The following is a 115,343-nucleotide window of genomic DNA, read 5'->3' as shown; positions in this document are numbered from 1 at the left end:
CACCTCGCCAGAAGGTGCTACCAATAATGCGTGATTGTTTGCGTCTGCGGGGTGGGCGACATCCAGTGGGCCGTCCGGCGTTGCGGTAAGCAGCCCTAAATCGCCATCGGACGCGATAAAAAAGCTGGAGTCCGGTGCACCAGGAATAATTTTAAACGGAGCCAGGCCATTATTGGTTACATCGCGGATAAAGAAATTGGCTTCGTTACCGCCAATATCCCAGGACTGTGCTGAGAAGCCGCCGGTAAAGTCTTGCTCCAGGCGCAGCGTCGGCGTGTTGTTGCTTTTAATATCCAGGTTTACCAGTGGCGTGCTGGTGCCCAGGCCGACAAATCCGTTGGGGTTAACCCGCAATGCTGAGTCCGGTGCATTGCCGCCTACGTAAAAAGGTTTGGTGCCCGCATCGATATCCTCAACTGCAAAATACTCCTCGCCACCGTTTGCGCTGTCGTTAATCGTGATTTGCCAGTCGCGCTTAGGGAAGCTACCTGAGTTACTTGTATCAGTGAAGCGTATGCGAAGGTTGTTTTCTTTGAGTTTGAGAGTGTCATAGGAAAAGCTTTCTCCGTTGACACAGTCGAAGCCAATACAAGTGCTGCCCGAAACGATGATATCGTCGGTAAATACTTGGTCTGCGATACTGTTTTGGGCGGCAACGAGCAGCGCGGTGCTAACCAGGATTGAGACGCGGGTGTTCATAATGAGGCTCTACCTTTAATGCTGTTCGCTCAGGTTATCGAGTTGTTGGTGATATTAAAACGCGCCCGTCGAATGTAAATTCCCCGGATGCATTTTCGACAACGCTTTTCTTTAAGACGGCGCCTGGCGCCCGACCATTTCCATTCACACGCTCAGTTTCGCCAGTGAAGGTGACACCAGTAATCTCGTAGCGGTAGGTTCCGGCATCGACCAAGCCTAGCTGGTCAATACTGAGGCTTTCCCCGGCAGGGGTTAGGGGTTTTTGAAAGCTTAAATTGGGCCCACTGATACGTATTGCCATTGCATCGATCGACACGTTTGGCTGCACTTCTATACTTGTAGCGCGAACGCCTACAGTTGCAAAAGGTGCGTCCCCGGCATAGGAATATGCGGAGAGCAGGGCAAAGACGCATCCGGCAAGTTGTTTGGTTATGTTCATTTAATCAGTTCCTGCGCTGATGGATTACTGCAAGTTGTAAATGTAGGTGGAAGCTCTTAATTAGTTAGGGATTGTTGAGTCGCTATCCACTGCGGACCCGGCACCGTTCGACGATCCTGAATCTGTGCCGCTGTGCTGTTCGTTTGCACTGGGGTCCCACTGGCTATCGCTGTCCGCATATTGCGCTACGCCAGGGGCATCTGTATCGGTGCTGTCGGCGCTAGAGTGTTCGGAGCTAGAGTTATCGGGTTCTGCACCGCTTTGCCAGTTCTGATCTATGTCTGCTGGCGGTGTTTGATTGTCACCGGTGTCTTGTGGAATCTCCGTGGGTTCCGAAGAAGGGGGGATTGTCGGCGCAGTCGGTATAGCCTCTGGTTGAGAATCGGCCGTATTTTCCTTGCACGAAGAAACGAACAGTAACGCGGCTGTGATAAAAAAAATTCTCACAATGGTCATAGGTTAAGGGCGCATTTGCAGACGTAGATTGAAACTCAATTTCGCTGCCTGGAATCAGGCATCGAAGGCCTTTAAACGAAATTGGTTAATCACTGCCTTGGTTTGCGAAGGCAGAGTTTATTCGGAGAAAAGGATCGAGCGTTTTTAATAAGCCATAATCAATATAGTCTATTTGGCGCCATCTGCATTTTATTTTCTTCTTAGTTTGCGTTGCTCGCCGGTCGCTTGCGACTGCCGTTGGTCCAGAATTTCTTGCTCTTTCGGTTGCGTCGCGAGTCGCACGGTTGGCGTGTAAATAATTTTCGTGAATTTTCCAAAAAATCGCGGTCGACTGCTAAGCTTTAGAGGTTTCAACAGAGGTTTCAACAGAGGTTTCAAAAGAGGTTTCGAGCCAAAAGGTCTTAATTTTTAGATTAAGCAGTCCATCCCAAAGCGCATAGGTTTACTTGTTTTAAGATCGAACGGGTTGGTTGTTGAAAGCGGGTTGGTTGTATAGATACACAGGCGCTGCGAAATCTGTAGTTGTCGTCCTGAATCCGTGCGTGTAGTCGGCGCGGGCTTGTCCAACGGTAGTTTAAAAGGTGGTTGTGCCCAAAAGAATGTGCAATGCCTTGGTTGTGATTCTTGATTAAAAATTCCCTTATTAATTAATGCCTAGCGTGCGCGACGGTGCGGCTGATTGCGCGAACGGCTATTTCAGAGCAAAAAAGGTTGGCTCCGCTAATGAGTTTCGTTAAAAGTTCGGTTCGTTATGTTTGTAGTCTCATTGCTGGCTTTGCAGTTCTACCGGTACTCGCAGCACCTCCCAGTATCTCGATTGGATTCTCTCCCAGTACGATCGGGCCCGGTGCAACGTCAACCCTGACTTATACGTTTGATAATTCCGGCAATGTCGCGTCAGCGTCGAATATTGTACTAAACGATACTCTCCCCGCTGGTATGACAATTAAGGGGCCCATTCGCTTAAATGAAAATTGCCTTGGTGTTATTACAAGTGCGCCAGAAAATGGTGACACAATTGCCTTTTCGGGTTTTCGACTTGCTGGCGGTGCAAGCTGTTCGATGTCTTTGGATGTAACCACCAGTTCCGCAGGTAGTTTCAATTTTGAGTCGGGCGGTATTACGTCGAGCGAGGGCAGTTCAGGAACCACGAATTCTACGTTGACCGTCGATGCCGCACGCCCGGGCTTTTCGGCTGTATTTACGCCCAGCGAGATCGCGGAGGGCGGTATTTCTCGCTTGATTTTTACCGTGGACAACACGCTTAACGGTTCGAATGCGCTATTGCTCAGTTTAACCACTTCATTACCTGCAGGGCTAATGTTCACAGCAAATCCGGAAGTTGCCTCCACCTGTACGCAAACATTTACACCAACTGTGCAAGCGCTTCCCGGCACTAATAGCCTGACCCACAGTTTGGGGGGAGTCGCTGCGGGAGCCTCCTGTACGATTTCGGCGAACGTTACTGCAGCCTACCCAGGGAATTATGACTATCTTAGCGGCCAACTCAGTCAAAATGGTGCGAACCCCAGTGGCCCCACGTCTGCTCGTTTACGTGTGGTTAAGCCGTTTTTGAAGGCAACGTTGCCGGAATTATTGGCCGCCGGGGAAACAGCAACGATTACCTACACCATCAAAAATGCTGAACGGGTGAGCAGTGCGACGGATATTTCATTCACTCACGACCTGAACTCCGCGATTTCCGGACTCGTTGTTTCAGGGTTGCCCGCTAATGGATTTTGCGGCCCCGGTTCAACCTCTTCCGGCTCTTCTATGTTGACGGTGGCCGGTGCGTCGGTTCCTCCTGAAGACGAATGTACCTTCGATGTGGAAGTATCTGTTCCCACCAACGTAGCTTCTGGTAGCTACAGTACAACGACCAGTGCGGTGAACCTGACGTTGGACAACCCGACCACTAAACCCGCCGCGTCTGGCACCCTGGTTGTACAGGCAGCGCCCTTGCTCGACCTAAGCTTTTTGCAGTCGAGCGCGGCCGCAGGGGAGGTTGTTAATGCACGCTTTACGTTGACTAATACGAGTACGGCCAATACCGCGGCGGGTATTAATTTCACTCTGCCGTACTCGACCGTTCTGCCATCGCTTGGGCTTTCCCAGTTACCCGCTACAGGAAGTTGTGGCGCGGGTTCGACTTTTTCATTGAGTTACGACAGCGCCCGGGATGAGTCTTCGGTGTTAATGTCGGGAGGAACATTGGCCGCGGGAGCAGACTGTACTTTCGACGTAGGGTTTGTTTTGCAGGACTCCGCATTGCCCGGCGCCTATACGTTTACCAGCAGCTACATATCCGCCACAATCAACGGGGCGATAAGGTACAGCGGCCGTTCCTCCAGTGTGCTTTCCGTATATGCCGCGCCTCTGCTCAGCATCGCAACAGACAAAGATATTTTTGAGCCGGGCGAAACCGCGGATTTACATTTTAAGTTGCGCCATGGTAATGCCGCGACTGCATCTGCGAGTGGCATTCAGTTTTCGTTGGATCTGGATCAGGCGCTAACCGGCTTGGCTGCAAGCGGGCTACCGCTAAATGATATTTGCGGAACTGGCTCCAGTATTACTGGCACGTCGGTGCTGACATTTGCCAGTGGATTGTTGAGTGCAGGGGAGAGTTGTGAGTTCACGGTAGCCGTTGTTATTCCGCCAGAGGCAACTCCGGGCGGGTTCACGCTTACCAGCTCGGAAGTCAGTGCGTTGGTTAGTGCGAGTAGTGTCCGGTCTCCAGCGGCTTCGAAAACAACAACCGTATCGGGGTTGGCCTTCAGTAAGGCGTTTTTATCCAGCTCTGCACTCGCCGGTGGCAGTGTGACTCTGCGCTACACCATCGCGAATGCGGCTACCGGCGGTGCAGCTACCAATATTCAATTTTCAGACACGTTTAGTTCTGTGATGAGCGGCTTAACCGCGTCCAGTTTGCCTACTGCGCCCTGCGGCCCGAGTTCAACGGTGGTCGGAACAACAACCTTGGTTTTTGCCGGGGGGGAGCTAGCGCCATCGGCCTCTTGTAGTTTTGACGTGACTTTAAATCTACCCGCGAATGCTAATCCCGGCAGCTATTCCATTAATAGCGGGAAGTTGCAAGCCGATATCGACAGCAGCACTTACGAGTTTGGCAGTGCGTACGCAGTGCTTATGGTAGATCAGTTATTACCGGTTATTGTGTCTTCGGTTTCCAGCCTCACTTACGCCGCAAGTATACCGATTACCATATATTTTCCGCGCGATGTCAGCGGGTTTAGTGATACCGACCTTGTGGTAGGCAACGGCAGTGTAGCTAACTTCACTGGTAGTGGCGCTACCTACACGGCGGATATTATCCCTTCTTCACCTGGTGTGGTGACGGTCGACCTGCCTGCAAATACGGTCGACGACGCAGAAAATAATTTGCTTAAAAACGTTGTTGCGGGGCAATTAGCGATAACCTACGCAACCGAGCCTGTCAGCCTTGTGGTTACAACACCCGCGAGTGCGACCAGTCAACAGGGGGCAAGCTATACACTTGCCGGTACGCATACGATTAATGCGACAGAAGTGGCAGTTTATCGCGACGCGGACAACGATGGCGCGGCAGATTCTTCCACACCTTTGGCAACAACGACGGTAGTTGATCATCAATGGTCACTGGTGGTTAATCTTGACTACCAAGTGGACAATAATTTTGTTCTGGTATGGCAGGACCGCTCGACCAAATTAAATCATGTGGTGGATGTCCCTTCCATTACTGAAACCACACCCGACTATGATCCCGTGATCAGTGGTAGTCCCTCGCCATCCGTGCAGGAGGACAGTGCCTACAGTTTTACGCCGACGGCGAGCGACGCCAACCTTAACCAGACGATCAGTTTCAGTATCGCCAACAAACCTGCATGGGCCGCGTTTAACACAACAACGGGGGCGCTGACCGGCACACCCGTTAACGCAGATGTTGGTGTTACGCAAAATATTGTGATTACGGTTACCGATAGTTCCGGTGCGTCCGTTAGTTTGCCAGGTTTCGATTTAACTGTAATAAATACCAATGACGCTCCGGTGTTGAGCGGTACACCAGCAACCGCCGTGGTGCAGGATCTCACTTACAGTTTTACGCCAGCGCTGCTGGACGTTGATGTTGGCGATAGCCATGCCTTTTCCATTAGCAACAAGCCTGCATGGGCGACGTTTAATTCTGCTACAGGAACGCTGAGCGGTGCCCCTGGCAACCAGGATGTTGGTAGCTACACCAATATCGTTATTACCGTAACCGACGCAGCAAACAGCAGTGACAGTTTGACAGCATTTTCGATCGCGGTGATCAATGCGAATGATCCGCCGGTTATTTCAGGCACGCCGCCGACCGCTGTCGATGAAGACTCAGCGTACTTTTTTATGCCTGTAGCGACTGATGTGGATGTTGGCGATAGCATCCATTTTGAAATAGCCAATAAACCGGACTGGGCGAATTTTTATAGTGGTAACGGACAGCTCCAAGGTACACCTGAAAACGACGATGTAGGCATTTGGAGCGGGATTATTATTTCTGCGGTGGATGCGACGGGAGCAAAAACCAGCTTGCCTGCCTTTAACATTACCGTCACTAACGTGAACGATTTGCCTACGCTCGCGAGCGCGCCAGCACGGTTTAATGCACAGGAAGACACGCTGTCTACGCTGGATACTACAAACCTCGCAGTTGCTGACGTGGATAGTACATCGGTGATGGTGCTGTTGGCGCTGTCTGGTGGCGAGCTTCCGGCTCCCGCGAGTACCAGTGAAGTGGCGATCAGCCAATTGAGCTCCGGCGCAATTACCTTGACCGGAACAATCACTGCTATTAATACGTATTTTAGTAGTGCGGCGGCGATTAAATTCAGAGGGAGCGAAAATGTATTCGGCACGGCGGCTGCAAGTTTGTCGGTGGCCGCGCGCGATACAGACGGCAGCCCGCTCGCATCTCTGGCCACGGTGCCGATTGATATTGCCGCCGTCAACGATGCACCAAATGCGGTGGCCGACAGTGTGACCACACAGGAAGATACTGCAGTACAAATTCTGGTGTTAGCCAACGATACGGATGTTGACGACACTATTAATCCCGCCAGTGTTGTTGCGACTTTGCCGGCAAATGGTACTGCCAGTGTGGACACGGCAAGCGGTATCGTCACTTATACTCCAAACGCAGATTTCACCGGCACCGATACTTTTACCTATATGGTTCACGATCTTTCCGGTGATGTTTCCGCTGCAACGGAAGTTACCGTTGTCGTATTGCCTGTAAACGACGCGCCTGTTGCGGTCGCGGATTCCGCATCGACACCGGAAGATGTCACCATTGATATTGATGTGCTCGCGAATGATACCGATGTAGATGCGAATGATTCTTTCGATTTGTCGAGCCTGACTATTACAGCGCTGCCAGCTCACGGAACGGCGTCGGTAGTCGCTGGTAGTATCCGTTATATTCCGGCGACAAACTTCAATGGTTCTGACTCACTGTCGTATTCAGTTACCGACGCCGCAGGGCTCAGGTCGAATGTCGCGATTGTGGTAATCAACGTTACCGGTGTAAATGATCTGCCGGTTGCCGTGAATGAAGCAGCATCCCTGGATGAAGACACTCAGGTTGTGGTTAACGTGCTAACAAATGATAGCGACGTGGACGGCGCATTGAATTTGAGTACGGTTCAGGTGGTTACCGCGCCAGCACATGGAGCTACGCAAGTGGATGCTGGGACCGGTGCGGTGACCTATACACCGTCCGCAAATTATTTTGGCAATGACAGTTTTGCCTATATTGTGAAAGACAATCTGGGGGCGGCTTCGAATATCGCCACGGTTGCTCTTACGATCAACGGTATTAACGATGCGCCTGTCGCGAATCCCGATCTGGTACGCACCGATGAGGATGCGCCCATTCACATTAATGTTGCTGGCAACGATGTTGATATTGATGGCAGTCTGGATTTGAGTTCGCTGCAAATTGTTAATCCACCGGCATTTGGTACGGCTGTCGTGCAAGCGGGCGGTATAGTGCTTTATACCGCCAGTTCGAATTACGCTGGTTTAGACAGTTTTAGTTACCGGTTGAAGGACAACAGCGGCGTCTGGTCCGCAGCGGCGATTGTCTCCATCACCGTTGACAGCGTGAACGATGAGCCTGTGGCTGAAAACGATGAGGTAACCACGGCAGAAGATACGCCGGTGATTATTCAACCCTTGGCTAACGACACCGATGTGGATGGCAGTGTGCTCTTAAGTTCGCTGCTATTGGTTACTCAACCAGCGCACGGAAACCTGTTAAACAATGGTGATGGCTCATTGGGTTATACCCCGGACGCCGATTTTAACGGTACCGATTCATTCACCTATGTGGTTTCCGATAATGAAGCTGCGGCTTCCAATTACGGTACCGTTACCGTAACAGTCACAGCGGTTAATGATGCCCCGGTAATATCGGGCACGGCACCGTCGACTGTCGAACAGGATGCAAATTACCTGTTCACGCCAACGGCGACAGACGCCGACCAGGATAGCTTAGTCTTCAGTGTGGCAAATTTACCTGGTTGGGCATTCTTTAATACCGCGCGCGGTGAAATTACCGGCACACCTGCGAACGAGGATGTAGGCAGTTATCCAAATATTGTGATTTCCGTCAGTGACGGAGTCGAGCAAAAGTCGCTTGCGCCATTTTCGATTGACGTGATTGACGTGAACGATAAACCAGAAGGGCAGAGTGATAGCTACAGCGTGCTCGAGCGGGGGGCGATTCATATTTCCGCTGCCGAAGGTGTATTGGTGAATGATCTGGACCCGGATGGCGATGCACTAAGTTTATTGCTGGTGAGTGAACCGTCCAGTGCGGCGGCGTTTGAATTGAATGACGATGGCAGTTTTACTTATCAGCACAATGGTGGGCCCGCCCGTTCGGATCAATTTGTTTACCAGTTAAGTGATGGCCTGTTGGACTCTGCGCCGGTTACCGTTTATATCAGCATTGCAGAGGTAAACGATCCTCCCATATTTGTTTCTACCCCAGAGTCCACGGTTGCGCGGGTGGCAAGCGAATACCAATATCCGGTGCGCGTAAACGACCCAGACAGCGCGGTTGCTCTTACCCTGGTCGGCGGTCCGAGTTGGTTGCAGGTTGAAAATTCTATTTTGGCCGGCACGCCGCCTTTCGATTCTGAAGGCAGTTACGATCTGGTGCTGCGTGCGAGCGATGGTGAGTTCGATGTGGAGCAAGCATTTACGCTGGATGTGATTTCTCAGGATGCTGCGCAGCTGACTCTGGAACCGCGCTGGGCCGGCGTACCGGCTTTGTTGGATGAACCGTTGGAGTTGGCTATAACGATTCAGCACGAGTTGGGAACGGATGTAAACGCAATACTGGAGGTGGCGTTCGCAGGCGCGGGCGGGTCTATTGATTCGGTTGACAGCGATTGTGCTGCGGTATCCGAATCAGTTTTTGAGTGTCCTACTGCGATGAGCGAAGGTAGTTTGCGCCAGTATGCATTCAAACTGACGCCCCATGCGGAAGGGGATATCGCCGTTCAATTACAGCTGCGTGAAGTGGACGCCAATAAGGTTCTGGCCGCTGTCGCAACGGACGTTAGTGTTGGAAAACAGGCGGTCAGTCGCGGCAATATCAAATTCGGTTTGAGCGGTGCTACAGCAATCGCACGGCTCGGTGATGGCGCTAGTGGCAATCGCGATTTTGTCGTGGGAACACAGCGGGATATGCCGCTCAGGCTCGTGCGTTACAAGGTTATCGACAATTCGGTCTCCGAGCTTGGCGAGATCGATGACCTTGGCGAAACCGCAAAACTTTTAGCTGCCGATGTGGACATGGATGGCCTTGCGGATGTAGTCGCTATTAACGCAGCAGGCGATGGTAGTGCGGTTTATTACGGTCAAAGTGATGGTCGCTATTTGCCGGCGATGTCAGATCAGGCGATGCCTCTGGCGGAAGAGGGCGAACTTGCCGATGTCAACGGTGATGGTTATCCGGACCTGCTTCTCGGCGGAAATGGCGCAAACATTTATCTTTATTTAAATCGCGCAGGCCGATTTGATCTCGCACCGCGAATTATTAATCTGCCGGTTGTTACACGTCATTTCGGTTTAGTCTCCGCGAGTGGTCAAGCCGATGTGGCAGGTCGACTGGCTATCGCCACTGGCGAGCAATTAATGGTAGTGGGTTTCGATTTCGCTGTCGGCAACCTTGCCAAGCCCGGTGCTGCTTTGCACACAGTTGTCGAGAAAGCGGCGACAACGAGCCTGCCAATCGAGGGAATAACGGCGTTGCACATCGCTGATCTGGACGGTGACGGCGATGCTGAAATTATTGTCGGTCGCGCCCACAGCCTCGATACCGGTGAAGCCGGGGTCTCGATAATTCATGTGACTGCCACCAATACCATGACGCTGAGTTCGACGCTGGGTAACGCCAGTGTCAGCCAATTGGCGGTGGCCGATTTTAATGGCGATCAACAGTTGGATATTTTGGTGTACAACGAGAATGGCGCGCTGCAGCGCTACTACGCAACTGGCTCGCCTGGCGGGTACGCACTCACGCATACGGTGATTTATGAGCGAGACGCGACTGTCATAGCGGAAGATTTCAATGGCGACACCATGGCCGATATTCTCAGCTATCGCCCGGCGCAGGAGCGTGTGGACATCTTCTTGTTGGGTGAGGGCGAAGTGCAGGGTGCAACCGGCGATCTGAGTCTGTCCGCCAGTGCCGCTGCTGGAAGTGCTGCGAACTATTGGATTAACTACCGCTTTACGGTCACCAACCAGAGCATGGCGGCCCAAGAGGATGTTGTTACCTGGACACAGCTGCCAGACGGCATGACGGTGGTTAGCCTGCCAGACAACTGTGAGGCATTTACAACCTTGGTGCGATGTGATCTTGGTGATATTGCCGCAGGTGCTGACGCTTCGCTGGCCGTGGTGCTGGGTAGCGACAGCTCGGTCGAGCAGTTCGCGGTAACCACCCGTGCGGAGTCCAGCGCATATGAAACCGCGATTACCGACAACAAGCAGCAGCAAAGTCTCAGCGGTATTTTCACCCAAACCGATGTGAAGGTCACAAAACATGGCGGTGGTGGCGCTCTTGGGTGGTCTTGGCTGATGGTTGGATTGCTGTTAGTACGCAGGCGGTACTGGGCCTTGTTAGCGGCGCTGCTCGGTTGGAGTGGAACAGCAAACGCCGGCGAGGACGGGAGTTGGCGAACTCACGTGAACAGCCTCGTTGCTGGTAAGTTCCGCTTCGAAGCCGGCCTTGCCATCGCTCACAGCGATTGGGATCGCGCAGGTTTTCAAAAAGCGCTCGACGAAGTTACACAGGAATCGGATCTGAGTGTAAGCCGCAGCTTGTCTGTATCCTCGCAATGGTTTGTGGGGTATCAGCTCCAGCCCTGGCTCGACTTGGAGGCAGGTTATATAAGCTTGGGTAAGGCTGACCTTGCTGTTGCGGCTGTCACGACCGATGCGGATCAGGTTTCAACATTGATTGCAGAACGTTACCCGGTCTACGGTGCGGGCCCTTTTGCGGGGGTGCGGGCGCTGTATGTACTGGATGAGACGGCGGATGTATTTTTCCGTGCGGGCTTGTGGTCATGGCAGCAGGAATACGATGTAACCTTGGGGGAGCAATCTCACACCTACGAGCGCAGTGCAACGGATTTACTTGTTGGCGTGGGTGTGTCTTTCAATTTCTCCCCGCGCTGGGGAGCCGCTTTTAGTTTGTCCACTGTCAAAATGGAAGATTCGGTAAAACAGATTGTGGCGTTGAGCGCTAGTTACAGTCTCTAAACTGTAGTCATACTGCGCGGCTTCGCACGGGAGTCGCGTGCCTCAACCAGATTCACCGCCGCAATAGGGTGCCAGATTGGCATTAACCGTCCGATTCCGCTACTCTTGCGGCCCCGTTACATCCGTTCCAATTGATTGACTATGCGCAGGCAGGATTTTTTCTATTCTCTCCCAGACGAGCTGATAGCCCGTTACCCCACTCAAGACCGCACAGCCAGCCGTTTGCTGGTGCTGGATGGCGCTTCCGGCGAGGTTGAACACAGCCAGTTTGCCAGCCTTCTCGAGCGCGTAAATTCGGGCGATTTACTGGTATTTAACGATACGCGTGTGATTCCTGCGCGCCTGTTTGGCAAGAAATCCACCGGCGGGCAAATTGAAATCCTCGTGGAACGCGTGCTCGATTCACACCGCGTCTATGCGCATGTGCGCTCCAGCAAATCACCCAAAGCCGGTGCGATCCTGGTGCTTGAGGATGGAACGGAAGTCACCATGACCGCCCGTGAGGGCGCACTTTTCACCCTGGAATTTCCCAGGCACGCATCGGCCCTGGAGGTTATGGAGCGCATCGGCCATATGCCGCTGCCACCCTATATAGATCGTGCGGACGAAGCGCAGGATAAAGAGCGCTACCAAACGGTTTACGGCAAAAACAAAGGTGCGGTTGCCGCGCCAACCGCCGGCTTACATTTTGATGATGCATTGCTGGAGGCGTTGAAAGCCAAGGGTGTTGAGGTCGCATTTGTGACCTTGCACGTGGGGGCGGGCACTTTTCAGCCGGTGCGGGCAGACAATATTCGCGACCACGAAATGCATTCTGAAGTGATGTGGGTGGACCAGGCCGTCTGCGATTCGGTGGCAGCCACTAAGGTCCGTGGTGGCCGGGTAATTGCCGTAGGCACAACCAGCGTGCGCTGTTTGGAATCCGCCGCTGCCAGTGGGCATTTGCAGCCGTATCAAGGCGATACCAACATTTTTATCTATCCCAGCTACGAATTTCGCGTGGTCGATGCGCTGGTCACCAATTTCCATTTGCCAGAATCCACGTTGCTGATGCTGATTTCAGCGTTCGCGGGTTACACCAATACGATGAATGCCTATGCGCAGGCTGTGCAGGAGAAATACCGTTTTTTCAGCTATGGCGATGCGATGTTTGTTACCCGAAACCCGGCAGCGTCGCAAGAAAAAATTCGCCCTTTAACCGAGGAGAACCCCCATGGCTGAGTGCCACATGCAGTTTGAGTTGGACACCAGCGATGGCGCAGCGCGTCGCGGTCGTTTGAGATTTCCCCGCGGCGTTGTAGAAACCCCGGCATTTATGCCCGTGGGCACCTACGGCACGGTTAAAGGTATGTTACCTCGGGACATTCACGATACTGGCGCGCAGATTCTGCTGGGCAACACTTTTCATCTGATGTTACGCCCCGGTACCGAAGTCGTGAAACAGCATGGCGATCTGCATGACTTTATGCAGTGGTCCGGTCCGATTTTGACGGATTCTGGCGGTTTTCAGGTGTTCAGTTTGGGTGATTTGCGCAAGATTACGGAAGAGGGCGTGAAATTCCGTTCGCCTATAGATGGCAGTGAAGTGTTTCTCGATCCAGAGCGGGCAATGCAGGTGCAGCGCGATCTGGGTTCCGACATCGTCATGATCTTTGATGAGTGCACTCCATACCCGGCAACGGAGACAGAAGCCAAATCGTCGATGGAGTTGTCCTTGCGCTGGGCGGCGCGCAGTAAAGCGGCTCACGAGGGCAACCCGTCTGCACTGTTTGGCATTGTGCAGGGCGGAATGTACGAAAATTTGCGCACAGAATCGCTTCAAGGTTTGACCGAGATCGGCTTTAACGGCTATGCCATTGGTGGTTTGAGTGTCGGCGAGCCCAAAGAGGATATGATTCGCGTGCTTAACCATTTAGGCCCGCAGATGCCGGTAGACAAGCCGCGCTATTTGATGGGGGTGGGCAAGCCAGAAGATATTGTCGAAGGCGTTTGTCGCGGTGTCGATATGTTTGATTGTGTGATGCCGACCCGCAATGCACGCAATGGTCATTTATTTACCCGCGAGGGTGTAATCAAAATTCGCAATGCGTGTCATCGCTACGATACTGGCCCGCTGGACCCGAGCTGTGATTGCTACACCTGCAGTAACTTTAGCCGCGCCTATTTGCATCATCTGGATAAATGCGGCGAAATATTGGGCGCTCAGCTCAACACTATTCACAATCTTCGTCACTACCAAACTGTTATGAGCGAAATCCGCGCCGCAATTGAAGCGCACAATCTGAAAAATTGGGTAAACGAATTCTACGCGCGACAGTCAAAAGCGCGGCCTGCATTCTGCCAATCACTTGAATAATGCACACACTGGCGCAATCTTGCTGATAGCTCGGGGTAACCCGGGTATAATCGCGCCATTTTTTTAATATCGAGAATAACAATCCTTCACCTGTTACGCAGGACCACCTGGAAAGACTCATGAACCGCTATCCGCTTTGGAAATACCTTTTGATACTCGTCATCCTTGGTGTCGGGTTCATTTATGCGCTGCCCAACATCTATGCACCCGATCCCGCTGTCCAGATTTCCGGGTCGTCTGCGAGTTTGAAAATCGATCAAAAGGCGATGGATAAAGCTGTTGCAGTGTTGGACAAGGGCAATATTGCCTATTTTGGCGTCGAACACGACGATCTGAACGGTCTTATCCGTTTGCGCCAACAGAGCGACCAATTGAAAGCTCAGCGGGAAATTCAAGAAGCGCTTGGCGGCGATTATGTTGTAGCGGTGAACCTTGCGCCGACAACCCCGGACTGGTTATTGGAAATGGGCGCGGGGCCAATGAAGCTGGGCTTGGACTTGGCCGGCGGTGTGCACTTCTTGTTGGAAGTAGATACTCCCAAAGTACTGGCGGCAGAGTATAAGAGCATTCAGGAGCAACTGGAGAAGCAAATCCGCTCAGAGCGTATTTACGGTGCACGCGTAACCCTGCGTGACAACCAGCTGACCGTCGTTGCGGACAGCGATGCTGACCGCATGAAACTGACTGAGTTTATGCGCTCAGACGTGCCCGAACTGCAATACGAACGCGCCGAAGAGTCCGGCAAGTTCATTGTTCGCGCTCGTCTTTCCGATGCCTATGTGCGTGAAAAAGAAGACTACGCAGTAACCCAGAACCTCACCACCTTGCGCAACCGGGTCAACGAAATTGGTGTTGCTGAGCCACTGGTGCAACGTCAGGGCCGCAATCGTATTGTGGTCGAGCTGCCGGGCATCCAAGACACGGCGCGCGCCAAATCGATTATTGGTAAAACTGCAAACCTCGAATTCCGCCTGGAAGCCAATGAATCGACACTCTCCAGTCAAAAGGAAAGTTACCCCTGGCGTGATGAAGCGAGTCAGCGCCGTTTCGGCGACAACACGGTTGAAAAGCGTGCAGTTATTACCGGTGAGCGCGTAACCAATGCGCAGGTGGGTTTTGATCAGGATACCAGCCAGCCGCAGGTAAACATTACCCTGGACGGGCAGGGTGGAGCGGCAATTAACCGCGCGACACGTCATAACGTCGGTCGTCGTATGGCGGTACTGTTTATTGAGTACAAGACCAAGTCTACCAAATACAAAGACGAGAACGGCGAAGAGCAAACCCGCTACGAGCAAGTGCCGGAAGCGGGCATTATCTCTTTCCCGACCGTGCAAAGTGCGCTCGGCAGGAACTTCCGTATCACCGGCTTGGATAATCCGCAGGAAGCCTCTGAATTGGCGCTGTTATTACGCGCCGGTGCGCTGGCTGCACCTATGGGCTTTGTAGAAGAACGTACCATCGGCCCATCGCTGGGTGCGGAAAATATTGGCTTAGGCATTAAATCAGTGCAGATTGGTCTCGGTCTGGTATTGGTATTTATGTTGTTCTACTACCGGGTTTTTGGCCTTGCCGCGAATATTGCGTTGGGAACCAACCTGGTACTGTTAGTGGCGGTGATGTCGATTTTCGGTGCGACCCTGACCTTGCCGGGTATTGCCGGTATCGTATTGACGGTGGGTATGGCGGTGGACGCCAACGTGCTGATCTTCTCGCGGATTCGCGAGGAGCTTCGAGATGGCATGCCCGCGCAGTCGGCCATTAAAGCGGGGTTTGAGCGTGCATTTGAGACTATCCTCGACGCCAACCTCACTACGTTTATTGTGGCCATTATTCTTTATGCCATTGGCTCCGGTTCGGTGAAAGGTTTCGCCGTAACTTTGGCCATCGGTATTGTGACCTCCATGTTCACAGCCGTTATGGTGACGCGGGCGATCATTAACTTGATTTACGGCGGTCGTAAAATCAATAAATTGTGGATTTAACAGCGCTGTCGAATCGGAGCAAAAAAATGAACGAAGATAAAGTTATCAATTTTATGGGGCGGCGCAAGCTCGCGGCTGCTTTCTCGATTGCGCTGGTGCTGATCTCTATTGGCAGCTTGCTGGTTAAAGGCCTGGCTTTCGGTTTAGATTTTACCGGTGGCACACTGATTGAGTTGCACTATCCGCAGTCTGCCGACCTGGGTAAGGTGCGCGATGAACTGGGGGAAATGGGTTATGCCAATGCAGTGGTAGCGAATTTTGGCAGCGATGAAGACGTTGTTATTCGGATTCAAAGTGATGGCGAAAAAATTGGCGACTCAGTTGCAACCCAGCTGATTCAGGCGTATGGGGGCGAAGAGCCTGCACAGCTCAAGCGAATTGAATATGTGGGCTCACAAATTGGTGAGGAGTTTGCCAACGACGGCGCCCTGGGTATGTTGTTCGCGTTGGCCGTAGTTATGGCTTATGTTGCACTGCGCTTCCAGTTTAAGTTTTCGGTAGGTGCTGTTGTTGCCCTCGCTCACGATGTTTTGATTGTGCTGGGCATGTTTTCTTTGTTTCAGTTGGATTTCGATCTCACGGTGCTTGCCTCGGTACTTGCTGTTATTGGTTACTCGTTGAACGACACCATCGTTGTCTCTGACCGTATTCGCGAAAACTTTCGCAAAATACGCAAGGCTGAACCCATTGAAGTGGTGAATATTTCTCTAACCCAAACGCTTGACCGTACGCTGATTACGTCCGGTACCACTATGCTGGTATTAGTGGCGTTGTTTATTTTTGGGGGGGAGCTGATCCATAACTTTGCGCTGGCGCTGTTGATTGGTATTGGTATCGGTACCTATTCTTCCATCTATGTCGCGGCGAATATCATGTTGGCTATGAACATATCGAAAGACGATTTGATTGTTATCGAGAAGGAAGGCGAGGATCAGGAATCGATGATGCCGTAGTCGAGACGGTCATGGCTATTAAAAGCGGGGCGAGTGTTAGCGCGCCCCGCTTTTTTTATGCTCGCAATTCGTGCGAGGGCGAGTGCCCGATTTTGGCGGCAACTTTGTCGTCGAGAGGTCGAGCTTGTAAGATTGCATGCCGTGGCTGCGTTCAGACGTAGCGGCGTCACCGAGCAGAATAAACCAGGAGGCGATGTTATCTTTCGTGGCTGCAGCGATACTGGTGAGTGGTGTGGTCATAGGTACCTCCAGGGGCAACAGCCCTGTCAACTATCACGTTGAGTATAGGTGCTATGAATTTGCACTGGCGCGCATAGATATAAATAGTCTATTAGTGTGTAATTCGATATCGTCTTGCACTGGACGGTGTACACGGAGTTGGAGTCGCTTGGGTGCTGAATCTGGCTGATCGCAGGTGCGGCAAGCGGGTGTATAACGTGGAAAGCAAACTCGGGAATTGACTGTGTGGTTTAAAAAGCGAAAACCCGCTGCGGCGGCGCCTGGGCTTGATGTGAGCATGCATGGCGATACTTTGGCGAAACTGCAGGCGCTGGAACGATCTGTCTCTACCTACGAGCGTATTTTTCGCGGCAGCCGCGGTTACGCGTTCCTGGATTGGGATTTGCCCAACTCTAAAATGGCTTGGAATGGTGGTTTCTGGAGTCACCTCGGCTACTCGGATGCAGACATGGAATTCATTTCCAATCCAGATAAGTTTATCGAATACGTGCATCCGGATGATCAAAAGAAGTTGATGTCGAACATTTTTGCCCACTTGCGCAGCTCTGGGCCGGGCGAGATTGTATTTCGCATCCGAAAAAAGAAAGGCGGGCATATTTGGGCTGAAGCACGCGTGGATGCGGAACGCAATGCGAAAGGGCGCGTTGTATATATGTCGGGCATCGTGTTCGATGTCACCAAGCTAAAGCAGACTGAACAGGCGCTGTTGATCAGTGAGGCGCGGCACGCACGGATTATTCAATCCTCTAATGATGGTATTTGGGAGTGGTCGTCTGCCCACGGTGGTTTCCATTTCTCCAATCGCTGCTGGGAACATCTGGGCTTCACCGAACACGACGATATCGTCAACCAGGGCATGGACCGAATGTCCGCATGGCGCAAGCGTATGCATCCGGATGACCTCAAAGAGTTTGACCACACCTTGCAGGAGCATGTCCAAAATCGGGTGCCGTTTGATGTGGAGTATCGGATTCGGGGCAAAGACGAACACTGGCGGTGGATACGCGCGCGCGGCCAGATGACCTACGACGAAGCGGGTAAACCTACACGTATGTCCGGTACCAACATGGATGTGACCGAGATTAAACTGGCGGAAGAGCGCGTGCTCAAGGCGAAAGAGGTGGCGGAGGAAGCCAATCGGGCGAAATCGGACTTTCTTTCCAGTATGAGCCATGAATTACGCACGCCGCTTAATTCTATTCTTGGTTTTGCCCAGCTGTGCGATGCGGATAAATCCCTGTTGCCGGAACAACGAGCCAATATTGCCGAGATCCGCCGCGCAGGTGAGCATCTTTTGCAGCTCGTGGGTGATGTGCTGGATCTGGCGAAAATTGAATCTCGCCGCATGGGGTTTTCGCTGGAACCCGTAACCCCCGCACGTTTGTTGGCGGAAGCCGTTTCGTCCCTCCAGTCGCAAGCGGAAATGCGCGGTATTTCGGTAACTCTGGAGCCCGCCTGCGATGAAAGCGATGTGGACGTTGTCGCTGATGCTGTACGCCTCAAGCAGGTTTTCTTGAATTTGTTGAGTAATGCGATCAAATACAACGTGGATGGCGGTTCGGTGCACGTCGGTTGCGCGCGGTTAGAAGAGGCATTTTTGCGGGTGACCGTAAAGGACTCCGGCCGTGGTATTGCTGAGCATCTGCAAAAGCAAATGTACCAGCCGTTCAACCGGCTCGGCAACGAGGCCAGCAGCATTGAGGGCAGTGGGGTAGGTTTGGTCATCACCAAACAGTTGGTTGAGCAAATGGGTGGTTTGATTGGATTTAGCAGCAAAGAAAATGTCGGCAGCGAATTCTGGGTGGATATGCCGGTGTACCTGGGTCAGCCGATTGAACAGTTTGCCGATGATCGCCGGCGTGAAGATATGTCGGCAGGCGCAATTCCAGCGCTTGAAGTGGAGGGCGAACGGACCATTCTGTACGTGGAGGATAACCCGCCCAACCAGCGCTTGATGAAACAATTCCTGGTGCGCTACCCCAATCTGCGCCTGGAAATTGCGGCAGAGCCCATACGCGGCATTTATCTTGCGCGTAAATTACAGCCTGACCTCATTGTTATGGATATCAACCTGCCCGGCATGGATGGTTTTGAAACCTTGGCCGTGCTCAAGCAGGACCCAATCACTGAAGCCATTCCGGTGATAGCTCTCACCGCGAATGCGCTGGTGAAAGATATCGAGCGAGGGAAGGAATCCGGCTTTGATTACTATTTGACGAAGCCGTTGAATCTCAGCCAGTTGGTAAATGTTTTTAATGATTTACTGATGCAGGAAAACATGCAAAGCCTAAATAACTAAGAGCTGTATAGGCAAGAGCGATCTAACAATGGCGAGGGCGAGTAAAAGGGATGGGCGAGTGCGCAACCCTTAGGTTGCGCCCGGGTGTTTGCCTATTTGGCCCTAGTAAACTTTGCTCATGTGTTTGCCGACAATTTGCAGCAGCGGTTTAAACACTTTTGGTGTCGCTGCCACCACATGACCTGTGCTCAGGTAATCGCTGTCGCCTTTGAACCCACTCAACATACCGCCGGCTTCACGCACGAGCAAAATACCTGCGGCCATATCCCATGGCTTTAAGTTCATCTCCCAGAAGCCGTCAAAGCGACCGGCTGCGACATAGGCCAAGTCGAGTGCGGCGGAACCTGGGCGGCGAATCCCTGCAGTCTGGCTCGCAATTTCACGCAGCGCGCCCAAATATTCGTCGATATATTCCAGCGCAAAACCATTGAATGGAATACCGGTGCCGATAAGTGCGCCATCCATACCTTTACGTGGCGAAACGCGAATTCGGCGACCATTAAGCGCAGCGCCTTTGCCGCGGCTTGCGGTAAATTCTTCGCGCTTGATTGGGTCCAGTACGATCGCGTGTTCCAGCTGACCCTTGTATTTGCAGGCGATAGAAACTGAAAACTGAGGAATGCCGTGCAAAAAGTTGGTGGTGCCATCCAGCGGATCAATAATCCACTCGTAGTCACTCTTTAAGGCGCCGGAGTTGCCAGTTTCTTCGCCCAGAAAACTGTGGTCCGGATAGGCTTTTTGCAGGTGGTAGAGAATTTCTCGTTCGGACGCCTTGTCCACTTCGCTCACGTAATCGTTGCGGCCTTTTTCCTCAATGGTGATTAAATCCAGCCGCTCGAACTGTTGCTCGATAATTTCGCCGGCTTTGCGTGCTGCTTTCAACGCAACGGTAAGCATGGGTTCCATAGTAAATCTCTTGATAAAGAACATGCCCGCAAAAGGGGCTGTAGGGGATGAGTCGGGGCGAGATTATACCAGCAAGCCGGTGGCGCGGCTATTCTGTAAGGCCCGGCTCTGGTACACTTCGCGCCCTCGCGAGTACAGGTGATTTTAGTAATGGCAGAACCCCAATTTCCAAATATTCGAATGGTGATGGTCAACACAACGCATCCAGGTAACATTGGGGCAGCGGCCAGAGCCATGAAAAACATGGGGTTGTCTGAGCTGGTATTGGTCGATCCGAAAGAGTTTCCCGCAGAAAAAGCCGTATGGCGCGCGGCGGGGGCGACTGATGTGCTTGAAAATGCACGGGTGGTCAGCACGCTTGACGAGGCAATATCGGATTGTGGTCTGGTTATCGGTACCAGTGCGCGCGAACGCCGAATTCCCTGGCCATTGCTCACGCCGCGCGAGTGTGGTGATCGCTGTTGGTTTGAGGCAGCCAAGCACCCGGTCGCAGTGGTGTTCGGTCGTGAAGATCGCGGTTTGACGAACGAGGAACTGCACAAGTGCAACTACCACGTGCATATCCCGTCCAACCCGGAATACAGTGCGCTTAATATTTCAGCGGCGTTGCAGGTGATTTGCTACGAGATCCGCATGTCCGCACTGACCGCGCAGGAAGGTAAGGCGCCCCATTTTGACGACTGGGATATGCCTCCAGCGGACAATGGCGCATTGGAGCACTACTATGCCCACCTAGAGGACACGCTGATTAAGCTGGAGTTTTTAAACCCGGATAACCCTCGTCAAACGGTAACGCGGTTGCGCCGTCTGTTTAATCGTATTCGTATGGATCAAATGGAGTTGAATATTCTGCGCGGGATGCTCACGTCCGTGCAGAATTACATATATCATACCGACGAAAAGATGAAAAACCTCTCCAAAAATGTGGATAATTAGACTATTAAACGTCCGGGGTAAATAGTTGACCGCATTACTCGGTTATTCGATAATGATCAAGCCATAATCACAAGGGTGAGCCATTATGCGATTAACTACCAAAGGCCGTTATGCGGTCACTGCCATGTTAGATCTCGCACTGCACGCGCAGCGTGGTCCAGTGAGTCTCGCGGATATATCCAAGCGACAGGGTATATCACTCTCGTATTTGGAACAGCTATTCGCCAAATTACGCCAGAACGCGCTGGTTTCGAGCGTTCGTGGCCCCGGCGGCGGCTACAAGCTCAGCCGCGAAGCGTCTGAGCTGTTCGTTGCCCAGATCGTCGATGCCGTTAATGAGTCCATCGATGCCACCAGTTGTGGGGGCGCAGGTAACTGCAACCAGGGCGATGTGTGCTTGACGCACTATTTATGGTGCGATCTGAGCGACCAGATTCACACCTTCCTAAGCGGTATCAGCCTGCAGAGCCTTGTTGATCGGCACGACGTGCAACAGGCTGCATTGCGGCAGGAAGAGCGCCAGGCAGGCAATATGACAAGCGTGGAGCCTGATCCCAGAATGATATCGGCTTCCAATTAGACAGAGCCTTAAAACTAACAAAGTATGCGTAAACCAGTTTATCTCGACTATGCCGCGACCACACCCGTGGATGACCGCGTCGCCGAAGCGATGATGGGTTGTCTGACGATGGCGGGTAATTTTGCAAATCCAGCATCGCGTTCACATATGTACGGCTGGAAAGCAGAAGAGGCAGTTGAAGTTGCTCGCGGCGAGCTGGCTGATTTAGTTGCGGCTGACCCGCGTGAAATCGTCTGGACCAGTGGCGCCACGGAATCCAACAACCTGGCGATCAAAGGCGTGGCTGAACTGGAACGCCCTTCAGACGTGCACTTTGTTACCTCGTTGATCGAGCATAAGGCTGTGCTGGATTGCTTTAAACATCTTGAAAGCCAGGGTTACAAGGTTACCTACCTGCAGCCCGGGCGGGATGGCCGAGTTACCGCCGATATGGTGGCATCCGCGTTGCAACCGAATACGCGGCTGGTTTCTGTTATGTTCGTTAATAATGAGATCGGCGTGGTTAACGAGATAGATGCCATTGCGCGTATCTGCCGGGAGCAGGGTGTTTTACTGCATGTGGATGCAGCGCAGGCGGCTGGCAAAATAAAGATTGATGTGGGCGAACTCGGCGCTGATTTAATGTCGTTTTCTGCGCACAAGTTTTATGGCCCCAAAGGCATTGGTGCACTCTATGTGCGCCGCAAGTCGCAGCTAAAACTCGCTGCACAGATTCACGGCGGTGGCCACGAGCGTGGAATGCGTTCAGGTACCTTGCCAACCCATCAGATTGTCGGAATGGGCGCAGCAGCGAAAATCGTCGGGGAATCCCTGGGCGAAGAAAATGCCCGGATTCTCTGGTTGCGTAATCGCTTCCTCAACGGTTTGTGCGGGCTTTCTGGCTGGCAGGTGAACGGATCAATGGATCACCGGGTTGCCGGAAATGCCAACGTCAGTTTTTCCGGCGTTGACGGTGAGGCGCTGCTGATGTCGCTACGCGATCTGGCGGTATCCACCGGTTCTGCCTGTACCTCGTTTAGTGTTGAACCTTCTTATGTCTTGAAAGTGATTGGTGTCAGTGACGCACTTGCGCACAGTTCGATCCGCTTCAGTTTCGGACGCTACACCACGGAAGATGATGTTGATTTTGCTGCGCAGACTGTGTGCGACACAGTAAGCAAATTGCGCGGCGAGTCCAGCATTGCCTCTAATCCCTTTTAAGCCTGAATTTTTCACCAGCATCAACGGTGAGGGTGTTTTACTATGTCTCAGGAACAAATTGATCACCTGATTAAAAAAGAATATGCCGCAGGTTTTGTGACCGATATTGAATCGGATACATTGCCTCCCGGTCTCGATGAAGACGTTATCCGCTTCATTTCCAGCAAAAAAAACGAGCCCCAGTGGATGCTCGACTGGCGTTTGAAGGCGTACCATGCCTGGCTCGATATGCAGGAGCCGGAATGGGCGCATGTGCATTACCCAAAAATCGACTTTAACGAAGTTTCCTATTTTTCCGCGCCGAAAAGCATGGCCGACAAGCCGAAAAGTCTGGATGAAGTCGACCCGCAATTACTCGAAACATACAACAAACTGGGCATTCCTCTGCACGAGCAGGCCGCGCTGGCGGGTGTTGCTGTTGATGCTGTGTTTGACTCAGTGTCTGTGGGCACGACCTTTCGGGAAAACCTGAAAGAAGCGGGCGTAATTTTCTGTTCTATTTCGGAAGCGGTGCACGAATATCCGGAGCTGGTACAGAAATATCTTGGCAGTGTGGTGCCGCAAAAAGACAATTTCTACGCAGCGCTAAACTGTGCGGTATTTAGTGATGGTTCTTTTGTGTATATCCCGAAAGGGGTGCGCTGCCCGATGGAGCTGTCGACTTATTTTCGTATCAACGAATCGAAAACCGGCCAGTTCGAGCGCACGTTGATCATCGCAGACGAAGGCAGTCAGGTGAGTTACCTGGAAGGCTGTACTGCACCCATGCGCGATGAAAATCAATTGCACGCTGCGGTTGTAGAGCTGGTGGCGCTGGACAACGCGTACATCAAGTACTCGACTGTACAGAACTGGTACCCGGGTGACGAGCAGGGTCGCGGTGGTATTTATAACTTTGTGACCAAGCGCGGCGTGGCGCACACCAATTCACGTATTTCCTGGACGCAAGTTGAAACCGGTTCGTCGGTCACCTGGAAATACCCCAGCTGCGTGTTGAAAGGCGATAACAGTGTTGGCGAATTTTATTCCGTGGCGCTTACCAACAATTATCAGCAGGCCGATACCGGCACCAAAATGATACATCTCGGCAAAAATACCCGTTCAACGATTATCTCGAAGGGGATTTCTGCTGGCAAAAGTTCCAACGCCTATCGTGGGCTGGTGCGAATGAATCCGGGCGCTTCAGGTGCGCGCAATTACACGCAGTGTGATTCGCTGTTGATTGGCGATAAATGTGCTGCACATACATTTCCGTATATCGAGAGCAAAAACCCGTCGGCGGTGGTGGAGCACGAAGCAACCACATCGAAAGTCAGTGATGATCAGCTTTACCTGTGTAAGCAGCGCGGCATCGACGAAGAGAAAGCTGTTTCCATGATTGTTAACGGTTTTTGTAAAGAAGTATTTAAAGAATTACCGATGGAGTTTGCGGTAGAAGCTGGAAAGCTTCTCGAGGTGAGCCTTGAAGGCTCTGTTGGTTGATTCCATATTGGAAGAATGAGCGAAAATATGCTGTCAATTAAAAATCTACACGCGTCTGTCGAAGATAAATCTATTCTGCAAGGGCTAAGCCTGGAAATTAAACCCGGCGAAGTTCACGCGATCATGGGGCCAAATGGCTCCGGTAAAAGTACCACGGGGCATGTGCTTTCTGGCCGCGATGGCTACGAAGTTACGGAAGGTTCCGTGGGCTTTCTGGGTAAGGATTTATTGGCGCTGGATACCGAAGAGCGCGCGCGAGAGGGGCTTTTCCTCGCTTTTCAATACCCGGTGGAAATTCCCGGTGTGAGCAATATGGAGTTTATGAAGGCCGCGGTAGATGCGGTGCGCGAGCATCGTGGTGAACCGGCGTTGGATTCCGTGAGTTTTATGAAAATGGCTCGCGAGTACTGTAAAGCGGTAAACCTCGACCAGAACTTTTTAAAGCGGGGCGTCAACGAAGGCTTTTCCGGTGGCGAGAAAAAACGCAACGAAATTATGCAAATGATGTTGCTGCAGCCAAAGTTATGTATTTTGGATGAAACTGACTCAGGCCTCGACATCGATGCGCTGCAAGTGGTCGCCGATGGTGTGAACGCGCTGCGCAGTGCAGACCGCTCGTTTATTGTGGTAACCCACTATCAGCGGCTACTCAATTATATCGAGCCGGATTTTGTTCATGTTCTGGCCAAGGGTAAGATTATTAAATCCGGTGATAAATCCCTTGCGCTTGAGCTGGAGGAAAAAGGGTACGGCTGGCTCGACCCGTCATTAAGCGGGGCAGTGTAATGGCGAACCTGATTCAACAGCTCTCAACGGCGCAGCAAGTAGGCAGCCTGGATTGGTTGGCGGCAGTTAACCAGCAGGGGCGCAATAATGTGCTGGGTTTTACGCAACCTGGACGCAAGACCGAAGCCTGGAAGTACACGAGCTTGCGGGTGCTGGACGACGGTCGCTTCCTGGAGCAATCCAATCAGGCAAGCCCGGATGCCGCAGTGTGGGATTCCGCGCATCAAATTGAAGGTTTGGATGCGTTGAAGCTGGTGTTTGTGAATGGCGTTTATTGCGCGGATTTATCCAGCGAGCTAGAGGGGTTACCCGATGGTGTGGAGCTTACGCCTTTTTCCCTGGCGACAGCTGAACAACAAGCGTCTATCTCGTGCGCGTTGAATTCTGCGGTCGTTGGCGAAAAACATTTTTTTGCGGTGGCGAACAGTGCGCAGGTCAACGAGGGCGTATACCTGAAAGTTCGGGCGAATACGCTGCTGTTGACACCGATACAGATTTTACATTTGCACAGCGAAAGCGAACAACAGCAGTCAGCCGTGCTCCGCGTGCTAGTAGACATGGGTGAGAGCAGCCAGGCCACTTTAATAGAGCAGTTTGCTGGTGGTGACGGCGTGGCGAACGTTTTTGTTAATAGCCTCAACGAGTTCCTTGTTGGGGACAATGCAAAATTCGACTACTACCGGCTAAATCTCGAAGCCGAGACTGTGCCGCATATTGGTGGAGTTCACGCAAATTTAGGGCGATGCGCCACGTTTAACAGTTTCTATATTGCGCTGGGCAGTGTGCTCAAGCGTCTGGATTTAGTTGTTAATCATCGTGGTGAGGGCGCTCACTGTGACATGCAGGGCGTTTACCTGCCGCGCAACAAGCAGCTGGTGGATTTTCATACGTGTATTGAACATGCGGTTCCACATTGCACCAGCAACGAAATATTTCGCGGTATAGTGGCTGACGAATCCAAAGCGGTATTTAACGGTCGTATTCACATTCACCCCGATGCACAAAAAACTTACGCGCAGCTCAGCAACAAAAACTTGCTGACCAGCAATAAAGCGGAAGTGGACACCAAGCCTGAGCTGGAAATTTATGCTGACGATGTTCAGTGCGCCCACGGCGCGACTGTCGCGCAGCTCGATTCTACCGCCTTGCACTATATGCAAACCCGTGGCGTGTCGGCCGAGGAGGCGCGGGTGATGTTGAGTTTTGGTTTTATCAATGAACTGATAAACGATATTCGACTGGCCCCTGTGGCGGATTATTTACGACCGATCATGGCGAGAATGTTCGCGCGGGATGAGCGCCTGATGAGGCACATTGCATGACTATAGCGGCAGTAAATGGAGAGTTGAATTCGCGCGTATTCGATGTGGATCAGGTGCGTGCCGATTTCCCAATCCTGCATCAAACCGTGAATGGCCAGCCTCTGGTTTACCTGGACAACGCGGCCACCACGCAAAAGCCGGATTCTGTCATCAACGCTATCAGCGATTATTATCGCACCACTAACGCCAACGTGCATCGCGGTGCGCATAGCTTAAGCGATAGGGCGACAGCACTGTTTGAAGGTGCGCGAGCAAAAGTCGCGGCGTTTTTAGGTGGCGCGGCTCTCGAAGAAATTATCTGGACTCGCGGTACCACAGAAGCGGCAAACCTGGTTGCCCACAGTTGGGCGCGCTACAACATTCAGGCTGGCGATGTTATTTTGGTCTCCAATTTGGAGCACCACTCGAACATTGTTCCCTGGCAGTTGGTTGCAGAAGAAACCGGCGCAAAAGTATTGCCGTTACCTATTACTGATCTTGGGGAAATTGATCTTGAGGCTTACCGCCAAATGCTTTCCCCTGCGGTCAAGTTGGTCGCGCTGGGCCATGTGTCTAATGCGCTGGGTACGGTAAATCCCGTTGCGGAGATGATAGAACTCGCTAAAGCCGTGGGTGCACTTACCTACGTGGACGGCGCCCAGGCAGTTGCGCACTTTGAAATTGATGTGTCTAAGTTAGGTGCAGATTTTTATGCATTTTCCGGGCATAAACTTTTTGGGCCAACGGGCATTGGCGTACTTTGGGGCCGCAAAGCGCTGCTCGACACTATGGCACCGTTTCACGGCGGTGGTGAAATGATTGAAACCTGTAGTTTTGCGGGCACCACCTTTAATCGGCTTCCGTACAAGTTTGAGGCGGGCACACCGGATATTGCAGGCGCTATTGGCTTAGGTGCAGCGATTGACTATATCTCCACGTTCAATCGTGCAGAGTTAGCCGCGCACGAAGAAGATTTGCTGAATTATTGTATCGCGCGTGCGGCGGATTGTGAGGGCTTGGTTGCTGTTGGCGAGGCACAACAACGTGTCGGCGTTTTCAGTTTTTTACTTGATGGTTCGCACCCGTCAGACGTGGGTATGTTGCTGGATCAGCAAGGTGTTGCAGTTCGCACCGGCCACCACTGTGCGCAGCCTCTGATGGCGCGTCTACAGGTGCCGGGTACCGTACGTGCGTCTTTTTCTATTTACAACACCAGAGCAGAAATAGATCGCTTGTTTGAAGCTTTGGAAAAAGTAAAACAGTTTCTTTAATTGGAGGCAGCGATGACAGTCGAAACATTCAGTATTGCCGACACTGTATCCGTGACACCCGCCGCCGCAGAACATTTTCATATGCGGCTGCAAAAGAGTGGCAAAACCGGTATTCGCATAAGCCTGAAAGAGGCTGGCTGCACCGGATTCAAGTATGTGATCGATGAAGTTAACGAAGGCGATGGCAGCGATTTGCGCGTGCAATTGTCGAACGGTGTGTCGCTTTTTATCGATGGCTCTCACCTGAGCGGGATTCAGGGTACACAGATTGATTATGTTAAAGAAGGGCTCAATCGCAACCTGGTATTGAATAACCCCAATGTCAAAGATGCCTGCGGTTGCGGTGAAAGTTTTAGCGTTTAATAGTCCTGTGCTGTTAGCGCGCGATATTTTGGAAATACGTTTCTATGTCTGAACAACGCATGGTAACCACATTGCGGGAGTGTCCCGCAAGATTGGTGCCGGTGGGCGAAAAAGTCATGATCCCCGCCCACCAGTTTATAACCATTACTCAAGCGCTTGGCGGCAATTATACGGTGGTATACCAGGGCAATATGCTGCGAGTAGATGGCACCGATGCCGACGCGCTTGGGCTGGAGAAATTCGAGCTGACTTTTGCCGCACCGCCATCCGAGGCTATTGTGGCTGACCAGGTGTGGCAGGCGCTGGAAACAGTGTACGACCCGGAAATTCCGGTTAACCTGCGCAGTCTCGGTTTAATTTATCGCGTGGATATAGACCAGGATGCGAAGCGGGTTGATATCGACATGACGCTCACCGCACCAGCCTGCGGAATGGGGCCGGTGTTGGTAGGGGATGTTGAATATCGGGTTGCCATGGTGCCGAATGTCGAGCAAGTAAAAGTCAATCTGGTGTTTGATCCCCCATGGCAGCGCGAGATGATGTCTGAAGAGGCGCAGCTGGAAACGGGCCTGTTTTTCTAATAAAGCGATTTGGATGAGTTTGTATTCATGAGTAGTGCGGCAGAGAACCCGTTTGGCAACACCATCTCTAGCGATGATATTATCGATACGCTCAGTTTTTTTGATGGCTGGGAAGATCGCTATAAATATATTATCGACCTGGGCAAAGAGTTGCCTGCAATGGATGAGAGCAAGCGGTCAGAGGCAAATTTGGTGAAAGGGTGTCAGAGCCAGGTTTGGATTGAGCACATTCAAGTTGATAATCGTTTCTGGTTTGAAGTTGATAGCGACGCATTTATTGTGAAGGGTTTGCTTGGCGTTATTTTGGCTGCCTACAATGGCAAAACCCCAGATGATATTGCGGCGTTCGATATTGAACAGTATTTCGATCAATTGGGTCTGATGCGGCATTTGAGCCCGACACGGGGCAATGGGCTGCGGGCGATGGTAGAAAAAATTCGCGCGCTTGCTGCGTAACGCGCTTTGCACTACACGAAAATATTTCAGCCGTGTTGTTTGGGGAGATCATTGGCTGCCCCCTTTGAAACTACACGTCAAGTGCCGCCTTAGGCGGCACCGTCCGATTCTCACTTCAGCATTTTCTTCAGGTCTTTTTCTAGCGCTGAATCCATTGGCTTGGTACTGCTACCGTAGTGTTTAACGGTTTTCCCATCGGCGGAAACCAGATACTTGTTAAAGTTCCAGCCAGGCTTTTCCGTCTCTGAATTCAGGTGTGCAAACACTGGGTTGGCATCTTTTCCGCGCACATGTGTGGGCGCGAGCATGGTGAAGGTAACGCCGTAATTTTTGTAACAGACCGTCGCTGCTTCTTCCTCACTTTTCGCGGCTTGCTTAAAGTCATCGGAGGCGAAACCGACGATTTCAAAGCCATCGTCTTTATATTTTTTGTAAAGCGCTTCCAGCCCTTTGAATTGCTTGGTATAGCCGCAATGGCTGGCGGTATTCACCAACAACAAGGGTTTCTCTTTGTATAGCGAGCACAGGTTCACGGTTTCGCTACTGTGCAGGCGCTTCATGTCCTGATTGAGAAAAGCAGGGCAGGATTCTACTGCTGACGCGGTGTTGCTTAGGCTGGCGACAACAAACGCCAGTCCGGCAATGGTGGTGAGTTTCATTTTGGGGGCTCCTCTATGGGTTTTGTGCCGCAATGTCGGTAAAAACTAACTGTATCTTGACGTAAATGGCATTGTTCAATTGTTCGGTCATAATGCTAAAGGGTTTACGTTGAGGTATCGTTTATTTCTCACTTTTTTTACGTTTTAATAAGTTTTTAAAACCGTCTTCAAGCTTATCGCCCAATTCTTTCGACTTCTCTTCTCCTACCAGATTTTCCAGCAAGTCTTTTGCACGCTCGTCGACTTTGTCTTTTGCGTCTTCGCGCGACTCCTTGTAGCGTTCCTCGACCTTATCGCTCGCCTTTTTGGTTTCTGTTTTAAATTTGTCTTCCCATTTGTCGCTCAGACGTTTGAAATCAAGTTTACAAACATCTTTGCCAATGGTGTCCAGCGAACCCTCGCAGATAACCGGAATACGCTGGCTGCGCCATTTTGCATTCAGCAGTGGGCAGGATTTTTGTGCAGCGGTAAAATCGGCAAATGCCAAATTGGCTGGAATAACAAAGTTCTTGGTTGTGGGGTTGAATGTGCCCATTGCGTCCGTTTGGATTCCCTGCACCCTGGCGGCGAGACTGTTTATAGTAATACCTGCGCTCGTGTAATCGATATTTGCTGTTAAAGCCGAAATGCTGGTATAGGGCTCCCAGGTTTTATCGGTTCTGCTGTTATCCAGCTTACTTATCGCATCACAGTACACTTGTTCCAGGTTTACCGCTTCAAACTTCATCAGTTCCGACTGAGCGGTCAGGTGTGCGCTAAAGCCCTCGGTGAGTGCCGCGGCGCTTCCACCTTGCGTTTCGCCATTTATCTGGATGTTCATCGTGCCTTTCAATTGGTCGTATAGGCCTAGCGATGAAAGTGCCAAACCTACGTCCAAACCGCTCATCGAAAACTCCGACGTCAACTGGTTGTTCGTGTTCGCGTGTTTCAGTTTGGCGGTGCCGGAGAGGGTTCCCTCATATAGAGAGCCTTTTTTCACGGTGACAGTCGTAACTCCAGGTTTCAATGTTAACTCGCTGTCTAAATTGGTGAGATTCTGCTCAAGAAATGTCACTTTTTGCGTGCGTAGATTGAGAACCCCAATGATGCTGTTTAGTGCGTCCAGGTTGAGCGGCGAGTTATCTGCGGATTCCGGTGCTGCATTCGCTGGTGGTGTTGGGGCGATCTCATCTGGCTGCGGGACTGGGGGTAAATAATGGTCGAGATTCAGTTGATCGACCGCCAGCGTAAGTTGCAGCTTAGGCGGAAGCTCGGGTTGCAAGGATACAGTGCCTTTTGCATCCAGCTTGGTTTTGTCCAGAGTTGCGGATAGAACCGCAACCTCTAACTGGTCGCCCCGGTATTGGATGTTGGCATTGGCTGCGAATTTGGTGAGCGCGCTGGAGTTGCTCATCTCAGGAAGCGCCACTTCCATCCATTTCAACCAGGCGGCTGGGTTCAGCTCGTCGAGTTGTATGGTTGCTTCTGCCTTTAGTGCTGGTGATGTAACCACCGAAATATTTCCGTTTATACGCGCATCCGCTTCTTCTGTAGCCATAGCAGATAGGCGCGTGGACGCAAACGTAATCGCGCCCGCGCCAGTTTGTGTGATTGTCGATTCAAACCCGATTCGAATCGGTGGATAGGGCGCAAATGTCAGCTCGCTGTTAAGTGCAATTTGCATTGGCTGGCCATTGAGGTTGACCGCATCAAGCTGTACATCGGTTTGTCGCAACTTAATGTTGCTGTTGTTGACAGCGTTGGTATAGCTGAGCTCGAAGTCGCTGATCTTAATCCGTTCTATTGCGATTTGAGTATCGCTTGCGTTCGAGTTGTCGCTGGCCTTTTCTGGCTCCGCTGGCGCACGCTTGGCAGGTTCACCACCCTCTGTGTCTGTGTCTGTGTCTGAGTCGCGAGCGAAAGCATCGAGTACTGGTTGCCAGTTACTCTCGCCGTTTTTGCCAATATGGAGGTCCACTTTAGGGTGTTGAACAAAGACGGCATTGATGCGTAATTCTCGCTCTCTGATAAGCGCTAGGAGATCGAGCTGCAGATTAAAGCTGTCGATGCTGGCGAGTTTTTCGGTATCTACACGTGCTGCGGAAGGAAAGAGCTGGATTTCGCCGGATTTTACCCCGGCTACGGGGTACACAGACCAGTTGAGGTCGCCAAGAATTTCGGTGAAAACCCCTTGCTCCGCCAGAGCTTTCTCCAGCTTTGGTTTTAAAAAATTTGCGTTGCTGCTAAGCAGGAATAGGGCAAGTGCTAATGCACAAAGGAGGACAAAGGCAATGATAGCTAAGGTGATTTTGAGGAGGCGTCCTGCGATGTATGGCATAAATGGGCTGGCACTGTGTTGGGTTTAGAAGATGAGACTCTAGCCATATACCCTGGGTTCACTCAAGAAGAAAAATGTATCGCGAAAGATACTTGGCACGTTGGCTGCTTTTTTGATCGCAATCCACGTATAATCGCCTGTTTTGCGATTTGCATGCGCAACGGTATGGGGCCGCTTAGGCGTGCCGCCCGATCCGCAGCGCTAACCCCCAAAGAATATGGACCAGAGCAAGGAGTATATTGTTGATGGCTATTGAAAAAACATTGTCGATTGTTAAGCCGAATGCTGTAAAGAAAAACGTGATTGGTGATATTTATAGTCGTTTTGAGAAAGCCGGCCTGAAGATTGTGGCCGCTAAAATGACTCAATTAGACGATGACCGTGCCGGTGGCTTCTACGAGGAGCACAAAGCGCGACCGTTTTTTGGAGAGCTGGTGGAGTTTATGACCAGCGGGCCGGTTCTTATTCAGGTGCTGGAAGGTGAAAATGCCGTGGCACTCAACCGTGAAATTATGGGTGCCACCAATCCGGAAAATGCTGCAGAAGGTACCATTCGTAAAGATTTTGCGGATTCTCTGAGCGAAAATGCTGTCCATGGTTCCGACAGTACTGAATCGGCAGCAAGGGAGATAGCGTACTTTTTTGATGCGGCGGAAATTTTCTCCCGTTAACTTGAGGTTGATTGATTAGTGAGTTCAGATGTGAGCGCAGTTGACGCTGTTGAAATCGTTGGCGATGCGGCCAAGGTAAACCTTCTCGGTATGTCTCAAGGGCGTCTGGAAGCGTTTTTTGAATCTCTGGGCGAGAAGAAGTTTCGCGCAACTCAGGTGTTGAAATGGGTGCATCAGCTGGGTGTTACCGATTTCGCGCAAATGACCAATATCAGCAAGGCGCTCCGTGAGCGTTTAGCCGACATCGCGGAAGTGCGCATTCCTGAAGTGATAGAGCAGTGGGACTCTACCGACGGCACGCGCAAGTTTCTTATACGCGTGGGTGGCGGCAACGCGATCGAAACGGTATTTATTCCGGATGGTGAGCGCGGCACCCTGTGTGTGTCGTCTCAGGTCGGTTGCTCCCTGGATTGCAGCTTCTGTGCAACGGGCAAACAAGGTTTTAACCGCGATCTCACGTCTGATGAAATCATCGGGCAAGTCTGGATCGCGGCGAAATCCTTTGGCCAGCTCCAAGAGGGCGGGGCACGAGGAGACCGAAAAGTCACTAACGTGGTACTCATGGGCATGGGCGAGCCGTTGCTCAACTTCGAGAACGTCGTTGAAGCAATGCACCTGATGATGCATGACAACTGCTACGGCATATCCAAGCGTCGCGTTACGTTGAGTACATCGGGTGTGGTGCCGCAGCTGGATCGACTGGGCAAATACACCGATGCATGCCTGGCAATTTCCCTGCACGCGCCGAACGATGAGCTGCGAAACCAGTTGGTACCGATCAACAAAAAATACCCGATTGCGCAATTGCTTGCTTCTGCCAAGCGCTATATTGAAGGGCTTCCGGATGCGCACCGTAAAATTACCATCGAATACACATTAATCGATCAAGTGAACGACCGCATAGAACACGCGCATGAATTGGTCGAACTGTTGAAAGATGTGCCGGTTAAAATTAACCTCATACCTTTTAACCCGTTCGGGTTATCTAACTATAAAAAGGTGAGTAATAACGCGTTGCGCCGTTTTCAGCAGATATTGATTGATGCGGGTTATACCGCAACGGTGCGCACCACGCGCGGCGACGACATTGACGCAGCCTGTGGTCAGCTGGCAGGTCAGGTTAACGACAGGACTAAGCGCAGTCAGCGTTACAAGCTGGATCAGGCCGCTTTACTCGCTACAGGAAACGACATCATTCCTGTGAAAATGGTGCAATAAACAACAATAAAGTGCGGAGATATTGGGCTATGCCTGGCAATTCCCTGTTTGTGAGCCGTGTCAGCCAACCTGTGCTGACGCTGGTTAAAAGGGTGACATATGTCGTTTTGATCCTGTGCCTCGGCGGGTGTGTTACCACGATGGAAAACCCGGAGCGCAGAGTGAACAAGCAACAGGCAGTGGAAGCCAACGTAAAGCTAGGAATGTCTTACCTGCAGCAAAACAACCGCGAAGGTGCGCAGCGTTCGTTTACTAAAGCGCTGGAGATGGACCCAAAATCTGCCGAGGGTTATCTGGGGTTGGCGATGATCCACCAGCTGAATGGCGAAGCGGAAGAGGCGGATAAAAAGTTTAACAAGGCGCTGCGCAGCCGTGTGGACTTTTCCCTTGCCAGCATTCAGTTCAGTTACGCACGCTTTTTAGTAGAGCAAAAACGCTACGAAGAGGCCTACACCTATTTCGAGGCAGCGTCGTCGGACTTCAATTATCCTCGGCGTACCGATGCCCTGGTGAATGTTGGCCGCATGGCTTTGCTGCTGGGTAACAAGGAGCGCGCCGAGGGCGCATTCGCACATGCGTTAAATCTTGATCCCCGTCAGGCGGAAGCTGCGTTGGAACTTGCGGATATGGCGTTTGCCTCCCGCGACTACACCAAAGCAGCGCGGTTTCTGGCGCAGTTCGACAGCTCTGCTCGGCAGAATCCGCGCAGTTTGTGGCTCGGTATACGATTAGAGCGCATTTTCGGTAACAAAGATAAAGAGGCCAGCTACGTTTTGGCCCTTAAAAATCTGTACCCTTACTCAAAGGAATATTTGGAGTACAAAAGGCTCATGGGACAATAGCCGGCGTCCAATTAAACAAAGTAATAGTTTGAGAAAGAAGTGCATTCATGACTGGGGAAGAGAGAACTACCGACTATCGCGCAAGCCTGGCTGAGGGTAAACCTGGCGCTGCATTGCGTATTGTGCGGCTTGAAGCAGGTTTGCCGCTTAGCAAAATCGCTGAGCAAACGTTGATTCCTGAGTGGAAACTCCAAGATCTTGAGGACGACACCTACGATCGGATAGGTGCGAAAACATTTCTCAATGGCTATGTACGCAAATATGCGAGTTTGTTGAAACTTGATGCGAGCGAGTTCGTTGGTGCTTTGCCGGAACAAATGCGAAGTAATGTTGCACCAGCACAGTCATTTACGGAAACCGCAGCCAACGCCACCGCGCCCAAACCGCGCGCAAAAAAAAGCGGCACGAAACGTCGGCTCCCGGTTATTCCTGTTGTTGTATTCCTGATCGCGGCCTGGGCAATTGCTGTTTACTTTATCGAAGACGTGGGGCCTGGCGATAACGAAGCCGGGACGGTCGAGGCTGCATCGAATATTGGCGAACTTCCGAACGACGAGAAGGGCGCGCCCCCGATAGATTCGGCAGATACTGAAGACCGTGGCGATTTTGATGGCGACACCAGCGTGCAGGAAATTCCTGTGCTGCTGGATCTGCCAGAAGCTGATCTGGCTCCGGTGGTGGCGACGCAGGAGCCTGCATTAGAGGCCGAGTCACAAGTGACCCCTGATTCCACCGATGCCACGCCCAGCCAGGATCGTCTCAACTTCACGTTTAACGATGATTGTTGGTTACAGGTGACCGACGCCACTGGCAAGGTAGTGTTTGCGCAACTTCAGACGAAAGGGGATAATCTGCAGCTTTTTGGCGAGAGCCCGTTTAGTGTGATGTTGGGCAACGCACGTGCTGTGGCGATAGAGCTTAACGGTGCTCCTGTAGACATCAATCCCGTGTCCAACCGTAAAACACTGCGTTTTACTGTCAGTTCGTAACGGAAATAAACGAAAAATACAATGGGCCAGCCAGGTTATTCCGCGGCTGGCCTGTGTGAGTTGAGAGCTATAACTTGAAAAAACTGCAAGCCGTAAAAGGCATGAATGATCTGCTCCCCGCAGATTCACCCTATTGGCAGTATCTGGAAGCAACGATTACTGATGTGGTTCAGGGATACGGGTTTCAGGAAATTCGTTTCCCTATTCTGGAAGCCACCGAACTCTTTAAGCGATCAATCGGTGAAGTGACTGATATCGTTGAAAAGGAAATGTACACATTTTTGGATCGTAACGACGAGAGTGTGACGCTGCGCCCGGAAGGCACAGCTAGCTGTGTTCGCGCATGCGAACAGCATCAGCTGCTGTATAACAGAGGCACCATTGCGCAAAAGCTTTGGTATATGGGGCCTATGTTTCGCTACGAGAAACCACAAAAAGGCCGCTTGCGCCAGTTTCACCAGATAGGTGTCGAAGCCTACGGTATCGCCAGTGCAGATGCGGACGCGGAATTGCTCATCATGACTGCTCGTCTGTGGAAAACCCTCGGCATTGATGATGCGGTCGAGCTACAGATTAACAGTCTGGGGACCAATGAGGCACGCGCCAATTTTCGCGCCGCGCTCGTGGATTTTTTGAGTGCTAACGAAGCCAAACTGGATGAAGACAGTCAGCGTCGGCTCGCCACCAATCCTTTGCGTATTCTCGACAGTAAAGATGCCGATACCCAGGCATTGCTTGCCGATGCCCCCGACCTGGCAGACTTTCTGGATGACGAATCCCGCGAGCACTTCGCGCTGCTACAGCGCTATCTCACGGCCGCTGGCGTAAAGTTTACGGTTAATACTCGCCTGGTACGCGGCCTCGACTATTACAGTCGCACCGTTTTTGAATGGGTGACTAACCGCCTAGGGGCGCAGGGTACGGTGTGCGCGGGCGGGCGTTACGACGGTCTTGTGGCACAATTGGGCGGTCAGAACACACCTGCGGTCGGGTTTGCCATGGGGCTGGAGCGGTTGGTGCTCTTGGTTCAGGAGCTGAATGCGTTTCCAAAGGATATTTCTCGCGCAGCTGATGTCTATCTGCTGGCTCTGGGTAATGTGATTCCAGAAGCCTTTGCCTTGACTGAACAATTACGTGAGCAAGCTCCGCACCTGCGGGTGCAAATGAATACTGGCGCTGGAAGTTTTAAGAGCCAGATGAAAAAAGCCGAACGTTCGGGGGCTGATGTCGTGCTCATTTTGGGGGAAGACGAAGCGTCCGCCGGAGAAGTAACTGTGAAATACCTGCGCTCAGATGAGCCGCAACAAACCATCCAACAACAACAAATAAATCAAATATTCGTTTAGGAGTAGAAAGGTGGCTGATCATCTATCTGAAGAAGAACAGGTTGAAGCAATCAAGCGTTGGTGGAATGAAAACTGGGTGTCTGTGGTGCTGCCCATCATTCTTGCGTTAGGTGGATATCTTGGCTGGAATAGCTGGCAGGATCACAAGCAGGGTAAGGCCGAGCAGGCGTCCGACCTCTATCAGCAATTGGCGATGGCTGCTGAAGTAGCGCCAGGTGAAACACTCAGCGAAGAACAGCGCGCCGCAATTGATGAGTCTGCTAACGTTATCATCGACGCACATGGTGGTACCTTGTATGCCGATATGGCCAACCTGTTGTTGGCAAAAATCCAGGTAGAAGGCGGCCAACTGGACGCTGCTGCGGCACGTTTGCAGGCGGTGGTTGATAATGGCGCAGACGAAGCGATCCAGCAGGTTGCGAAAGCCCGCCTTGCCCGGGTAATGAGCGCGAAAGGTGATCATTCCGCTGCACTCAGTATGGTTGCGCAAACTGACAGCCAATCGTTCAAAGCGTTGTTTGCCGAAATCCGCGGCGACGTGTACTCCGCGCAAGGTAAGCTCGCCGAGGCCAACACCGAGTACCAGGCGGCACTGGATACTTTGTTGCCATCGGAATTTAATCGCCGCAGCTTGATCCAGCTGAAACTGGACGCAGTGGCCGTTCCGGGCACATCAGATAGCGTGCCTGCAGCCGGTGTCGAGGGAGACGCTTAATGCTGAAACGATTATTGTTGGTGCTTGCGGTAGTAGCGCTCGGCGCTTGTAGTTCCAACGACCCTAAAAAGCTTGCGATGAAGCCCGCCGACTTGGTGAAGTTTGAAGCCACGGCGAAGCTGAAAAAGCAGTGGAGTAGAGACACGGGTTCCGGCACCGATAAGCGCTATTCGCGTCTGGTGCCAGCACTGGACCGCAATAACAAGATCTACACGGTTGGCGTAAAAGGTGATGTGGAAGCCCTGGATGCGCAGACTGGCAAGCGGTTGTGGCAGACCTCGTTGAAGACTCAGCAAGGCTCAGAAGATGCGTTTGTTGATCAGCAGTCCTGGGTCGCAAAGCTGTTTAGCAGTTTGCTGTTCTGGCAAGAAAAACCGCAGCCTTTGCAAATTGCCGGTGGTATTGCCGTAAACAACGAAGCTGTATTTTTTGGCGGGTTCGATGGCTATGTGTATGCCGTCGATAGTGAAAATGGCGAGTTGTTGTGGCAAGTCGCGCTCAGCAGTGAAGTGGCTGCCGCACCTGCCGCTAACAGCGAAGTTGTCGCGGTAAATACCATTGATGGTCGCGTTTATTTGTTGGATGCGAAAACCGGCGAACAGCGTTGGCGCTACGACCAGACAGTACCTATTTTGACCTTGCGTGGCACTTCCGCGCCGGTACTGACGCCCACCCAGGTGATCGTCGGTTTCGACAGCGGTCAAATAGTGAGCCTGGCAACGTCTGACGGGTCAACTCAGTGGGAAGTTCGTGTCAGTCGACCGCAGGGGCGAACCGAGCTTGAACGCATCGTTGATATCGATGGCACGCCAGTCGTGAACAGCGGTTATGTCTATGCGGCGAGCTACCAGGGCAATATTGTGGCACTGAGCCGCGCAGCAGGTCGTTCACTCTGGCAGCAAGAGGCCTCGACGGCACACAATATTGCGGTGGCAGACGGTAAAGTTTTTGTATCTACCGAAGACTCTAAAGTGATTGCGTTCAACAGCATTACCGGAGAACCCGAATGGGAAAACTTCCAGTTGAAGCGACGCGATATTGGTGGCCCGCAGGAGATTGGCGACTACATTGCTGTGATCGACAAAAAGGGTTACCTGCATTTGATGAACAAGTCTGATGGCGCGTTTGCCTATCGCTTCAAACCTAAAGGCGATGATTTCAGGTCGCCGATGCTGTATGCGAACGAAATGCTATATACCTTTGCCGATAATGGCCGTTTGACTGCTTACGCGCTCAAGGAGCGCGCGCCTAAAAAGGCCAACTAAACTGTTATAAAGCGCTGCCCTGTGGTGCGGCGCTGTTTTATTTCCCTCCATTCATACCAAGAGATTCCGCATGATTCCAACCATTGCTTTGGTCGGGCGTCCTAACGTGGGAAAGTCCACGCTGTTTAATCGACTTACAAAAACGCGCGATGCCATTGTCGCAAATTTCGCAGGTTTGACCCGCGACCGAAAATACGGCGATGCGGAATTTGAAGGCAAGCGTTTTATTGTTGTTGATACCGGCGGCATCAGCGGTGATGAGGAGGGTATCGACAGTGTGATGGCCGAGCAGTCGCTGCAAGCTATCGCCGAGTCAGACATCATTCTGTTTTTGGTGGATTGCCGGGACGGATTAACTCACGTAGACAGCCAGATCGCACAGCACTTGCGCACCTTGCACAAGCCGACTTTCCTGGTGGCGAATAAAGTGGATGGGCAAAATCACGATCTCGCGATTGCGCCTTTCTTTGAGTTGGGCCTGGGAGAAGTCCACTCGGTGGCAGCAGCGCATGGTCGCGGCGTCAATACATTGATGGCAACGGTGCTTGCTGATATTGCCGTCGAAAGCGAAGCGGATGAAGCCGACGCCGAGAGGCGCTTGAAAATGGCAATTATCGGTCGCCCGAATGTGGGTAAGTCGACGCTTGTGAATCGTATGCTCGGGGAGGAGCGTGTGGTGGTGTTCGATATGCCGGGTACGACCCGAGACAGTATTTATATCGATTATGAGCGGGATGAAAAGCACTATACGCTGATCGACACAGCGGGTGTGCGTCGGCGCAAAAACGTAAAATTAACCGTCGAGAAATTCTCCATCATCAAAACGCTGCAGGCCATTAATGATGCGAACGTCGTGATTCTAGTAATGGATGCAAGCGAGGGTATTGTCGATCAGGACCTACACCTTCTTGGTCACGCAATCGAAAGTGGCAGGGCGCTGGTGGTTGCGCTCAATAAGTGGGATGGTCTGGAAGACGATCACAAATCCTATGTTAAAACTGAACTACAACGCCGCTTGAGCTTTGTGGATTACGCCGATTTACATTTTATTTCTGCGTTGCACGGCACCGGCGTGGGTAACCTTTACAAGTCGGTTGAGAAGGCCTATCAGGCGGCGACGGAGAAATACTCCACGAGTTTTCTCACCCGAATTCTGGAAGATGCTGTCACTGCGCATCAGCCGCCACTGGTACGAGGCCGGCGTATTAAATTGCGCTACGCGCATGCTGGCGGGCATAACCCTCCGATTATTGTCATCCACGGCACCCAAACCAGCGAGGTGCCGAACCATTACACGCGCTATCTGGAAAAGGTGTACAGACGTGCGTTGGAGTTGCACGGCACACCAGTCCGAATTGAATATCGCAGTGGGGATAATCCCTTCGCTGGGCGGAAAAACAAGCTAACTGAACGTCAGTTAACCAAAAAACGCCGCCTTATGAAGCATGTGAAGAAAAAGAAATAGCGCGTACAAATCAGCGCTAGCTTAAAAGCTGGTAGCTCGTGACGCGCGTGTTAACTGCAGCTCCAGCCCCAAGACTGTAATTTTTCGACAAATTCGGCGGCTTTTTCTTCGCAGTACCCTTCCATGTTTTGTGCGCTCCAAAGCACGCTGGCTTCATTTGGGGCGTCTGCATTTTTGTAGTAATTGACCGCGCAGGGGACCTTGGATGGCGCGGCTTCGTAGGCTATCTCCACTTTGCGGGTCAGCCCCTGTAGTTCACACTTGTACATGGTCGGCTGAGTCGCATCATCTTCTGAGGTATCTGGAGTGGAGCTTGTTTGTGACCACGCGATTGGTGTAAACAGGTTTATAAGTAACGCGAATGCAATACTCTTTTGAATTGTCGGCATCGAAATTTCCTCGTGCTGTTTAATCGATTAATAATACAAAAACATCCACCTGAGAGCTCGTCTTACATCACATTGGCGCTTCGACTTTTGTCTTTGCCTGCGAGGTTAAGCGCGGTTTTTGTAATCACACACATGTTTCTTAGGTGGTGTGGCCGCGGCGAAGTTCATTAAAACTTAGCGCGTTAACGAGCCAGGCGCTGCCAGATTCCAGGCACCGGGCTTCAGGCAGTAGCCGCGGGTGATAAGGCGTCGCTGTTGATTAGGCGTTTCTGGTAATAAATAATTCAAAAGCTTCAAACGCCGCTTTCATTCGTGCTAGGGCCTGTTAACACTAATTCGATTCATTCTGTTGCGGCTAAAATTTCGCTGTCAAGTGATGCGGCACCCCGACGTTTGGAGTGCAGGTTGTTCGGCATATCCCTATGCCTCACCCCTACGGGGTTACACGCTAAAACGCTCCCGGCGTTTTAGTGGTTGTTCCAAATGAGCGATAAACAACGCTGAGAGCGGGATTTTAGCCGCAACCCGCAGGGCTGGGCCTGTATTTCCAGGCTGATGCGTTATTTTTCGCTCGTTTAGCCCGCTAAACAACGCCAAAAATGCCTTTCATCCTGAAAATACAGGCTCCAGCAGAGCGAATTGAATTAGTGTTAACAGGCCCTAGAGAAGTAGAAATGAAAACGTGTATCCAACGGCGCAACATCATCGGTGCCGTGCGCTTATTTGCTGCGTTTTTTCGATCCATCCAGGAGTTTCAACATTGTGAATGAATTGCTCGAGTATAGCTTTGTCTGCGCATGCAGTGGGATAGTCGCAGGTTTTGTCGCTGGGTTGTTCGGTGTTGGTGGAGGTATCGTGATTGTGCCTGCGTTGTACTTTGTTTTTGGGGCACTCGGTATGGAAGCGAGTCACGCTTTGGCGATGGCGGTGGCGACCTCGCTGGGAACTATTTTGCCTACTTCGATCTCCTCTTTGCGGGCACACAACCGATTGGGCAATATCGACTGGCAAGTGGTGCGGCTAGCGGTTCCCAGCCTGGTGCTGGGCGCGTGTGCGGGTGCCTTGTTGGTCAGTTTTTTTGCCGGGGAATGGTTGTCGCTGGTGTTTGGTTGCACCTTACTCGTCGTCGCCTGGTTAGTGTTGCGCAAGGGAAGAGGTGCCACGGACGCCGTGGGCTCTGCCAAATTACCCCCTGTGGTTTTGCGCGTAGCTGTTTTTTTTCTGGCTGTAATTTCCGCGCTGGCTGGCGTAGGAGGAGGGGCGTTGGGATCGCCACTATTGGTGATGGGGGGCTATTCTGTTCACCGGGCTGTCGGTACGGCGGCGAGTTTTGGTGCATTTATCGCGTTGCCATCGATTATTTTAATCGCACTGTTTTCGGTATCACCCGAAGGTGCTCCTCCGTACAGTATTGGGTTGATCAGCTTGCCTGCGTGGGCGTTGATTTCTGTTTGCACCTACCTGGTAGCACCGTTTGGTGCCAAGTTCGGCAGGCAGCTCTCCGATCGTCATCTGGCAACAGTATTGGCCGCGTTTCTGATGTTTATCAGTGTAAAAATGTTATACACCGGAATTACCTATTACCTCGCCCTTGCATAACCTGCTTACACGACGTTGCGTGGCGTTGCCTGATAAAACCCGTTTGTCTGAAAGATATCCAGCGGCATTTGGTAAAGGTCGCTAAGGGTGTCGCTGGTGAGCACCTCGGCTGTCGAGCCGTCAGCGTACACGCGCCCTTCGTTTAGAAGCACCACTCGGGAAATTTCTGGAATAATTTCATTGAGATGATGCGTCACCAGGACCAGGGTAACGCCGGTTTTTGCCAACGCGCGCATGTGCGCAACTAGCAGCAGCGCACTTTTCATGTCGAGCCCGCTAGTCGGTTCATCGAACACGAGGACTTCTGGCTGGTGAATAAGTGCTCTTGCCAGAAGAAGTCGACGCTGCTGCCCGGTAGAGAGCTGCAAATAGGGGAGTGCCGCCAGATTGCCGATATCCATTTGCGCCATGATGCGTTCTGCGTGCTGTTTTTGCTCAACGCTTACCGTGTGGTGGCTATGCAGACCAACAGAACCGAAATAGGCGGATAGCACCACTTCGAATCCGGTCGCCAGGCTGCGGTAATCGTTTTGCAGATCTTGCGATACGACGCCAATTTTTTTCCGCAGATCCCACAGATTGAACAGCGTTTTGCCGAATATTTCACAGCGCATCTCTGGCGTTACGCGCGGCCGTAATTCTCGTGTCAGCACCTTCAACAGCGTCGATTTGCCCGCACCATTGGGGCCGAGTATGGCGGTGTGTTGGCCAGTACGCAGGGTCAGATTCATTTGGTGGAGGGCGGGCTCTGCGCCCCTGTAAACAGTGGCTTCGCGCAGGTAAAAAAAATCGGTTGGATCGGTTTCGTTCATTATTTCTGGTGCCAGAATGGTTGGCCAATGGTCGGCGTGCTGGCACTTGCCGTTTGGCGTTTTTGCATTAATCCTGCGTGCCAGGCGTCGCGCCCAGCCCGGATTGCATTGGCAAAGGCTTTCGCCATCAGCGGTGGTTGCTGGGCTTTGGCAACGGCGGTGTTCAACAATATACCATCAAATCCCATTTCCATAGCTTCCGCAGCGTGCGATGGGGCGCCGAGTCCTGCATCCACGATCATTGGTATTTCCGGCAAACGCTCGCGAATCGAGCGCAGATTGTAGCGGTTGAGCAGACCTTGCCCTGTGCCAATCGGAGCGCCCCAGGGCATAAGAACCTGACAGCCTGCGTCTAAGAGGCGCTGGCAGAGTATCAGGTCGTCGGTGCAATAGGGCAGTACACTAAAACCTCGTTTAACGAGTTCGCGGCTCGCTTCCACAAGTTCGAAAGGGTCTGGCTGAAGGGTGTAGTCATCGCCGATAACCTCGAGCTTAATCCACGGGGTCTCAAACATTTCGCGGCTCATTTCCGCCAGGTTGATTGCCTCTTTCGCGCTTTTACAACCGGCAGTGTTTGGCAGCAAAGTGCAGCCTGTGCGTTGAATTGCCTGCCAGATGGTTTGCCCGCCGTTGATGTTGGGGTTTTGGCGGCGCAGACCAAGCGTGACTATTTCGCAGTGTGATGCGGCGACGGAGTCCAGCATCGACTGCGGCGACGGATATAGTGCGGTGCCGAGCAGCAGGCGACTGGAAAAAGTTTTACCGTACAGGGTTAACACATCTTCGGAAATTGCAGAATCTTGCATGCTTGTCTCGTTTTGCGCCTGGTGAGTAGGGGATTGTTGTGCGCAGCAGGCCCTAGCCTCCGCCGACCGGACTGACCAGATCAACCAGGTCTCCGTCCTGCAGTTGGGTTTGCTGGTGCTGGCTGCGGGGAACAAATTCGCCATTAATTGCAGCCGCAACCGGTTGCCCCGGCGGATTGGTGTTGGCTATCAGCGTGTGTAATGAGCCGGCGGGCACCTGCATGAGTTCACCATTCAAACTAATTTCAATCATGTGCATGTGAGACATCAGGATTCACCGAGTTAACCAGTTGAGCTGTGAACGGCAGCGCTGGCGCAGCTTCATTTAACTGGGCTAGAGCGTGCTCAACGAGCGTGGGGGCGAGCAGATAGCCGTGGCGGTAGAGCCCATTTATAGCGATAACAGGGACTTCGCCACAGATAGTGGTGTCGATATGGGGCATGTTGTCCATAAGGCCTGGGCGGAGATTGACATCTAACTTGGTGATACGCGCCTCGGCAAAGGCCGGGTTCAAGGTATAGAGTGCACTGGTTAGCTCAAGGCAAGAATGGATGCTCACCGGTGTCAAATCCTCGCTCTCGATTTCGGTCGCGCCGAGGATATAGCTGTGGTTCGCGCGGGGCACGACATAGAGTTTGTAGCGCGGGTGGAGCAGCCGAACCGGACGGGTGAACGCCACTTCGCGGGTTTCCACCCAAAGTACTTCGCCGCGCACACCGCGTACCTGCGGGTTACTTTCTTTCGCGCCAAAGCCGCGCACATCAAATATCAGGTCGTATCCGGTCAACGGCTTGCCATTGATTTGTGGGCTGCTGCTAAGCGCGACCTGGGCATTTTCTACCAGGATCGCACCGGCTTTTTGAATGTGGTGGAGAAGGCCATCCATAAACGCGCAGTTGTCGATATGCGCTTCTGAGGGAAGGTAGAGACCTTGTTCGAACTGCGTTAAATCCGGCTCCAAACTTCCGATGTCGTCACTGTTAACCCAGCGCGCGCTGTTGTCCTCGCCGAGATGGAATTGGAGTTCTTGATGCAGCTGATGCAGCTCGCTGGCGTCCTGCGGGTGGCAGACTACGAGAGACCCTCGGCGCTGATACATGGTGCTTAAGCTGAGTGGGAGGGCACCGAGCCAGGTTTCCCAGAGGCGGACCGAGCGCATGCCGATATCAAATATCAGGCGGTTCGATACGGCCACTTCGTTGAACGGAGAAATCATACCCGCTGCGGTATAAGCCGCAGCTTTCGGAAGCGCAAAACTGCCGGCTTCAAAAAGCGTTACCTGGTGGCCCAGTTCCAAAAGCTTCCAGCTTAGAAGTCTGCCAAGCAAACCTCCGCCGGCGATTGCGATGTTAAATGGCGCGGATTCCAGGCGAGTGGAGACAGAAAAGTCGTGTGTTGGAGCAGTCATAATTGTTGCCTACGCAGGTTCGAACCTGATCAGGTCGTACGGGTATATTCTCAGCCGACAACGTCATGTTGGCACCCCGACAGTCATTTAAAGCGAGCGGCTAGTCTAAACATCTGCGCAATTCCCTGCAAGTTTTGCGAAGGCTAGGGGTTGTGGCGCGACAAGCATCGAATCATGTCGATTTGCTATGAAGAAAAAAGCAGCGCGGGTTCAAAAATTATTGTTGCAGACAATGCAAAAAAGAAACGGCCATCTACATTTAAGTAACCTTCGGGATGTTTATTGGAGTGGCGCTATTTTTGGCTTTGCATTCGTTGAATGCTTCGGTGGGCCATGTGGCTATAGCGACGACTTCCCGTGTGACGCTTGATTTTGCGTGTAAGCGTCCAGGCAACTCATGTGCAGGTTATAGCTGCCGTAAAAATGAACGAAGAAAGGATGCGAGCGCGGTGTTTAACACGGCGTTAGGCGCAAGGCGCGTTTGTGTTGAGACACACTTGTGGTGATTGTGAGTCTAAAAATGGGTCGTGTTGAGAACCTCTTTATTGTTAAAGCATTTGCCAGTCAGCCTTTTGCTGGTAATCCAGCCGCAGTTTGTGTGTTAACCGAGTTGCCTTCCGCGCAGCATATGCAACAGATTGCGCGCGAGATGAATCAGCCCATAACCTCTTTTGTTGTGCCAGAACTAGATGGTACTTACACCTTGCGTCACTACGGCCCTACTAATCCGGTCGAAATATGCGGTCATGGCACGATTGCCGCGTCTCACGTGGTCTATGAATATCTCGGCCATACCAAGCCCCATATCGATTTTCAGCTTGCCACGATGAATGTTCGGGTTGGCGTGCGCGACAAGGGATTCGAGCTGGAGATTCCCGCCTTCCCTTGCAAGCCTGTGGTGGATGTACCCTGCGTGGTGAAATTTTTAGGCGTGCGCCCACTGCAGTGCTATCGGAGTTTTTATGACGTGATCGCGGAGTTTTCGACAGAGGATATCGTGCGATCGCTCAAACCGGATTTCAGTGTGCCTCTGGTTAATTCAATCCGTGCTCTCCTGGTCACGGCAAAAGGTAGTTCAAGCGACTATGTTTATCGTGTATTTGCGCCGTCTATTGGCGTAAACGAGGACTATTTTTGCGGCTCGGCGAATGGCGCCCTGGGACCCCTGTGGCGAGATAAGTGCGCTAAAAACGAGTTATTGGGTTATTCCGTTAATGAGCGGGGCGGACCAATTCCCTGCGTTGTGCTGGGTGAGAAAGTGCGTATCTACGGCCAGGCGCTCACGTGGTTTTCGGGTACAGTGAAATTTGACGCTTGCGCCTGATCACCGCCTTTACGCAGGTTATGCCTAATGGTTTGCAAGTGAGTTGGAAGTAAAGGCATTTACCGAACCAGAATTTGCCATTAAAGGGAGTCTATGGTGTTGGATTGGCGGTCATTCCTGGCGCGACTGAATACAAACAACCCTGTGTTAGCTCGCCATCTAACCCAGTGGGAGAACGAATCTTTGTGTGGCTACGCAGGGGCATTGTGGCGACATCACCCGGACCCGGCCAGCGCGGCAGGCCAGATGGCGGCAGTTGACCACCTGGAAGCCGTCGCGCAGCGCTATTTTGGGCACTCAGTTGAGCTTGCGTCTCAACTGGAATTTCAGCGCGTCTTTTTAACAGTGCATCACACTGCACCGTTATTCCATCCCATTGCGCTGCAGACTTTATTGCTTGCCGTTGCAAGTGCGGACATGCCTCAGCGAATTCCGGTTTTGGCGACTGATTGGATTCCCATGGACAATATGTTTTTCCCGCGAGGGCTATTGTTACCGACGGACAACGGTCTGGCGAGCTACAACTTGTTCGGCAAGAGCAGCCGGAAAAAACTTGTCTCCCAGATGGAAGGGTTCGATAAGGCCGCTGTAGCCGGATTGTTGTCAAATTTGCACAAAGATACACGCAAAGGTGCTATTCCGGCGCCGCTAGGCAAATTTACATGCGAGTTTGTGGAGCAGTTTTATTTGGCCGATAAGGTCCTTGAAAAGGGCTACTACCGAGAGCAATGTGCTGTCCTCAATCATCTGGCGTGGGCGCAATTATTTCCCGCCCATCCGCTGATTCAGTTGAATATTAGCGATGTTATCTTGCCGTTGTTGGTGGAAAGTCTGCGGGATTCGAATTCGTTAATACACGCGGTGCTGTTCGATCCGGATGTACGCAGCGAAGTGCTGGATGTACTGGAAGGGGTGGGCGGCTGTTGGGACAGGCAAAGAGAGACGGGGACCTGTTTTTTCTGGCTGCAGCACAATCAAAAAATGCGGCCGATTTTGCAGCTTGAAAAGGACCGTCTGCTGGCTGGTGAAATAGAAATTGAATTGACGCCACGTACGATTATTGAGTTGCTGGAACGCGGCCATATTATTCCCGGGGTTTTTCTGGTTTTCGCACAATTAATGTTTGTTAATCGATTTTCTTGCGTCGGTGGAATGCGTCAAATTGCCTACAATTCTGATATTCGTGACGGCTTGATTCGCGTTTTCGTCACCCGGGCACCGCAATTCGTTGCGGCGGTAAAAAATTTCCCCATGGACCACTTCGCAGCGGGCATAAATGCGATAAACCTTGCACCTGGCCGCGCTATAACTTTACTCGAATTAATGAGCTCGCCCCATTTGCTCGAAGATGACTGGCGCTGCCAGCCATTGCGTGGCGCGGTGCTCGAAGCATCCGACTACTTACTGGCTCTCAGTGCCTGAGCTTTTCAATACTCGCGCGTTCAGCGCTCCCTGGTGCAGGGTGATGTTCAGCATTTCACCTTCGTTAACGTGATCGCTGTTGCGGACCACTTCGCCGATCGCGTTGCGGGTTATCGAATAGCCTCGTTCCAAAGTGTTCAGTGGACTAACAATATTTAACAGCGCCATGGCCTTCTGCATACGCGCGTTTTGATCTTTCAAGGTGCGGCGTAGCGCCTGTTCCAGTCGCTGCTCAGAACTCGTGAGTTGCTGTTTGCTGCGGCTGAGTTTGAGTGCAGGGGTTTGGGTGAGAAACCGTTGTTGTGTGTGTTCCAGCTGTTTTTTATCGGCCGCTATTTTCTTCTGCCAGCTTTTGTGGAGCCGAATTTCTAAATGATCGAGCCTTTGGCTCCATGCTTGTAGCTGCTGGCCCGGGTGGCGTAACAGGCGTTGGAGAGAAAGTAACTGCTGTCTGGCCGTACCAATGTGCGCGCTGATCGCGCGCTGAAAACGGCGTTCGAGGTGACCTAACGACGACAGATAGTCGGCTTGATCCGGGCTGAGCAACTCTGCTGCTGCGGACGGGGTTGGCGCTCTCACGTCGGCCACAAAATCAGCAATGGTAAAGTCGATCTCGTGGCCGACAGCACTGACGACCGGCAGTTTCGAGTCGAATATTGCATGCGCCAGGGCTTCGCTGTTAAAACTCCATAAATCTTCGATGGAGCCGCCACCACGGCACAGCAAGATTACGTCAAAGTGATTGCTCTGATTTGCTGTTCGAAGCGCATCAATGATTTGCTTGGCTGACCCTTCTCCTTGCACAGCGACGGGCAGCACCGTAACCATCGTTGCCGGGAATCGCCTTTTTAATACGGACAGGACATCCTGAATAGCGGCACCACTCGGAGATGTAATCACGGCGATATGCTGAGGGAGCACCGGCAGAGGCCGTTTGTGTTCCGGCGCGAACAGGCCATCACCTGCCAGCTTTTGCTTGAGAGCTTCGAACTGTCGTTGCAGCAGACCGAAGCCCGCATCCTCCATATGTTCGATTATGAGTTGGTAGTCGCCGCGGCCTTCATAGATGCTGGTACGGGCGCGCACCACAACTTTGTCACCGGATTTTGGCGAGAATCGAACCAGCGCGTTGCGGTTGCGAAACATTGCGCAACGCACCTGGGCTGCGGCGTCTTTGAGCGTGAAATACCAATGCCCAGAGCTCGGACGGCTCAGGTTTGAAACTTCTCCTTCTACCCACAGAAGTGGCAGGTGCAGCTCAAGCAGGCTTCGCGCACGACGATTCAGCTCCGCAACTGAAATGATTTCTCTCGTGGGTGTATTGCTGTGCGGATCTGTCATCACTATCTCCTGTCAAACGTTTAAGCGCGCTGCTGCGTGCCAGCCGGACATTCTCAATCTTGCGGTATTGGCTGTAAACCATCTCTTTACAATAAGTCGTTGTTATTTCAATTGTTTACCGAAGTCTGTCTAAACTCTATAATGCCCGGTTTATTTCGATGCCCAGATAAAAGCCGCGACACAGTGGGGCTTAAGAATCCGGGTTCAGCCATGAGAAATGGCTCTTCTACTACGCTTGAGGTTGTTGTTTCATGTTGAGAATCGCTCAAGAAGCACTTACGTTTGACGATGTTTTATTGGTACCTGGGTACTCTGCTGTTACCGCGAAAGATGTCAGCTTAAAAACCCGGATTACGCGAAACATTTCGCTCAATATTCCTTTAGTGTCCGCTGCGATGGACACCGTCACAGAAGCATCGTTGGCGATTGCTCTGGCGGAAGAGGGTGGAATCGGGATCATCCATAAAAGCATGTCCATAAAGCAGCAAGCCAAGGCGGTGCGTGCCGTTAAAAAATTCGAAGCTGGTGTGGTAAAAGACCCTATCACTATTGAGGCCTCTGCCACAATTAATGAGTTGATAGCGCTTACTGGCAAGCACAAAATTTCAGGGGTGCCAGTGCTGGAAAGTGGCAACCTCGTAGGCATAGTGACCGGGCGCGATGTGCGCTTCGAGTCCAACCTGGACGCGACTGTTGCCAGCATCATGACGCCGAAAGAAAAGCTGGTGACCGTGAAAGAGGGTGCAGACCCTACTGAAGTAAAAGCGCTGCTGCATAAAAACCGCATCGAAAAGGTTCTGGTTGTTAATGACAATTTCGACCTGCGTGGTTTGATTACGGTTAAAGATATGAACAAAGCAGAGACCTTTCCGAATGCCTGCAAAGACGCCGATGGAAGTTTGCGCGTGGGTGCCTCGGTGGGCACGAGCCCTGATACCGATGATCGGGTCGCGGCTTTGGTGGAAGCTGGGGTCGATGTATTGGTGGTCGATACTGCTCATGGTCATTCGAAAAATGTGTTGGACCGGGTTGCGAAAATTAAGCGCGATTATCCGCATGTGGATGTGATTGGCGGTAACATCGCGACGGGTGAAGCAGCTTTGGCCCTGGTGGAAGCGGGTGCTGACGGCGTGAAGGTGGGCATTGGCCCTGGTTCTATTTGTACAACCCGGATTGTTACCGGCGTGGGTGTTCCCCAGATTTCGGCGATTGCCAATGTGGTTGAAGCCCTGAAAGACACCAATGTACCGGTGATCGCTGATGGCGGCATTCGTTTTTCTGGTGATATTGCCAAGGCGCTGGTTGCCGGTGCGCACGCGATTATGATGGGGTCTATGTTTGCTGGTACCGAAGAGGCTCCAGGCGAAGTCGAGTTGTACCAGGGGCGAACCTATAAATCTTATCGTGGTATGGGCTCGCTTGGCGCGATGTCGAAAACGCAGGGATCTTCCGACCGATATTTCCAGGATTCAAGCCAGGGTATGGAAAAGCTGGTTCCGGAAGGTATTGAGGGCCGAGTCCCGTACAAGGGGCCACTCAGCGCCATTGTTCACCAGCTGATGGGTGGCGTGCGTGCCGCTATGGGCTACACCGGTTCGGTGGATATCGAAACCATGAGAACGCGTCCCCAGTTTGTGAGGGTGACTTCGGCTGGTATGGGCGAGAGCCATGTACACGATGTCAGTATCACCAAAGAAGCGCCCAACTACCCGGTCTCGGGGCGCTAAAATTACCTTTCTCAGAGGCCCGGATTTTCCGGGCTTTATTTTTTTAGTTGTGTTCGTGGAACCACTCTATGACCCAGAATATTCATTCTCAGCGAGTCCTTATTCTTGACTTTGGATCGCAGTACACCCAGTTAATTGCTCGTCGAATTCGCGAGGTGGGTGTTTTTTCTGAAATTCGCGCATTTGATATGACCGATGAGGAAATTCGGGAGTACAACCCGAAAGCCATTATTCTCTCGGGCGGCCCGGAGTCGGTAACGGCTGGCGCCTCACCGCGCGCGCCGGAAGCCGTATTTGAATTGGGTGTGCCAGTACTGGGTATCTGTTACGGAATGCAGACTATGGCAGAGCAGCTGGGGGGCAGGGTGCAATCCTCGGAGGTGCGGGAATTCGGTTATGCGCAGGTGCGGGTTGCTGGTGAAAGTGCGCTTTTCCGCGATATTAAAGATCATGTCGACAGTGACGGCGGCGCTTTGTTGGATGTCTGGATGAGCCATGGCGACAAAGTCATTGCCATGCCGGACACGTTCAGCCTGCTGGCCTCAACACCTTCCTGTCCCATCGCTGGGATGAGCTGGGAAGAGAAGCGATTTTATGGCGTTCAGTTCCATCCGGAGGTTACTCACACGTTGCAAGGCAAGCGTATTTTCGAGCATTTTGTCTTGGAGATTGCCGGCTGTGAACCTCTTTGGACTCCTGCAAATATCGTGGAAGACGCTATCGAACGCGTGCGCGAGAAAGTGGGATCAGACAAGGTTTTACTTGGTTTGTCCGGTGGCGTGGATTCCTCAGTGGTAGCCGCACTTTTGCATCGCGCGATTGGTGACCAGCTGACGTGCGTGTTCGTCGACAACGGGTTGCTGCGAAAGCAGGAAGGTGACCAGGTGATGGACATGTTTGCCAAGAACATGGGGGTGAAAGTTGTCCGCGCGGATGCTGAAGACCTGTTCCTTTCCAAGCTGCATGGGATAAACGATCCGGAGCAGAAGCGAAAAATAATCGGCAACACTTTTATCGAAGTGTTCGATACAGAGGCGGCCAAATTGCAAAACGTGAAATGGCTTGCGCAGGGCACCATTTATCCGGATGTTATTGAGTCCGCTGCATCCAAAACAGGCAAAGCGCATGTTATCAAGTCCCATCACAATGTGGGTGGCTTGCCAGAAGACATGCAGTTTGAGCTTGTTGAGCCTTTGCGCGAACTGTTCAAAGACGAGGTGCGCAAAATTGGCCTGGAATTGGGCTTGCCTTACGATATGGTCTACCGCCATCCGTTCCCGGGCCCTGGCCTTGGTGTGCGTATCCTTGGTGAAGTTAAAAAGGAATATGCGGATATTTTGCGAGAAGCTGATGCCATCTTTATCGAAGAGTTGCGAAATGCTGATTGGTACCATAAAACCAGCCAGGCTTTTGCGGTATTCCTCCCCGTGAAGTCAGTTGGTGTTGTTGGCGATGCACGACGTTACGAATGGGTTATCTCGCTACGTGCCGTTGAAACAGTAGATTTTATGACCGCGCGCTGGGCTCACTTGCCCTACGACTTGTTAGAGAAGGTTTCCAATCGAATCATCAACGAGATTTCCGGTGTGTCGCGTGTGGCTTATGACGTATCGAGCAAGCCTCCTGCGACGATTGAGTGGGAATAATACCCAGCTACTGACTTCTATTCCGGCCTGGTGTATAAACATAAACACCGCCAGGGTCGGAGCTCTATTGGCGAGTTAAGGCAGCTGGGTTGCCTTAACTCCCTCACCGTTTTCCCTTGTACATATTGTCTTGCCGCCACCAAGTACTCTCTGGGCTAAGGTGCTCTGCGTTTTTCGCAGGGTTAGGTAATATTCACCATTTGTCCGCCGACTTGTTAACAGTCCACACCTGTGGATTTAGTACCATATATGGATAACAGGGCGCCATAAAGTGTGATAAGCTTCACTCGATCGCTCACTTTGAGCCACCGATTCAGTTCTAATGCCGTTTGTCTGGCAGCGCTATTCTCTAGCCAATTAATGCGAGATATTATTGGATGAAACAGCTCCATGATGGTGTTGAGCGAAAACAACCGCGAGTTCGAGGATCTTAAAATGGATTTTGACGCATGGAATGTCGATCTCGACACCTTGTCTGCCTATCACACAACTGGATTCCGTATTTCTGTTGAGGGCAGCCCGACCCACCCATTGGGTGTGTCGCCGAGCCATTTTCCCGCCGGATTAAGCGCTGTAGAACAAGCCCGGTTGATAAGGTGCGGTATGAAGGCAATTAAGAATGCCGCCACCAGCACCCGGACATCAAAAGCTTCCGATGAAGTGTTTGACGAGGCGGCTTCTTGAAGGGGCCAAGTTTGGAAGGGTGTTCCTGGGGTACACAAAAAAGGCGCTTATTTCAGCGCCTTTTTTTGTTGAAGAATAAACTCTATTCGGTTTCAGCTATAAAAATCTAGCGGGTAACGAAGCGCCCCTTTAGCAGCATCAGAGTTTTATGGTCATCGACGCGTTTAAGCAGGGTTTCGAAACGAGAGTTGATTACCTGGCTGGAGTCTTGCGTGTTTTGGGCTCCAGCGAGTAACTCATTCATTTCAGTTGATATATCGTCCATGGCGCTGAAAATGGCGTTAGTGGTTTTCTCATCTTCAAATATACGCTCATCCCGTGTGCTCGCGAGATAATCATCACACTCTTGCAGCCATTCTTTGCGCTGTTCTACAAAGCCCTTGATGTTTCGCATTCCGCCTTTGTAACGGGTATCGAAATGATGTGTTCGGTACTTGTCGAGGCTTGCGACTGCCGTCGTCATAAAATCAAAACGCGTGTCTTCACAGAATTTCCAGCTTAAATAGCTGGGAAATTTTTCTGTACGCTTGGCTTCAGCTTTTTCCCGTTTGCATTGCTCGTTGCAGCTTTCAGCAAAGCTCACAAACGGAATAAGAGAGCAAATTATAATAGCAGCGATATGTCTCATAATAATTTCCCTTTCTATTAAACTTTATTATTAGGGTCGAACAAGTTTTAATCTATTAAACGGCGCCCAAAAAGCAAAGTCAACCCCATGTGAACCAGTTACTTGTCTATTTCGGGAATTAGTTGACTTTTTGGAGATATGTGCGCCAACTTTACAAAAGTATTAAAGTTTGGCGCGGAATCTGATGAAAATATTGGGTTGTTAGTTTGGTTTTGTCAGAACAACAATAATGATAAAGAAGTAGGTTATAAATGACATTGAAAACAGAGTGATTTGGTATAACCGATTTTGGTGGGTGCGGAAGAGCAGTACGCCGAGCACAATATAAAGCGCAATGAGAGCGAGCTTAACGCCAAACCAGAACACGGCGAACGGTGAATAGCCAAAGAAGATAGCCAGGGTAACCCCGCTTATGAGCAGCCCTGTGTCATTTATGTGGGGCAATATTTTTACCCAGCGCTTATGCAGTAGATCTGATCGTCCGATTAGCCAAAGAAATCGCAGGGAAAAACCAACAAAAGTAAGCAGGGCAAACCACACATGTAGGTGCTTCGCCACGAGGATGTAGGGCATATTAGCTGAGGGCTTTGTTTATTAATGTACCGAGGTGTGGTTTGTAGGGCAGGGCGAGAGCGGCTTGGTGTCCAGATTCGGACATTTTGTTCCAGGTTTTCTGGATAATGTCGATGAGTTTGTCTTCTGCGTGTTTATTGGCAAAATCTTCGAGGTAGTGCTTAAGGAACACCAGACAAATGACATCTTCAAGGGTTTGGGTTTCCGGGTCTCTCCGCAGTTGCCTTTTTTGAATAAGGAACTTTACTCGCTCACAATCTTTTTCGTTAAAGCCGCATTCTGACATGATCTCTGCTGCGCGGTTTGCATGGAAGAGGGAAAGCTCCGAGCGCCACTTTTTGTAGCCAGCACGACCTTCAGGGTAGGCGGAGCGCGGCGATGTCCAGCGCTCGATGTGTTGCGCGCGAGCAGCAATTTGAAGGTGAACCGACGCTTCAGGGCAAAATTCAGCAAGTTGCTCGGTCATACGCTGTCCGTAGAGCAGTTCTTTCGGTTGCTGCTGGCCAGTTTCTGCGTTTACCTCAAGGTTCGGGTCTTTTGCATTGGCGGCATCGATTGAGCGAAGTGCCGCACCCAGCGCTGGATCTTGTGTCTGCATTAGTCGATAGAGACTGAGGCGACGCCTTTTAATGCGTCCAGATCAGAAATGATTACGTGTTTTTTATCCAGCGTAATCACGCCCTGCTTGTGTAAACGACTGAGTACCCGGCTGACCGTCTCGATTGTTAAGCCGAGGTAATTACCTATGTCGGATCGCGACATGGGAAGGTAAAACTCTTTTGCAGACAGGCCACGGTTGTGGTTGCGTGTAGAAATACTGAGCAACAGGGAGGAGATGCGCTCATCAGCGCTGTTCTTACTAAGTAGCGTAATTAGCTGTTGCTCGTGTGTTATTTCTTTACTCATCAACTGAAAAAAGCGGCGCTGAAGATTGGGAACTTGTGCGCTCAGCTCTTCGAGTCGGGTAAATGGAATTTCACATACTGCGGATGTTTCCAGTGCGATGGCTGAGTTGGTGTGATGGTTCGACGCGAGGCCGTCCATACCAATGATTTCGCCCGGTAGGTAGAAGCCGGTTACTTGTTCCTGGCCATCATGGGTCACCTTCACGGTTTTGACCGCTCCGGACCGCAAAGCGTAGACCGAACGAAAGGATTCTCCGGCGTGGTAGACATGGTCGGTCTTTTGTACCGGTCGCCCTCGCTGAATAATGTCGTCAAGTTTGTTTATATCGTCAATATGCAGGCTGATTGGCAGGCAAATAGATGCGAGACGGCAATCGGCACAGTTAACTTGAGGATTGTGGTGGCACTGATGGTTGGCAATAGACTGCGGCATGGCACCTTCCCAGGCTGTGATTTACGGCACCGGCCATTATAGCTAAAAGCGATGTTAAATGCCCGTAAAGACCAGCCTCTGCGGTAAAAAAGTGCCTCAAAAAGGTTTATTCGTGTGTTGGACCGTGATTTATCGGTAATTTCCCTTCTTGCAGTGCCTCCAGGTAGCGATTTTGCGTACAAAAATTTTGTAAAACCATATGTTGTAAGTGGCTTTTGCCCTCCAGCCCCATGTAAATGCAGTTGTTTTCAAGTTCGCATTCGCCATCGAACAGAATCCCGCCGTTTGCACTCAGGTCGTTGTCGATCAGCTTGGGGCGGTTGCCGATATAAATAAAGTCAGGCGCAATCATCCGTTTGACCTCGATAACATGTTCACGAAGGTCATCCAGACAGTTTGAGTCGTGGATCTGAATGCTCATTCCGGTAAACGCGTACTTCCGGATTAAGTCCCCAACGGCTTTTAACTTATCCAAGTCTTCGAGGTCACTCCGGTTGAGAGCGATCTGATAATGGTTGAAACCCAAGCCCTTCAACAGGGCGATGTGGTCACTGTTGACTTCATCCTGATGGGTTACCACTCGGTGCACGCGCTGCTCGGACTCTGAGAGTCCAAAGTGAGATGCTAACGCATGCATAATTCCGGTTAACTCGTAAGGCTCAAAGGACTGGAAGGGGTAGCACAGTAAGAGATTCTCTACTGATTTATGCCCGACGGCGTCAGCCCACAGTTTTATTTCTTTTGTGAGTAGCGCTCCGGCACCTGCCGCTTGCGGATTTGTACGCGCCCACCTGAAGGCGTGCCCATCCATACAAATGCTCACCGAGTGGCTTGGGTGGAGGCGGTATTTTTCCAGGACGCGAGCTGCTTCAAACGCCGAAATTTTGGTATGTCGGCGCAGCGTCGGGTGTTCAGAAATATTGGATTTGGGTTCATTCGTTTGCATAAAAATAGTCTAAGTCAGCGCGCGTTATCCGACTTGATGGAAATCAACGGCGTTGAAGGCTGTCGCGTGGGGTCTGGGAAAAATTGACACTAAATGCAAGGGTATTTGATGCAGTCACCAAAAATTCGCATGGCGAGGAGGGGAAGAGCTTTAGCGGCAGTGTGGGTACAAGCGGGAAATCAAACTCTTCTCCGGAGTGCCGCAGGCGCGGCACCAGTAAGATTTGCGAGGGGAGTACGTTCGTGAATTGTCCTAGGGCCTGTTAACACTAATTCAATTCGCTCTGCTGGAGCCTGTATTTTCAGGATGAAAGGCATTTTTGGCGTTGTTTAGCGGGCTAAACGAGCGAAAAATAACGCATCAGCCTGGAAATACAGGCCCAGCCCTGCGGGTTGCGGCTAAAATCCCGCTCTCAGCGTTGTTTATCGCTCATTTGGAACAACCACTAAAACGCCGGGAGCGTTTTAGCGTGTAACCCCGTAGGGGTGAGGCATAGGGATATGCCGAACAACCTGCACTCCAAACGTCGGGGTGCCGCATCACTCGATAGCGAAATTTTAGCCGCAATAGAATGAATCGAATTAGTGTTAACAGGCCCTAGCCAAGATTTTCCAGGGAGATGGTTTGCGACATACTGATTCTCTCACCAGGCTCGATCACGATGTCGCTGGTGTTGGCTGTTTCCACACACAGGAACTCCTGTTCGCCGCTTTCGTGGACATCATCCATGCTCGCAGCATCGCTGCCTGGGTTCCACACAACCCAATGTTGGGACAGTTGTTTATCGATACAGATTTTGCGGGCGTACTGGGGGTCGATCACTTCTATTCGCTCGCTGCTGGAATAGATTCGATCCAATGGCCCTAGGTACCCTAAATGTTCGGTATCTCTATTTTCCAGTTGCTGCTGCTGGCCTGTCAGCTTGTCCTCGTAGAAGGAGCTACCGAGCAATGGAATCTCCACTGCTGCGGGGTTACTTACCTTAAGGTAATTGTGAAAGGCGAAATTGAAGCACTGAGGCTTGTCGCCGGTGTTTTCAACCAGCAAGGATTGCAGTAGAGATTCACCAAAATTCACTTTCATGACCAGCTTGTTCGGGTGCGGCCATGGGTTGTCGGTTTCGCTCAGGTCAATCTCCAGTTCCACGAAGGTCGCGGTGGCCGAGTCTTCGAAATGGGTCACTTGCCAGTTGCGATTTCTCACCAGGCCGTGGCGGCCTTTGTCTGCCACCGCACCGAACCAGGGCCAACAGATCGGAATACCGCCGCGCAGTGCGGTAGATCCGTCGTAGCGCGCGGTATCGCTCATCCACAAAACAGGTTTTCTTCCAGAAGGTTGCCACTGCAATACATGGCCACCGAATAAACTTATTTCGGCGCTGCAAGCGGCGTTATCTATTTGGATAACATCCAGCTCGCCGCGCCTGACTATATGAGGTTCGTCGGGCATAAAGGGACTCAGTTAACGAATATGACGCATAAGCATAGCGTAGCCACCGTCTTCGGTCAGTGGCAGGTTAGGAATAGGCAGGCGCACCGTATGGCCAGAGCCCGGCGCTGAATCAATGCTTGCCCCCTTGGTGTTTTCAAGGTGCTCAATATTGAATTGCAGGTTGCCTTGTGGGGTTATCAGCTCCACAGCATCACCTTTTTCGAATCGGTTTTTTACGTCCAGGGTCAGCCAGCCACTGTCGGCGTTGTACTCTATAGCTTCGCCAACAAACTGCTGCGAGCCATTGTCGGAAACGCCTTTCTCGTAGTTTTGGTATTCGCTGGGAAGGTGGCGGCGATAGAAGCCCTCGGTATAACCGCGGTTAGCGAGATGCTCCAGCTGTGTCATCAGCGCCATATCAAACGGGGTCCCGGCTTCTGCGGCATCGATTGCCTGGCGGTATACTTGCGCTGTGCGCGCCACATAGTAATGGGATTTGGTGCGCCCTTCGATTTTGAGTGAGTGCACGCCCATTTTCACCAGCCGATCAACGTGCTGTACAGCGCGAAGATCTTTGGAGTTCATAATATAAGTGCCGTGCTCGTCCTCGTAGGCAGGCATGTACTCTCCCGGACGGCTTTTCTCCTGCAGGAGCACTGGCGCTGAATCCGGCTGCCACTGGCTCGCGCCTGAATCCACGGCAATAATGTCGCCAGTTTCAGTCTCTTTGGCTTGGTGCGCGTTGTATTCCCAGCGGCATGAGTTGGTGCAGGCCCCTTGGTTCGAGTCCCGATGAGTCATGTAGCCGGAAAGCAAGCAGCGCCCGGAGTAAGCGATGCACAAGGCTCCGTGAACAAACACTTCCAACTCGACTTCGGGGCACTGCTGGCGGATTTCTTCAACTTCATCTAGCGACAATTCGCGAGACAGAATTACACGTTCAATCCCTTGCGTGGCCCAGAATTTGACTGTCGCATAATTTACGGCGTTGGCCTGAACACTTAAATGCACGGGCTGATCCGGCCAGGTTTCCCGTACCAACATAATTAATCCAGGATCGGACATAATCAGCGCGTCGGGCTTCATCGCGATAACCGGTTCCAGATCACGCAGATAGGAACGCACTTTATCGTTGTGCGGCGAGATATTACTGGCGAGATAAAATTGTTTGCCTTGTGCGTGAGCTTCTTCAACGGCGGCAGCGATATTTTCTATCTTGTTGAACTCGTTGTTACGAACTCGCAGGCTGTAGCGTGGCTGCCCTGCGTATACGGCGCTTGCGCCGTAAGCGAACGCGAAGCGCATGCTTTTAAGTGTGCCAGCCGGTGAGAGTAACTCGGTGCTCATTGTCTGATTCCCATAAGTTAAAGTGCGCGCATTGTAATTAGTCGGCCGCTGGAAACAAGCCTTTTGCACAAAAATTATTCAGCGGGTTTTGATCCAGGCAGAATTTTGATCAGGTAGCGAACAGGCCACTTCTTACCGGTGACCCAGAAAGCATCTTTGTCAGCATCGTAGGCGATACCGTTGAGTACGTGATCGTAGGAGTTTTTAAGGTGCGGGGGAATCAGAGCAGCTAAATCGAGTACGCCAGTGACTGCGCCGGTTGTGGCGTCGATACGGTAAATAAGCGCGGTTTGCCAGCGGTTTGCCCAGAGCGACCCTTTAGCGTACTCAAGTTCATTGAGGTCGCGGATTGCGCCGTCCTTGCCTTTTACTTGTAGTGTGCGTTTGGGCTTAAAGCTAACTGGGTCGCGGAAAGTTAATGTGGGAGAGCCATCACTCATCACCAGTTCGGTGTCGGTATGTGCGATTCCCCAGCCTTCACCCCGGTATTTCTTGCTCCCGGTTATTTGTAATGTGCTGGGGTTGAGCGTGAACAATATCCCGTTGCGCCAGGTCAAGAGATAGAGCTTGTTGTTGAACAGGGTAATACCTTCCGCAAAAACCCGCCCAGGGAAATGGGTTTCCTGAATAACCTCGCCAGTGTCAACCCGGTAGCTGCGAACGAAAGACTTGTCTGTAAGCCCGCTACTTTCATACATCACATCGCCGACGAGCTCGAGACCTTGTGTAAATTGCTGGTCGTCGTGCGCCAGTTCTTCAAGTAAGAGGTAGTTGAGTGGCTCATCAGCCCATAGGGGCGCCGCTACAAAAGCGAGCAGCGCTAACGCAAGTGCGTGAAACCCTCGCATGGATGTGACTGACATAACGGATTCCAGTTATAAACGAAGCCACATGATATACGATTCAGGTTAGATTATTCGCGCTCTTCGTCTGAAGCACGAGATGTTGCGGCGAGTTTTTCCCGTTCGCGGGTCTCAACGTAAGCCATTGCATGGTTAACTGCGTGAGCGACTTTGGTCTCCATCTCCTCCATTTCTGCTGGGGAGAGAAAAAATGTCATATCGACATCGTGGCGAACATAGCGTGGTGGCAATCGGTTCAGAGCGACGCAGGTAACGTCAGCCATAAACTCTGCATCCTCATTGGCGCGGTCACTGGCACGTAACAGCTGTGCTATTACCAGGGATTCGTAATAGTTGTGCACACTGTCTTGTGTGGAGACGAGTGTATCCGGATTATTTCTGGAGCGCAGTAGCATGATTATTTCCTCTCTTATTCTTCGCAGCAAAGCGGACGCGATTCTCGGGCTGCCGGCGTCGCGTACAGATGTAACTGTCGGTTCGATCACGTGCCGCAGCAGCCATTCAGTCTTTAGCTGGCAATCCGTGCGCTAACAATGACCGGTAACAGGCGTTGAGCGATAAACGGGCTGCCCTTAAGTTTAGCTGTCTTCAGTCTCTGCGTTTCCGCGAGCCGCGAATGAGTTCACGAATCAGAAAACGAGCGGGGTTGATGTGTCGGTAGAGCTCTTGGCTGAGAGGCAGAGGTTCACTGCAAATAACGGCGGCGAGCGTTTCTGCCGCAAGTGGACTGTAGGCGAGCCCGCGTGAGCCGAGACCCAATAGGCAAAACAGGTTTTCATGGTATTCACCCGCAGTTGTCAACTCGGCGTTCGCCTTGTGTTGGAGGGAGCTGAAGCGCGTTCGCATTTCGCCGGTTTTTGGGACTGGGCCCACCAGAGGAAAATAATCCGGCGTAGTGGTACGAAATCCTACCCTGCCGTCCAGCGGAGGCGGCGTTATTCCGCTTTCCATCTTAACCATTGCCGCCAGGTTGTCGAGGTTGGTTTGTTGGCACTGCCCGCTTAAGCTTTGCTCGTGATTGCGAAGCGTAAACGTGGCGCCTGCACAGACCATATTTTCGTGGGGAGGGGATACGTACCCGTCGCCGCAAATAACGGTTTGCAAACCGACAAGCGGTTCACCCATGGCGTGGTTAGTGGCGATATGGGTGACCTGACCCCGAATCTGATTGAGCGGCAGCTCGGCGGTTTGTGCTAATTTTTTTGCCGCTGCCGCATTGGCGATAACGACGTGTGATGCGGTCGTAACTTGCGCGTTCTGTGTGTCGAAGAGGTGCCAGGTGTTTGTGGTTCGGCGCAGATCGGAGATCTCGGTACTCAGCCGCAGCTCAATATTCGGGTGCGAGCACAGTGTGTTGCAGACACCCTGGGGAGACAGCCAGCCGGCGCCTTGCACAAATAAGCCAGGGTATTTTACCAAGATGCCCGCGCACTCTGACGCGGCGTCCTCGCCCAGCCACTGAAAGTGATTTAATTTGGCCCTTGATGCTGAGCCGTAAGAAATAGAGCCATTTTGTGGTTGCTCACAATGATACCGTTCTGCGATGGCCTGGTAGTGTGTGCGCTGTTTGTCATTCATGGCAAGGTGCAGCACGCCACAGCGGTTCCCACAAGAGCCGAACAGATTGTAATCTGGGGCCGCGTAGAAATTGTTGGCGAATACCTGCGCCAACAAATTGAACCGGCTTAGCGGGTCGTCGTGAGGGGATAGTCGACAGTACACAACTCCCTGCCGATTGCCCGATGCTGCCTGCGCAAGGTTTGCTTGCTGCTCAACAATTGTCACTCTCAGTCCCCGGCGGGCGAGGGCTGCGGCAGCCATGCACCCCGCAAGCCCGCCGCCAATGATTGCGACATTGGTGGCATTGGAAGCAGGCTGGTCAGTCGGGCTCAGTAGGTGCCAAAACAGCCTTGCTGAATTGCCTCGAGTGCTTCCTCGAGCACCTCCCCGCGCAGTCACGCTTTCGCCGCCAGCCGGAGAGGTTTCCTCGTTGGCGACGGGATTTTCCCAACTAAATAGACCGCGCAGCATCTCCCGCTTGCGGCCAAATCCCGGTACTTTTTCGATCGCGAAACCCGCTTCCTGCAGCCCACGCTTAACCAGGCCGGCAGCGGTGAAGGTCGCGAAGCTGGTGTTCTCAGCGCTTAGTGCACCGACACTTTGGAAGAGTTCAGGGCTCCACATGCCCGGGTTTTTCGCCGGGGCGAATCCGTCCAGAAACCAGGCGTCGACTTTGAGCTTGCCCGGCCCAAATTGGTAGTTCTGTGGCGCAGGCGAACCGTCGGTCGCGCAGGGTTTCAATTGGTGCAACCCGTCTGCAGCATCTTCAAATATCAACGTTAGGCTGACACCGCCGAGAGGAAATCTGATTCTGTGGACACCCCGCGCCGGTTGAGGTGGGTATTGGTCAATAAGCTGATCGGCATAAGGCTTCAGCTCAGGCCACAGCGAGAGTGCGCGGGCGAGGTCCTCGCGTGTCAGGGGGTACTTCTCCACCGAAACAAAATGCAGGTGCGTAGCGGGGCAGTTGGTAGAGCGCGATTGTTCCCAGAGCTGCCAGCACGCGAGAAAATTCAGCCCTGATCCAAACCCGGTTTCTGCGATGCAAAACCTCTCGCCGTTTACAAGTGCAGCGAAACGTTCGGCGAGGTTGTTCTGCGCCAGGAAAACGAACCGGGTTTCTTCGAGGCCGTTATGTTTCGAAAAATACACGTCACCAAATTGTACTGAGACGGGTTGGTTATTCTCATCCCATCGAATAGAGGCGTTTTCGAGCGGCTTTTCCAAAACTAGTCGAGCCCGAATTCGCTGCGGATCTGGCGGCACCAGGTTGCAATACGTTCGGCGGACTTGTCGAATTCAGTTTCTTCGTCCAGCGCTAATCCAACAAACAGCTGTGAATCTTCGAGCAGGGCTTTGCTCTGCTCAAATTCGTAGCCGTCAGCAGGCCAGAATCCAACTATCTTTGCGCCTTGACCATTTAGCTTATGGTAGAGGTATCCCAGAGCATCGAGGAACCATTCAGGATAGCCCACTTGATCGCCCAGGCCGTAGAGCGCGATTGTTTTGCCGGAAAAATCGAGATCGTCCATTTCATCCCAGATTTCCTCCCAGTCTTCTTGCAGCTCACCGTAATCCCAGGTGGGGATGCCAAAAATCAGGTAGTCGTAGTAAAGCCCGTTGGCGATGGGCTCGTCGGCAACATTAAAAACATCCACCAGGTCCTCACCAAGTTCTGCGCGAATTTTTTCGCCCGCCATTTCGGTGTAGCAGGTGGAGCTGCCATAAAACAGGCCAATGGGTGCTCGTTCGGGATTGTTCATTGATGATACTCGGAAAATCTCACAGTGCTAAACAGGCCGCTATCGCAACAGTGCTGTGTGCGGATGACCTTCTACATGGGGCTGCGTATACTACCAGAGGTTATTCACAGTTTGCAGAGAGACCAAAACGTGACAACAGAAATTATTCCCGGCCGCTACCGCCATTTTCGTGGCAATGAATATCAAGTGCTCGATACCGCACGCCACTCGGAAACCGAGGAGGTTATGGTGGTTTACCGTTGTCTATACGGTGACCACAGTTTGTGGGTTCGACCGTTATCGCTGTTTGCCAGTCTGGTTGAGGTGGAGATTGAGGGTCAGCTTAAATCTGTACCGCGGTTTGCGTTAGTTGAACCCGTGGACGACCGTTTGGCCGATAGCGGAGGGCTGGTGTGAGTTGGTGTTGTCCGAAGTGCATGGAACCGTTAATTCAGCAGGATAAAATCTTTCGGTGCGCCCAAAATCATCAGTACGATCAAGCGCGGCAAGGCTATTTAAATCTTCTGCTTGCGAACCAGAAAAACAGCCGTAACCCTGGTGATAGTGACACCATGATTGATGCGCGCAAAGCCTTTTTGCGTGCTGGTTTTTATGCGCCATTAGTTGAAGCATTGCAGCAAGCAGTGTGCGCAAATGTAAATAAAAGCGCAGGTTGTCAGCTTTTGGATTTAGGCTGCGGTGAAGGCTATTATCTCGAAAAAATTGTCGCCTCACTCGGTGGTTCCGCCACTGCTTACGGCGTCGATATTTCCAAGCCTGCTGTGCGCAGAGCAGCAGTAGCGGGCAGACAGTTGCAAGCAAAATGTGAAGGGCTAGCGCTGTTTTACGCGGTCGCCAGTACGTATGCCATTCCTCTGGAAGACAATTGCATTGATATTGCGCTCAATGTTTTTGCGCCTTTCGATGGACAAGAAGTATTGCGGGTGTTGCGCCGCGGCGGCTTGTTGGTGAGAGTCAGTCCTGCAGAGCGGCATTTGTTTCAGCTAAAGGAAAAACTCTACGCAGAGGTGCGCCAACACGAAAAGCCGGCGGCACTGAACGGTTTTTCGATACGCACTGAGCAGCGTTTACAGTTTTTAATCAAGTTACCTAACGCGGCAGCAATTGAAAGTTTGTTGGCAATGACGCCGCTTGCCTGGAATGGCGACCCCGAGGCGAGGGTAGCTCTGGTTGGGTATGAGGAGCTCAGTGTTGAGGCGGATTTTTATATTCAAGTACTTGAGCCCGAGGAAATGTGTCAGCAATGAGCTTAAACGACGAGCACTGGATGACAGAGGCACTGGTTCTAGCCCGGGAGGCTGCCGCACAGGGCGAAGTGCCTGTGGGTGCGGTACTGGTTCAAGACGGCGCTATTATTGGCCGAGGTTCTAACAACCCTATTGGCAGTTGCGATGCATCGGGTCATGCAGAGATCTGTGCGCTGAGAGATGCGGGTCAGCGGCAAAAAAATTATCGTCTGCCGAATGCAACTTTATATGTGACCATTGAACCTTGCACTATGTGCTTGGGCGCTATTGTGCATGCCAGAATCGCTCGAGTTGTATTTGGCGCGCCTGAACCAAAAGCTGGTGTGCTGGAAAGTAATCCTGAGCTTTTGTCCGCTAAATATTTTAATCATGAATTTGCATGGTCTGGCGGTGTTTGTGCGCAGGAGTGCAGCGAATTAATTCAGCAGTTTTTCAAATTTCGTCGAGAATCGAAAAAGCGATTGCGAAATCAGGCGGATGGTCTTGAGTGAAGTTAACTGGGAAAATTTAATTGCCCAGTTAACAAAATTGGTTGTTGATGAAACGGGTCGGTTCACTTGTGTGCGTGTTGCGCTTAAACCTTTTTAATAAAGGTTCCCAAACACTAAGAAGGTTTTGTATTTTTGTTGCGCGGCTGTAATGTTGGTCGTTTGGTAAATGCCGGTCGCAAGGCTGTCGATGCGTGATGATGAATAGATGCGGCGCTCACTATTAACTTGGCAATAAAAATTGCGAAGTTAATCGGCGGGGCAGGGAGGCACCGCCATTGCCCTGCGGGCAATGTAAACCGTTGAAATATTGACAGTTCATACATTTTTGCCAGTATTTCAAGGGGGCGCGATTAAATAGCGCGATTAAATAGATAGGATCATATATTTAATCGCCAGGTTAACAGTTTAGGGTGCTGGCAAAAAATTGATTGGTTGTCTTGCTAAGCAACAAATACCTAACTGGTTTAAAGGCTGGAGGGGGTCGCTTCACCGGCGAGTGATCTAACGGCTTCGGTTACAACCGGGCTGAAATGCTTGAATTGTGGCGTTTCTGTCTCGAGGCTGGCAATTTGCTCTTGTGCGATCTTGCCTTTGCCGTTCCACGCGATGATTGTGTGGAAATTGCGAATATTGCGGACATACTTCACCGCTTCCCAGCCGCGGGCGTAACCGTGCTTGGTATTCTTGTAGTATTTTCGTTTGGCGAGTAACGGCAGGCGTTCGCGCACGTCGGCCCATTTGTCCGGGTTGCCACCCTGGCGGGCGGTTAAAACGCGTGCATCTTCGAGATGCCCCATTCCTATATTGTAGGCGGCCATTGCAAGCCAGGTTCGGTCCGGGTCGGCGATTCGATCGGGAATTCGATCGTAAATGGATTTAAAATATTTGGCTCCACCAAAAATACTTTGTTTCGCGTCGAGCCTGTTTTTAATGCCCACATACTTTGCTGTATCCAGCGTGAGCATCATAAAACCTCGCACCCCGGTAGGTGATTTTGCTTTCGGATTCCAGTGCGATTCCTGGTAACTCTGCGCGGCTAGCAGTTCCCAATCCAGCCCGTTCTCCAAAGCCGCTTCTTTCAGCATTGCGTCCCATTTAGGCAGGCGGGTCTGGATACGGCTGGCGAACAAAATGGCACCGCTGTAGTCGATTTCACCTAAATGTCCGTAATAATTTTCGAGCGCATCAGCGATTACGCCGTTTTGCTTAATACCTTTGAAAAACTTCTGTGCCTCGCGATAGAGGCTGTCGTCACTTGACTGCGGGAACGCCCAGGCCACATCCTGGGGTTCGCTGATATCGAATGCCACCTGCGCTTCCGGGAACAGATTCGAGTTAATCGTGAAAGCGTTAGAGTCGACGATGGTGTAATCGATGCTTCCATCGTGCACCATCTCAATAAGATCGAGCATCTCAACTTCGTGGCTCTCGTGCCATGTGAGGTCGGGGTAGGTCTTCTGTAATTCACGGAGCTTCTCGGCGTGAGAACTATTGCCGATAACCAATATGTTTTTATTTTGTAAATCGGCAACAGAGGTGGGTCGAGTTTCGCTTTGGCGATACACCACCTGTTGGGTGATCTGCATATAAGGGTCGGAAAAACGGACTTTCTGCTTACGGGTGTCGGTAATTGCAAGCCCGGCAGCAGCGAATTGGCCTTTGTCTGTGCCGACAGAATCGAGCATAACGCCCAGGTTCTCTGTTTCGCGAATTTCCAGCTCCACGCCGAGGTACTTGGCGAACTGATCAGCGATCTGATACTCAAACCCCGTCAGCCCTTCAGGCCCTTCATAATAGGTCGTGGGCCCGTTGCGGGATATTACCACCAGTTTTCCGGACGCCTGTACGGATTCCAATGTTGTTGGAATGCGGCTACTCACCAGGCCCGCACAAACCGCGCCTATGGTGGCGAGTTTGGTGAGGCTGCCAATGGCACTTAGCATCAGTGACCACGGTGAATGAGTATTTAGATATAGCATCGGAAAACAGTAGCTCCTTGGGTGGTGTTAGCCGGGCCGCTTGCCTGGGCGTTCATAACTGAATGTGTTTAATATCCCATTTTTAGACAAGTGTCCGTGAAATAAGCCCGGATCGTTCAAAAGTTCGCCATCCTACACGTTTCCCCTGTGAGCTGCTAGCTTGCTTTCCCACATACGTTGCGGTAGGGCTTACGGATCATTTTAGGCCAGGGGTGGTCCGCTGTGGGCTCCTGGGGGCAAATTCAATAACCGGGCTTGCGTTAATAGCGCGCTCCTGTGCGGTCAAAAATTGTGCAAACCGTGCGTACTCAATGAAACTGTCTAGTATTTAGAGGGGAGGAGATAACCTGTAATTGGCTCCCTAAAGGCGGAGTATTCAAGTACAATGCCGCCATTTTTCAACTCCCTCCGTGATTTTCCACGCAGCAACAAAATGAGGCCCAAGCCGACGATGTTAACCCTCCGTGGCGCTCCTGCCCTTTCTGATTTCCGCCTGAATAAGCTTGTAAACCAGATTCAAATTCCAGATTTGTCTATCACCAGTCTGGAAACCTGTTACGTCCACTTTATCGATCTGCATGAATCGCTCGATGACGAAGAGCTCCGCGTGCTGCAAAAGCTGCTCCAGTACGGTCCAGGAAGCGAAATGCGAGGCGATTTGCTGGCTGGATCTGCGGAGACCGTCGTCGCAGTCGACGACAAGCATCAGTTACTGGTTGTGCCGCGGGCCGGCACCATATCACCCTGGTCTTCAAAAGCAACCGATATCGCCAAGAATGCGGGGCTCGCGAAGGTAAAACGCATTGAGCGGGGCGTGTTGTACGAATTTAGTCGCAACATAACGGCAGACGCTGTCATTCCTTTTGTTTACGACCGGATGGTTGAGCAGGTCTTGTTGGACCTCGCTGATGTTGAAATGTTATTTCGCAAGGATTCGCCGCGCCCCATGGTGCAAGTGGATGTGCTTGGCGAAGGGCGTGCAGCACTTGAGCGCGCCAACGTCACCCTGGGCTTGGCGCTGGCGGAAGATGAGATCGATTACCTGACCGAAGCGTTCACCGAACTCAAACGCAACCCTACCGATGTCGAACTGATGATGTTCGCGCAGGCGAACTCCGAGCATTGCCGCCACAAAATCTTTAACGCAAGTTGGACAATTGATGGCGAGGAGCAATCGCTATCGCTGTTTAAAATGATTAAAAACACCTATGAAAAAGGTGGCGAAGGTGTGCTGTCTGCCTACGCGGATAACGCGTCAGTGGTTGTCGGCCCGGTGGCTGGGCGTTTTTATCCCGACCCGGAAACTCGCGAATATCGCTATAACCAAGAAGCGATTCACTTGTTAATGAAAGTGGAGACCCACAATCACCCAACGGCAATTGCGCCTTTCCCGGGTGCGGGTACCGGCTCCGGTGGTGAAATCCGTGACGAAGGTGCGGTCGGTAAAGGGTCAAAACCAAAAGTGGGTTTAACGGGTTTCACCGTATCCAACTTGCAGATTCCCGGTTACAACCAGCCGTGGGAACAAGATTACGGCAAGCCTGCCCGCATTGTTACTGCCCTCGATATTATGCTCGACGCACCTTTGGGTGGGGCCGCATTTAACAACGAATTCGGCCGACCCAATATCTGCGGCTATTTCCGTACGTTTGAAGATGACTTTGATGGCGAGCGCCGCGGTTATCACAAACCAATCATGCTCGCCGGTGGTTACGGCAACATTAAAGAAGAGCATATTGAGCAGGAAACCTATAACCCCGGCAGTAAACTGATTGTTATTGGTGGGCCAGCAATGCTCATAGGCCTTGGCGGCGGCGCTGCGTCTTCAATGACCTCGGGGACCTCGTCCGAAGACCTGGACTTTGCGTCGGTGCAACGTCAGAACCCGGAAATGGAACGCCGCTGTCAGGAGGTTATCGATCAGTGCTGGCAGCTGGGTAAAGCCAACCCGATTGCGTTTATCCACGATGTCGGCGCGGGCGGTTTGTCCAATGCATTCCCAGAGCTCGCCAAAGACGGCGGTTGCGGAGCGCATTTTGAGTTGCGCCAGGTACCAAATGATGAGCCGGGTATGTCGCCGCTGGAAATCTGGTGTAACGAATCTCAGGAGCGGTATGTACTTGCCGTTGCGCCGGAAGATCTCGCGCGCTTTGAAGCAATCTGTGAGCGTGAACGGTGCCCCTATGCGGTTGTCGGCGAAGCCTTGAGTGAAAAAACACTTATCGTTAACGATACCCACTTTGATGCGCGCCCGGTGGATTTACCGATGACCGTGTTGTTCGGTAAGCCGCCTAAAATGCATCGCACTGGCGATAAGAAAGAGGTGAACAACCCAGCGTTTGATTACAGCGGCATCGACCTTAAAGAGGCGGCCGAGCGCGTTATCCAGCATCCGAGCGTAGCGAGCAAACAATTCCTGATTACCATTGGCGATCGCTCGGTAACGGGCCAAGTGGTGCGCGACCAAATGGTCGGCCCCTGGCAGGTACCGGTTGCCGATTGTGCGGTGACTACGGTTTCTTACGATAGTTACGCGGGCGAGGCCATGAGCATGGGCGAGCGCACGCCTACCGCTCTGCTCGATGGACCAGCATCCGGCCGTATGGCGATCGCCGAATCTATTACTAACATTGCGGCAACGCGTATTGGAAAAATCAGCGATATTCGCCTGTCGGCCAACTGGATGTGTGCAGCGGGTCACCCTGGTGAAGACGAAAAATTATTCCGCACGGTTGAAACTGTCGGCATGGATTTTTGCCCCGCGTTGGGAATTACCATTCCCGTAGGTAAAGACTCCATGTCCATGCGCACGGCCTGGCAGGATGGTGATGTGCCGAAAGCGGTAACCGCGCCTTTATCGTTGATTATTTCTGCATTTACCCCGGTGTTGGATGTACGCAAAACGGTGACCCCACAGTTGCGTGTAGAAGAAGGCAACCGGCTGCTGCTGGTTGATCTTGGCAACGGTAAAAACCGTCTCGGCGCCTCGATTTTTGCGCAGGTTTACAATGAAATCGGTGATGCTCCAGCGGATGCTGACAGCGCTGCACAATTGAAAGATTTCTTCGATGCGATGCAATTGTGTCTGGAGGACAATTTAATTCTTGCCTATCACGACCGATCTGACGGTGGTGTATTCGCAACGCTGGCAGAAATGGCGTTTGCCGGTCGCTGTGGTTTCGACGTTGACTTGTCAGCCGCAGGGGCAGATGCGCATCAGGCGCTGTTTAGCGAGGAGCTTGGCGCAGTCCTGCAGGTTAGGGCAGAGCACCTGGCCAAAGTGAAAGCGATTTTTGCGGATGCGGGCCTTGCCGATATCCTGCTGGAAATTGGCAGTGCGCAGGCAGATCAGGCGTTGACTTACCGCTCTGGCGAGACGGTGTACGCCGAAACTCGTGTAAAACTGCAGGAATTGTGGAGTAAAACCAGTTACGAAATTCAACGTTTACGGGATAACCCAAAGTGTGCGGACGAAGAGTTTGCGCGTATCTCTCAGGACGATCCGGGGTTGCAAGTCCAACTCTCTTACAATCCGGCCGAAGACATCGCGGCACCCTATATTGCGTCTGGGGTAAAACCCAAGGTGGCGATTTTGCGTGAGCAGGGTGTTAATGGTCATGTGGAAATGGCGGCGGCATTTGACCAGGCTGGTTTCACCAGCGTTGATGTGCACATGTCCGATATTCTTGCCGGCCGGGCGAATCTGGAAGACTTCAAAGGCCTCGTTGCCTGCGGTGGTTTCTCCTATGGGGATGTGTTGGGTGCGGGCGAAGGTTGGGCCAAGACCGTGTTATTTAATGCGTTGGCCCGCGATCAATTCACCGCCTTCTTCCACCGTGACGACACCTTCAGCCTGGGTGTTTGTAACGGCTGCCAGATGCTGTCCAACCTCAAGTCGCTGGTACCGGGTGCGGAGCACTGGCCACATTTTGTGCGCAATATTTCCGAGCAATTCGAAGCGCGCTTTTCTATGGTACGCGTTGAGGAATCGCCTTCGGTATTGCTGAAAGGCATGGCTGGTTCCTATTTGCCGGTCGCGATTGCGCATGGAGAAGGTCGAGCCGAGTTTGCCGATGACGCGGCACAAGCCACTTGCGAAGCCGAAAGTGGTGTGGCGATGCGTTTTCTGGATAACAACCTGAAAATTGCGAAAACCTATCCGGCCAACCCCAATGGCTCCCCCGCAGGTATTACCGGTGTGAGCTCACTCGATGGCCGTGCCACCCTGATGATGCCGCATCCGGAGCGTGTTGCACGGGCCGTTTGCAATTCCTGGAAGCCGGAAGATTGGCAAACGCCAGAAAGTGGCTGGATGCGTATATTCCGCAATGCAAGGGTGTTTGTGGGCTAAGCGAGCCCGCGATATATGGGATCTGCCACACCTAAAGCCAGACTAATTCTGGTTACTGGTGTGGCTGACGCCTGAGGCTAGAGGTCATTTAGGTCGAGCCAATAGTCTTTCCGCTCGAGCGGAGTTTCTTTGCTTAGCAGCGGGTTGGAAATGCGGAACGCGAGGCGTTCTTTCAGGCCGGAGCGAGTGAGAGCGTCGTTAACCATTTTGGAGTTGTAAAAGTAGTTATCGAAGCTGCCATCGGCAAGCGCTGCATCCAGTGCTGCGTGAAGGTCGTTGGCCAGCTCGGTATTGTTTTTATCGACAAACAAATAGAACGGCAGGGTGTAGATCAGCACTATTTTACGCTCTACGCTCAAACCGAGAGAATTGTGTTTTGCCAGCTCTACCCAGGGCTCGAGCACGCCGCGAGGGAAGGCATCAAAACGGCCGCCTTCGGTCATGTGAAACAAATTTTCGTACTTACTGGTAGTGATAACTGTAAAGCCATTCGAGCGCAAAATTTCCACGTCTGGCCAACCTGCACCCTGGCCAAATCGTAGCTCTTTTAAATCGTTGATGGTGCGAATGTCGGAAAAGCGGGACTGATTATTTTGATTGATAATAAACACCCGGTGGCCCAATAAGCCTTTCAGCAGCGGAAAGCGAATGGGGCGCAGTGTTTCCTCTGCCGTTTTGTCAGTGGCGAGCCACATCAGGTCCATTTCGCCAGTCTGCAGATATTCCACCGCGCGAGCCTGAGTAATGTCACTGGTGCCGACTTCCAGTTGATAGCGTTTCGGCATGTGTTGCAATGCAACACGAATGGCCCCTACGGCGTAGGCGTCCAGTGGGTGGTTGGTTTGGTTAACACGCAGGGGCTCTGCGTTGAGTGCCGGGGTGAGTAGGGCGCAAGTGAGTAAAAGCCCGAGGCGCTGTGTTAGAGCGTGGAAATGGGTTTGCATAGACATTGTTTGGTCTCTGGCTCCTCATAACAAAAAAGCATATTAGCTGCTGGGAATTTTCCGTAGATTTGTTAAAGTCCCAGCACCTTGAACACGGGCTTCAATTGTTCGCGTGGCGTTTAAACAAATTGTTTAGTTTGAGTATAGAACAAACAATTCTTTCTCAAGCCGCGTGCGAAGCCGATTTTTTCATCGAACAACAGGTTAGGTAATCGATATGAAACAACGCATTTTGGGTAGTTCGAAACTCGAAGTCAGTGAAGTAGGGTTGGGATGTTGGCAGTTGGGCGGCGATTTTGGCCCAGTGACCGAAGCGCGTGCGCAAGAAATTATCGAAACCGCGCTCGCTGAGGGTGTTACCTTTTTCGATACAGCGGACGTTTATGGGGCGGGTCAGAGCGAAAGCTATCTCGGTAAGGCGCTCGCCAACGCGGGAAGTGACATTAAAATTGCGACTAAATATGGTCGTGGCCCAGGTACCTATCCGGATGGTTATTCTCTGGTGGATTTGCGCGATTCGGTTAAGCGAGCGCAAGACCGGTTAGGCCGGGATTGTCTGGATCTGCTGCAATTGCACTGCATTCCGACTGAAGTCATGCGCCGTGGAGAAATATTCGATTTTCTGCGCGAGGTGCAGCAGGAAGGCCACATTGCGCATTTTGGTTCCAGTGTCGAAACGATTGAGGAAGCATTGATTTGCTGCGAACAGGATGATTTGGCGTCTCTGCAAATTATTTTTAACCTGTTCCGTCAGCAGCCGTTGAAAAAATTATTCGATACAGCGAAAGCGCGCGATGTCGGTATTATTGTGCGCTTACCGCTTGCCAGCGGTTTGTTGAGCGGTAAATTCTCTGCAAATACCCAATTTGACGAGACCGATCACCGCAACTACAACAAAGATGGCGACGCGTTTAGCGTAGGTGAGACCTTCTCTGGTATCGAATTTAGTCGCGGTCTTGAGCTGGTTAATACCCTCGAGGGCTTCAAGCCAGAGAGCCTGACTTTCGCACAGTTTGCTATGCGTTGGATTCTGGATCACGATGCGGTAACCACCATTATTCCTGGCGCAAGTTCCAAGGCTCAAGTGGAAAGTAATGTTTCAGTCAGCGATTTGGCTGAATTGCCTGCAGATCTGCACGAAAAACTCTTCGCGTTTTACGAAGCCGAAGTAGAGCAGCACATTCGCTGCCCGCTGTAAAGGCACCTGACCCCGGTGCGCCAGTGCCGGGGCTTATGACTCCCATTGCTCTCCCCATTTTTCTCTCCATTTTTTTACCGCGTCGTTCCTATGTTTTCCTGTTTTACATTATTCTGCGGTTGAATTGTTTCGCGTTTACATCCAATGGTGTGGGTTGCGCCTGCCTCTTACACTTCCCGGGAAAGTTCGTCCAACTCGGTAAACATATTCGTTGGTATGTGAAGCTCCGCGAGAAGCGTCTGCGCAAGTACAGCATCTTTCGGGCGAATCGCAACATAGGCTTCGCATGCCAGGTTGGCTTCGAACAGTATCGCACCGTATGGGCTTATTTTGTCTCCGGGGCTTACCGATACCTGTTCGGCAATGGCTTTACACAACTCCGCTGGCAGCTCCCAGTCGCGCGCTATCCAGTAGCTGGTGGCGGGCGCGAGCAATTGCATAATGGGCACGAAAGCATTGCTTTCGGGAATAACGTTCTCGCTGTTCAGCTTAAATTGTTTGCTGAGCTCGCTGAACAGTGTGATTTTGCCAATATCGTGTACCAGACCGACTAAATACGCTTTAAACGGTTCCAGCCCACGTTCTTGTGCGGTGCTGGCGCAGGTGACAGCACACTCCATTGCATGGAACCACAAGCGTTGCCCGGTTTGCATAGAGTAGGCGGCATCCCGCTGAATAATGGGTTGCATTACCGCTGCCGAGAGTACCAGTCGAATACCGTTGATACCGAGCTTTACCACGGCGCGGTCGATATCGTGAATACGCTTGCCAATCGGATTGAAATAGACGCTGTTAGCGAGTTTTAGCACCGCAGCACTCATCGCAGGGTCTTTATTAATTATCTCTACATACTCTTTGGCTGAACTTTTCGGGTTGCGAAGGCTACGCAGCAACCTGGGAATAACAGCGGGAAGGCGCGGAACAACTTTGTCGCGAAATTCCCGTTTGGGCAGGCTGTTTTTTAAGTGCTCGATCACCAGCTTTTGCGGCACACTCAGGGGCATTTCGGTGCTGCGTGGAAACAGGTAGCCGTAAAATGCCTGCTGGATGTCTGCGGGGGGCAAACTTTGCGGGCTATTTACCTCGAGCAACGCGCCTTTGCGGTCATTGAACACTGCGCGAATTTTTGAAAATACTGACATAACAACTCAATGAATGCGGGCGCGCATTAAACGGCGTTGGCTGCTGTTGCTGAAGGCTGCCGAGTCAGCAATCCAGTGTGTTGTCGATGCCATAAACGTGGTATTGCAGAATATCTTTCCAACTGAGTATGCCGACAATTCTGTTACTCTCGTCCACCACCGGAAGGCAGGAAATATGGTTCTCCAATAACAGTATTGAAGCGCAGTCGATCAAGGTGTCCGGGTCGATGGTGATGATGCTGTCCGACATAATATCCCGCACCGTCAGTTCCAGCAGATTGCGATCGCATGCTCTTTCCTGCTCGGTTCCTGCGAACGGGCTCAGGTGTGCCAGTACATCCCGGTCAGAAACAATACCGACGAGCAAATCGTCTTGCTCCACGAGCAGGTGGTGGTAATGTACCTCAGCAAAAATATTGCGAAGTTCTGCGAGCGTCTCTTCGGGCGAAACCGTGTGCACGGTTTTGCTCATAATGTCGCTGACATTCATAGGTGTTCCTAATTCTTTAATGGACCACAGATAATGCTGCCGTTTTCCTGACCTACTTGTACGCGTTGCTGGGTTTTTTCGCTGGTCCAGGTCAAATTGTTAATTTTGACAGTAACGTTGGGATAGAGCTTCGCGGTTACGCGAACAGTCAGGTTGTCCGTAAGTTTAGCGTGCGGCTTGAGTTTCTCTATTTGCTCGCTCAACTCTTCAATTTTATTGGCCAGTAGCAAAAGCGTCTGCTCGATCTTGCGGGCTTTATCCAGTGTGGTCTGGCCGATGCTGGTCGGCTTACCTGTGCAACGTATTTTGTCGAGGATCTGCTGCAGCTGGGTTTGCTCCCCGGTGCGTTTCTCCAGTTGCTGTGTTAGTGCTGTGAGCAGGCGGTTCGCGTCGGTGTCGCATCCGAGTTGTACCAATGTCGGAACGTAGGCTTCGCTGCCGAGTACTTTGGCGTTAACACCAACGTTCGCCAGGCAGTGTCCACCGATTATGCAGCCCCGGCCACGACTGGTGCCTGCATTGATCGACCCTTCGGCAGTTACGTCACACTGCATTAAGTATTCAAGAACGTGCACATCACTGCGGCTGGCAATTCGCACGTGTTGAAAGAATTTTGCAGTGATATCGCCTTCCGCCTGAAGTACACAATTATGGTCCTCTGAGAGATCATCGCCGGTCACTCCGCCACGAATATCTATATTGCCGCCTGACTGCACTCGCGCCCGAAAGACCGCGCCTTTAACCAGAACATCGCCAGAAACCCGCACGTGGTAGCCGGCCTCAATGTTCTTGTGCACAACCAGTGAGCCGTCGTAGTCGATATTTCCGGTGTGGATGTCCACCGCCTTCACGCTCATTACCGGTTCCACTCGTGCGCCCTGGCGAGTAAACACCGGGTGGCCGTCGATCGCCGCCAGTAACAGGTTTTCGTCGGCAGGGGCTACTTCTACCCCTTTGAAGGGCTTTGCAAATCGAATATCTGTTCCGGCTTTGGGTTTAACCACTTTGCCGGTGACGTCCATGCCCGGGGTGCCGGGTGTTGCCGGGATTTTGCGCATAATGGCGACCCCGGCTTTTACTGAGTGAAACTCATAAACTTCATGCTGATCAATGGCTTCTTCCGCGTCCGCATCATGCTCTACGGCGATTTGCGTGTTTACTAAAGGCTCCAGCTTCGCGTTGGTGCCGTTTATTGGCGGAATGGCGTTAGCGATAATCAGATCTGCGGCACCTGCGGCGGAACAGAGTGCATCGATTTTTTCGGCGTTGAGTGTCTCCTCTGCCACATGCGCTCGCCGGAGTTCGGCGGCAATCATCTCGCGGGTAAGTGGCGATCCGCCCCAGGCGGGCTCCATTTGTGCGCGCGCCGTAAGTTTGTCGTGGGCCACGGTGATCTTCAGCTTCGCATCACGTTTTTCGCCCAGCACATATTTGCCCTGGTCCGCTTGCTGTAGCTTGCGTAAAAACTGCTGCAAGCTGTTGGTGGGAAAGAAAAACGTGTCGTAGCCCAATTCGCGCAAGTGCGTTTTTAGACCGTGCAGGGTAGGAGGGGTTAACAGCTGTGGCGAACCGATTACGTCATCATCTGGGGTTTGAACAGAGTGGGGGTTTACAATACCAAACAGGCGTCCGCTGCGTTCATCCAGTTGGAACGCGTAGCGTGGGTCGACGGGGGTCAAGTCCTTTATTTCAGTGGTCACCAGAGGGCTTTCTCAGAAAGTGTTTACTCTCTAAGGTATAGCACATTGGCGCGGATTTAGTCGGGGCGAACCTCGAGTTTGGCTCTAATAAACTGGCTATGGCTCACGTAAATAAGCTCAGCGACCTTGCGAATGATGTATTCCTCGTATTTGTCGAGCGAGCCATCGGCGTAGGCGATAGACCACATCCCGCGAATAAGCAGGTACTTTTCTTCGTCAGTACAGAATTCATTAACCAGTTGGGTAAACTGGTAGGTGGACGTAGCGTCGGCCTGCTGTGACTCGGCGAGCGTAATAAGCTTTTCGCATTGCTCGTTGGACAGGTTGAAACTCTGGGTGAGCACACGTTTTAAAGTGTTTAACTCTGATCTATCGAGTTTTTGGTCGACAATGGCGACTTCGAGTAGAAGAGCAGCGCACGCAAGATTGCGCCGCTGCTCGTTGGTTTCGTGTGGGGAGCTTTGCAGCTCACTGCGGAAAAAGTCCTTGATGGCACTTAACATTCTAAAGCTCCCCGAAACAGACTTCTTAGATTACGCTTTCGACTTCAGGAAGTTTTCCAGGTTGACCTGGTCAGCAACAAAGCCGCGAATGCCCTGAGACAGTTTCTCTGTTGCCATAGCGTCTTCGTTGTTGGAGAAACGGAAGGCCGCTTCATCTTCGATCAGCTTGGCAATCGCTTCGCCGCTGTTTTCTGGTGTAAGAACACGCTTCAGCTCGCCAGTGTCTGCTTCCAGTTCGCCCAGCAGTTGCGGGCTGATGGTCAAACGGTCACAACCGGCTAGTGCTTCAAGTTCACCGGTGTTGCGGAAGCTCGCGCCCATAACCACGGTGTTGTAGCCGTGTTGCTTGTAGTAGTTGTAAATGCGGGTTACTGAAACCACACCTGGATCTTCCATTGGTGCGTATTCTTTTTGGTCGGTATTGGCTTTGTACCAATCCAGAATACGGCCCACGAAAGGAGAGATCAGGAATGCACCAGCGTCGGCACAGGCTGCAGCCTGACTGAAGCTGAACAACAGTGTCAGGTTACAGTTGATGCCTTCTTTCTCAAGTACTTCTGCAGCGCGGATGCCTTCCCAGGTGGAAGCCAACTTGATTAAAACGCGCTCTTTGCTGATACCGGCTTCTTCGTACAAGCCAATCAAATGCTTGGCTTTTTCAATGCTCGCATTGGTGTTGAAAGACAGACGGGCATCAACTTCGGTAGAAACGCGGCCGGGAACGATTTTCAAAATCTCACAACCAATAGCGACTGCGATTTTGTCGCAAGCAGCTTCGATTGAATCTGTGCTAGACAGGGCGTCTTGTACCAGTGGCGCATACTGTTCCATCTGAGCTGCTTTGTAGAGCAGTGATGGGTTGGTGGTGGCGTCCAGAGGCTTGTAGCGGGCGATGGCTTCAATGTCACCGGTATCGGCTACAACGTCTGAATATTGCTTCAATTGCTCAAGTTTGTTGGTCATGATTCTCCCCATAACACATGAGATTTGTGAGGCGCACATTATCCGTGTTGCGCGGTAGCGAAACAACCTGAAAATCTGCGATATTTAGTCATTCTGACTATTAGCTTGATTGCTAGTTCAAAAAGCACACGCTGTGGCTGGTGCGGAATGCTGCGCGTGTGCGTTTAATTGCTCAGCATTCCCCGAGATTATAGTTTGGGTGCCATGACAGGCCGATTGCATACCTCGATTCAGATTAAACCTGGTTGAACCTGTCGTTTCGCTCCATGGCGTCGCGCGCATCGAGCAGTACATCGGCACTTGCCCCTGGCTGGTTGGCGCGCTCGGTTATATAACGCCGGAAGGTGCGCGCGCCGTACTCGCCGGCGTATAGTCCGAGAATGTGCCGCGACATATGATGCAATTTTTGTCCTGCGGCAATCTGTTCGCGACAATAGACCACGAACTGTTCAAGTGCTGCATCGCGTGTTACCGGTGGTATGTTGTCTGAACCATAGAGCTCAGCGTCTACACCGGCAAGCAGATAGGGGTTATGGTAGGCCTCGCGACCAATCATCACCCCGTCTAACTGGCTCAGAAGAGCGGAACATTGACTTAGTGTGGTGATGCCACCGTTTATGACGATATCCAGCGCAGTATGTTCCTGTTTCAGCTGCACAACCCGTTCATAATTTAGCGGGGGGATGTCGCGATTCTCTTTCGGGCTCAAGCCCTTTAGCCATGCTTTGCGGGCATGAACAATAAATCGTTTGCAGCCAGCTTCAGAAACCACTTTAACAAAACGTTGCAAATCGTTGTATTCGTCCTGATCGTCAACACCAATTCGGTGTTTAACGGTTACCGGTATATCGCACTCTGCCTGCATCGCACTTACGCACTGTGCCACCAGTTCCGGCTCCGTCATTAAAACTGCGCCGATCTTGCCCTCTTGTACGCGGTCGCTTGGGCAGCCGCAGTTCAGGTTGACTTCGTCGTAACCCCACTGCTGGGCCATAGCAGCGCAACGTGCCAGCTCATCCGGGTTGCTGCCGCCTAATTGCAGGGCCAGCGGGTGTTCTTCGCTGTTAAATTTTAGAAAACGCTCGACATCACTGTTATTCAGCAGTGCGCCGGTGGTTACCATTTCAGTGTACAGCAGTGCGTTCTTTGTTAGCAGACGCCAGAAATAGCGGCAATGACGGTCTGACCACTCCATCATGGGGGCGATGGAAAAGCGAAAGCTCGGGTAGTTGTGTGTGGGTGCAATCGTCACAGAATTTTGTAAACAACGGGAAACAGTGGGCCGCGCATTCTCTACTATAGTCGGTAGTGGTAGCAAGTCAGTAGGAGTAAGTCAGTAGGAGTAGTAAGGCGCGTGACTACTTCCGTAGATCGACCGCCTAGAAAGATTTAACCGTCGGGCTGAACGGATTGATGCAATGCGTGTCGATATCACTGTAGCGACCTGATTTGGTGCGTATGGTTGAACGTCCAGCAACCTAGCAGCGGAATTGTCACGCAGTTGCAGGCGCCATTGACCCAGTTCAATGTATTTGAAGTTCAATTGATACAAGCTATTAGCGCACCAATGATAGATTAATTATATAAAAATTCCTGTAGTGGTAGTATTTGCCTATCCCCCGGAGTTTTCCTAATTGTTGAAGGAGTCTTGGTTATGAGTCAGATTGATATTGGTATTTCCACCGAAAACCGCGAACAAATTGCTGAAGGCTTGAAGAAGCTGCTCGCGGATTCTTACACGCTTTACCTTCAGACCCACAACTTCCACTGGAATGTGACTGGCCCGCAGTTCCGCGAGTTACATTTAATGTTTGAAGAGCATTACACCGAGCTTGCGGTAGCTGTTGATGATATCGCTGAGCGCATTCGCACCCTGGACGTTGCCGCACCAGGCACATACAAAACGTTCGCGGAGTTGTCGTCAATCGATGAAGTGGAAGGCGTGCCTACAGCAGGCGATATGGTCGATATTCTGACGCGCGGCCATGAGCAGGTTGTTAAAACTTGCCGTGAAACTCTGGCTGTTGCCCAGGAATCGGCTGACGAATCTACCGCATCTCTGGTTTCAGATCGCATGCGCATACACGAGAAAACCGCCTGGATGCTGCGCGCTACACGTTAATCCTTCAAAGAACCTGCTAATATAGCGGCTTTGAAATTGTAGAACCCGCCGCCAATAGGCGTGGTGATTCGGGAAAGATGTTAACGCGATGATCCCCAGCGACAAAAAATCGCTGGTTTATGCACTCTTGGCAGTACTCTGTTGGTCGACTGTTGCAACAGCTTTCAAGCTGGCGCTCGATCAGCAGAGCCGTTTCCAGTTGTTACTCTCAGCTAATTTGGTCTCGGTTTTTGTGCTGGCCGCAGTTCTCGCTGCCCAACAAAAGCTAATACCCGCGCTTACCCAGTGGCGCTCCTGGCCAACCGCGTGCGCCAGCGCTGCCATTAACCCCGCGATTTACTACTTAATCCTGTTTCAGGCCTATGAACTGCTGCCAGCCCAAGTGGCGCAGCCGATCAACTATACCTGGGCGATAACCCTCAGCCTCGGCGCGCTGGTGGTATTGCGCCAACGTCTGGTGTGGCGGGATCTGCTCGGAATACTCCTGGGCTACGCCGGTGTGGTGGTCATTTCGGTCGCGGGCTGGCAGGCGGGGCTAGATGTTCCGCTCTTCGGCGTCGGCCTCGCGCTATTAAGTACGCTCCTGTGGGCCGGCTATTGGCTGTTGAACGCGCGGGACTCCCGCGAACCAGTACAGGGGCTGCTGCAGAATTTCCTGCTGGCATTACCGCTGACCGGCGCCGCCTGGTGGATTTTTGATGGTCACTGGGTCGCAGAGAGCCGCGCGCTTCTGTCGGCGGCTTATGTCGGCGTGTTTGAAATGGGTATTGCGTTTCTTTTTTGGCTTTTGGCGCTTAAACATGCCAAGCGGGCGAGTTCGGTTGCTGGCTTGATTTTTATATCCCCGTTTTTATCACTATTTTTTATTCATACCGTGTTGGGCGAACCTGTTGGTTGGCTCACCATCGTTGGGCTTGGCCTGCTAGTCTTGGGGCTGTTACTTAAACAATCCACTTCCAAACTTTAAAGATTTTGTTTCAATGGAATATTTTATCGTCGCATTTATGACCTTCTTCGCCACCATCGGGCCGTTGGATGTTGCTGCTGTTTTTGCAGCCCTGACTGCCCGCTACAAGCCGCGCGAGGCGCGCAAAATGGCAGTGAAGGGAATCCTTATTTCTATCAGCATCTTATTGTTATTCGCGCTGTCTGGTGAATGGCTGCTGTCGCAGCTGGGGATTTCGCTCGCTGCTCTGCGCGCTGGTGGTGGTATTTTGTTGTTGCTGATTGGTATCGACATGGTGTTCGCCCGCACATCCGGCGGTACCTCCACCACGGCCGACGAAGAAGAAGAAGCGATTACCCGGGAGGATATTTCCGTATTCCCGCTGGCCACACCGCTTATTGCAGGGCCGGGTTCGATGGGGGCGTCCATACTGTTGATGGCAAATGCAGAGGGGCATCCGTGGCAGCAGGGTGCAGTGCTGTTGGCGCTAGCGGCGATACTGTTGCTTACACTCGTGATGTTGCTGGCTGCGGCGCAGATTCAGCGCATCCTCGGGGTTACCGGTATGCACGTGATTACCCGTGTGTTCGGCGTACTGTTAACAGCGCTGGCGGTGCAGTTTATTTTTGATGGTGTTGTTTCGAGTGGCGTGTTTTCTGGCAAAGCAGCGCCGGAAACAGCAGAAATGGTGATACCTTTACCGCACCAGTCAGGATAAATATTTTTAATATTCCTGGAACTTAATCTGGGGGAGTGGCTCCAAGTTACCGTAAGCAATGTGTTTTACTTCCTTAACTCCCCGAATTTTACTTCTTCGATCGCGGTGCTCCTTGGAGTCACCGCTTTTTTTTGCCCGTTATTCGGCTTCTTTTAAGTAGCGAATGCGGGAATCCAGGTCTGGGCGGGGGCGTTCCGTTGGCGCGTTCTTGGCGGTGCCGATATACATATAACCCGCGATAGACTCGGCTTTGGTGAGCCCCAGCTTCTTGTTGAATTTTTTATCGTAGGCGTACCACTCGGTCAACCACTGGGAAGCAAAGCCCATGGCGGTTGCGGCTAAAAGCATGTTCTGACACACAGCGCCGGCAGTTAGCACCTGTTCCTGCTCAGGTACTTTCTCGTTCACGACCGGCGAGCACACGACCGCGATAACCAATGGCGCTCGCGTAAAGCGGTTGCGCTCAAACTCCAGCAGCTTTGAACTGGCGTCGGGGTTGCGTTTGGCAAACACCTTGGCCAGTTGCTCACCGTAGCTCGCGCGGGCATCACCGCGAAACACGATAAAACGCCAGGGGCCAAGCTTCTTGTGGTCCGGTACGCGGTGCGCGCAACGCAATAGGGTTTCCAGCTGCTCGTCGCTGGGCCCGGGCTCAGTCATTTCGGCGGCAGTTACCGAACGGCGAGTAAGCAGAAGATTAATAAAGTCGTTATTCATAGCTCGATCCGAATACATCCGTGAGGCGAAGATGGGTCGTGGAAGACGAAATCGCATTCTACCAAAAAGGGCACCGAAATTGAGCACTCGTCGACAGCTTGTTAAACGATTGTCTGGCTCACTGCTGAAAGTGCTGTTTATGAGAGGTGTTACGGCTACCCGGATTAATGAACGCGCGTACTTTTTCAGCGATTTACCCTGATTTCGTCTGGGGAGTATAATTGCTCCCCTTTTTTATCAGCCATTAGAGAGTCGTATGACTGTAAGAACCCGAATTGCACCGTCACCCACCGGCGACCCGCACGTAGGTACGGCCTACATTGCACTGTTCAACCTATGTTTTGCGCGCAAGCACAACGGCAAGTTTGTGTTGCGAATTGAAGATACTGACCAGACGCGCTCCACGCCGGAGTCTGAGCAGGCAATTCTGGATTCTTTGCGCTGGCTTGGTTTGGATTGGGATGAAGGCCCCGATGTCGGTGGCGAATTTGGCCCTTACCGCCAGAGTGAGCGCAAGGATATTTACGGGCAGTATGTCGATGAGCTGTTGGCAAAGGGGCTCGCGTTTAAGTGCTACCGAACCACGGAAGAGCTGGAAACGCTGCGTGCAGAACGCAAAGAAGCGGGTATCCATAGTGCACTCAAACCATCGGATTTGCGACTGAGCGAAGAAGAGCAACACGCGCGCGAAGCACAGGGTATGCCCTATGTTGTGCGTATGGTTGTTCCAGAAGAAGCGGGCACCTGCGCCGTGAACGATATGCTGCGCGGCACCATGGACCTGGACTGGAGCCTAGTTGACGCTCAGATATTGCTAAAGTCCGACGGTATGCCCACCTATCACCTGGCCAACGTGGTGGACGATCACCTGATGGGCATTACCCACGTTATTCGCGGCGAAGAGTGGATTAACTCCGCCCCCAAGCATCAGCTTTTATATGAATACTTTGGCTGGGATATGCCCGTGCTTTGCCACTTGCCGCTATTGCGCAACCCGGATAAAACCAAGCTGAGCAAGCGTAAAAACCCAACCAGTATTTTGTATTACAAGCGCATGGGCTTTTTAGCTGAAGCTCTGTTGAATTACCTGGGCCGTATGGGCTGGTCCATGCCTGATGAACGCGAAAAGTTCAGCCTGAACGATATGCTGGAGCAATTCGATATCTCCCGTGTTTCCCTCGGCGGGCCAATTTTCGATGTGGCTAAGCTCAAATGGCTCAACGGCCTGTGGATTCGCGAAGATCACGACGACGCCCAACTGGCAGAGCGCCTGACTCAATGGCTGCTGAATGAAGAAAATCTGCTGGCGGTTATTCCGCACGTTAAACAACGTATGGAAACCCTGAGCGATTTTGCACCGCTGGTGAGCTTTTTAGCGAGTGGCCAGTTGCCGTTGAGTGAGGACAGTTTCAGCCCCAACAAGCTCGATCTGGAGACTCAGAAAAAGGTACTTCAGTTTGCGTTGTGGCGAATGGAAGCACTGCGCGCCTGGGAGCGAGACACCATCTTCGTCGCGCTTAAATCCCTCGCGGATGGCCTGAGTATAAAAATGAAGGATTTCCTCGCGCCGGTGTTTATCGCCGTTTCTGGCTCTACAGCGAGCTTCTCGGTCATGGATGCGATGGTACTTCTTGGGCCGGATATGAGCCGCGCGCGTTTGCGTGAGGCCGTGGAGGTGCTTGGGGGTGCGGGTAAAAAAGTGCTGAAGCGCTACGAGAAGGAATATGCGGAGTTGAGTGCCGAACCTAAAGTAGAGTAGGGGCGGGCGCCAATTTAGGGCTTTGCACACAAGTACAAAGCCCTATTTAAAACGAGGAGGCTATCCCTGGCCTGCCTGGATTCCAGCCGACTCATCCCTCGGCTGTATCCCGTGCTTTTCAGGCGACTTTCGCGCCGCGATACACCTTTTTCTGCCTGGCTAAACGCTCCTGAACCGCCTTTTCAAACGTGCTGATGTCACCGACGCCTGGAATAGGCTGCATCGCCCACAAATCCAGATTAATCTCCAACAACGCACGCTTCTGCTCTTTGTTCAGTTGCTCGCGGAACAGCTCAAGTTGCTGACGAACCTTCGGCTGGCGGCTGGCCATCGCAAACTTGATCAGCCGCAGCTTTTCGCGCAACCCCTGAAATACGCGAAAACGCTTGTGATCGTGTAATTCAACAACCATCGCCAAGCGAACCAATGCGTTTTCTGCGCGCTCTGTAAATACAATATGTTCAATCAGCATACAAATCTCCCAACATCCCTGTGTGCGTGTAAAGTCGTTCAAATAGTGGTGCGCCGTGCAAGGCGCCAGACCACCTCGATTGAGAGAAAGTATGCTAAAACCACATCCAGCCCTCCACGCCAAAGTAGCGGGCTAAAAAGTGAATATTCCTGTTGACACAATATAAAACCTTGATAGAATGCGCAGCCTTGTCGCCAAGCACACAACCCACAGGGTGTGATTGCTGAAAAAAGCGAAGTATTACGGGGCCTTAGCTCAGCTGGGAGAGCGCAACACTGGCAGTGTTGAGGTCAGCGGTTCGATCCCGCTAGGCTCCACCAAAACGAAAAGCCCGCTTATGTAGCGGGCTTTTTTGTGTCTGAAATTTAACGACAAACAGCTCAGTACGCCCGATTGTCATCACCTGAGAGCTTGCGAGCCGCTCAGCAGGGAGAGCGCAACACTGGCGGTGTTGACACGGCAGGGCGTTCCGGGCAGCGTCGATCCCGCTAGGCTCCACCAAAACGAAAAGCCTGCTTATGTAGCGGGCTTTATGTGCCTGCAACTTAAGTCCAAATAAAAGCTAGTTTTTGGGCTAAAAGCGTGTAAATGACGAATAGTTGGCTGAGCGCTTCTCAGCGGACCAAAACCAAAAGCGCAGTTTTAACGTTTGACAAATATCGCAAACTGCTCTTAGACTCGGACAAATTGTGAGGTAAAGGATGCTACCGGGTGAACGTCACATACGAACAAGGGGGCAGGCAAACTCTTTTGGCAGGTATGCTAGCCGGTACCTCTTTAGCGCAACAGATTCACCATCAAAAGCCCGAGTGCAACACTTGGGTAATAGTTAAATCCCCACCTCTTACTCAAATTTCCCCACTATACCAACAAACCTCGAAAGCAATCAAATCCATCGCTGTTAGCGCTGCATCCGTCGCAAACGGGCTTTGCTTTCGTGTGTGCCAATTGTTGCTGGTTTTTGTAAACCTATAAGCTGGAAATTTTCCGCGTTAAATCAGTTAGGCGGAAAACTTCCACCCTATAAGAGTTGGGAGCGCTTGCCTAAAATATGCAAGCCAATATTGGCGTGCTATAGGGAAGAAAATCGAGATATATATAAAAAGGGAAAGTGGGAATTTTCTTTTTAAGAATAATGTTAGACAGGAAGTAGAGCATCCGCTTTCCGTAAGTATAATTTACACGCTTTAAAAAGGAGATAGCTATGCCATTTGATGGAGTGCCTGAATCAAATTCAAGTTCGCAACGCGGCAAATTTACGACTGAAAGAAGAAGGTTTTTTAATCAATGCGGCCTTACGAATTACTGCGGATTATTACGATTCCGAGATTCTAGATATCAAGAAAGGACTGTTCCCATCTTCTATGACGATTGCTTAGAAGGTAAGCCCCAGACTTACAGTCTCCTCAAGAATTTACGAAGAGAGATGAGAATTTCGATTAATGCCAACGTCCCCGCAAATCTGCGGCCCTCCCCACATAATTTTCCGCTGAGTAGCGCCAGTTTCATGTCGAGGTCCATTCATCAAAACGAAAACGGCTATTTACCTTAAAAGGACGATGTCGACTCCAACGAATGTTCTGTCAGTGCTCCTGCTATCAGTCATGCCGCTCGATTATATGGCCAGCTACCCAACAATCAGTTGCGTAGAGGTGTACGTACGAAAGGTCAATTTCTAGAGTACACCTTCGGCGACCAGATGCACGTAGAGTGTCGGCTACTCGTCGATTATCGGTTCGGGTTGATTTACATGACGTTAGGCCATTACAACGAAAACTCGTTTGCTCTGCTTGCTCGATCAAAGGCAGAGTTTGACTTCGAAATTAAACCAACCATGCGCGCACTTGGCGTAACAGTCCTAGGGAAGAGCTGAAAATACTGAATATTTGCGATAACACGGCTCATCTCAAGTCGTAGCAAACATTATGTCCCAGTTAAGCTTTTCAGATGCCGAAGGCCAGGCAAAACGCAAACAAACCTCTAGGGAAAAATTCCTTCTTGAGATGGGTAAACTCCTCCCCTGGAATGAGCTCGAAAGGCCGATAGCCCGCTACTAATCAAAATCACTGCGGGGTCGCAAACCGTTCCCGCTTTCAAGCATGCTTCGCATTCACTGCATGCAACTGTTTTATAATCTCAGCGACTCTGCGATGGAGGACACCCTGTACGAAGTTGAATCCATGAGACGCTTTGCCGGAATCAGTATTGATACTGTTCCGGACGAAACAACGATTTTAAATTTCCGTCACTTGCTCGAAAGACATAACCTCGGGAAGAAGCTGTTTTCCAAAATAAACAAACACCTTGCCAAACAAGGCCTTTCCTTTAAGGAAGGCACTATTGTTGATGCCACTATTATCAGCGCACCGACTTCGACAAAAAAACAAATCCTGCCAGCGCGATCCCGAGATGCACCAAACCAAAAAGGGGAATGAATGGCATTTTGGAATGAAAATGCGCATTGGCGTAGACGATGCGTTTGGTGTAATCCATTGTATGGCTACCACCCCTGCCAATGTTCACGAAATGAATTTTGGCAGACAATTACTGCATGGTAACGAAAATCGTATGTGGGGTGATGCGGGTTACCTCGGGATTGAAAAACGGGACGAGGCACAAGACCTGGATATAGACTGGTTTGTTGGCTGCCGCCCTGGAAAACGAAAGACCTTAAGCGGCGCAGCGGCTCAGCTTAAAAAAATCAAGGCGAGTGTACGCGCGAAAGTGGAACATCCGTTTCGCATTATTAAACAGCAGTTTGGTTACAGTAAAACCCGCTATCGCGGATTGGTGAAAAATACAGAGCGTTTATATTTGTTGGCGGGTTTCGCAAACCTTGTTATGTGCAAACGGTATTTGCTGCCCTGAGGGTCAGTGCGCCCTAAATTCAGGTTTTGGCCTGAATTTAGGGTAAATAACCGAGGATATGCTGCGATTTTTTTCTTATTGGAAAAGATACTGCAAAATGAATTAAATCGCTAGAATTTGCGTAAAATTCAGAGGTTCCCTAGATTAAGTGGAAGCTAAGCTGATAATGCACGCACTTTAGTGGTCAACTGACACCGGACACCTTTATACTTGATAATATGTTCTCTTAACGATGTACCCGGTGTCATTTGGCCGCTACGATATCTTCTCCCCCTTGTTAATTTGCTAAAAGATATTCTAAGGCTCAATACTACAAGGAGGTCTACGGCAACCACTTCCTCCGGTAGAAGGGTAGGAAATTAATGCTTCTGCTGTATAAAAACCATCTGATATAGTAGCATTAAGCACTCCGTTAAAACTTGGTCCGACAAGAGGCACTGAAACCACTTTAGTCCCCGAAGCCTCATAGAGATTGTATTCAGCATGATAACTAAGATTAGCGCTATTGATGATTAACTTATAAGGATTCCCTTCTCTCGCATTCTTCGAATAATAGCCATCCACTGAATAGGTAACTGTTGCCTTCCAAGTATCTCTACTTGCTTGCGTAGTTGAAATAAATGGCGCGAGTTGTACGACGACGTCTTTACATAACGAAACTGCCTCAGATGGAGTGCCCCCACCGCCGTAATGCGCTTCCGTTATGACAACCCATGAATCTCCCCTGCTATTTGCACTGTTAAAGGTGACATCATGTTTTGACCATACGAATGGTAATTCCACTACATTATAGTGATCATTTGTTAGAAACCCGTCTTCCGATGAAAACCACCAAACATCTTCTCCATATCGATCTATTGAAGATTTCACACCGAACTCAGTTGGATTGTTAAACAATACGTAGCTGGGCCCCTCGGGCAATCCGTCAGAATTATAACCATGGCTTTGACACGTTCCAGAATGAGCAAACTGAATCAGCATCGATAAAGCCAATCCGAAAACCCCAATGAAATGTTTCATAATAAATCTCCATAATATAAATTTTAGACAAAACCTATTTATTAAAAACCCTAAGTAGAAATCACCACTGTCCTGTTAACTATTAACTTGCCAATGAAAATTGCGAAGTTAAAAGGCGGGGCAGGGAAACACCTCTATTGCGCAATGGGTAGTGTAAGCTATTGAAATATAATAAAATTTATACGCCTCCGTCAGTGTTTCAACTGTGCGCGATTAGCTAGAAATAAGGGAGCCAGATCCCATCCCGATTGATACAAAGTAGTGGTCAAGAACACAAAGCATTTACCGGAGGATCTAGGCTGTGGCACATTGTAATACGATCCTTGCTCAAATTCTAAAATTTAAATCGACTGGGCTGAACCATGGTTTGATGCTGCGAGCGAGGAGATAAAGAGGACATTCACCGATGACATTCACCGATGACATTCACCGATGACATTCACCGATGACATTCACCGATGAAAAACGCCGATGAGAAAAAAGAGTAAAAAAATACGGATATGCGCTGATGAGTCACAGTCGTTTTTTCAAGTGTCAGCAAATCCGACACAAGCCTTTAGAAAGGCACTTAAGCGGAGTTATATAATTAATTACCCCATTAAAAGAAAAAGTGCGACATGGCTATGTCGCACTTTTTTCATTGTTTACTGGCTGGCTGGATTTACTGGCACGCGCCCAGACTTGTCCAGGATTGATCGCTCCCCGGCACCGTTGCGGTGTACCAGTTCGCAACATAGAGTGTGTTTTGGTAGACCATTTGGTCGCCGGCGTCGGCGTGATTAAATTCTCCACCGGCCCAATCTTTGGCTGTCCAATTTGGGTAAACGTTAACTCCGGCACAGTTGCTGCCGCCACCCGAAGAAGATGAACTTGAAGACGAACTGGTGGTTGAGCCTGATGATGAGCTGCTTGAAGAAGAGCTACTTGAAGAGGAGCTGCTACTGGAGCTGGAACTCGTTGAGCCATTACATCCGACTGGGCCACCATTACCCCATTGATTTGAGCAAGTGTTAATACCGATGCATTGGGCATTGTTTTCCCAGCCCCAGCCAGTGTTTTGATTCTGGCACAAAGCATAGAGCGCGCCGTACCAGTTGCACTGGCAGCTGGCGCCACCTGAAGAGCTGGAGCTACTTGATGAACTGGAGCTTGAGCTTGAGCTTGAAGACGTTGAGCTTGCACTTGAAGAAGCCGAGCTGGACGAACTTGAAGAACTGCTGGATGAGTTGGAGCTGCTGGCACTGGACGAGCTACTCGAGGAACTGCTGGAAGAACTCATTCCGCCGGGGAAATCCGCCGCATCGTCCATGGCCGTACCGGCCTGATACTCCACCGCATTACTGTAGCCATCACCATCCAGGTCATCGGCACCATCGGCAAAATTAAATGGGTCGAGTAAATAATTTACCTCAACACTATCCGGTATCAAGTCGTTATCCTGGTCCCCGGGGAAACTTAAAATAACGCCCCATGTCACTGCCCGGCTGTCGACTGCCGGTCCATCGCTTACTCCGATTACGGTTGTGTACTGGCCTGCGTGTTCGGAGTCGAGGCTGCCCGAAACGACACCGGTTTCACTATCGAGACTCAAACCTGCGGGTAGGTTGTTGGCGGAATAAAACAGCGTATTGCCGTCGGCGTCGCTCGCGCTCAATGCAAAATTCACTGTCTCGCCTTCCTGGAAAATCCGTGGTTGTGGGTCGCTGAGCACTGGGGCTGTATTGGTTGTCTGCTGTGGAATACTCAAGTACAAACTGGTGCTGTCCAGGCTGCGCTGTCCAAATCCTGGGCCGGCCCATTCCACGGTAAGAGATTGCGGGCCCCAGGCATCGAACACATCAAGCTGAAAATTATGATAGCCCTCGTTCAGGGTCACTGTGCCGGTTGTTGGCTTGACCCAGAAACCCGTGTTGTTTACCACCATAGCGTTGTTAATACTTAATTGACTGCCATCGTCGGCGTCGGAAACGAAGGTGTATTGACCGGTTTGAGGAATGTAAATTAATGCAGTGAAGCGCAAAGCAAAATTATCGTCGCGTTGCCGCAAGCCAAGATCGAAAGACCGGGTTGTGCCCGAACTCACCACGATTTCGTTGTCCAGATTGGGTGTACCGAACCCCGTGGTTTCGTAGTAGGCGTAATTTAATCCACTACTGCTGCTGAAATTGGGATCGATACGTTTGATCCATGCTTCAACAATATTTGCGCCCGCTTCATCTACCAACGCTTTTGCCAACGGCGGCATGGCATCTGTACCGATCCCGTTAATTAAGTGTAAGGCGGTTGAGCGCTCTGGAAACTGCGGTGTAATAATGAAGGGATCGATAAGGCCGAAATCGCGACTGCTGTTGCCGTAAATAAGATTCTGTTGCGTAAGCTGGCTTGTAAAGCGCGCATCGAATTGTGCGCGACCAGTTGCCGGCTGGTGGCAATAACTACAGTTGGCGTCTAGCCAGCTGCGCGCGCGTGTTTCTAGTGAAGCACTGGCATCGTCAATATTTGCGCCTCGAATTAAATCCGCTACCTGGCTTTCGCTCAGTGAGGTATCGAAAATATTCAGATGGCTCCAGGTTTCTAATTGGTTGGCTAAAATTCCGCTTGGGTAATCTAAGTTACGGTTGATCTGATGCGTGCGTGGGCCGAGCGCGCCTCCCGCGCCATCCGTATGGCAGGTTGTACACTGCGAGCGAGAGGGGAACAACCAGGTTTGCGTACGGCTGCTACCATCGGCCAGTAGAACCGTGTAATCGGCGGTTTCGCTGGTGGTAAGCAAGTCAGCATCGCTCAGGTCTGGACGCCAGCGATAGGCAAGGCCATACCATTTTTCATTCTCGCCAAGCACAAGCAGTCGCGTTTCCAGGCGTGCTCGAATGCTCGGGTCATTCTCATCCAAGGGTAATTCAAAGTGCTTCATCAATACCGTACCAATGGGGTATTGCCAATTACCTGATTCAGAAAACACAATTTTTTCGCTGGTGCTATCGCGGTTGCCATCGTTTGGAATCGCAATCCAACGCTGTTTAAAGGCGCCGTCGCTCCAGAAGGGTTGCACCAGGTCATAAGGGATGAAGTAGTCGGCAACCTTAAAATCTACCAGATCATCAAAAATCCCCAGCAGAGAAATTTGCCCCGGGGCATCAACCAATGGACCGCTGTTGCGCGCGAGAGCGAAAATTGAAGCGTTTTCGCTGGCAACGTCGCCGAGAAATAACTCGCCATTATTATCCTGCCCCCATGTTGCCAGACTGCCCGGTGAAAAGGTAAGCAAGCGGTCGAAAGTCGCGCCCAGACCATCTTCGTCTAGCGTGATCGCCCACACATAATCAGTCATGTAATCGCCAGCGATGTACTTGCCATAGAGCTCAGGAAATTTAGAACCCCGATATACATACCCACCAATAATCGATTGTGATTCGTCGCGAGTAAAGTCGAGAAGTGGATCTGTTAGTTCGCCTCTAATATTTGCAGGCGGATCATAATCGCCCGCTACGCTACCTTCACGAAAGGGCCAGCCGTAGTTTTTGCCAAGCTCGATAATATTGATTTCATCGCGGGCGAGATTACCTACCTCGCTTGACCAGATGCGGCCCGTTTCGGCGTCTAAGGTCATGCGGTGTGCATTGCGATTACCCACAGTGGCAAACTCTTCATACACACCACTTTCACCTACCCAGGGGTTATCATCGGGAATACAGTAAAAATTCCCGGTAATTTCTTCATAAATGCCGTTGGCGAAATCGTTTTCCGGGCTGGCCTCATTCATTCGTCGCACTGGCACATGAGTGCCTTCAGGGCAGGCCCAGGTACCATCGCCGTTAGGTGTTACATCCGTGGCAATACGAATAATCCCGCCTTCGAAGTTGTCCGTAATGCGTTGCGACGTGTTGTAACGAACCTGTTCACCTATCGCCAGCCACAAATAGCCGTCGTTATCGAAGGTTAAACCGCCGCCGCGGTGGGAAGCGTTGTAGAGTTGAATGTTAAGTAAAGTGCGTTCGCTGTCTGGATCGGCCGTGTTGGTTTGGTGATTAAAGGTGAAGCGAGAAAGGCGCAAATAGGCATCGTAAAAAACCTGGTCTTGTTCATCTTGGAAGCTTTCAGGCACCGAATTATTGCAGGGGTGATTTGCAACACCATTGGTTTTAAACTCGCCCTCTAACTCGAATTCGCCAGGAATAGTCGGGTGTGGTCCCACCACACCGCAGCGCGACGTGTAATACACATAAAAATAATTAGCATAGGGCGAACCTTGCTGACCGAACTCTGGATGCACCACCATATTCAAAAAGCCGCCATCAAAAACATTGGCAACTCTGTCGCGCATGTCGAGCACAATGTTAGAAGAGGTGACGTTAGGTGTATTTTCGAACGCCTGAATTAAACCGGAGCGCGAAGCCGCGAACAGCTGATTGTTCGCCGGGTTGGCAGTAATGGCTAAGGTTAAATCGAGGTCCAGGTTGGTGAAAATTGGCTCCGCAGTCCAGTCGGAATTGCTCGGGTCGAGTGGTTTTGTGGTTGGTAGGGTACCGTTTAAAAACGGCGCAACAGGAATATTTTCATCGATGCCGCTGGGTCCAGCCAGTGCACCCTGAAATAACAATACAGCAATGGTAAGTGTTAGAAAGCAATTTTTCATGCCAGCCCCCAGCTGTGCGTTTTTGATAACCTCCAGTCTACCGCAGAGCGATATTTATACACAGGGTATTTTTAATGCGAGACACATGTTCATGGTTAAATGAGAATCCGCGCAACTTGCGAGATAATTAATTTAACAAAACAAAATATTAAGGCGGCTGTTTATTATGTTTTATCTTTTAGTTTTTAAAAAAATAATTTGTCATATTTGTTTCAAAAAATAGGTGTTGGGTTGGATGTTAATGGTGGTGGTGTGGCTATCTACTCGCGTTTGGACTCATGCCCGCCGGTATTTGCTGGTTGTGTTATCGTAATTTTCATAAAAAGGAAGTTCGATTTTGTTGTGTTTGGAGGTGGTCTCATTGCGTTTTTGAATAGTGTTCTAGGTTTTGTATGCATTTTTGAGCGCATAAATATCCGTGTTCGTTGGTTAAGGTTTATGTCACTGTCTAGCGCCGGGGTGTTGCAGTTCTGCATGCGAGTCTGGCTGTTTTAAAACAAACGTTAGGCTGTTGTTGTGCATGTTAAAATGCTTGAATCATGCTTGCTAATATATTTATTTTATGGGGTGTATTGAGTTTTGGGTGGTGAGTAAATGTGGAGTCGTGGCTATCGCATCTTTTTATTTAAGACGGTTGTCTAATTCCAGTTGTGTCGGCTCTGGCGCCTTGTAAGCTAATAGTCAGATAGTTGGGGCGGCGAGAATCACGTAGCCCTATAGGGTGTGAAGTAGAAACTCGTTGCGGTGGGCTCTCATTTGACACATCGCGCTCAATAGACACTGAAACCTGCATTTATGTGGCGGGTGATAAAAGAAAAGACTTAGGCGGCAAACTGTGAGTAATATAGGCAAATCTATTTTTCGAATAGGTCAACAGGAAGGCGTGGTGTTATTGGGGTAGGCTGGCTGCACCAATCGCGACAGTAGCCCGAAACATAAGTAGTGAGCATGACATAAATTCGTCATATTTATAAATTGGCTTTTTGTTTAGCCGACCATTGCCGCAGTTCTGGTGATCACTGTTTTGGGATAAAGTATTTTTACTCGAAGAGATGCGGTTTATCAGATCGTTCTAGTCTCAGGGCGCGAACAATAACTCCATTTCTCCGGTCGGTTTTTCTGGAAATTCTGGTTGGCTTTATAGAACACAGAAAAACTGATGCTTATCAAAAAGTCCAAGCAGAAAAATTGGAAAATGGGTGCCTGACGTGTTTAAACGCTGGTTATACAAGCGTTGGCTGGCGCTTATTGCAAGAACCATTACACTTTGTAACTCACTCGTATCGGCGCTATTTCCCTGCGTGGTAAACGCTATGAATGACGTATTGATCAAACTCGGTTTTGTCCCTTTTTTTGCTCAACAACTAGCTGACCCTGTTGTTCTGGAGAGCCGTCTGGGGCGGGTTATTTCTGTACAGAGGTCTGTTGCCATGGTTGCTTGCGGCGATCAGAGGCGAAATGTAGAGCTGACGTTAAACCTGCAACAGGCCGAACCAGTTGATCGCCCAACGGTTGGTGACTGGGTTATTCTGGATGAAACACACACCCGAATTGAGCAGGTGCTTGAAAGAAAGAGCCTTTTCAAGCGAATCGGGTCTGGTAATACGACACAGTTTCAGCCGATTGCCGCAAATATCGATGTGGTATTTATCGTCAGTTCCTGCAACGATGAATTTAAAGAGTCCCGTCTTGAGCGTTACCTCGCATTGTGCGATGAGGCTGGCGCTATCCCGGTAATTATCCTCACAAAGGTCGATCTCTTAGACGATGCCGGTGGCTATATCGAGCGTGCGCGCAGCGTTCAGTCCGGTGTTGCCGTGGAGGTGGTCAATGCGCTCGATCCATCCACGCTCGATGGTGTAAAAGGGTGGATAGAGGGTAATTCAACGATTGCGCTTGTTGGCTCCTCCGGTGTGGGTAAGTCCACGCTGCTGAATGCGCTGGCGGAGGAGACCTTAGCCGCCACTGGCAGCATTAGGGAAGATGACAAAAAAGGTCGGCATACCACCACCCACAGAGAGTTGTATTTTCTCGCTTCCGGTGGGCTAATTATTGATGTGCCGGGGATGCGGGAACTGCGGGTTGCTGATGTAGATGATGCATTGGGCCATGTTTTTGAAGATATCGAGGAGTTGTCTGAGAAATGCAGGTTTATCGATTGTAAACATATGAATGAGCCTGGTTGTGCTGTATTGGCAGCGATTGAAGAAGGGCGTTTGAGTGGTCGTAGATTGGCCAGTTACCAAAAACTGGTGCGTGAAAATGAATTTGCTACATCAACCTTGGCGGAAAAGCGCGCTAAAGATCGCAGTTTTGGCAAAATGGTTAAAGGTGGAAAACTCCACAAGGAAAAAACCGGCCGCCGCGGCCCTCTATAGCGGTATTCCGCCCCCGAGAAACCGTTACTTTCTCTTAGGCAGCCTGTCGAACCCGCCGATTTCATTCTGAGGCAGCCCAGGTATTAATTCGCTATTTCCAATCATTTTAGCCGGGTCGCCTACGGCTAAATCCTGCAATATGGCCTAATTGCACGAGCAAAGATATAATCCGCCAGCAGGTTTTGCGTTATCAATCACATGGAAATATAACTATGTTAAAAAGCATTTTGAAATTGTTGATCGTGGTAAGTGTTGTTGGGGTTGTAGGCTGTACCACGAGTGGTACTTTTGTCATCCCCGAGGGTAGCCAGCTCTACCTGGCCGGAAGGGATACCCCTGTAGATATCAATGCAAATGGCCAGGTTCGTACGCATGGCTTTAAATGGAGCCAAATTGGTATTCCGCCTGGTGGTGGTGTGTCTTACCGGCTGGAAAAAGACGGTAAAACAATTCAGGAAGGAAAATTAAGATCTAAATTTAGGCCTGCATCCATATTTATACCTATCTATGGGGTTGTGGCGTGCCCAGTCGGGTTGAATGGCGATATCACCTATGATTTGGTCAACGGGACGCAGGAATAACTTGCAGCACTTTAAGCAGCCGCGCCGCTAGGATTTAGGTATTTTTTGCGCGGTTGTTGTATTGCATTTGATGTATGGCGTTTAGTTGGGGCTGCTTGGGTGCTGAGTATCAGTGCCCGCCTTAGCCCTCAGTTGGGCGCTTAGCCCGTCAGAGTTTCGGCCTCGAATTCATTTGACTCAACCCTTTCGAAAGTTGAGTTGGCTATTTAAAATCGCGTTTATCTCCGCTACCCATTATTGAATATCCGAAAATTCCAACCCATATTTAGCCAGTAGCTGTTTAACCCTGTGGGAATCGTTATTGGATTTTTTCAGGTTTCGGCTCTTATCGAACAGCTTTCTCCCGGCTTCTGCCATTGAGCTTGATGCTTTGCAAACCGAAACTATGCCCGCCAGGTTCATTTGCTCGTAATAATCTAGCGCATTTAGCCCGGCGCTTCCGAGCAGAGGTTCCAGCAATAGCTGTGGTGTTGTTGGGTTAGGGGGTTGCTGTGTTGTTAGCCATTTGCCTTCCAGGCGTTTAATCTCTTCTGCGACGACATTGCGAGTTATGCGGCCGCCATCCGCCAGGGTACCCATGCGGGTAATGCTAGCGTTAAGGTCTCTGAAGTTGGCGGACCAGCTTGCCGCAGGCGATTTTCCAAACGCCAGGTAAAGCGTTCGAGCATCTTTGTTCAGGCTTACTCGGTAACCTGCTTTGTTCGAAAATTGTTCCAGCTCATAGTCCAGATTGGGCTCCAGGTCTTCCAGCCGTTCTTTTAGCGAGGGCAACCGATAAGTCCATAAGTCGATACGGGCAAGCAGGTCTTCGCGAAACTGGCCTGCTTTAGCGCATTGGATTAAATCACGGTTGGTGCCTGCTATGAGTTGGAAGTTACTGCTGACCTCACTGTCGGCCCCGAAGGGCGTGAAGCGTTTGTCTTCGATCGCACGCAGCAGCATGGCCTGTTCGTCCAGCCCCAGTTCACCAATCTCGTCCAGAAACAGCAGGCCGCTGTTTGCTTCTTTAAGCAAGCCAGCACGATCTGATGTCGCACCGGTAAAGGCTCCTTTTTTATGGCCGAATAGTGCAGACATCGCATTTTCCCCGCGCAGAGTTGCGCAGTTGACGGTAACCAGTTTACCTTTCAGTTTTCCCCGTTGTTTGCGTAGTTCGTAAACGCGCTGTGCAAGCTGTGATTTGCCGGCTCCCGTGGGCCCGGTAATTAATATAGGCTCCTGTGAGCGAACCGAGACTTTCTCCAGCTGCTCGATCATCCTGTTGAAGTCGGCATTATTTGTTTCTATGCCACCTTTTAAATAGGCCGTTCCTTCCTGGTGTTCTTTTTTAAAGCGCGATGCAATCTGGTCGTATTTTGAAAGATCCAGGTCGATAATCTGATACTGACCGGGCGCATTACTTGCGCGTTCGGCGGGGCTCGTTTGCAGTAGTTTGCCGGGAAAATAGCCAGCCTCAGTAAGCAAATATAGGCATATCTGCGCTACGTGGGTGCCGGTCGTGATGTGAACCAAATACTGCTCTTTGCTCGGTCTAAAACGGTAGGCTCGTGCAAAATCCAGCAGGCTGCTGTACACGCTTTCGAAATCCCAGGGTTCGTTAAAATTTACGTTGTGAAACACCACTTCGGTTTCAGGTGAAACCTGGGAAATATCTTCTCGTACCTGTTTTGCAAGGCTGGTTGAGCGGCGGTCGAATAGCAGCTCAAGGCGATCTATCAGTAGATCGTCGTGCTGACACATAGATATGGTTGGGCGCCATTTATCCCAACGGTTCTCACCCTTGCCGCGCCTGTCCATGGTGGTGCCGAGTATGCTGATAACTGTTGTTTTCATGCTATCTAAAATAATAGATGGCTATCAAAAAAGATATAAATATTTTGAGTGCCCTTTGCGCTCCAGTGTCGTCGATGATCAGTTTTCTATTTTAAAACTATTAAAAATCAATCACATAGGCGTACTTTTTACTATTCAATGGTTTGTTGGCACTGTCTTCGCTATGTGGCTGTTGCGTTTGGATAACAGAACCGGTGATAAGGCCGGATTCACACCAGAACAATAAAGTGTTAACGGAGGTAATCAGGTGGAGCAGCAGGCGTACGAAGTGATGCAGAGCGAGGGTGTGCCCATTAAATCCTGGACGCTAGGCGTACCATTTGAAGAGGGTGCAAAAGAGCAGCTTAGAAAGCTGGCCGGGATGCCGTTCATCCACAAGTGGGTGGCGGTTATGCCTGACGTTCATGTGGGGTTGGGGGCGACTATCGGTAGTGTTGTGCCGACCCTGGGCGCGGTAATTCCAGCTGCGGTTGGGGTGGATATTGGTTGCGGAATGATGGCTGTTAAGACAAGCCTGACCTCCGCTCAGTTACCAGAAAACCTGGCTGCCGTTCGTAGCGCAATCGAACGTGCCGTACCTCACGGGCGTACCTCTGGCCGGGGTGGTAAGGTGCGGGATAAGGGCGCGTGGGCGAACGTTCCCGACGATGTGGCCCATGCCTGGCTCGGTCTCGATGGCCAATTTGCCATTCTGAAAGAAAAGCACCGGATATTAAAAAATACAAACAATGTTAACCATTTGGGTACCCTGGGGACAGGTAACCACTTTATTGAGATGTGTCTGGATGAGCACGACAGTGTGTGGCTGATGTTGCACAGCGGGTCACGCGGTGTGGGAAACCGGATTGGCACTTACTTTATTGAGCAGGCCAAAAAAGATATGGAGCGCTGGCATATTCATCTGCCGGACTCTGATTTAGCTTACTTTCCAGAAGGTTCCGAGCATTTTGATGATTACGTGGAGGCTGTCGAGTGGGCGCAGAGCTTTGCACGAATAAATCGCGAAGTGATGATGAAGCGCGTTGTTAGCGCAGTAGAAGGTGTATTGAGTCTTCCTTTTTCCGCAAGTGTGGAAGCTGTTAATTGCCATCACAATTATGTATCGCGTGAGCACCACTACGGCCAAAGCGTATTGGTTACCCGCAAAGGGGCGGTACGGGCACGCAGGGGTGAGATGGGCATTATCCCAGGAAGTATGGGCGCGCGTTCATTTATTGTTCGGGGTTTGGGTAACGAGGAAAGTTTTTGTAGTTGTAGCCACGGCGCGGGCCGCGTTATGTCGCGTACCCAGGCGAAAAAAATGGTATCACTGGAAGAACACCGCAAGGCAACTGCGGATGTGGAGTGTCGCAAGGACGAGGGTGTCATCGATGAAACACCATCAGCCTATAAGCCAATAGAAAAAGTTATGACAGCGCAGAAAGATTTGGTTGAAGTCGTTTATACCCTCAAGCAAATTGTTTGTGTAAAAGGCTAGACAAAATTGCGGTGCAACGCTGGTGATAAAACAGAATAATTTAAACGGAATTTCAGTATGCCAGGGGATGGCAATAACGGGGGAACAGGTGTGGTGATAATTGACGGTTCGCAAGGCGAGGGCGGGGGGCAAATTTTTCGTACGGCGCTTACCTTGGCGATGTGCATCGGTAAGGCAGTGACGATTGAAAATATCAGAGCCGGCCGGAAAAAGCCCGGCTTGCTCAGGCAGCATTTAGCTTGCTTGAAAGCGGCGTCTGCCGTATGCAACGCACAAGTCGATGGAGATACTTTAGGCTCGAGGCGGGTGGTATTTCGGCCCGGCGCAGTCATTCCCGGGCACTACCGTTTCGCAGTTGGGTCCGCGGGTAGTACACCATTGGTGTTTCGGACAGTGTTCCTGCCATTGGCGTTAGCTGGCGGCAGCAGCGAGTTGTACTTGGAAGGCGGAACCCACAACCCCATGGCTCCCAGTGTCGATTTTATCGCGCACAGTTTCCTGCCGGTATTGGCCGCGGTGGGTTGGCAAGCGGAGGTATCGCTCGAACGCCACGGTTTTTACCCGTCCGGCGGTGGCGCTTGGTGCGTGCGTATTTCTCCTGCGCAGCAAATTCGGTTTCTTGAATTATTAGTGCCGGGTGAGTTAAAGCGCAAATGTGCTATCGCAACTTCCGCGAATATTCCTGCACATGTTATTGAGCGTGAGCTGGAGTACGTGAAGAAAAAATGCTACTGGAACGACAACGAACTGGTTCGACAAATTGTCAGCTCGCCAGGACAGGGCAATATAGTATCCGTGCGACTGCACATGGAAAATACATCGGCCGTGTTTGAGGCTGTTGGTGAACGTAACCTTACTGCGGAGCGGGTAGCCGGAAGAGCTGTAAAAGCGATGAAAAATTACTTGCACAGCGGTGCCGCAGTGTGCAGCCACCTGGCGGACCAGCTGCTATTGCCTCTCGTACTTGGGTGCGGAGGAAAATTCTCGACAATGGCACCAACTGAGCATTTACGTACAAATATTGCAGTAATCACACAGATGCTGCCTGCCACAATCTTACTTCAGCCGATGGACGAGGGGGCCTGGTGCGTGGATGTCGCCCCGAGTCAAACACCTGTTTGAGCTGTTTCATATCCCTGTTGTGCGCTCACATTCGTTTTACATGCTATGAATGGGTGGGGGCGCGACTAAACCATGGCTTATATCCTAACTTGCCTGCCTTGTGCGTCGCTGCGCAGTCGGTTTTAGCCTTTTAAACTTCTTATCCTTATAGGAGCCTCCGATTAACCTAGTGATTCCTCTAGCTTTCTGGGGATTAACGTGCGTAGGGGCGGGAGCGAGGCGTGCTGCTTGCCTACATGGGCGTAGGTGAGTAGCGTGAGCAGGAGCTTCGCACGGCGAACGAGCGCAACACCCTCTGGTTAAATTCCTGAAAGCCCCGTAGCACCCACGGGCATAAAGGACCTAACAACTAATCGCCGCACGTCACACCGAGAAATTACTAGGTTGATCAGGTTCCTATTCCCGGACTACCGCAACTACCTCACTCCCTCGCCAAATCGATTCACACCTTCACCAAATTGCCTGTGGTGTCGCGTCCTGCGATTGTCCGCACTTGTACCGAAAATAAAAAGTTCCATAAACTATTGTAATCTATATGAGAAGTATTATCATTGCGATTAATATCTGTATTTGGCGCGTTGTCGGTGAGGTTTGGTATGCAGGCGTTGGTGGAGTTTCTGGTACTTGGAGGGTTGGTGGTGCAGGTGCTGCTGGTGTTTTCGGTGGTGTCTGTGGCGATCATTCTGGTTAAGTTGTGGCAGGCATTTCAGTATCGCCCGGCGGCCAATGCGCACCCCGAGCAGGTTTTGGGGCACTTCGAGAAAGGCGAATGGCAGCAAGCCTTGTTGCTAAGTAAGAATCAGCGCAATGCACGTGCCTTGGTGATGGCTTCCGCCCTTAATGCCTTTGACCAGGGTTCGCTCGGGGAGGCCGACGTTCGAGCCGAGGTGGGCCGCGTTGCCCGCAATGAGATAGAAGAACAACAGCGTTATTTACGGGTACTTGAGGTTGTGGCCATGGTTGCTCCGCTGCTGGGGCTATTTGGCACCGTACTCGGGATGATTTCGGCGTTTCAGGCGATGGAAGACGCCGGTGCTCAGGTGAACCCGTCAGTGTTGTCCGGTGGAATCTGGAAAGCCCTTATGACGACAGCGGTGGGGCTGGCGGTTGCCATTCCTGTGTCGATTGCGCATAGCTGGCTGGAACGCAGAGTGGAAAACCTGGCTCACCATATTTCTGATGATGTACAGCGGTTGTTTACGGCATTTCACCAGCGCAATGCCCAACACTTAGCCAAAAAACAGGCGTGATAGAGTGTTAGAAGCATATATCGATAAACCGCGGCGAAAAAAAATAAGCCTGACTGCGCTGATTGATGTGGTTTTTATTCTGCTGCTGTTTTTTATGCTGACATCGTCGTTCAGTCAGTCGCGGGCGGTCAACTTATCACAGCCGATAGCGTCGGCAGCAACGCCCACACCGTCTCGAACGCAGCTGTTGTTACTCTATGGAGACGGCCATGTACGCGTGCACAACAGTGATTTTTTTCTCGCTGACTATCGAGAGTTGTCTGGTTCGCATTTAACTGAACTCGACAATACCGCACCGGTGGTATTGCTGACAGAAAGCTCAGTCCAGATTACGGCGATTACGGAGCTGCTGAGTCTTTTAAACGCGTTGAATTTTGAGCAAACGACGCTCGGTGGCTTGTTGCCGGAGGACCGGCAATGAACGGGTTTTCGGCACAGGAATTTATTGGTCCGCGCAGACGCTCCGACTCTGAGGGGATGATTCCGCTCATTAATATCGTGTTTTTGCTGCTTATCTTTTTTATGGTTGCGGGCCAAATGAGCTGGTTGAGCCAGCTGAATCTGGAGTTGCCGAAGTCGAACAGCCAACAGCCTGTCGACGCCTCTCAGCCGACACTCGCACAGGATGCCGCAGGTCAGCTGTATTTTAATGGCGACAGCGTCTCAACTGAAGAATTGGCAGCACGCCTTATCAACGCAGCGGCGACAGATACGCCTATTAATATTTCCATGGATAAACACCTAACCGCAAAAGAGTTGGATGTTGTTCTAGCGCAGTTACGTCAAGCGGGTATTGCCCAATTTGTGTTGTATTCAACGGTAACAGACGACTTATGAACACGGCCGGTTGGATTGCTGCACTTGGCTTTTCCGGTGCTCTTCACCTGTTGGTTGCAGCGTACTTTCTGCACGCACAAGAGCGTACAGAGATAGCCGGATATGCTGCGGGAGAAGGTGAGGGCGGTGTCGCGGTTGGCGTGGGAATGGCGGGCTCCTATATGGATTTGCTGCGTGAGACGGACGCCTCACTCGAATCTGATGAGCCTGCGGAAACGGCTGTCGATTCCGAGGTTATTGAAACCGAGAAAGTCGTCAACGAAAAAATCACTACCCCAATGGCTGATCACGTAAAAGAGGTACCTGTACAGGAAGTACCGGCGCCGGTGATTCGCGAGAAAGCAACTCCTGCCCTAGCTGTTGCTGTTGTTGAGCGCATTCCACAAGCAAAAGATACGGTGGTTGTGAATGCGAAGCTGGACGTGGCACCGGAGCAAGAGCAACAAAAAGTAAAGACCCCGGAAAATACTGCCCCGCAGGCAGAAAAATCGAGTACGCCAAAAAAATCAGCGGCGCTGGCGATGCAAAAGGCAACTGGACGCGGGGATCATGCCGGTTCCGGGGGGCGAGTCGGAAATAGTCGAAGTTATTTTGGCCATTTAACCTCATGGTTAAACCAGCACAAGGATTACCCCGCACACCTAAAAAAACGCAAGGTTCAGGGTGTGGTGGTGGTGCGCTTTACGATCAACGCCACCGGCGAAATTCTTCACAAAGCAATCAAGAAAAGTTCAGGGAATACGGAGTTGGACCAGGCTGCACTGGATGTGCTCGATAAAGCAAATCCACTCCCGCCAATACCGGCAGAAATGAAGCGTACAAAGCTCACGCTGTCACTTCCTGTCGATTACTCACTTATTACAAAGTAAACCCCCTTAGGAGTTGTTATGGAAAAGAAGCCCGCTGGACAACTGCGTCCGAAATCTCTGCGTCAACACATGTTCGGTGATCGTCATCCGCTGTTAGCGGCTGGTGTTACTGCCGTGTTTGCCGCCTCGCCTGCGTTAGCGCAAGACGATGAAGAAATCGCTCTGGATACATTGCAAATTGAAGAGCGCACAATCGATACGAACCCTTACGCAGAAAAGGGCGCTCCGTATAAAGCGAAAGTGTCCGGTGATGAGCGTAGAGTAAAGCCATTGGCGGAAACGCCAACTACCATCAGCGTGCTTACCAAGACTCAGATTGAGGAGTCGGGGCGTGAAGACTTACGTGAAATTCTGGCAGGTCAGCCCGGTATTACTCTGGGTACCGGCGAAAATGGTAACGCCTTTGGTGATCGCTATATTATCCGCGGCCATGAAGCTCGCAGCGATGTATTCGTCGACGGCTTGCGCGACCCGGGGATGACCACGCGCGAAAGCTTCGCGGTCGATCAAATCGAAATTACTAAAGGGCCAAGCTCCACCTTCGCTGGACGCGGCTCGACCGGCGGTGCCGTTAACAGTGTCACCAAACAAGCAAGCAGCCAATATGATTTCACGAAAGTGAATGCGGGCGTGGGAACCGACTCCTATTATCGGGTAACCCTCGACGCCAATAAAAAAATCAACGATGCGATAGCCGTGCGGGCAAACGTATTATTTGCCGACCAGGATGTGCCAGATCGGGCGCCCGCATCGCGCGAGCGCTCAGGGCTTGCATTGTCTGGTGCCTGGGAAGCGAGCGAGAAAATCAAATTTGTCGCTGATTACTATTACCTGAATGCGGAAGACAAACCCGACCTGGGCACCTACATTGATCGCACCACCGGCGAGCCGGTAGAAGATGTTCCTGTGTATCTGCAGGATGAAGACTTTCTTAAATCTGAAATTAATGTCGCTACCTTGCGGGCGAACTTTAACTTTAGTGAAAGCATGCGTTTGACTAATGTATTGCGTTCCGGTACTACCGAAAACGGTTATGTGGTGACTGGTACGCGCACGGGTAATCGCGACGAGACAGACCCGGTTGCGCCGGGTGCTGCCACGATTACACCCAGTACTCATCAAGGCTGGCAGGAAGTTGAATATCTTGTTAACCAGACGAATTTTTACCTGGATGTAGCAGACCATCAATTACTTTTTGGTTTTGAATATTCGGATCTCAATGTAACCAATGGTGTTTATTCGGTAACTGACACCGGCGAGGGAAACTGTATACTGCCTCCTGGCGGAGGCCAGACTGAAGCCGGCCCCGGTTTCTGTTTAACCGACCCTAATGGAAATGCCGTTGACAATATTAATAGTCTGCTCGTGCGCGACATAGTGCGTGGTAATTACGATAGTGATTACACTGTGAAAACCACCTCGTTTTCTGTGATGGACACCTACGATGTTACCGACAAATTTTCGGTATTCGCGGGCGTTCGTATGGACAACTTTGACTACAACAATGCGACCCTTAGCGGCGGCGCCACCGAAGCTACAGACTGGTCTTATTCTGACACTTTGTGGAACGGCCACCTGGGGCTGGTGTACGATGTGGCTGAGCAAGGCAATGTTTATGTTACCTATAGCACCGCAACCAATATCAATGGTGGTGAGTCGGACGTTGGCGGCAACTGTGGGTATGGTGGACTTTGTGGCTCTGCCGATCAGGTCGAGAACAGTAAGCCGGAAAGCGTTGAAAATATCGAGTTGGGCACAAAGTGGAATCTACGGGATGAAAAACTACTGTTCACGGCGGCGCTGTTTCAAATTACCAAGTCGGACGTAATGGAAGGTGCGGACTATGAATCCACCGGGACGTTCAACACTGGCGAGAACCGTGTGCAAGGGGTTGAATTTTCTCTTGTCGGTAATCTGACTGAAAAACTCAGTACGCAGTTTGGCGTTGCTTTTATGGATGCCGAGATCACCGAATCGTTCAATAATGGTGTAAACCAAACCTTGGTTACACGAGGACCGAACGCTGGAACTTATCAAACAACGGATGACATTCGCGGGCGTACACTGAGTAACTTTGCCGACAATAGTGCGTTTTTACAGTTGCGCTATCAAATGACCGAGGCGCTTGCGCTAGGCGGTTCTTGGACCTATAGCAGCGAGATGTACTCCGGGCAGCCTGACACCGCGCCAGGATGGAATGCTGCAACCAACGATTACTCGATTCGTATTCCAGACTACAGCTACTTCGATTTGTTCGCGACTTACGATATCAACGAGCAGACCAATGTACGCCTGAACATCGGCAATGTTACGGACGAAGCCTACTATCTTGCCGCATACCGCAGTGGCTCGTTTACTTACATTGGCGATGCGCGCCATGCTACGCTGACCTTTGGCTTTGAGTTCTAACGAGCGTTAAAAGCTGTCGTGGTGATGCTGCCACGGTCTGGTAACAGGCTGTGGCAGTATTTCGTTAAGGCGAAAGATTTACCCAATCAAAAATCAGTGCGTATTTTAGTTTGAGCTGTCACTGTAGCGAACCAGTACTTGGATTTAGACGGGGTTTTATGACTCAACATCTCACACATATTCCACCGGAATTAGCGAGTCTTGCGGATTACGAGCAATTTGCCGAGCAGTTTATAGACCCCGCTGCCTGGGCTTATATTCAAGGCGGAAGTGGTGATGAGCGGGCATTGCAAAATAATTGTAACGCGTTTGCCAAGTACCAGTGCCTGCCTTCGTTATTGCGCCCTTGTGGCGAGGGAACGACGGAGGTCAGGCTCATTGACACCGTGCTGAGGCATCCCATCGTGCTTGCGCCCGTCGCCTATCAAAAACTGGTGCATGATCTTGCCGAAATTGAAACAGCGAGAGCAGCGGACGCCACCGATAGTCTAATGGTGAGCAGTACGCTCGCGTCTGTGCCAATGGAAGAAGTTATAACACACAATAAGGGCACGAACTGGTTTCAACTTTATTTTCAGCCTGACCGGGATATAACCCAGGACTTGGTGGCACGCGCGGAGGCGTCGGGGTTTAGCGCGTTAATGGTAACCTTGGATGCGCCGGTACAAACCTTTAGCCGCAGGCTAATGCGCAAAGGCTGTGGTTTGCCTGCGGATATTACCGCTGCCAACCTGATTAATTATGCGCAGCCGGAGCCTGTGGAAATTGGGCGGTATGAGAGCCGTGTATTTCAGGGCGTGATGAGAAAAGCTCCTACTTTCGCAGATCTGGAGTGGCTCATTAACTATTCAAAACTACCAGTGATTGTAAAGGGCGTTTTAAATCCCAACGACGCTGAGCGTTTGCTCGGTTGTGGAGTTTCCGGAATTGTAGTGTCGAATCACGGTGGCCGAGCATTTGCTGCCGCGCCAGCCGCGATCGATTGCCTTGCTGCTGTTCGCGAGCGAGTGGGGGATGCATGTGTGCTTGTCGATAGCGGCGTGCGTAGCGGCTACGATGTCTTTAAAGCTCTGGCGCTCGGCGCCGATGCGGTGATGATAGGCCGGCCACAAGTGCATGCCCTGGCTATTGCAGGTGCGCTGGGTGTCGCGCACATGTTGCAGTTATTGCGAGATGAGCTTGAGGTCGCTATGGCAATGGCGGGCTGCGCCACTATAGACGAAATTAAACGTGTGCCCGTTTGGAAAGGTGATGACTATGTTAATCGTAATTGATGCCTTGTTGGCCGAGGCCGAAGTCCTTAAGTGGCGCGCAAGGCTTGAAGACGCAGAATGGTTGGATGGCAGGGGTACGGGTGGTACCTTGTCAGCGGCGGTAAAATCGAATTTACAGTTGCCGGATACCAGCGAGCTTGCGATAAATTTGGGAAATACTATCGTGCAAAAACTGGGAGTACATCCGCTATTTCTATCGGCAGCATTACCGGAGAAAATCTACCCGCCTAAATTTAATTGTTATCGTAATGGGGGAGCTTACGGAACCCATGTCGATAGCGCGATTATGGTTATGCCAAATAAACAAAGCCTGCGCACAGATATTTCCGCAACGCTATTTCTAAGCGACCCGGATAGCTACGACGGTGGTGAGCTGGAGATAGAAACTGCTTTTGGTGCCCAAGCGGTAAAGTTGAATGCTGGTGATTTGGTGCTGTATCCGTCGAGCAGTCTGCATCGGGTAACGCCGGTTACACGCGGTCAGCGGGTGGCGTCATTTATCTGGATTCAAAGTATGGTGCCGGATGAAGCGGAACGTGCCTTGTTATTCGATTTGGACCAAAGTATTCAGAGTCTAATAAGCGAGAAGCCCGCGGATGATCCTACGTTGTTGCGTTTAACCTCGGTCTATCACAACCTTTTGCGTCGTTATGCGAAATTCTAGCTAACCTAAATTGGCGTCTATTCTTTGCCGCTCCTAGTGTTTAAACACAGGGCTGAAACTATGATTTTAAGCCAAGATTTTAAACCAGGATTTGAAGCTTGTTGTCGAAATTAGTTGTTGAGACCGCTTGTTGAAGCCAGTTCTGCCCGGTTTGCGCGTGCTTTAGTGTCAATAGTCGTTTCGATAATAGCGTTAATATTTGCAATTTTTTGTCACGCCATCGCACACTCTGTTGGTGCGCGCAATTTCTTGATGACTGCAAAATTTCTGCCCACTCAGTCTTCCCGTTTTATATAACAAATCTCAAATCGTTTTTTATCTTATATCGCCAATGGGTTTTTGGAGTATCTGGGTACTTAAAAGAAAGTGTGTGAATACGCTTTGCGTTAGACATGTTTTTTATAAGGAAGCTGTGTTGTTTTTGTTGTTCTTTTGTGTGCCGATTTTTTGGGGTGTGTCACAAATTTAAAATCTTCTTCCCAGCCCATTTTTTAAAAAGATTATATCTAAGCTTGAATTGAATCCCAGTTTAAAAGCTCAGGTTGGAGCTTTAGATATTTAATCGGAATAAAAGTTACTCGCTTCTGTTGTTTTGTTGTTTTCTCGCCGGGTTTTGGTTTGTCTACATCTATTTTCAGATATTAGCAAGGAATTAGTGCTGCTGGAGACGGCTTTCGCATCTGCCTATACTCGAACCGCCAGCGTAAATACGTTTGCCGCTATTTTAGCTCGGTTCCGCTGGGGTCCCAAAATAAGGTGATTAACATTTGAATAATAGGAGATTTTTCAATGAAAATTCGTCACTTGTTTTTGCTTTCCGCTGCTGCGTTTATTTCAACTTCGGCGCTGGCAACAGACAGAAATTACCATTCGCGCATTTGTGAGGTCGCTGAGTCGACCTCCTATTCACAGAGCTACTATAAAGGCATCGGCACTATTCAAAATGACGATACGACCAAGTATATGCGCGTACTGTGCCCCATCGTGCGCACAGAAGATACGACGGTGTCTGCGTCTGTGTATGTGGTAGACAACAGCTCCACGGCTGATGCCCGCTGTTATGTTTGGGGCGTGAATGCCGGTGGCAGTTCTGCATCGGGTCGGGTGGCATATTCTTCGGGTGCATCTACAGCCTATCAAACGTTGAACCTTTCGGCGATCACCCCTGGTGGAACCCTCTGGGAGGACGCCTATATCGATTGCTATATTCCTGCGCGTGACGGAACTAGCTTGCCGTCGAAATTTTTGCACTACACCATTACTGAAAACTAATTCGTTAGCGGGCAATTGAATAATTGCATTTGCCGCATTGCTTGGGCCACGGCTAAAACTCCTTTTGGTGCTGCGTTATTCCTGCATGTTTCGCAGGTTAACCTAAGTTGTGGCTCTTGCTGATGTGCTGATGCTTTTTAATAGCTTGCCGTATGGCGTATCACCAATCCGCGCTGTCGCTGATGGCGCGGTTTTGTTAAAGGTATAAAGTGATGAAATTGACGACTAATACGTTTTGGATATCCGGAACGATTATTTTTGTAACTGTGCAGATTTTTTCGCTGGTACTTCTTGGGGGGATGTTCAACGAGGATAAAAAAATACGGGGCATACTTGACCAGGTAATTATCGAAAATAGGCAGTTGCGCGATTCTTTGGCTGGTCTCGAATCCGATGTGGGTGCTAAAGCGCCATTAAACGATTGGAGTGAGGCTGCGGGAGCCGGCGCCGGCGCGTTAGACGATATTAATCGAATGAACTTGGTGATCGCGAAACTCCAACAGCGACTGGCCCACTTAGAGCTATCTCAGAACGAAATACGCTCTGAGCCATCGGCGGAACCCGAGGGGAGGGTACACAGTGCCGTACAGCAAAATGCTGAGGGGCAATTCTACGCTGCGGTATCTACATCGCCTGATAGCGATCTTAGTGCAATTCAAGAAAATATTGATTTTCTGTTTTACAGCACTCCAATTGAGGGTGTTCAGTACGACTCAATTCAATGTCAATCACGCAGTTGCCGTGTAAGTTTAGCCTTATCCAATGCCGACGCGCAGGATCGTGTAATTGAAGCCTTGGGTGTACAAATTGGCCGCGCTCACGAACTGTCATTAAACTCAGATGAGCAAGGTAATCTGGACGTCTTTTTTACGCTTGCTGACGGCGGGTAGCGGTTTTTTTCAGAGGCCTAAGTTTACAGCTGAAGTGAAATAATGAGCACGTGTCTTTGGCTGTTCTAATTTTAATCGCCGCGACATATTGGTCTACATGTATACAGCGTACAGGTTGATCTAATTTTTAAGGGGAATTAAATTTCGGTCAGCATCTCTAGCGCAGCTGTCGGTTGCCATGTTAAGCGTATTTAAAAGGTGCACCGGTTCGCGTTCCTCGCGCGTCCTGTAGCTTTGTTGTGCTGATGGTGGTACAAAAGACCATAAGCCAGCGATTGCTGAAAAGGCTGAGGTTTAGCTAAAAATCCCACTCTTTGGTGCGTTTTTTTCGCGTGGATGTACTACTTATTTATGCGAAATTTTGTCCTCAAATGCATACCTCTTTCTGCCTGCTTGCTAGCCTTGTTTATCTCTGGCGTCTTTTGTGACATGTGCCTAAAAATTAATAATATTTTTGTTGTCGATCAAGTGAACGAATAATACGAATTTAATCCGCAATACTCATTGCGCATTGAATATTGCCGATATGTGTCGGCAATTTAGCTGTAACACAGTCGAGACCCTTTGCAGAAATTAGCCGAAAATAACCTATGTTTATTCTTGGCTTTTGTGGTGAGTGACAAATGTTTCTGTACGGTAAATAAAACAATAAGAGGCTGTGGAACTATATAAAACTACCTCAGGAGTGCACTTATGATTCAACCGGCTAATTCGGCCTCTGTGATTGCGAGCGCAGTAAAACGCTCACTGGGCGCAGCAGGTTTAACTTTGGCTATGGCTACCTTTGCTGCGGGCGCTAATGCCGCTTGTGATTATGTGGTAACCAATTCTTGGAATTCAGGCTTTACCGCGAACATCGTTATCAGTAATGATACCGGCGCAGCTGTAAATGGCTGGAGTGTCGCTTGGCAATACTCTGGTGACAATCGTGTAACAAGCTTGTGGAACGCCACGCTTTCCGGTAATAACCCCTATAGCGCGAGTAATTTTGCATGGAACGGTGCTATTGCCCCTGGGGCGAGTGTCTCGTTCGGGTTTCAAGGTACCGGTAGTTCAGCCGAAATTGTCAACGTAACTGGCGATGTATGTACCGGTGGCTCCAGCAGCTCGAGCTCATCCAGTTCAAGTTCGTCAAGTTCAAGTTCAAGTTCAAGTTCTTCTAGCTCGTCCAGCTCGAGCTCCAACTCCTCTAGTAGCTCTAGCTCGTCCTCCAGTTCCAGCAGCTCCAGCTCGTCCAGCGGTGGTCAGTGCATGGAGATGTGTCAGTGGTATCAAGACCCATTGCGTCCACTGTGTGCGAATCAGGATAATGGCTGGGGCTGGGAAAACAATCAAAGTTGCATTGGCCGTAACACCTGTGAAAGCCAATCGGGTAACGGTGGCATAGTGTCGACCTGTGGCGGCAGCTCCTCCAGTTCCAGCTCGTCTAGCTCATCCAGCAGTTCGAGCAGCTCTTCCTCGTCGTCATCTTCAAGCGGCGGCTCTACCTCAAGCTCGTCTTCAAGCAGTTCATCATCAAGCTCAAGCAGTTCATCGAGTTCGTCTTCAAGCTCCAGTACGTCTACTTCCGGTGGCGGTGGCCTCTATACTTACGCTGACTTCCCATTCGGTGTAGCCGTTAACGGCCGTTTCCTGAATACGCCGGAAATGCAAAATACTGTGGTTAATGAGTTCAGCCAAATCACCGCTGAAAACATTATGAAAATGAGCTATATGCATCCTGCGGAAGATACTTACAGTTTCGCACAAGCGGATCAACTAGTGGATTGGGCAACAACAAATGGCGTCGGTGTGCATGGCCACACATTTGTTTGGCATTCTGATTACCAGGTTCCCAATTGGATGAAGAGCTACAGTGGCGATTTCGAAGCGATGCTCGATACTCACGTTACAACAGTCGCTGAGCATTTTGCTGGCCGCGTGCAGAGTTGGGATGTGGTTAACGAGGTTATCGATGAAAACAACAATTGTTGGAGAAACTCGCTCTTCTACCAACAGCTGGGTGCAGATTTCGTCGGTAATGCTTTCCGTGCAGCGCGTGCCGGTGACCCGGATGCGGATCTTTACTACAACGATTACGACACAGAAGGCGGTAACGCCAATAAGTTGCAGTGTCTTGAAAATCTGGTAGACGATCTACTTGCGCAAAACGCACCTATCGATGGTGTCGGTTTCCAGATGCACGTGCAGATCGACTGGCCCAGCACCAGTGCAATTGCACAGGCGTTCCAGGCGATTGTCGATCGCGGCTTAAAAGTGAAAGTAACCGAACTGGATGTGCCCGTGAACAACCCTTATGCGAGCACGCCATTCCCTCAGTACACCAGCTACACAGCTACGGCGGCCGCATTACAAAAAGCGCGCTATAAGGCAATTTTGAAAACCTATCTGGATGTTGTACCACCGGCGCAGCGCGGCGGCTTCACCGTTTGGGGTATCTGGGACGGCGACAGCTGGTTGTTAGACTTCAGTGAGCGCCAGGGCGCGGATGACTGGCCTCTGCTGTTTGGTGGTCCATCCGACGGGCCATACGAAGCCAAGCCTGTGGTTGACGGTTTGATCGAGGCGTTCCTCGGCGAGTAAAGGCTAGTCTCTCATCCTTGAAAAGCACAACTGCCGCTGGTGGTTGTGCTTTTTTGGTTTATGATGCCTACTTTTCTGTCCCCCATTCGCGAGTGATTTTTATGGCCTTAAATGCAACCATCTATAAGTGCACCGTGCATTTAAATGATTTTGATCGTTCTATTTTTGATTCGCTTCAACTTACTCTGGCCTTGCACCCCAGCGAAAAGCCCGAGCGAATGCTGGTGCGCTTGATGGCTTATTGCCTGCATTATCACGAACGACTGGAATTTACCAAAGGTTTGTCGACCCCCGAAACTCCGGATATTTGGCTCAAATCTTTGCACGACACTGTGGACCTGTGGGTCGATGTAGGGGAGCCCGCGGCGGAAAAAATAAAAAAAGCCTGTCGGCAGGCAACGGAAGTTTGGGTTTACAGTTTCAATACAAAGTCCGACGTGTGGTGGCAACAGTCCGCGAACGCGTATGAGCCTTTGAGCGCAGAGGTTCGTCAATTTGATTTTGCGGCGATCTCAACACTTGCCGAGCAACTGGAACGGACATGTGAAATGTCTGTGAGTATTACCGATAGTCAGCTTACAGTTACCATGGGGGATAGGGTCGTTGAGCTGGTTGTGAACGTACTCCAAAGTCAGCAAGGTTGAGCTGCATTACTGGGAAGTACATAAAATAGGTGGCAATAAATGAGTATGCCACCGAGTTGTAGCAATCTGCGTCCTTGCAGATTTTATCTGTGATTTTTTAGAGGCTTATTGGTCTGCTTCTATTGCTGGCGCGCTCTCGTTGATGCCGCCAAACGCATTTAACAGGTCTGCTACGAATTGTTTTAGTTCTGTGGACATCACGGCGAAATCTGTATCGAATTCTTCTGCAGCCGATTCCGGGTTTCGTTCTCCTGCCAGTTCGAGCAATTTATCATCGAATTTCAGCCGTTTAATGGCAAGCTGATCGTCCACAATAAAATGGATTGCGTCGTTCCATGTAAGTGCAAGTTTGTTGACGACCATACCGGAATGGATGTGGTTCAGAATTTCATCTGCGGTAAGGTCCTGATTTTTACAACGGATAATGCGATCGTCTTTAGGTGCTTGCAGCTCGCATTCTTCGCCCAACTGAAACGGCGCAGGCAGCTCTGAGCTGCGCAGCCATTCGGTCATGCTGGCAACGGGTGGGTTTACGCTGTTCAGGGGGATCGCAGACATAGTGCCCAGGGCTTCGCGCAACGCACTGAGCAGCTCCTCAGCGCGCTTGCTGCTGGTGACGTTAACGTACACCAGGCGCTCGCTCGGGGCGATGTAGGCAAAATCCATAGAGGACTTTGCCAATGCCCGAGGTAGCAGATCAAAGATCACTTCGTCCTTCAGGCTGTCGCGCTCCTTGCGGCCCACATGGCGACCTTCCTCTGCTGAGATAGCGGCCACGCGTTCGTCCAGCTCTTCTTTGA

General features: G+C 51.2%; 93 protein-coding genes, 1 tRNA gene, 2 pseudogenes and 1 riboswitch (2 of these 97 only partly in view). Of the genes and pseudogenes, 58 read left to right on the top strand and 38 right to left on the bottom strand.

Annotated elements, in window-relative coordinates:
* The 3 genes in view from TERTU_RS11760 to TERTU_RS11750 are tightly spaced (at most 60 nt apart) and all read right to left on the bottom strand, a layout consistent with a single transcriptional unit that may run on beyond the window.
* Positions 1-699: the 5' portion of a hypothetical protein gene (locus TERTU_RS11760; protein ID WP_015818217.1), read on the bottom strand. It extends 294 nt beyond the left edge of the window; 699 of the gene's 993 nt are visible here — the first part of the coding sequence; the start codon lies at positions 697-699; the stop codon falls past the left edge of the window.
* Between the two features lie 34 nt (positions 700-733).
* Complete coding sequence (locus tag TERTU_RS11755) at positions 734-1,138, bottom strand: hypothetical protein (RefSeq protein WP_015820380.1); 405 nt, start codon at positions 1,136-1,138, stop codon at positions 734-736.
* Positions 1,139-1,198: 60 nt separating this feature from the next.
* Complete coding sequence (locus TERTU_RS11750; protein ID WP_015819851.1) at positions 1,199-1,594, bottom strand: hypothetical protein; 396 nt, start codon at positions 1,592-1,594, stop codon at positions 1,199-1,201.
* A 723-nt stretch (positions 1,595-2,317) separates the two neighbouring features.
* On the opposite strand from TERTU_RS11750, the gene TERTU_RS11745 reads away from it, so the two are divergent.
* The 5 genes from TERTU_RS11745 (at position 2,318) to secF (ending at position 16,698) form a co-directional block, all read left to right on the top strand.
* Positions 2,318-11,404 carry a tandem-95 repeat protein gene (locus tag TERTU_RS11745; protein ID WP_041590217.1) on the top strand — a complete coding sequence of 3,029 codons (9,087 nt, stop codon included), beginning with the start codon at positions 2,318-2,320 and terminating at the stop codon, positions 11,402-11,404.
* A 141-nt stretch (positions 11,405-11,545) separates the two neighbouring features.
* Positions 11,546-12,625: a tRNA preQ1(34) S-adenosylmethionine ribosyltransferase-isomerase QueA gene (queA, locus tag TERTU_RS11740; protein ID WP_015817196.1), complete on the top strand. Its 1,080-nt coding sequence runs from the start codon at positions 11,546-11,548 to the stop codon at positions 12,623-12,625.
* A 7-nt stretch (positions 12,626-12,632) separates the two neighbouring features.
* Positions 12,633-13,760 carry a tRNA guanosine(34) transglycosylase Tgt gene (tgt, locus tag TERTU_RS11735; protein ID WP_037988228.1) on the top strand — a complete coding sequence of 376 codons (1,128 nt, stop codon included), beginning with the start codon at positions 12,633-12,635 and terminating at the stop codon, positions 13,758-13,760.
* A gap of 119 nt (positions 13,761-13,879) precedes the next feature.
* A complete protein-coding gene (gene secD / locus TERTU_RS11730; protein WP_015820114.1) occupies positions 13,880-15,745 on the top strand; it encodes a protein translocase subunit SecD in 1,866 nt (621 codons plus the stop codon).
* A gap of 26 nt (positions 15,746-15,771) precedes the next feature.
* Positions 15,772-16,698 (top strand): protein translocase subunit SecF, encoded by a 927-nt coding sequence (gene secF / locus TERTU_RS11725; RefSeq protein ID WP_015820172.1) that lies wholly within the window; start codon positions 15,772-15,774, stop codon positions 16,696-16,698.
* A 36-nt stretch (positions 16,699-16,734) separates the two neighbouring features.
* Here secF and TERTU_RS11720 read toward each other — a convergent pair whose 3' ends face one another.
* Positions 16,735-16,938 (bottom strand): hypothetical protein, encoded by a 204-nt coding sequence (locus TERTU_RS11720; RefSeq protein WP_015820768.1) that lies wholly within the window; start codon positions 16,936-16,938, stop codon positions 16,735-16,737.
* 223 nt (positions 16,939-17,161) lie between these two features.
* Here TERTU_RS11720 and TERTU_RS11715 point away from each other — a divergent pair, with 223 nt between their 5' ends.
* The gene (locus tag TERTU_RS11715; RefSeq protein ID WP_015818078.1) at positions 17,162-19,237 is read left to right on the top strand and encodes a PAS domain-containing protein; all 2,076 of its coding nucleotides are present in this window, start codon (positions 17,162-17,164) and stop codon (positions 19,235-19,237) included.
* A gap of 102 nt (positions 19,238-19,339) precedes the next feature.
* Here the strand turns inward: TERTU_RS11715 and TERTU_RS11710 are convergent, their stop codons facing one another.
* Positions 19,340-20,143: an inositol monophosphatase family protein gene (locus tag TERTU_RS11710; protein ID WP_015818492.1), complete on the bottom strand. Its 804-nt coding sequence runs from the start codon at positions 20,141-20,143 to the stop codon at positions 19,340-19,342.
* Positions 20,144-20,293: 150 nt separating this feature from the next.
* On the opposite strand from TERTU_RS11710, the gene trmJ reads away from it, so the two are divergent.
* The 10 genes from trmJ (at position 20,294) to TERTU_RS11660 (ending at position 29,099) form a co-directional block, all read left to right on the top strand.
* Positions 20,294-21,079, top strand: a complete 786-nt coding sequence (gene trmJ / locus TERTU_RS11705) for a tRNA (cytosine(32)/uridine(32)-2'-O)-methyltransferase TrmJ (protein WP_015819308.1) — start codon at positions 20,294-20,296, stop codon at positions 21,077-21,079.
* 85 nt (positions 21,080-21,164) lie between these two features.
* On the top strand, positions 21,165-21,659 hold the full coding sequence (gene iscR, locus TERTU_RS11700; protein ID WP_015819768.1) for a Fe-S cluster assembly transcriptional regulator IscR: 495 nt from the start codon (positions 21,165-21,167) through the stop codon (positions 21,657-21,659).
* Between the two features lie 24 nt (positions 21,660-21,683).
* Positions 21,684-22,859 carry an IscS subfamily cysteine desulfurase gene (locus TERTU_RS11695; protein WP_015817996.1) on the top strand — a complete coding sequence of 392 codons (1,176 nt, stop codon included), beginning with the start codon at positions 21,684-21,686 and terminating at the stop codon, positions 22,857-22,859.
* 42 nt (positions 22,860-22,901) lie between these two features.
* The gene (gene sufB / locus TERTU_RS11690; RefSeq protein ID WP_015818368.1) at positions 22,902-24,341 is read left to right on the top strand and encodes a Fe-S cluster assembly protein SufB; all 1,440 of its coding nucleotides are present in this window, start codon (positions 22,902-22,904) and stop codon (positions 24,339-24,341) included.
* A gap of 27 nt (positions 24,342-24,368) precedes the next feature.
* Entirely contained in the window at positions 24,369-25,127 is a 759-nt protein-coding gene (gene sufC / locus TERTU_RS11685; RefSeq protein ID WP_228378143.1) for a Fe-S cluster assembly ATPase SufC, read from the top strand.
* A complete protein-coding gene (gene sufD / locus TERTU_RS11680; protein ID WP_015818253.1) occupies positions 25,127-26,449 on the top strand; it encodes a Fe-S cluster assembly protein SufD in 1,323 nt (440 codons plus the stop codon). The genes sufC and sufD overlap by 1 nt, the downstream gene beginning before the upstream one ends.
* Positions 26,446-27,699 carry an aminotransferase class V-fold PLP-dependent enzyme gene (locus tag TERTU_RS11675; RefSeq protein ID WP_015820716.1) on the top strand — a complete coding sequence of 418 codons (1,254 nt, stop codon included), beginning with the start codon at positions 26,446-26,448 and terminating at the stop codon, positions 27,697-27,699. Before sufD ends, TERTU_RS11675 begins: the two co-directional genes overlap by 4 nt.
* 12 nt (positions 27,700-27,711) lie before the next feature.
* Positions 27,712-28,062 (top strand): HesB/IscA family protein, encoded by a 351-nt coding sequence (locus TERTU_RS11670; RefSeq protein ID WP_015817039.1) that lies wholly within the window; start codon positions 27,712-27,714, stop codon positions 28,060-28,062.
* A 44-nt stretch (positions 28,063-28,106) separates the two neighbouring features.
* A complete protein-coding gene (gene sufT, locus TERTU_RS11665) occupies positions 28,107-28,643 on the top strand; it encodes a putative Fe-S cluster assembly protein SufT (protein ID WP_018015465.1) in 537 nt (178 codons plus the stop codon).
* Between the two features lie 27 nt (positions 28,644-28,670).
* The gene (locus TERTU_RS11660; protein ID WP_015820493.1) at positions 28,671-29,099 is read left to right on the top strand and encodes a SufE family protein; all 429 of its coding nucleotides are present in this window, start codon (positions 28,671-28,673) and stop codon (positions 29,097-29,099) included.
* A 110-nt stretch (positions 29,100-29,209) separates the two neighbouring features.
* On the opposite strand, the gene TERTU_RS11655 is transcribed toward TERTU_RS11660, so the two are convergent.
* Together TERTU_RS11655 and TERTU_RS11650 are read right to left on the bottom strand one after the other, a co-directional pair.
* Positions 29,210-29,758: a glutathione peroxidase gene (locus TERTU_RS11655; RefSeq protein WP_015819917.1), complete on the bottom strand. Its 549-nt coding sequence runs from the start codon at positions 29,756-29,758 to the stop codon at positions 29,210-29,212.
* A gap of 121 nt (positions 29,759-29,879) precedes the next feature.
* On the bottom strand, positions 29,880-32,075 hold the full coding sequence (locus TERTU_RS11650) for an AsmA family protein (protein ID WP_015819533.1): 2,196 nt from the start codon (positions 32,073-32,075) through the stop codon (positions 29,880-29,882).
* Positions 32,076-32,320: 245 nt separating this feature from the next.
* Between TERTU_RS11650 and ndk the strand changes: the two genes are divergently transcribed.
* From ndk to der, 8 genes are all read left to right on the top strand, one after another.
* Positions 32,321-32,746, top strand: coding sequence for a nucleoside-diphosphate kinase (gene ndk / locus TERTU_RS11645; RefSeq protein WP_015819002.1), 426 nt, complete (start codon positions 32,321-32,323; stop codon positions 32,744-32,746).
* 18 nt (positions 32,747-32,764) lie between these two features.
* Entirely contained in the window at positions 32,765-33,964 is a 1,200-nt protein-coding gene (rlmN, locus tag TERTU_RS11640) for a dual-specificity RNA methyltransferase RlmN (RefSeq protein ID WP_015818760.1), read from the top strand.
* A 29-nt stretch (positions 33,965-33,993) separates the two neighbouring features.
* The gene (pilW, locus tag TERTU_RS11635; protein WP_015818185.1) at positions 33,994-34,806 is read left to right on the top strand and encodes a type IV pilus biogenesis/stability protein PilW; all 813 of its coding nucleotides are present in this window, start codon (positions 33,994-33,996) and stop codon (positions 34,804-34,806) included.
* Positions 34,807-34,853: 47 nt separating this feature from the next.
* On the top strand, positions 34,854-35,795 hold the full coding sequence (locus TERTU_RS11630; RefSeq protein ID WP_012779317.1) for a RodZ domain-containing protein: 942 nt from the start codon (positions 34,854-34,856) through the stop codon (positions 35,793-35,795).
* A 74-nt stretch (positions 35,796-35,869) separates the two neighbouring features.
* The gene (hisS, locus tag TERTU_RS11625) at positions 35,870-37,141 is read left to right on the top strand and encodes a histidine--tRNA ligase (protein ID WP_015817245.1); all 1,272 of its coding nucleotides are present in this window, start codon (positions 35,870-35,872) and stop codon (positions 37,139-37,141) included.
* Positions 37,142-37,151: 10 nt separating this feature from the next.
* Positions 37,152-37,856 carry a YfgM family protein gene (locus TERTU_RS11620; RefSeq protein WP_015820036.1) on the top strand — a complete coding sequence of 235 codons (705 nt, stop codon included), beginning with the start codon at positions 37,152-37,154 and terminating at the stop codon, positions 37,854-37,856.
* Positions 37,856-39,121 (top strand): outer membrane protein assembly factor BamB, encoded by a 1,266-nt coding sequence (bamB, locus tag TERTU_RS11615; protein WP_015820227.1) that lies wholly within the window; start codon positions 37,856-37,858, stop codon positions 39,119-39,121. The genes TERTU_RS11620 and bamB overlap by 1 nt, the downstream gene beginning before the upstream one ends.
* A 70-nt stretch (positions 39,122-39,191) precedes the next feature.
* Positions 39,192-40,586: a ribosome biogenesis GTPase Der gene (gene der, locus TERTU_RS11610; RefSeq protein WP_015818040.1), complete on the top strand. Its 1,395-nt coding sequence runs from the start codon at positions 39,192-39,194 to the stop codon at positions 40,584-40,586.
* Positions 40,587-40,636: 50 nt separating this feature from the next.
* Here the strand turns inward: der and TERTU_RS11605 are convergent, their stop codons facing one another.
* Complete coding sequence (locus TERTU_RS11605; RefSeq protein WP_015817333.1) at positions 40,637-40,975, bottom strand: hypothetical protein; 339 nt, start codon at positions 40,973-40,975, stop codon at positions 40,637-40,639.
* Positions 40,976-41,737: 762 nt separating this feature from the next.
* Between TERTU_RS11605 and TERTU_RS11600 the strand changes: the two genes are divergently transcribed.
* A complete protein-coding gene (locus tag TERTU_RS11600; protein WP_015819646.1) occupies positions 41,738-42,574 on the top strand; it encodes a sulfite exporter TauE/SafE family protein in 837 nt (278 codons plus the stop codon).
* Positions 42,575-42,579: 5 nt separating this feature from the next.
* On the opposite strand, the pseudogene TERTU_RS11595 reads toward TERTU_RS11600, so the two are convergent.
* The 4 genes and pseudogenes from TERTU_RS11595 to TERTU_RS11580 form a co-directional block, all read right to left on the bottom strand.
* A pseudogene (locus TERTU_RS11595) lies at positions 42,580-43,302 on the bottom strand (ABC transporter ATP-binding protein); the annotation flags it as partial.
* 83 nt (positions 43,303-43,385) lie between these two features.
* Complete coding sequence (locus TERTU_RS11590; protein WP_015818745.1) at positions 43,386-44,192, bottom strand: thiazole synthase; 807 nt, start codon at positions 44,190-44,192, stop codon at positions 43,386-43,388.
* A 52-nt stretch (positions 44,193-44,244) separates the two neighbouring features.
* Entirely contained in the window at positions 44,245-44,460 is a 216-nt protein-coding gene (gene thiS, locus TERTU_RS11585; RefSeq protein ID WP_015818608.1) for a sulfur carrier protein ThiS, read from the bottom strand.
* Entirely contained in the window at positions 44,438-45,601 is a 1,164-nt protein-coding gene (locus tag TERTU_RS11580) for an FAD-dependent oxidoreductase (RefSeq protein WP_015817172.1), read from the bottom strand. Before TERTU_RS11580 ends, thiS begins: the two co-directional genes overlap by 23 nt.
* Positions 45,591-45,690: riboswitch (TPP riboswitch) on the bottom strand. It overlaps the preceding gene by 11 nt.
* Before the next feature lie 431 nt (positions 45,691-46,121).
* On the opposite strand from TERTU_RS11580, the gene TERTU_RS11575 reads away from it, so the two are divergent.
* Positions 46,122-46,925, top strand: coding sequence for a PhzF family phenazine biosynthesis protein (locus tag TERTU_RS11575; RefSeq protein WP_015818095.1), 804 nt, complete (start codon positions 46,122-46,124; stop codon positions 46,923-46,925).
* A gap of 93 nt (positions 46,926-47,018) precedes the next feature.
* Complete coding sequence (locus TERTU_RS11570) at positions 47,019-48,347, top strand: hypothetical protein (protein WP_015817247.1); 1,329 nt, start codon at positions 47,019-47,021, stop codon at positions 48,345-48,347.
* On the opposite strand, the gene xseA is transcribed toward TERTU_RS11570, so the two are convergent.
* The gene (gene xseA / locus TERTU_RS11565) at positions 48,327-49,688 is read right to left on the bottom strand and encodes an exodeoxyribonuclease VII large subunit (RefSeq protein ID WP_015817618.1); all 1,362 of its coding nucleotides are present in this window, start codon (positions 49,686-49,688) and stop codon (positions 48,327-48,329) included. The two genes, TERTU_RS11570 and xseA, sit on opposite strands and share 21 nt — an antisense overlap.
* 251 nt (positions 49,689-49,939) lie before the next feature.
* Here xseA and guaB point away from each other — a divergent pair, with 251 nt between their 5' ends.
* The 3 genes from guaB (at position 49,940) to TERTU_RS11550 (ending at position 53,745) form a co-directional block, all read left to right on the top strand.
* Entirely contained in the window at positions 49,940-51,415 is a 1,476-nt protein-coding gene (gene guaB / locus TERTU_RS11560; RefSeq protein ID WP_015817258.1) for an IMP dehydrogenase, read from the top strand.
* Between the two features lie 68 nt (positions 51,416-51,483).
* Positions 51,484-53,061, top strand: coding sequence for a glutamine-hydrolyzing GMP synthase (gene guaA / locus TERTU_RS11555; protein WP_015820453.1), 1,578 nt, complete (start codon positions 51,484-51,486; stop codon positions 53,059-53,061).
* Positions 53,062-53,451: 390 nt separating this feature from the next.
* Positions 53,452-53,745 carry a hypothetical protein gene (locus TERTU_RS11550; protein ID WP_015819992.1) on the top strand — a complete coding sequence of 98 codons (294 nt, stop codon included), beginning with the start codon at positions 53,452-53,454 and terminating at the stop codon, positions 53,743-53,745.
* Positions 53,746-53,851: 106 nt separating this feature from the next.
* Here TERTU_RS11550 and TERTU_RS11545 read toward each other — a convergent pair whose 3' ends face one another.
* The 9 genes from TERTU_RS11545 to TERTU_RS11505 all read right to left on the bottom strand — a co-directional run bounded on the left by TERTU_RS11545 (position 53,852) and on the right by TERTU_RS11505 (position 61,266).
* Positions 53,852-54,373 carry a hypothetical protein gene (locus TERTU_RS11545; RefSeq protein ID WP_015819498.1) on the bottom strand — a complete coding sequence of 174 codons (522 nt, stop codon included), beginning with the start codon at positions 54,371-54,373 and terminating at the stop codon, positions 53,852-53,854.
* Positions 54,374-54,574: 201 nt separating this feature from the next.
* Positions 54,575-54,946 carry a SirB2 family protein gene (locus TERTU_RS11540; RefSeq protein WP_015819503.1) on the bottom strand — a complete coding sequence of 124 codons (372 nt, stop codon included), beginning with the start codon at positions 54,944-54,946 and terminating at the stop codon, positions 54,575-54,577.
* Position 54,947: 1 nt separating this feature from the next.
* Positions 54,948-55,544, bottom strand: coding sequence for a DUF4202 domain-containing protein (locus TERTU_RS11535; RefSeq protein WP_015820050.1), 597 nt, complete (start codon positions 55,542-55,544; stop codon positions 54,948-54,950).
* The gene (gene fnr / locus TERTU_RS11530) at positions 55,544-56,284 is read right to left on the bottom strand and encodes a fumarate/nitrate reduction transcriptional regulator Fnr (RefSeq protein WP_015817723.1); all 741 of its coding nucleotides are present in this window, start codon (positions 56,282-56,284) and stop codon (positions 55,544-55,546) included. Before fnr ends, TERTU_RS11535 begins: the two co-directional genes overlap by 1 nt.
* A 106-nt stretch (positions 56,285-56,390) precedes the next feature.
* Entirely contained in the window at positions 56,391-57,230 is an 840-nt protein-coding gene (locus TERTU_RS11525; protein ID WP_041590216.1) for a hypothetical protein, read from the bottom strand.
* A gap of 597 nt (positions 57,231-57,827) precedes the next feature.
* On the bottom strand, positions 57,828-58,679 hold the full coding sequence (locus tag TERTU_RS11520) for a D-hexose-6-phosphate mutarotase (protein ID WP_015819097.1): 852 nt from the start codon (positions 58,677-58,679) through the stop codon (positions 57,828-57,830).
* Positions 58,680-58,691: 12 nt separating this feature from the next.
* The gene (gene trhP, locus TERTU_RS11515) at positions 58,692-60,008 is read right to left on the bottom strand and encodes a prephenate-dependent tRNA uridine(34) hydroxylase TrhP (protein WP_015819522.1); all 1,317 of its coding nucleotides are present in this window, start codon (positions 60,006-60,008) and stop codon (positions 58,692-58,694) included.
* Positions 60,009-60,082: 74 nt separating this feature from the next.
* Positions 60,083-60,871, bottom strand: coding sequence for a glutaminyl-peptide cyclotransferase (locus tag TERTU_RS11510; protein ID WP_015818770.1), 789 nt, complete (start codon positions 60,869-60,871; stop codon positions 60,083-60,085).
* 50 nt (positions 60,872-60,921) lie between these two features.
* Complete coding sequence (locus tag TERTU_RS11505; protein WP_015819349.1) at positions 60,922-61,266, bottom strand: late competence development ComFB family protein; 345 nt, start codon at positions 61,264-61,266, stop codon at positions 60,922-60,924.
* Here TERTU_RS11505 and TERTU_RS22020 point away from each other — a divergent pair.
* Positions 61,265-61,402 (top strand): hypothetical protein, encoded by a 138-nt coding sequence (locus TERTU_RS22020; protein ID WP_015818295.1) that lies wholly within the window; start codon positions 61,265-61,267, stop codon positions 61,400-61,402. The genes TERTU_RS11505 and TERTU_RS22020 overlap by 2 nt on opposite strands.
* A gap of 57 nt (positions 61,403-61,459) precedes the next feature.
* Here TERTU_RS22020 and mnmC1 read toward each other — a convergent pair whose 3' ends face one another.
* Positions 61,460-63,658, bottom strand: coding sequence for an FAD-dependent 5-carboxymethylaminomethyl-2-thiouridine(34) oxidoreductase MnmC1 (mnmC1, locus tag TERTU_RS11500; RefSeq protein ID WP_015817738.1), 2,199 nt, complete (start codon positions 63,656-63,658; stop codon positions 61,460-61,462).
* Positions 63,659-63,660: 2 nt separating this feature from the next.
* Entirely contained in the window at positions 63,661-64,194 is a 534-nt protein-coding gene (gene fldB, locus TERTU_RS11495; RefSeq protein WP_018015492.1) for a flavodoxin FldB, read from the bottom strand.
* Positions 64,195-64,323: 129 nt separating this feature from the next.
* On the opposite strand from fldB, the gene TERTU_RS11490 reads away from it, so the two are divergent.
* Genes TERTU_RS11490 through tadA form a run of 3 tightly spaced genes read left to right on the top strand, consistent with a single transcriptional unit; the run spans position 64,324 to position 65,932 of the window.
* The gene (locus TERTU_RS11490) at positions 64,324-64,590 is read left to right on the top strand and encodes a DUF1653 domain-containing protein (protein WP_413470422.1); all 267 of its coding nucleotides are present in this window, start codon (positions 64,324-64,326) and stop codon (positions 64,588-64,590) included.
* Positions 64,587-65,441 carry a putative RNA methyltransferase gene (locus TERTU_RS11485; protein WP_015817725.1) on the top strand — a complete coding sequence of 285 codons (855 nt, stop codon included), beginning with the start codon at positions 64,587-64,589 and terminating at the stop codon, positions 65,439-65,441. Before TERTU_RS11490 ends, TERTU_RS11485 begins: the two co-directional genes overlap by 4 nt.
* On the top strand, positions 65,438-65,932 hold the full coding sequence (gene tadA / locus TERTU_RS11480) for a tRNA adenosine(34) deaminase TadA (RefSeq protein ID WP_015820808.1): 495 nt from the start codon (positions 65,438-65,440) through the stop codon (positions 65,930-65,932). The genes TERTU_RS11485 and tadA overlap by 4 nt, the downstream gene beginning before the upstream one ends.
* A 464-nt stretch (positions 65,933-66,396) precedes the next feature.
* Here tadA and mltF read toward each other — a convergent pair whose 3' ends face one another.
* Positions 66,397-67,875: a membrane-bound lytic murein transglycosylase MltF gene (gene mltF / locus TERTU_RS11475; RefSeq protein ID WP_015819432.1), complete on the bottom strand. Its 1,479-nt coding sequence runs from the start codon at positions 67,873-67,875 to the stop codon at positions 66,397-66,399.
* Positions 67,876-68,362: 487 nt separating this feature from the next.
* Between mltF and purL the strand changes: the two genes are divergently transcribed.
* Positions 68,363-72,262: a phosphoribosylformylglycinamidine synthase gene (purL, locus tag TERTU_RS11470; RefSeq protein WP_015820119.1), complete on the top strand. Its 3,900-nt coding sequence runs from the start codon at positions 68,363-68,365 to the stop codon at positions 72,260-72,262.
* A gap of 77 nt (positions 72,263-72,339) precedes the next feature.
* Here the strand turns inward: purL and TERTU_RS11465 are convergent, their stop codons facing one another.
* A complete protein-coding gene (locus TERTU_RS11465; protein WP_015818685.1) occupies positions 72,340-73,212 on the bottom strand; it encodes a transporter substrate-binding domain-containing protein in 873 nt (290 codons plus the stop codon).
* A gap of 211 nt (positions 73,213-73,423) precedes the next feature.
* On the opposite strand from TERTU_RS11465, the gene TERTU_RS11455 reads away from it, so the two are divergent.
* Positions 73,424-74,404 (top strand): aldo/keto reductase, encoded by a 981-nt coding sequence (locus tag TERTU_RS11455; protein ID WP_015817611.1) that lies wholly within the window; start codon positions 73,424-73,426, stop codon positions 74,402-74,404.
* A gap of 167 nt (positions 74,405-74,571) precedes the next feature.
* Here TERTU_RS11455 and TERTU_RS11450 read toward each other — a convergent pair whose 3' ends face one another.
* The 6 genes from TERTU_RS11450 to dusA form a co-directional block, all read right to left on the bottom strand.
* Positions 74,572-75,546 carry an HDOD domain-containing protein gene (locus TERTU_RS11450; protein WP_015817257.1) on the bottom strand — a complete coding sequence of 325 codons (975 nt, stop codon included), beginning with the start codon at positions 75,544-75,546 and terminating at the stop codon, positions 74,572-74,574.
* Between the two features lie 64 nt (positions 75,547-75,610).
* Positions 75,611-76,036, bottom strand: a complete 426-nt coding sequence (locus TERTU_RS11445) for a CBS domain-containing protein (protein WP_015820614.1) — start codon at positions 76,034-76,036, stop codon at positions 75,611-75,613.
* A gap of 8 nt (positions 76,037-76,044) precedes the next feature.
* Positions 76,045-77,736, bottom strand: coding sequence for a DUF342 domain-containing protein (locus tag TERTU_RS11440; protein ID WP_015820048.1), 1,692 nt, complete (start codon positions 77,734-77,736; stop codon positions 76,045-76,047).
* Between the two features lie 56 nt (positions 77,737-77,792).
* Entirely contained in the window at positions 77,793-78,239 is a 447-nt protein-coding gene (locus TERTU_RS11435) for a tellurite resistance TerB family protein (protein ID WP_015819763.1), read from the bottom strand.
* A gap of 30 nt (positions 78,240-78,269) precedes the next feature.
* Positions 78,270-79,202, bottom strand: a complete 933-nt coding sequence (gene tal / locus TERTU_RS11430; protein WP_015819309.1) for a transaldolase — start codon at positions 79,200-79,202, stop codon at positions 78,270-78,272.
* 235 nt (positions 79,203-79,437) lie between these two features.
* Positions 79,438-80,454 (bottom strand): tRNA dihydrouridine(20/20a) synthase DusA, encoded by a 1,017-nt coding sequence (dusA, locus tag TERTU_RS11425; protein ID WP_012779327.1) that lies wholly within the window; start codon positions 80,452-80,454, stop codon positions 79,438-79,440.
* A 402-nt stretch (positions 80,455-80,856) separates the two neighbouring features.
* On the opposite strand from dusA, the gene TERTU_RS11420 reads away from it, so the two are divergent.
* The 3 genes from TERTU_RS11420 (at position 80,857) to TERTU_RS11410 (ending at position 82,988) form a co-directional block, all read left to right on the top strand.
* Positions 80,857-81,324, top strand: a complete 468-nt coding sequence (locus TERTU_RS11420; protein WP_015818386.1) for a Dps family protein — start codon at positions 80,857-80,859, stop codon at positions 81,322-81,324.
* Positions 81,325-81,412: 88 nt separating this feature from the next.
* Positions 81,413-82,291, top strand: a complete 879-nt coding sequence (locus TERTU_RS11415; protein ID WP_015820298.1) for a DMT family transporter — start codon at positions 81,413-81,415, stop codon at positions 82,289-82,291.
* Between the two features lie 13 nt (positions 82,292-82,304).
* A complete protein-coding gene (locus TERTU_RS11410) occupies positions 82,305-82,988 on the top strand; it encodes a MarC family protein (protein ID WP_015817018.1) in 684 nt (227 codons plus the stop codon).
* Positions 82,989-83,126: 138 nt separating this feature from the next.
* Here the strand turns inward: TERTU_RS11410 and TERTU_RS11405 are convergent, their stop codons facing one another.
* On the bottom strand, positions 83,127-83,705 hold the full coding sequence (locus tag TERTU_RS11405; RefSeq protein WP_015820046.1) for a nitroreductase family protein: 579 nt from the start codon (positions 83,703-83,705) through the stop codon (positions 83,127-83,129).
* A gap of 256 nt (positions 83,706-83,961) precedes the next feature.
* On the opposite strand from TERTU_RS11405, the gene gltX reads away from it, so the two are divergent.
* Positions 83,962-85,464, top strand: coding sequence for a glutamate--tRNA ligase (gltX, locus tag TERTU_RS11400; protein WP_015820896.1), 1,503 nt, complete (start codon positions 83,962-83,964; stop codon positions 85,462-85,464).
* A 118-nt stretch (positions 85,465-85,582) separates the two neighbouring features.
* On the opposite strand, the gene TERTU_RS11395 is transcribed toward gltX, so the two are convergent.
* Positions 85,583-85,936, bottom strand: a complete 354-nt coding sequence (locus TERTU_RS11395) for a hypothetical protein (protein ID WP_015819473.1) — start codon at positions 85,934-85,936, stop codon at positions 85,583-85,585.
* A 244-nt stretch (positions 85,937-86,180) separates the two neighbouring features.
* Here TERTU_RS11395 and TERTU_RS11390 point away from each other — a divergent pair.
* A tRNA-Ala gene (locus TERTU_RS11390) sits at positions 86,181-86,256 on the top strand.
* Positions 86,257-87,861: 1,605 nt separating this feature from the next.
* Positions 87,862-88,804 (top strand): annotated as a pseudogene (locus TERTU_RS11385) (IS5 family transposase).
* A 297-nt stretch (positions 88,805-89,101) separates the two neighbouring features.
* On the opposite strand, the gene TERTU_RS21790 reads toward TERTU_RS11385, so the two are convergent.
* Both TERTU_RS21790 and TERTU_RS11380 read right to left on the bottom strand, forming a co-directional pair.
* The gene (locus tag TERTU_RS21790; protein ID WP_015819356.1) at positions 89,102-89,824 is read right to left on the bottom strand and encodes a hypothetical protein; all 723 of its coding nucleotides are present in this window, start codon (positions 89,822-89,824) and stop codon (positions 89,102-89,104) included.
* 661 nt (positions 89,825-90,485) lie between these two features.
* The gene (locus TERTU_RS11380; RefSeq protein WP_015819823.1) at positions 90,486-94,460 is read right to left on the bottom strand and encodes a cellulose-binding domain-containing protein; all 3,975 of its coding nucleotides are present in this window, start codon (positions 94,458-94,460) and stop codon (positions 90,486-90,488) included.
* Positions 94,461-95,773: 1,313 nt separating this feature from the next.
* On the opposite strand from TERTU_RS11380, the gene rsgA reads away from it, so the two are divergent.
* Together rsgA and TERTU_RS11370 are read left to right on the top strand one after the other, a co-directional pair.
* A complete protein-coding gene (gene rsgA / locus TERTU_RS11375) occupies positions 95,774-96,838 on the top strand; it encodes a ribosome small subunit-dependent GTPase A (RefSeq protein WP_041590418.1) in 1,065 nt (354 codons plus the stop codon).
* Between the two features lie 212 nt (positions 96,839-97,050).
* Positions 97,051-97,419: a hypothetical protein gene (locus TERTU_RS11370; RefSeq protein ID WP_015818691.1), complete on the top strand. Its 369-nt coding sequence runs from the start codon at positions 97,051-97,053 to the stop codon at positions 97,417-97,419.
* Positions 97,420-97,653: 234 nt separating this feature from the next.
* On the opposite strand, the gene rtcR is transcribed toward TERTU_RS11370, so the two are convergent.
* The gene (gene rtcR, locus TERTU_RS11365) at positions 97,654-99,252 is read right to left on the bottom strand and encodes an RNA repair transcriptional activator RtcR (protein ID WP_015817001.1); all 1,599 of its coding nucleotides are present in this window, start codon (positions 99,250-99,252) and stop codon (positions 97,654-97,656) included.
* Between rtcR and TERTU_RS11360 the strand changes: the two genes are divergently transcribed.
* The 14 genes from TERTU_RS11360 (at position 99,230) to TERTU_RS11295 (ending at position 114,543) form a co-directional block, all read left to right on the top strand.
* The gene (locus TERTU_RS11360; RefSeq protein ID WP_228378142.1) at positions 99,230-99,478 is read left to right on the top strand and encodes a hypothetical protein; all 249 of its coding nucleotides are present in this window, start codon (positions 99,230-99,232) and stop codon (positions 99,476-99,478) included. The two genes, rtcR and TERTU_RS11360, sit on opposite strands and share 23 nt — an antisense overlap.
* A 21-nt stretch (positions 99,479-99,499) precedes the next feature.
* Positions 99,500-100,729 (top strand): RtcB family protein, encoded by a 1,230-nt coding sequence (locus TERTU_RS11355; protein ID WP_015816822.1) that lies wholly within the window; start codon positions 99,500-99,502, stop codon positions 100,727-100,729.
* 57 nt (positions 100,730-100,786) lie between these two features.
* Positions 100,787-101,851: an RNA 3'-terminal phosphate cyclase gene (gene rtcA / locus TERTU_RS11350; RefSeq protein ID WP_015820358.1), complete on the top strand. Its 1,065-nt coding sequence runs from the start codon at positions 100,787-100,789 to the stop codon at positions 101,849-101,851.
* 551 nt (positions 101,852-102,402) lie between these two features.
* Complete coding sequence (locus tag TERTU_RS11345) at positions 102,403-103,101, top strand: MotA/TolQ/ExbB proton channel family protein (RefSeq protein ID WP_228378141.1); 699 nt, start codon at positions 102,403-102,405, stop codon at positions 103,099-103,101.
* Between the two features lie 4 nt (positions 103,102-103,105).
* Positions 103,106-103,522, top strand: coding sequence for an ExbD/TolR family protein (locus TERTU_RS11340; protein ID WP_015818244.1), 417 nt, complete (start codon positions 103,106-103,108; stop codon positions 103,520-103,522).
* Positions 103,519-103,938, top strand: a complete 420-nt coding sequence (locus TERTU_RS11335) for an ExbD/TolR family protein (RefSeq protein ID WP_015818699.1) — start codon at positions 103,519-103,521, stop codon at positions 103,936-103,938. Before TERTU_RS11340 ends, TERTU_RS11335 begins: the two co-directional genes overlap by 4 nt.
* A complete protein-coding gene (locus TERTU_RS11330) occupies positions 103,935-104,807 on the top strand; it encodes an energy transducer TonB (RefSeq protein WP_015818606.1) in 873 nt (290 codons plus the stop codon). The genes TERTU_RS11335 and TERTU_RS11330 overlap by 4 nt, the downstream gene beginning before the upstream one ends.
* A gap of 18 nt (positions 104,808-104,825) precedes the next feature.
* The gene (locus TERTU_RS11325) at positions 104,826-107,216 is read left to right on the top strand and encodes a TonB-dependent receptor (RefSeq protein WP_015818153.1); all 2,391 of its coding nucleotides are present in this window, start codon (positions 104,826-104,828) and stop codon (positions 107,214-107,216) included.
* A 158-nt stretch (positions 107,217-107,374) separates the two neighbouring features.
* Entirely contained in the window at positions 107,375-108,490 is a 1,116-nt protein-coding gene (locus tag TERTU_RS11320; RefSeq protein WP_015817676.1) for an alpha-hydroxy acid oxidase, read from the top strand.
* A complete protein-coding gene (locus tag TERTU_RS11315) occupies positions 108,474-109,154 on the top strand; it encodes a Fe2+-dependent dioxygenase (RefSeq protein ID WP_015817220.1) in 681 nt (226 codons plus the stop codon). Before TERTU_RS11320 ends, TERTU_RS11315 begins: the two co-directional genes overlap by 17 nt.
* 789 nt (positions 109,155-109,943) lie before the next feature.
* Positions 109,944-110,426, top strand: coding sequence for a hypothetical protein (locus TERTU_RS11310; protein ID WP_015817136.1), 483 nt, complete (start codon positions 109,944-109,946; stop codon positions 110,424-110,426).
* A 212-nt stretch (positions 110,427-110,638) separates the two neighbouring features.
* The gene (locus TERTU_RS11305) at positions 110,639-111,316 is read left to right on the top strand and encodes a hypothetical protein (RefSeq protein ID WP_015820897.1); all 678 of its coding nucleotides are present in this window, start codon (positions 110,639-110,641) and stop codon (positions 111,314-111,316) included.
* Positions 111,317-112,009: 693 nt separating this feature from the next.
* Complete coding sequence (locus TERTU_RS11300; protein WP_015819532.1) at positions 112,010-113,899, top strand: endo-1,4-beta-xylanase; 1,890 nt, start codon at positions 112,010-112,012, stop codon at positions 113,897-113,899.
* A gap of 101 nt (positions 113,900-114,000) precedes the next feature.
* On the top strand, positions 114,001-114,543 hold the full coding sequence (locus TERTU_RS11295; RefSeq protein WP_041590417.1) for a YaeQ family protein: 543 nt from the start codon (positions 114,001-114,003) through the stop codon (positions 114,541-114,543).
* 105 nt (positions 114,544-114,648) lie between these two features.
* On the opposite strand, the gene rdgC is transcribed toward TERTU_RS11295, so the two are convergent.
* On the bottom strand, positions 114,649-115,343 hold the 3' portion of the coding sequence (rdgC, locus tag TERTU_RS11290; RefSeq protein WP_015818472.1) for a recombination-associated protein RdgC. It continues 235 nt past the right edge of the window; 695 of the gene's 930 nt are visible here — the last part of the coding sequence; its start codon lies off the right edge, out of view — the gene reads right to left on this strand; the stop codon is at positions 114,649-114,651.

It is taken from the genome of Teredinibacter turnerae T7901 (genome assembly GCF_000023025.1).
Lineage (GTDB): Bacteria > Pseudomonadota > Gammaproteobacteria > Pseudomonadales > Cellvibrionaceae > Teredinibacter > Teredinibacter turnerae_B.
The sequence above is the reverse complement of the archived record's forward strand: the minus strand, read 5'-3'. Positions and strand labels throughout refer to the sequence as shown.

What these genes read in the sequence shown, in the direction of transcription:
- purL (WP_015820119.1), top strand. Translation starts at nt 68,363, where the DNA reads ATGTTAACCCTCCGTGGCGCTCCTGCCCTTTCTGATTTCCGCCTGAAT.
- TERTU_RS11510 (WP_015818770.1), bottom strand. Translation starts at nt 60,871, where the DNA reads ATGTCAGTCACATCCATGCGAGGGTTTCACGCACTTGCGTTAGCGCTG.
- rtcA (WP_015820358.1), top strand. Translation starts at nt 100,787, where the DNA reads ATGCCAGGGGATGGCAATAACGGGGGAACAGGTGTGGTGATAATTGAC.
- TERTU_RS11590 (WP_015818745.1), bottom strand. Translation starts at nt 44,192, where the DNA reads ATGCAAGATTCTGCAATTTCCGAAGATGTGTTAACCCTGTACGGTAAA.
- TERTU_RS11455 (WP_015817611.1), top strand. Translation starts at nt 73,424, where the DNA reads ATGAAACAACGCATTTTGGGTAGTTCGAAACTCGAAGTCAGTGAAGTA.
- pilW (WP_015818185.1), top strand. Translation starts at nt 33,994, where the DNA reads ATGCCTGGCAATTCCCTGTTTGTGAGCCGTGTCAGCCAACCTGTGCTG.
- TERTU_RS11545 (WP_015819498.1), bottom strand. Translation starts at nt 54,373, where the DNA reads ATGAGACATATCGCTGCTATTATAATTTGCTCTCTTATTCCGTTTGTG.
- TERTU_RS11605 (WP_015817333.1), bottom strand. Translation starts at nt 40,975, where the DNA reads ATGCCGACAATTCAAAAGAGTATTGCATTCGCGTTACTTATAAACCTG.
- TERTU_RS11435 (WP_015819763.1), bottom strand. Translation starts at nt 78,239, where the DNA reads ATGTTAAGTGCCATCAAGGACTTTTTCCGCAGTGAGCTGCAAAGCTCC.
- secF (WP_015820172.1), top strand. Translation starts at nt 15,772, where the DNA reads ATGAACGAAGATAAAGTTATCAATTTTATGGGGCGGCGCAAGCTCGCG.
- thiS (WP_015818608.1), bottom strand. Translation starts at nt 44,460, where the DNA reads ATGTCTCACATGCACATGATTGAAATTAGTTTGAATGGTGAACTCATG.
- TERTU_RS11295 (WP_041590417.1), top strand. Translation starts at nt 114,001, where the DNA reads ATGGCCTTAAATGCAACCATCTATAAGTGCACCGTGCATTTAAATGAT.
- TERTU_RS11580 (WP_015817172.1), bottom strand. Translation starts at nt 45,601, where the DNA reads ATGACTGCTCCAACACACGACTTTTCTGTCTCCACTCGCCTGGAATCC.
- rsgA (WP_041590418.1), top strand. Translation starts at nt 95,774, where the DNA reads ATGAATGACGTATTGATCAAACTCGGTTTTGTCCCTTTTTTTGCTCAA.
- guaB (WP_015817258.1), top strand. Translation starts at nt 49,940, where the DNA reads ATGTTGAGAATCGCTCAAGAAGCACTTACGTTTGACGATGTTTTATTG.
- TERTU_RS11465 (WP_015818685.1), bottom strand. Translation starts at nt 73,212, where the DNA reads ATGTCTATGCAAACCCATTTCCACGCTCTAACACAGCGCCTCGGGCTT.
- TERTU_RS11755 (WP_015820380.1), bottom strand. Translation starts at nt 1,138, where the DNA reads ATGAACATAACCAAACAACTTGCCGGATGCGTCTTTGCCCTGCTCTCC.
- TERTU_RS11650 (WP_015819533.1), bottom strand. Translation starts at nt 32,075, where the DNA reads ATGCCATACATCGCAGGACGCCTCCTCAAAATCACCTTAGCTATCATT.
- trhP (WP_015819522.1), bottom strand. Translation starts at nt 60,008, where the DNA reads ATGAGCACCGAGTTACTCTCACCGGCTGGCACACTTAAAAGCATGCGC.
- TERTU_RS11380 (WP_015819823.1), bottom strand. Translation starts at nt 94,460, where the DNA reads ATGAAAAATTGCTTTCTAACACTTACCATTGCTGTATTGTTATTTCAG.
- TERTU_RS11395 (WP_015819473.1), bottom strand. Translation starts at nt 85,936, where the DNA reads ATGCTGATTGAACATATTGTATTTACAGAGCGCGCAGAAAACGCATTG.
- TERTU_RS11675 (WP_015820716.1), top strand. Translation starts at nt 26,446, where the DNA reads ATGACTATAGCGGCAGTAAATGGAGAGTTGAATTCGCGCGTATTCGAT.
- sufT (WP_018015465.1), top strand. Translation starts at nt 28,107, where the DNA reads ATGTCTGAACAACGCATGGTAACCACATTGCGGGAGTGTCCCGCAAGA.
- TERTU_RS11575 (WP_015818095.1), top strand. Translation starts at nt 46,122, where the DNA reads ATGGGTCGTGTTGAGAACCTCTTTATTGTTAAAGCATTTGCCAGTCAG.
- TERTU_RS11315 (WP_015817220.1), top strand. Translation starts at nt 108,474, where the DNA reads ATGTTAATCGTAATTGATGCCTTGTTGGCCGAGGCCGAAGTCCTTAAG.
- TERTU_RS11370 (WP_015818691.1), top strand. Translation starts at nt 97,051, where the DNA reads ATGTTAAAAAGCATTTTGAAATTGTTGATCGTGGTAAGTGTTGTTGGG.
- TERTU_RS11655 (WP_015819917.1), bottom strand. Translation starts at nt 29,758, where the DNA reads ATGAAACTCACCACCATTGCCGGACTGGCGTTTGTTGTCGCCAGCCTA.
- TERTU_RS21790 (WP_015819356.1), bottom strand. Translation starts at nt 89,824, where the DNA reads ATGAAACATTTCATTGGGGTTTTCGGATTGGCTTTATCGATGCTGATT.
- TERTU_RS11670 (WP_015817039.1), top strand. Translation starts at nt 27,712, where the DNA reads ATGACAGTCGAAACATTCAGTATTGCCGACACTGTATCCGTGACACCC.
- sufB (WP_015818368.1), top strand. Translation starts at nt 22,902, where the DNA reads ATGTCTCAGGAACAAATTGATCACCTGATTAAAAAAGAATATGCCGCA.
- TERTU_RS11710 (WP_015818492.1), bottom strand. Translation starts at nt 20,143, where the DNA reads ATGGAACCCATGCTTACCGTTGCGTTGAAAGCAGCACGCAAAGCCGGC.
- TERTU_RS11445 (WP_015820614.1), bottom strand. Translation starts at nt 76,036, where the DNA reads ATGAATGTCAGCGACATTATGAGCAAAACCGTGCACACGGTTTCGCCC.
- TERTU_RS11570 (WP_015817247.1), top strand. Translation starts at nt 47,019, where the DNA reads ATGGTGTTGGATTGGCGGTCATTCCTGGCGCGACTGAATACAAACAAC.
- TERTU_RS11520 (WP_015819097.1), bottom strand. Translation starts at nt 58,679, where the DNA reads ATGCCCGACGAACCTCATATAGTCAGGCGCGGCGAGCTGGATGTTATC.
- TERTU_RS11505 (WP_015819349.1), bottom strand. Translation starts at nt 61,266, where the DNA reads ATGCTACTGCGCTCCAGAAATAATCCGGATACACTCGTCTCCACACAA.
- sufC (WP_228378143.1), top strand. Translation starts at nt 24,369, where the DNA reads ATGCTGTCAATTAAAAATCTACACGCGTCTGTCGAAGATAAATCTATT.
- TERTU_RS11535 (WP_015820050.1), bottom strand. Translation starts at nt 55,544, where the DNA reads ATGCAGACACAAGATCCAGCGCTGGGTGCGGCACTTCGCTCAATCGAT.
- TERTU_RS11450 (WP_015817257.1), bottom strand. Translation starts at nt 75,546, where the DNA reads ATGTCAGTATTTTCAAAAATTCGCGCAGTGTTCAATGACCGCAAAGGC.
- ndk (WP_015819002.1), top strand. Translation starts at nt 32,321, where the DNA reads ATGGCTATTGAAAAAACATTGTCGATTGTTAAGCCGAATGCTGTAAAG.
- TERTU_RS11300 (WP_015819532.1), top strand. Translation starts at nt 112,010, where the DNA reads ATGATTCAACCGGCTAATTCGGCCTCTGTGATTGCGAGCGCAGTAAAA.
- queA (WP_015817196.1), top strand. Translation starts at nt 11,546, where the DNA reads ATGCGCAGGCAGGATTTTTTCTATTCTCTCCCAGACGAGCTGATAGCC.
- trmJ (WP_015819308.1), top strand. Translation starts at nt 20,294, where the DNA reads ATGGCAGAACCCCAATTTCCAAATATTCGAATGGTGATGGTCAACACA.
- mltF (WP_015819432.1), bottom strand. Translation starts at nt 67,875, where the DNA reads ATGCTAAGTGCCATTGGCAGCCTCACCAAACTCGCCACCATAGGCGCG.
- TERTU_RS11405 (WP_015820046.1), bottom strand. Translation starts at nt 83,705, where the DNA reads ATGAATAACGACTTTATTAATCTTCTGCTTACTCGCCGTTCGGTAACT.
- TERTU_RS11550 (WP_015819992.1), top strand. Translation starts at nt 53,452, where the DNA reads ATGATGGTGTTGAGCGAAAACAACCGCGAGTTCGAGGATCTTAAAATG.
- TERTU_RS11525 (WP_041590216.1), bottom strand. Translation starts at nt 57,230, where the DNA reads ATGCAAACGAATGAACCCAAATCCAATATTTCTGAACACCCGACGCTG.
- tgt (WP_037988228.1), top strand. Translation starts at nt 12,633, where the DNA reads ATGCAGTTTGAGTTGGACACCAGCGATGGCGCAGCGCGTCGCGGTCGT.
- TERTU_RS11695 (WP_015817996.1), top strand. Translation starts at nt 21,684, where the DNA reads ATGCGTAAACCAGTTTATCTCGACTATGCCGCGACCACACCCGTGGAT.
- xseA (WP_015817618.1), bottom strand. Translation starts at nt 49,688, where the DNA reads ATGACAGATCCGCACAGCAATACACCCACGAGAGAAATCATTTCAGTT.
- sufD (WP_015818253.1), top strand. Translation starts at nt 25,127, where the DNA reads ATGGCGAACCTGATTCAACAGCTCTCAACGGCGCAGCAAGTAGGCAGC.
- der (WP_015818040.1), top strand. Translation starts at nt 39,192, where the DNA reads ATGATTCCAACCATTGCTTTGGTCGGGCGTCCTAACGTGGGAAAGTCC.
- guaA (WP_015820453.1), top strand. Translation starts at nt 51,484, where the DNA reads ATGACCCAGAATATTCATTCTCAGCGAGTCCTTATTCTTGACTTTGGA.
- TERTU_RS22020 (WP_015818295.1), top strand. Translation starts at nt 61,265, where the DNA reads ATGATTATTTCCTCTCTTATTCTTCGCAGCAAAGCGGACGCGATTCTC.
- TERTU_RS11540 (WP_015819503.1), bottom strand. Translation starts at nt 54,946, where the DNA reads ATGCCCTACATCCTCGTGGCGAAGCACCTACATGTGTGGTTTGCCCTG.
- fldB (WP_018015492.1), bottom strand. Translation starts at nt 64,194, where the DNA reads ATGAACAATCCCGAACGAGCACCCATTGGCCTGTTTTATGGCAGCTCC.
- TERTU_RS11660 (WP_015820493.1), top strand. Translation starts at nt 28,671, where the DNA reads ATGAGTAGTGCGGCAGAGAACCCGTTTGGCAACACCATCTCTAGCGAT.
- TERTU_RS11310 (WP_015817136.1), top strand. Translation starts at nt 109,944, where the DNA reads ATGAAAATTCGTCACTTGTTTTTGCTTTCCGCTGCTGCGTTTATTTCA.
- TERTU_RS11750 (WP_015819851.1), bottom strand. Translation starts at nt 1,594, where the DNA reads ATGACCATTGTGAGAATTTTTTTTATCACAGCCGCGTTACTGTTCGTT.
- TERTU_RS11630 (WP_012779317.1), top strand. Translation starts at nt 34,854, where the DNA reads ATGACTGGGGAAGAGAGAACTACCGACTATCGCGCAAGCCTGGCTGAG.
- TERTU_RS11325 (WP_015818153.1), top strand. Translation starts at nt 104,826, where the DNA reads ATGGAAAAGAAGCCCGCTGGACAACTGCGTCCGAAATCTCTGCGTCAA.
- gltX (WP_015820896.1), top strand. Translation starts at nt 83,962, where the DNA reads ATGACTGTAAGAACCCGAATTGCACCGTCACCCACCGGCGACCCGCAC.
- tadA (WP_015820808.1), top strand. Translation starts at nt 65,438, where the DNA reads ATGAGCTTAAACGACGAGCACTGGATGACAGAGGCACTGGTTCTAGCC.
- fnr (WP_015817723.1), bottom strand. Translation starts at nt 56,284, where the DNA reads ATGCCGCAGTCTATTGCCAACCATCAGTGCCACCACAATCCTCAAGTT.
- TERTU_RS11305 (WP_015820897.1), top strand. Translation starts at nt 110,639, where the DNA reads ATGAAATTGACGACTAATACGTTTTGGATATCCGGAACGATTATTTTT.
- TERTU_RS11420 (WP_015818386.1), top strand. Translation starts at nt 80,857, where the DNA reads ATGAGTCAGATTGATATTGGTATTTCCACCGAAAACCGCGAACAAATT.
- iscR (WP_015819768.1), top strand. Translation starts at nt 21,165, where the DNA reads ATGCGATTAACTACCAAAGGCCGTTATGCGGTCACTGCCATGTTAGAT.
- rtcR (WP_015817001.1), bottom strand. Translation starts at nt 99,252, where the DNA reads ATGAAAACAACAGTTATCAGCATACTCGGCACCACCATGGACAGGCGC.
- bamB (WP_015820227.1), top strand. Translation starts at nt 37,856, where the DNA reads ATGCTGAAACGATTATTGTTGGTGCTTGCGGTAGTAGCGCTCGGCGCT.
- TERTU_RS11335 (WP_015818699.1), top strand. Translation starts at nt 103,519, where the DNA reads ATGAACGGGTTTTCGGCACAGGAATTTATTGGTCCGCGCAGACGCTCC.
- TERTU_RS11360 (WP_228378142.1), top strand. Translation starts at nt 99,230, where the DNA reads ATGCTGATAACTGTTGTTTTCATGCTATCTAAAATAATAGATGGCTAT.
- TERTU_RS11410 (WP_015817018.1), top strand. Translation starts at nt 82,305, where the DNA reads ATGGAATATTTTATCGTCGCATTTATGACCTTCTTCGCCACCATCGGG.
- TERTU_RS11720 (WP_015820768.1), bottom strand. Translation starts at nt 16,938, where the DNA reads ATGACCACACCACTCACCAGTATCGCTGCAGCCACGAAAGATAACATC.
- tal (WP_015819309.1), bottom strand. Translation starts at nt 79,202, where the DNA reads ATGACCAACAAACTTGAGCAATTGAAGCAATATTCAGACGTTGTAGCC.
- secD (WP_015820114.1), top strand. Translation starts at nt 13,880, where the DNA reads ATGAACCGCTATCCGCTTTGGAAATACCTTTTGATACTCGTCATCCTT.
- TERTU_RS11330 (WP_015818606.1), top strand. Translation starts at nt 103,935, where the DNA reads ATGAACACGGCCGGTTGGATTGCTGCACTTGGCTTTTCCGGTGCTCTT.
- TERTU_RS11415 (WP_015820298.1), top strand. Translation starts at nt 81,413, where the DNA reads ATGATCCCCAGCGACAAAAAATCGCTGGTTTATGCACTCTTGGCAGTA.
- TERTU_RS11320 (WP_015817676.1), top strand. Translation starts at nt 107,375, where the DNA reads ATGACTCAACATCTCACACATATTCCACCGGAATTAGCGAGTCTTGCG.
- TERTU_RS11745 (WP_041590217.1), top strand. Translation starts at nt 2,318, where the DNA reads ATGAGTTTCGTTAAAAGTTCGGTTCGTTATGTTTGTAGTCTCATTGCT.